Here is an 83,742-nt window from a genome sequence, read left to right as displayed (position 1 = left end):
AAAAATAAAATTGTCGTTTAGTAGGTGTAAGAAATATTACAATCATAAAAAGATTCCTACGACCACCCTACCACTGCCTATAAAATACTACTAAACAACCATTTTATAAATCCACTCTCCGTTGAAAGTGGATGCAAATATAACAGAAGATCATCCATACTTCCAAATGATTTTGAAAAAAAATATAGATAAAAATACAACAGGCTGATTTACAACAATAAAAAAAATCACAACAAGTGTTGTGATTTTTTTTTATTCTTTTCAGTAGTCACTTATTAACTATTCTCCAACTACCAATAATTGTTTTAGATTATAAACTTGTTCTTTATTACCCAATACAAATAAATGAAAATACCTATCGAGCACAATTTCTGGTGATGGATTGTAAATGTAAACACCATCCTGATCTTTTAATCCAATAATATTTGCGCCTGACCGATCTCTAACATTTAACTCGCGTATAGACTTCCCAACAAAACATTCAGCTAACCCCCGGCAACTCACCTCTTCTAGCTTCACCCCTTTAGTAGACTGAAGTAAAATATTATCCAAAAATTCAACCACGTCTGGTTGAGCAACCAACTTCGCCATTTGCTGCCCACCTATTCGATCTGGCATTATTACATTATCTGCCCCAGCTCTTTTTAGCTTATTATCTGACTGACTTTTCTCCGATCGCGATATGATTTTAATTTTAGAATTCATTTCTCGAGCAGTTAAAACTACATATACATTCTCTGCATCATTTGGAATCGCAGTAATCAATGCTTTCGCTTCTGCAATATTGGCCATATTTAAAACATCCTCTTGAGTTGCATCTCCCTGAACAAACAAAAGCTCTGGCTGCAATCGAATTCTGTCAATTGAACTTTCTTCAGAATCGATCACTACAACATTTTCTCCATGTTCAATCAATTCCAAACAAGCTTGTTTTCCATTTCTTCCATAACCACAAACAATAACATGCCCTTTCAATTTTTCAATACTTCTCACGATTCTATAGTCTTTTAAATTTCTACGAAAAACTCCATCTAATATAAATCTGGTAATAGCTGATGCTAAATATCCAAATATCCCAAAACTTACGAAAATTAGAAATATCGTAAACAACTTACCCGCATCAGTCATTGGGTGAACCTCGGTAAAACCAACAGTTGTAATAGTTATTACAGTCATATAAAAGGCATCAACCAAAGAATATGCATCATTCAGCAACATATACCCGCCAGTACCAATAACAATGGCAAGAACTAAAGAGAACATGGCGATGCCTAAGCTTCTTATATTTTCCTCCCAAATTTTCTGTTTATTCATACACAATCAGATTAAAATCTAATATACTCAATAAAGCCTAACTATTACAAGGCACACACCATCTTTTTATCATGAACAATCAACATTTACATTTCGAATAATTCTGTTTCCAAACTCGCACTGCAAACAACTAGCATGATCACAATAAGTTGTTTTTAATTGCAATAAAGCCTGGGATTGATAAGCCGTCATAACTTCGACGCCACAATCCTTCCATTTATTTATTATTGCATTTTTCTCACTTGGAAGCTGAGAAAGAAAATCACAAGCTTTATCCTTTAATTTTTGCAAATCATGATGCGTTCCATAAAGAAACAAAAGAGGAACAACGCAATTAATAATTAAAGCATCAATCCCAGTTTTTCCCATATTTTTTTTCTTTTCGATAGACTCCTCCCCAAACTGGTAATGCGTAGTCCAATAAGCTGAAGCTTCACATTTTAATAAATTTGAAACATCAGTAATACTTTTTGCTTTGATAAATTTGGAGAATAAAGATTCCGACTGATGAACCAAAGAGGCAAATTGAGCAATTCTTACTGTTGGAAAATTAGGCGGACGCAAACGCAACCACTTCCAACGACTGGAAGCAATAGGTTCTAATTGGAATTTTTGAGCTAAGAACCGATACTCGTTTTTTAATTTAAGAAGGTAATCATCATCACAATCGTATTTTGCTAATAAACCAGATTGCCCAAACAACATTGCTTCCAATTGAAAAAGTGAGTTTTTTTGCTTTGCCAAAAACTTTAATGGGATCGATCTTGCCAACTGCTGAAACGGATCTGCATTTACTCTCATACCAAAGTAGCGAGCCAATACTTGGTATAGCGTATCCTCCCAGGAGTTCTTATTTTGAATCAGAATCTTCTCAATCTCTAATGCTTTTCGTTCCAAACGTTCTATCAACATCCGATCCAGCCAATTGTTTACAAAGAATTTCTCAACATTTTTTAATTCATCAAAACAAGGTATCCATCTCTGAGAAGACATCAACATTTGATAGTTGTTTAATAAATCGGGCGTAAACTGAAGTTGCAAACAAGGAATTTCTCTATCGTTATTCAAAACAACACTAGCATCGTCTTCTAAAACGACGTGCAAAATCACATTATCGTATGCTGAATCGGAATCATGTCCGTGCTGATACCAAGATGATGATTTTAAATGTATTTCAACATTCCCTGCCCAAAGGACATTGTCTAATTTAATTCTGGCATCGAAAAAATCTGGTCCTGAATCAAAATTTTGTCTTCCAACATCAATAATTTCAATTTCATTGCCCTTTGTAGAGAATTGTTTTGATTTGGAAAATAGATTTTGTTTCCAGATAAACTGTAAAAAATCTTCATTCATTGAATCGATCTTATTTTGTTACGATCGAATTTAACCAATTATCACTTATTTATCAATAAAAAAGGCGGTAATTAAATAATTACCGCCTTCATCTATTTGCAAAACTGAATTTAAATCAGCTCTTTATCTTTTAATAACAATTCCATTTCCTGCTGTAGTTCTTCAGCTTTTACCTTTGCTACTTGAGCAAACTTCTCTGAAGTATCAGCATAAATAATGCCCCTTGAGGAATTCACAAGTAAACCACAATGATCATTCATTCCATATTTGGCAACTTCCTGCAAGCTTCCGCCCTGTGCTCCAACTCCCGGCACTAGCAAAAAGTGATTTGGAGCAATCTTACGAATATCAGACAACATTTCAGCCTTAGTAGCACCTACTACATACATCATATTATCATGAGAGCCCCAATCCTGTGATTTTTCAAGAACTTTCTCGAACAATTTTTGCTCACCTTCTTGAAAGAATTGGAAATCGAAAGCGCCCTTATTTGAAGTTAATGCTAATAAAATAACCCACTTATCTTTATACGAAAGGAAAGGCGTTACCGAATCTTCTCCCATATAGGGTGCAACCGTAATAGAATCGAATGGCATATTCTCAAGAAATGCACTTGCATACATTTTTGATGTATTTCCAATATCACCACGTTTAGCATCTGCAATTAGAAAAATCTCCGGGTAATTTTCCTTGATATAACAAACTGTTTTCTCCAAAGAAAGCCATCCTTTAGCTCCTTTACATTCGTAAAAGGCAATATTTGGCTTATAGGCAACAACCAAGTGTGCAGTTGCATCAACAATAGCTTTGTTGAATTCAAAAATCGGATCTTCCTCCTTTAGCAAATGCTCCGGAATCTTTTTTTCATCAGTATCTAAACCAACACATAGGAAAGATTTCTTTAATTTAATTTGTTCGAATAAAGCTTGATAATTCATTTGTAGGTTGTTTACTAGTTAATACAAAAAAGGCAGTGGGGATACCACTGCCAAATATCATTATAAACCACTTTCCTTAAGTCGCTCTGCATTTTCTTCAACCTGAAGCTTATCGATAATCTCTTGGATATCGCCATCAATAATAGCGCTCAAATTATACATCGTCAAATTAATTCTATGATCGGTAACACGACCTTGTGGGTAATTGTATGTTCTAATTTTTGCCGAACGGTCACCAGTAGAAACCATTGTCTTACGCTTAGATGAAATTTCATCCAAATACTTTTGATGTTCCATTGCGTAAATACGAGAACGTAATTCGATCATCGCTTTAGCTAAATTCTTAAGCTGAGACTTCTGATCCTGACAAGTTACAACAATACCTGTTGGAATATGAGTCAAACGAATAGCCGAGTAAGTTGTATTTACCGACTGTCCACCTGGGCCTGAAGAACAGTAGGTATCTTTTCGGATATCACTTTCTTTTACATCAATATCAAACTCTTCAGCTTCCGGTAATACAGCTACTGATGCAGCACTAGTATGAACACGCCCCTGAGTCTCAGTTTGAGGAACTCGCTGAACACGGTGTACACCTGATTCATATTTCAAGACACCATAAACATTAGCTCCTGTTACATTCAAAACAACTTCTTTGTACCCCCCCGAAGTTCCTTCACTACAAGAAGACATTGTAACTCTCCATCCTCTACTCTCACAGAATTTGGTATACATTCTATATAAATCACCTGCAAAAATACTAGCCTCATCACCACCAGCACCCGCACGAATTTCAAGAATCGCATTTTTAGAATCTTCAGGGTCTGCAGGTACCAAAAGCAATTTAATATTTTGCTCCATTTCTGGTAACTTATCCTCAAGCTCTTCCAATTCCATTTTTGCCATTTCGCGCAATTCTTCATCGCTCTCAGTGGCTAATATCTCCTTTGATTCGGCAATAGTATCAAGTGCACTTCTATATTCTTTTGCAGCAGAATCGACTAACTCCAATTCTTTATATTCTTTGCTTAGCTTAACATAGCGTTTCATATCACCCATAACATCAGGGTCGGTAATCAGCTGACTAACCTCCTTGAAGCGGATAAAAACACCTTCTAGTTTCCCTAGTAACACATTATCGCTCATTCCTATAATCTCTTAAAATTTGCACAAAATTAGGAAAATAAAATCACTTTAAATAAGGCTTTGCCAATTTAGATTACCCTTTTTATTATTTAACCTCTTTTAAGGAATAATAATCAACTTATTTACAATTATAATCTTCAAATAAATTATTAGAATTAAGAGTTGTTTTTTTTAAGATCTCCCTCAATGTTTAGTTTGATTTTAAATTATAAATAATTATTAACAGCCCTTTACTTTTTAGCTTAAGATGGTTAATTTTAATAGAAACTTATAGCTAGTGTAGTTGCACCAAATTTTTAATAGAAAAATTACCCTCTCCATTTACTTTCAAGGATCGTAAACACAGGAGTAGTAACAATGTCTTGTTTTTTGAAGTTAAAGCAAACGCTTAAAAATAAGCTTATGGTAAAAGTCAGAATCCCTAGAAGCGAAGACCGATTATTGGGTCTATTGGTAAAAATTAATGAACGACACAAGGCCACTAAAAAGAAGAGTTTACTTAATGGCGCTGTTAACATGGATCGTTTGGTTGAAAAATCAAACAGTATTCGATCTTTGAAAGATCAACAACCAGAAAAAAGCATTTCTTATCGTGAATTCAGAAAAGAAAATGATTTAAAATTTATTTCAAAAGAAATCCGGAGTATCCGGAATCTTCTATTAACAGTTTATCCGGATGAACCCAACATCCTAAAAGAATGGGGATTTGAACTAAATGATTAATCAAAAAATAAGGCCATCTACAAGTAGATGGCCTTATTTGAGAAATATTTTAAGATGGTTTAGTATTCAAATTCACCAAACTCACTTTTGATTGTCAATTTCTTACCTTTTCCTTCTTCACATCGACCTACAATTTTTGCATCGACATTAAATTCTTTAGAAATGGCAATAATTTCTTCAGCGATATCTTGAGGCACATAGAACTCATAACGATGTCCCATATTAAATACCTTATACATTTCAGCCCAATCTGTTCCACTTTGTTCTTTAATCAATTTGAACAATGGAGGCACATCAAACATGTTATCTTTTACGATATGAAGATTGTCTACAAAGTGAAGAACTTTTGTTTGAGCTCCACCCGAACAATGAATCATACCATGAATTTGAGAACGAAACTTATCCAGAGCTACTTTTACAATAGGAGCAAAAGTACGAGTCGCAGACAATACTAACTTACCCGCATCCAATTCTGTACCTTCAACAGCATCTGTTAATTTACAATTACCAGAATACACCAACTCTTCAGGAACTGCACCATCATAGCTTTCTGGATATTTTTTAGCAAGATATTTCGAGAAAACATCATGACGAGCAGAAGTCAACCCGTTAGATCCCATTCCGCCGTTATAAGTTTCTTCGTATGTTGCCTTACCAAATGACTCCAAACCAACGATAACATCACCAGCTTGAATTTTTTCATTTGTGATAACATCCTCACGTTTCATACGGCAAGTAACCGTAGAATCGACAATTATAGTACGAACCAAATCTCCAACATCAGCCGTTTCGCCACCAGTTGAGTAAATATTCACACCTAGCTCACGGTACTCTGCAAGCAATTCCTCAGTTCCATTAATAATTTCAGAAATAACCTCACCTGGAATCAGGTTTTTGTTGCGACCAATTGTCGACGAAAGCAGAATATTATCAACAGCACCAACACAAAGTAAATCATCAAGATTCATAATGATTGCATCCTGAGCAATACCTTTCCAAACCGACAAGTCCCCCGTCTCTTTCCAATACATATAAGCTAAAGCAGATTTTGTTCCTGCCCCATCAGCATGCATGATATTACAGTACACATCGTCTCCCGTTAAATAATCAGGAATCACCTTACAAAAAGCCTTTGGATAAAGCCCTTTATCAATGTTTTTTATTGCATTATGCACATCTTCCTTTGATGCGGAAACGCCTCTTAAGTTATATCTTTCGTCTTTTCTCATGGTTGTTTAGAATAAAAAGGTGAAAGTAAAAAGGTGAAAGGCAAAAACCACATATGCAACCAAAGGAAACTTACACAGCCATTTACCCAATCAATTTTCCATTTCTACTTCTTCATTTTTTTTGCTTCGGCAAAGGTAATCTTTTTCCCTTTATTGTATGCGATTACAAATGCTTTAATTCCTGTTTTTGTAATCTTATCTGCTTCAGCTCTTGCTTCCTCAACATCATCAAAAATACCTGTGGTATATCTCACCGTATTGGCATCTACTTCGCCTCTAAATACAACTTTATATTTTTGAATTACCGGTGGAATTGTATTTTTACTAAAAGCTCCTATTTGAATCGTATAGAACACTCCTTTTATTCCACTCAGATTTTTAATAATTGTATTTCCAATTTGATCTGAATTTACACCTGGCTTATTTTTAGAGTTCGGTCCTGGGACATAATCTGTCGATAACACTCTAAAATCGGTTCTACGATTCAACTGATTGGCTATTTCTTTTTGTTTTTCTTGTAATTTACTAATCACCCATTCAGTTAGAACATCTCCTTCTTTCAAGAAATCATATTCTTTTGCCTTATCGGATGAAATTATTAAAGGCTTCGCTTCGCCATAACCTTGCGCTACCAATCGATCCCAATTAATTCCTTTTTCGATTAAATAATCGACAACAGACTGAGCTCTTTTTTGCGATAAGCCTTGATTTGTTGATTCACTTCCTACAAAATCGGTATGAGAACCTAGCTCTATGGTAATTTTTGGGTTATCATTTAAAGTTTCAACTAAACCATCCAAAGCCGTTTTCGATTCATCTCTTAATGTCCAAGATCCAAAATCATAAAAAATATTTGGCAATTCGATTGGCTTCTCGATAGGATTTAAACCAATCATAGCTTTAAAATTTCGACTAACAGTAAGGTCTAAAGTATTTACCAGTTCCTTTCCATTCAAATATCCATCGGCCGATACCATTACTACATATTCCAAACCAGGTAATAAGTCAACAGTAAATTTCCCTTCCTGATTTGCTTTTACATCTTTCTGGTTTCCATCGGAAGACACAATGTGAACACGTGCTTTTTCAACTGGTTCTTTTGATTCACTATTGACCACATTTCCCACAAAAGAAAATTGCAATGGAACAAAATCAAAACGATAGATATCGTCGTTTCCTTTTTTTCTTGAAGATGTAAACATTCCTTTTTCCTGTCCAATTTGGAAAACCATTGCAAAATCATCAGCAGTAGAATTAATTGGATATTTCATATTCTCGACAGTCCAAACTCCAGTTTTCTCGCGCTTGGCCTGATAAATATCTAATCCTCCCATTCCTTCGGTTCGGTCGGAGGCAAAAAACAAATCTCCATTTTCTTTTATATACGGGAATAGTTCATCATTCGGCGTGTTGATTGGTCTTCCCAAATTTTGTGGCTCACTCCAAGAACTTCCACTTTTCTTAGCCATCCAAATATCGTTTCCTCCGTAACCACCTGGCATATCGGAAACAAAATAAAGAATATTACCATCGGCAGATATAGATGGATGTCCAACCGACAAGCTATCTGGAACTAAATCTAGTTGGCTCACTCTACCCCAACCATCATCTTCTCTTTTAACAACGAATATTTTAGTGCCCTGATTATTTTTATTCACTTTCATTGAAGAAGTATAATACAAGACATCAGCTTCTGGAGAAAAACATGCAGCTCCTTCATTCCAGTCAGAATTAATTGTGTCCCCAACTCCTCTTGCTTTACTCCACTGGTAAGTATCCACAAGAACTTTACGCGTGGTCATCTTCTTTCCTTTTTTCTTACGACTCTTTCGAACCACCTCATTAGAATAATGCGATTCAAAAATATTCGAATAATATTCTCCAGTTACCCCATCTTTTTTTGGCTTATCCTTCAATTTTCTATTTGATGAAAAAAAGATGACATTTGTATCTTTCCCCATATAAATAGGTGCAAAATCACTAGATGTAGAACTAAAATCTTTTAGCAATTCTACTTTATATCTTCCTGGAAATTCTTCCCACTTTTTTATCCTTTCTAACATTTCTGAAGGATCACCTTCCTTCTTTACTTCGGGTTTAAGGTCTACATATTCCCAAAAGTTCTCTTCCGCTTCTTCCATTCTTCCATTTTTGACTTCGACATAAGCCAAATTCAATACCGCATTCGAGAATGTATCACGATTCATTATTGCTTTTCTGTACCATGAAGATGCTTTTCGTCCTTGATTTACTTGATCGAAACAAGATGCTGCCTTAAAGGCAATATCCGCTTTAGCCTCTTTATCTTTCGATTTTTTATAAGCCTTTTCGTATAAACTCTGAGCATAATAATATCGTCCAGACTCAAGCATTTTATCGCCACGCTTAACGTAAGATTTTGAAGAGCAAGAAGCTAATGCCCCTAGAATAATAAGAATACAAAATTGAGTAAGAAACTTCATCAGTTGATTTTAAGATTCAATAATTGAGCTAACAAGGTATAAAAATAAATATTTTATTCTATAGGTCAATAGAATGTTATGCTAGATAATTTATTCTGATACAAAACAAAAAAGGATGCTCTTTAAAAGAACATCCTTTTTGGTAAAAATATTGTTGTCTGAATTAATTATTGAATAACAACTCACGGTACTTAGGCAATGGCCACATTTCATTATCAACAACCAACTCAAGTTTATCGATATGGTATCTAATTTCATCTAGATAATGGCAAACATTTTTATCGTATGCAAATGCCGATTCGGTTGCATCTTCAATCATATTACACTCCTTACGAGCTGCAACCATTCCTATAACCTTAGCTTTAATTGTAGAGATATGATTTGAAATTTGCCTAATCAAGTCCTTTCTAGCTCCTGCCATCTCCTCAAACTCACCATTATCAAAAATGTCTCTCAAACCTTGAACATTCTGTATCAACTTAGTCTGATAAGCTACAGCAACCGGAACAATATGGTTAATCGCCAAATCTCCAAGTACACGTGATTCAATCTGAATTTTCTTGGTAAACTTTTCCATTTCAACTTCTACACGAGCTTCAAGTTCTTTATTAGTCATCACACCACTTCCAACCAATGCTTTCTTAGCCTCCGGATCTAAATACTTAGAGATTGATTCTGGTACACTTGTAATATTTGTTAGACCTCTCTCTTTGGCTTCTTCAACCCAATTATCAGAATAACCGTCACCATTAAAACGAATTGGCTTGGATTCAATAATCATCTTTTTCATCACCTGGAAAATGGCTTCATCTTTCTTAATACCTTCTTCTATTAAGAAATCAACTGCATTTTTAAATTCAGTCAACTGAACTGCAACTGCTGCATTCAAAGCTGTCATGGCTGCCGCATTATTCGTACTGGAACCTACTGCTCGAAATTCAAATCGATTTCCAGTAAAAGCAAAAGGAGAAGTACGATTACGATCCGTATTATCAAGAATAATCTCAGGAATACGACCAATACCCAACTTTAATGCAGTTTTCTCATCCGGAGTCATTTTTCTCTCTCCAACTTCTTCTACAATCTTATCTAGCATTTTAGAAACCTCATCACCAAGGAATGCTGAAATAATTGATGGAGGTGCTTCGTTAGCACCCAGTCGGTGACTATTGGAAGCCGTTAATATTGATGCACGCAATAAATCCTGATTTTTATAAACAGCCATCAAAGTATTTACAACGAAACATAGAAATTGAATATTTCCTTTTGGATTTTTACCTGGAGCCAACAAAACAACACCTGTATCTGTTCCCAGTGACCAGTTATTGTGCTTACCTGATCCATTAATTCCGGCAAATGGCTTTTCGTGAAATAAGACTCTGAATTTATGATGACGAGCCACCTTTTTCATTACATCCATCAACAATTGATTGTGGTCGTTAGCTAAATTCGCTTCTTCATAAATAGGAGCTAACTCAAACTGACTTGGAGCCACCTCGTTGTGACGAGTCTTAACCGGAATACCTAACTTATGACATTCCAACTCCAACTCCATCATAAAATTCGTTACACGCTCAGGAATAGATCCAAAGTAATGATCATCCAACTGCTGATCTTTCGATGATGAATGTCCCATCAAAGTACGCCCCGTTAAAGCTAAATCTGGTCGAGCCTGATATAAAGCCTCATCGATTAGGAAGTACTCTTGCTCCCATCCTAAATTGGTATGAACCTTGGTTACATTTTTGTCAAAATACTGACAAACCCCCACGGCAGCCTCATCCACAGCAGCCAGAGCTTTTAAAAGTGGGGTTTTGTAATCAAGAGCTTCACCTGTATAGGAAATAAATACCGTAGGAATACAGAGTGTTGTTCCTACAATAAAGGCAGGCGAAGACACATCCCAAGCCGTATAACCACGCGCTTCGAAAGTTTGACGGATACCACCTGAAGGGAAAGATGATGCATCTGGTTCTTGCTGAGTTAATAAGTCACCTGAGAAATTTTCTATCATATGACCGCCATCGCCATAATCGATAAAACCATCGTGTTTCTCGGCTGTACCATCTGTTAGAGGCTGAAACCAGTGAGTATAGTGAGTCACATTGTTTTCAATTGCCCAAGCTTTCATACCTGCTGCAACACCAGAAGCCATTTTTCTATCAATAGCGCCACCATTCTGATTAGCATCTATAACAGCTTTAAAAGCTTCCTTTGATAGATATTTTCTCATAGAGTCCGTATTAAATACTAGATCTCCATAATAATCAGTCACCTTATTGGAAGGTATACTAACAGCAACAGGTTTCCTCGAAAGTAGTTCTCCTAACGCTTTAAATCTAATTGTGGCCATAAACGTAAAATTTTAGTTAATTTTTAATTCAATCCGTATTGAAAAAAGGGGTACTCAGCAAAAAAGTAATTATATTTTTACTCAACACCCCCTTTAGCAACAGTACAAATGTGAATAAAAAAAATCAATTTCACAATTCCACATCCTAAAAAAGTAAGGCAACTCAACAAAAAAACGATAAAAACAGGGTGGAAACCCCATATTTTTATCGTTTGCGCTTAAAATTTCAAGTTTTTTATAAAAAAATCTCTTTTTATTTCATTTTTGGAATAATTTGAGCTTTTTTCTCAATTTCAACTTTTATATCTCTTGGTGAATCTAGTAATTCATAAAAGGTAAGAATGTAGTTCATCATACTTTGTTTGCTCTCCTCATTAAGATACCTATTTTCAGATATCAATTCTAAAAAAGATTCTTTTAAATTCTTAAATTTAGAAAAAGCAGTTTTAAATTCTTCATCACTCCATCGATAGCCCTTATACATTCTTTTGTATTTACCATCCATATCAATTCTAGGATCTGGCGTATAATAAGAATGATCGACAATACTACACCAATCAAAATCAAAAGGGACTGCTACAGGAATACTATTCTCATCTACGGATAAAAGATCTATGTTATGAAGTCGAGAAACATCCCAATCTGAATTTCCAACCATCATTTGAAATAATGACAACATTACCATATTACTTCTTAGGATATTATACTGTTGGATATTCTTATATTGTAATATGGTTTTCCCATTTCGTATGGCAACGTCTTTTTTATCCTCTAGAAAGAAGCCTATTCTTTGCAATGAGTCTCCATAAATAGTATCAACAAATCGAATACGCGTTAAACGAACACGATAACTATGTTTATCTATTAAATTGTACATCTTATAAACGAGATATTCCTTAATGGTATTTTGCTCGTAACCATCCATAGAAGATTGACAATGGCTAACATATTTTAAACGATCCTGTCCAACAAACTCTGTCCCTTTTAGCAAATCCAACGGAAATTTAAATCTAAGAGGAGGAAAATTACAATTCTGTTTTCTTCTTCTAAAATTACCACGAGTTTTTACTTTCACTTCAATTTCTTTAGGCAAAGCCCAATCAGCACCTATTGATTTAAACAAGCATTTATGATAGTCTCTTTCCTCTCCAATATCATTCAATAGAGAGATCATATCAGTTTTCAATTCTAGATCGAGTAACTTTTCATATTTAAACAAGGGTAGTTTAAGTAAGCTATCTCTATTGTTACGAGTAATCGCATTGGTAGGAAGAGCTACTGCAAGTATCAAAACAACAAACAATGTTTTTAATACGAAATCCTTATTTACATGCATGGCTTGCAAGATTAATGATGATCGCTTTCCCATATTAAATTTAAATCTATTTTTACAATTCAATTTTTTCTTTTTTACCATCAATGAAACAACGATAAAACATGTCGTTTTCCACACATAAGACTTGTGGTTTTATTTCCGAGTAACCCATTGGAACATTAATGGCTCCTACTTTATTGTTATGAATGAAACGAATTGATTCAACCTCTGTATGTCCAAAAAAGATTCGTTTTGCATTATAGAACGACAATACTCGATCTAATTCTTCATCATTAATAATGGAATAACTTCTTGATTTCATAAGGTATCCTCTATACCATAATGGATTCTCTGGGAAATAGGTTGTTTTCATTACCTCTTCATGTGACATTTCATTATCTGCACGCAAACTATTCCTAATATCATCATTAATTTGTTTTAAAGATAAACCACGTTCTACTAAATCTGGAGATAAGCCACCATGCACAAATATTAGATCGTTAATTTTAACAACAGAATTTAAAGATCTTAGCCATTTCCCTAACTCAGTATCTGCTGCAAAAAAGCGAGGGTAATTCACCATCAACCTCTTACACATATTTTTATATTTCGGCGCAGCATATCTAGAATCATTCATTAATATCATCACCTCATGATTTCCAAGAATTAAATGAAGTCTACCTTTTTGTGCTATCGCTTGTCTTTGTAACTTTTTAATTAGATACAAGCTCTCTGTAACTTTATCTCCTCGATCAAAAATATCTCCAATAAAAATTAAATGACCATCACCCCAAGACCAATCTAGATCCTCATTTATTACACCATTATTTTGCAATAATTCAACCATTACATCATACTCACCATGCACATCACCAATGGCTAATAACTTTTTCACACCTGTATATTCAGACTCTTGAACAGGATATTCTCCTTTTCTTAACCAATATCGATTTGAATCACCCTTTTGTCCTTTAACCAAAACAGAATCACCCTTGACTTTAATTTTCTTTTCGCGAATGGTAATTGTATTTCCTTCCTGTTTATGATCCACATACCACGATTTTACCAGTTTGGAATCAACCCAAAAAAAATGAGGTCCATCTGCATAATCAGCTAAATTAATGTCATTAATATTCCCTTTAAATATCTTATCGTATGATGTAAACGCACCTGAACTTACTCTTTCTTTCTTTTTTTGCGCATTTACTTCTACCGATGATATTAAAATCGCTAAAAGGAACAAGAGAGTTATTTTATTTGAAAAAAATTTAATACGATACATATTACTTTCTGTTTTGAGTCCTAATTAAATACCAAAATCACTATCAATCTATAAATCAAAAATTAAACCAAAATTTATATTAAAGTTATTTGCCTGATTTTAAGATAGTAAATATTCGATTTTGAGCGAAAATAGTATTTCAATGAAGATAGTAAAAAAAACAATAGAGCTCTACGAGAGTTAAATTCAAAAAAAAGCAGGAGTTCAATAAATGAACTCCTGCTACACTACTACTACATAGTACCTGAATTAATATCCAGGGTTTTGCCCTACTAGTCCTCCTGTATTATCCACTTCACTTTGTGGAAGAGGAAAGAAAATATTTTTTGGTAAAGTAAGATTTGTTGCTTTAAAAATCGGCTCTCCAGAGTCAGCAACTACGTATCCTCCAGCTCCATCACTTGTGATGCTTGCCTTCACTTTGTATCCATCAATTTTTAGTTCAGTCTCTAATCTACCTGTTCTGATTAAATCATGTAATCTATGGCCTTCACCACAAAGCTCTACACGACGCTCATGATAAATTGCATCCAACAAGGCTGTTCCTGAAGCTGTAACATCAGCTAAAACTCCGATATTGCCTTGACGAGCACGTTCACGAACTTTATTCAAGTAAATTCTAGCAGTTCCTTCGTTATCGGTATGATAACAAGCCTCAGCATACAATAAATACATATCTGACAAACGAATAATTCGTTCATTAACTGGCGAATTTCTGAAATTACCTAAAGCTAAATAATTCTCTTTGGATAAATAATGCTTGTAATTACTAAAGCCTGTCAAATCCTCAGCAACAACACCTGGAGTTTCTCCTTCAAGAATCCATTGATCTGCATATTGCACTGAATTAATTAATGAAGCTTCACGTCTTGGATCGTCATTTTCAAACTCAAGATACAAATCGTAAGTTGCCTGATAACGTCCGTAAGGATCAGCTGCTCCTAACCATGGCATATTTAAAAAAGTAGTAAAGTTTCCATTGTTAGTAAAAGCACCATCATCTAGAGGAGAATCGTAAAACTGTACTTCAAAAATAGACTCTTCATTATTCTCTTCAGCTTCTGAAAACAAATCATGATAAGCACCTTGATAAAGATCGTACATTCCTAATGCAAATAACTGTTCTGCATAAGTTTTAGCTTCAGCCCATTTATCTTTATTGTAAAAATCCTGATTAGAATAACCAATACTTGCCTGAGAAGCACAAACTTTTACAAGCATTCCTAAGGCAGCACCTTTGGTTGCACGTCCTAACTCTTTGCTAGCAACATATTCCGATTTTAACGGAAGTACATCCACTGCAGCTTTCAGGTCTGTTTCAATTTGAGCATAAACCTCAGCAGCTGTCGCACGAGTTTTATTCAAATCATCACCTAATAAAGGAATGGTTACCAATGGCACTCCACCATAATTCTTAACAAGGTCATAATAATAATATGCTCTCATAAATTTGGCTTCACCAACAACACGATTTTGTAAAGACTTATCTGAAACACCAGAAATGTCTTCACCTTCCACATTCGCCAACAACTGGTTCGCAATCAAAATTCCACGATAGTTGTAACGATAGTTATAAGTGAAAAGAAATGCTGTTGCGTCATAGGTATACTCACGCATTTTTAGATCTTCTCTGTCTACTGCATCATCCGTAGTAGAATTACCAAAGGAGGTGCGCCCCCAGTTGTAATGGTATTCCCACATAGGAGAATAACATGCATTTGCCGCTTTAATCAGCTCGGCATCGTTCGAATAAAAACTCTCTGATGTTTGCTCCCCGATTTTCACGGTATCCAGATAATCCTCATCACAGGCTCCTAATGAAAAAATCAAAAGCCCTGCTAATATTATATTTCTTATTTTTTTCATTTTCATCAACTATTAGAAAGTTAAATTAGCTCCAATTGAAAAAATTCTCGCTTGTGGATAGGTTCCGTAATCGATCCCTTGAGTTAATGTACCTCCACCAATCTCTGGATCCAATCCTGAATAATCGGTAATAGTAAATACATTCTGTCCAGAGAAATAAACACGTAAATTAGACATCCAAGGAGTAAGGTTTTTAAAAGTATAACCCAATTGAATGTTTTTTAAACGTAAGTAAGATCCATCCTCAACGTAAAAATCTGAAGCTCTCAAATTTTTCTCTACAGTAGAAGCATTTAATCCAAACATGGAATTAGATCCATTCTGAGCAGTCCAATGATTTTTATAATCAGATGCCATTGCAAATCTTTTGATATCGGCGTAATTGTAGTATTTGAAACCATTAAAAATTTCATTACCACTTACTCCTTGGAAAAACATTGACAAATCGAAACCTTTATACGACATATCGATATTTACACCATAAAATAAATCTGGATTTGGATCACCAATTTGAACACGGTCATCACCATTAATTACTCCATCTGGCTCTTCCATTACACCATCTTCATCTTTATCTGTCCACTGGTCTTTAAATCTATAGTCACCAGCTCCAATTGCTTCACTTGACTGAGCACTAGAAGCAACTTCAGCATCAGTTTGAAAAACACCATCTACTTCGTAACCATAGAATGCACCAATAGGAAATCCTTCTGCAGTTCTTGTAACACTTCCTACAAGACTTACGCTTCCACTCCAAATAGGTACTCCACCACCAAGACTGGTTACTTCATTGTCTACATGAGAAGCGTTTACATTTACAGAATATTTAAAGTCATTTCCAATATTACCTCGATAACCTAAGTTTAATTCGAAACCTTTATTTTCTACAGTACCAGCATTAACATACGGACTACCATCGTAACCTGCATATTGCGGTATTGGCACTTGAACCAACATATCTTTAGTTTCTTTCTTAAAATAATCTGCTGTAAAAGTCAATTTATCATTCAAAAAAGCAAGATCAAGACCAATATTAGTCGACTCAACAGTTTCCCATTGCACTTTAAGGTTAGCCATTTTAACAGGAGCAGCTCCTGCCTGTTCTCCATCACTAAACACATAAGAATACTCAACTTTTGCATCACTACTTTGAACGGTAGAAGCAAATGAGTAAGGAGCAATTTTTGCATTACCTACACGTCCCCATCCAGCTCTTACTTTAATTCTGTTCACAATTTCTTCTGGTAAAAAATCCATGAATTTTTCATTTCTCAATTTCCATCCTAAAGACATTGAAGGAAAACTACCAAATCGTTTATCAGGACCAAAAACAGAAGAACCATCACGACGGAAAGAAGCTGTTAAGAAATAAGTATCAGCATAATTGTAGTTAATTCTACCTAAATAAGAATACATTTTTGTTTCTTCTCCAGAGTTCCATGCATTTGTACTTTCTAAATCTGTAGAAGCTGACAAATATTGCAATTCGTCATTATCATTTGGAATGTTATTCCTTGAAGCTCCCAAATACTCAGATTTATTTTTTTCTGCAGTAAAACCAGCTAGTAAACTAATACTATGGTCTTCAACATCCATATTGTAAGAAATTGTATTCTCACTCAAAAATCCATTAAATTCTCGAGTTGTTTTTGATAAACTGTTGGTTAAATTTTTCTCATTACCATAATCATAAGAAGGCAAATAAGTCTTCTCTTTGGATCTTGAAATATTTAAGCTTACAGATGATCTAATAAATAAATTCTTAATTGGCTCAACTTGCAAATAAGAATTTGCCAAAACCAAAAGAGCTGATTTTTCTCTAACATCTCTATTCAAAATGGCAACCGGATTCGCCAAATCGGAATATGGAGTAGAAGCATATTCTCCAGATTCTTGTCTAACTGGAGTAATAGGATCCATTCTTTGAGCAAGAGTTAAGATACCATTAATTGCATTTCCATTTACCTGATCAGTAGTGGTATGCGACAATGAAACATTAATTCCAGCCTTAATTCTTGAACCAATGTTATAGTTGTTATTCAAACGAGCATTAATTCTTTCATATTTAGAATTTAATACCACACCCTCATTTTTAAAGTAACCAGCACTAAATAAAGTGTTGCCATTTTCATCCCCTTTGGAAACTGTTGCATTAGCTTTGTAAACTTTCCCAACACGAGTTACTTCATCAAACCAATCTGTTGTGTTTTTTGAATTATCAGAAGGAGATTGAAGATTTAATGGTTTGTATGCACTAGATCCTGTAAAAGCAGCAGCATTGTTTTGAGCAGCATTATAGGTAGTCAACCAATCTTCTGTATTCATTAAATCTGGCTCATTCCAAACACTCTGAAGACCAGTCATAAATTCGAACTGAACTTTTGTTTTTTCTGTATTACCTGTTTTGGTTGTGATTAAAATAACACCATTCGCACCACGTGAACCATAAATTGCGGTAGCTGAAGCATCTTTCAAAACCTCAAGACTTTTAAAATCGGAAGGATTTAAACTAGAAATATCATCTAGAAAAATTCCATCAACAACATAAAGAGGAGATGAATTATTCACTGTACCTGTACCACGGACTCTAACAGATAACCCAGATCCTGGAGCACCTGAAGTTTGAGTCACCATAACACCAGCAGCGCGTCCCTGAAGAAGTGCTGCAGCATTTGATACTGGTTGATCTTCCAGATCCTTCGCACTTATACTAGCAACCGAACCTGTAATGTCACTTTTCTTTTGTACACCATAACCAACAACTACAATTTCATCCATCGCGAAATTATCAGTTTCCAGTGCCACATTTAATTCTACTTGAGTACCAACTGCGGACTCAAATGATTTCATTCCAATGTAAGTGAATACCAAAATGGCATCCGTTCCAACTTTGATTTCATATTTTCCATCAAAATCGGTAGTTGTTCCGTTAGTTGTTCCTTTTACGACAACCGAAACACCCGGGATAGTTAACCCGTCTTCTGCACCGGTAACCACACCTTTCACTAACAAATCCTGTGCCCAGGATACCTGCCAGCCAAGAAGCATGATTAACGTAAAGCATGCAATTTTTCTCATAGTGTTAAATTTAGATTAGCAAGAAATAATTAAAAATTACTTATATTTTTATAACTCCAATTCCCGAACGGTTGGGCAAAATTACTTTCCCATCGAGAATCTCAATCCCTTTAAAAGGATCATTTGATATTAATAAATTTCCATCCAAATCGGCCCAATCTACCATAGGCGACAGTTGAGCTGCCGCACTAACACCACAAGACGTTTCCGTCATGCATCCTATCATCACTTTCATATCCAATGAACGGGCTACATTCATCATTTTATGCGCTTCTCGCATTCCTGTGCACTTCATTAATTTAATATTGATACCAGAATATGCACCATGCAATTTTGCTACATCATCCAAACGTTGAATAGCTTCATCTGCGATTGTTGGCAAAGGGCTATGCTGTGTCAACCATGCCATATCATCCAAATTGTGCTTATCCATTGGTTGCTCAACAAAGACAACTCCTTTTTCTTTTAACCAATGAATTTTATCTAATGCCTCTTGTTTGTCTTTCCATCCTTGATTAACATCAACACACAAAGGCACATCTGTAATTTTGCGAATTGTATTAATCATCTCCTCATCGGTACCTCTACCAATTTTCACTTTTAACATTTTATAAGGAGAAGCTTCCTTCACTTTTTCGGTTACTACATCAGGCTGATCCATGCCAATAGTAAAAGTTGTTACAGGAGTATCTTCCTGATTATAGCCCCAGATCTCAAACCAAGACTTATCTAATAATTTCCCTATTAAATCGTGCAATGCAATATCAATTGATGCCTTTGCAGCACAATTTCCTTCAGCAACAGAATCTACATAGCTCAAAATTTCATTCAAGCGAAACGGATCTGAAAATTGTTTCAAATTTAAACTGCTTAAAAATTTCCTTGCAGTCTTATGTGATTCGCCTAAATATGGTGGCATTGAAGCTTCACCATAACCAACAAATCCATCCCACTCAATTTTTGTAAGCATAACCGGAGTGGTTGTTCTGGAAAAGGATGCAATCGTAAATACATGTTTTAACTGCAACTCATAAGACTCAAAACTAAGCTTCAGTCCTTTTCCTGAATAATTTGATTTACCCATTCCTGCTTCACTGCAAGAATTCATCGTAGGAAGCAAAAATGCCGCTCCTGCCAACAAGCCTGTATTTTCTAAAAATTTTCTTCTGTCTATTGCCATTTCTTTTGCTCTCTTAATACCATGGATGTTCAGAAACCCTAATTATACCTGGCTCTCCCATTCTATTTAAAACCCTTCTACCACCCAACCAAGAAACCGATCTGTAATTATTGAAATTTTCAGCTTCAGGCTCAAAACTATTTATCCTAACTCTGCCTGATGAATGAATATATTCTCCTTGGTTCATATACATTCCCACATGAGTAACTTTCATAGGCTTTTCATCTGTCTTTGCTCTTCCGAAAAAAACCAAATCTCCTTCTGCTAATTTCAAAAACCCATGCTCAGGAGAAATGGTATCTCCATGAAGAAACTGTAATGATGCATCACGGGCCAAAATAATCCCGTTTATAAAGTAAACTGACTTAACAAAGCCACTACAATCTACCCCTTTTACAGAAGTTCCGCCCCACAAATAAGGCCTCCCGATAAATTGCTTTGCCGTTTTCGTTAAAAGAGTAGCATCTTCTAATTCTCGGTTTTCCCAATCAGAAAACAGTTCACAATTTGATTTATCAACTTGTATTCTTCTACCATCTGGTAAGCTCAAATCATAGTTGGCTTGATTCTCATTCTCAACTCTAAGGATTGAACCAGCAACCAAATCAGTCACCACCTCATTTTGACCTGGATCTTTTACTACTTCAAAATCAGGAATGAAAATTATTCTTTTCGAATTCCTCCACTGATTCATTTCATTTAGTGTTTTCCGAGCAATTGCGGCACCATCAACCCAAGCAATATATCGATCAGGAGTCTGTATTTGATACCAGCCATTGTCTTCTTTCAATAGCTTAACTGGAGTTCCCATTATTGACTGTGAAACAAGTTCTGCCGAATGCTTTGGGTATGCTCTTAAATTCACAACGCTTAAATTAATTACTCCCCAATTTTTATCCTTTAAACTTTTTCCTGGCAATAAATTTAGACTATCCAATATTCCAACATCTAACTTTTCAAGTGCAGAATACAATGCTTGCTTTGCCATCAATTCACTCGTTTCTCCTCTAATTATCAGCTTATTATTTTCGAAAAAGAATGACGTTTTAAAAATAGCCTCTCTCTGATCTGGTGAATACTTAGCCTCTACCTGTTTGGAAATACTATTTGCTTCAATTAAAAGTTGATTCTCCTTGTCACAAGAATACACACTAAGAAGAAGTAGTAGTATAGAAAAAATAGCAATAGGTAAGTATTTCATTTTTTTATTTTCAATTGGTATTACATGTTACATGCATACAAATATATTAATCTAATATTAAATCACAAGATATTCAACAACATGTTTTGCATTGTATTAATCATAACATGAAAACATGTATTGATTCAACTCTAAGTAATTAGATGCTTTCAAGTGCTTATATTAATGCTGAAACTATTTTCTACACACTGCAATTTCTAGCTTTAAAGAAGTTATCATACAAAACACCTTGCTCTTTCTGCTTGATTATCTAGATAATTGATATACAACATCCTAAATTGAGTTTCATCAATTATAAAAGCTGATATGGATAGAGAAGTATATTGAGCTGAAATTGCTAGTGACGGTAATGAAAAAGATCAAATCGAAAAAAACTATAATAGCAAAAAGGGCTCCGAAGAACCCCTTTTACACTACTACATAGTACCTGAATTAATATCCAGGATTTTGTTTTATTCGAAAATTTTATCGTTTTCTAATCAAAAAGATATTCGAAACATCTCGTTCTCCATTTTTATCGGAAGGTTTATTCATCAATACTTGATTAAAAATCATAGCAGATGAACCTCCACCATCAAAATTCAATGCATCATCGCATCCTAATTTTTTAAGGTATTTGCCTAATTCTTTTAATTTCATACCCATACTATAGCCTGGTTGGCGACCATCTACTACAACTATATACAGATAATTATTTTTGTGATCAAGACCAATTGCGGTACGCGGATGTCTATCTTTCCAAAATCCTTTTCTACTTAGCCCTTCTCTATTTTTAAAATTGACAATTCTTTTCCCATTCTGAATTAATCGAGGTAAGCCTCCTATCAAAAAATGCGGAGCAACACCTTCAGGTGAAATACTTAAACGAATGTCAATCGTGTCATTTTCTCTTATTATTTTTTTTGCAGAGCATCCCAAACCTAAATATTTCCGACCTAAAACGAAATTGAGAGAATCAGGATTAACTAAACACTCTTCAACCTGATAACTCCCAACAGAACCAATAACATCTTTTTTTAATGGCTTTAACTTCCAATATACTACAGAATCATTCTGAACCGGCATTCTTCGATAAAACTTATTATAAAAACAACTTTTGTGTTTTTCAACGGGAACATTAAGACCATCTAGAACTAGAGTATCATTGTTCACCATGCAAATTCCATTAAATTGATAGTTATCTAGATGAACAATGCCCTGTTCGTCCTCCATAAAAAGTGTACGAGACATTTTAACCCCTTTTACAAATTCTCCATCTACAATCATACAATTCTCAAAAACAGGCCTCTCACCGCCAAAAAAATCAGCATTCACAGCAGCAATAACTCTGTTTTCCTTTTTATTTTCCCGAGCTACCATTCGCGAAGTTTTTTCCAAACCAAATCCCAAATAACTATTTGCGATGCTACCTGAAAATTCAAATTTTTCGCATGACATATCAATTCGCAACTGATGAATAACAATTGGCCCTTTCCTAAAAGTAATTTTGCTATATACCACACCATAAACCCCTTTCACTACCATAGTAGTATCAGGAACAGAAGCGAATGTATTCACAATCAAAAAAGTAAACAAAACTAAAAATAAGGATCTCGGAAAGTCTAACTTCATATCAGTACGTTTAAGAAAATCTCTATTTCTTTTCACAATTAAGATTATTAAAACTCATATCTCAATTTGCATAAAACAAAAACATCATAAAGTGCACAGTAGATACTCTACACTTTATGATGCTAACTTGCGGCTAAGGCAAATTCAACTTTATAATTTAAGGTTGTTGCCCCATTCTCCGCCTTATTCTCTTCTAAAAATACAACCGCCTCTAAAAACTAGACGGTTATAAAAATTAGTTCGTTAGATCAACTACATCATCAGCATCAGGAGTGTTCCACCAAACTCTAGTTGGGAAACGCGATGCATCATCATTATCAGGCAAATTAGCTGAATTTCTCTCAATATTTCTATTGTCATATTTAAGAGCACGAATCCACACTTCTTTACCATCAACTTCATCACCTGAAATTGGGAATATACTAGCATTAAGATTTTGAGGTCTCTTAAGTCTTGTAAAAGTATTATCGTACTCAACTCTACGCAAATCAACCCAAGTTTCAGGATTCATTACTGTTGCAATATGTTTTTGAGTCATGATACGCTCTAGAGTAATATTCGCAGCACCAATATTATCAACATGAGTCAAATAATCAGAAATATCACCAGCATCAACACCCATATTAGACATATCTGCCTCGATACCTTCTTTGTATGCAGCAAAAGCAGCCGCTTTATCGCCATTTCTAAAATTTGCTTCAGCTTCAATAAATTTACATTCTGCGTAAGTAATCATATACCAATCAGAATTTGGGCTCGTATAAAACAGACCATTAGGCTTACCATATTGATGTCCTCTAGAAAAATACTCTGTTGAATCCATAACCATTTTAGTGTCCTCTGTAAAAACAACTCCCGTATACGGATTGATATCACCAGCAACAAAATCTACAGTCTCTTTTACACCGTTAAAACCATTTTCACGATACGTTCCCATTGGAACACCTTGATACATATCTAAACCTGTTAAACCATAAAGTTCTGCATCTAAAGCAGGTTGTACGATAAGAGGTAGGCGTGGATCTGGAACAGATTCATTATTTAACAACAAAGGATCTTTTAGATTGTCAACAAAAAACTTCGACCAATTATCTGCACGAGAATCAAAAGCACCTTCAACATCACCACCTTCAGTATCAGACCATGGGTAGATATTATTTTGAGTCTCTTCACCAGTAAATTGTCTTTTGGCATTATCTGCATTTGTACTCATAGCTTTTCCACAAGCAGCAACAACAGCCGCTGGATCATACTTAAAATCACCTGATTCCTTAGCAGTCATGTGATTAAGAAGACGAGCCTTAAGAGCCCAGGCAAATTTCTTCCACTTCGAAATATCTCCTTGGAACATCACATCTGTACCAATTACATTAAGATCTATAGCATTTGGCTTATCAAAATCTAAAAGAGCTTCATCGATAAGCTTATGTATTCCTATATAAGCCTCCTTTTGCGAATTTAACTCAGGCGTAAGAATAAGCTGATTTTTAGCATCATAAGAATCATCCATTATTATATCACCAAGCTGATCGCTAACCATCGAAAAAAGATACGCTCTCAATATTTTTCCAACAGCAGAAAAATGAGGCGAATTATATTCTTCACCTAAGACAATTAAATCGGCAGTGTTTGGAAGAGCATTAGTATATAGATATTGCTCAGCAGCATAAGAAACCGTCCTCCAACTCCATCTTGAATAATATGTTGTTCTTTCAGTAATATGATAAGAGAGTACAGTTCCCTCTCTAGATAATCTACTTTGGCCAAAGCCAGTAGTATTATCTATTGTAGCCATCAATCGTTGTTGAGGTGGCAAAGACATGTTCGATGGTTTTGTTTCCGATTCATTAACATCGAAAAAATCATCGGAACAAGAAACCAATCCTCCTAACAGTAGTAAAACTAGAAATCCGTTAATTATATTTAAGTTTTTCATTTATTGCAATTTTAGAAATTAATTTTAACACCTAAATCAAAACCTTTAGTATTAGGAGTACTTAAGTTATCAAGACCTATAGCTCCAGAACCACTAACAGAGGCACCAAAAGAAGCTATTTCAGGATCTACACCTGAGTAATCAGAAATCATCAATAGATTTCTACCAGTAGCAAAAACTTCCATTCTATCGAAACCAATCTTATCAAGAAGAGTCTTAGGAAGATTATAAGATAACGTTACATATCTAAGCTTAACAAATGTAGCATCTTCAATAAAGTTCTCTGCATTTTGAGAATACTGGTCTTGATAATAATTCTGATCCTTTATAATAGGAGTCGTATTTTTTTCATAAATCGAATTTCCATCCACATCTACACCATTTTCCACAACACCGTCCAAAATAATTGTTTCGGTCATAGATCTATCCTCTGAGGTAGTACTTAAACCATAATAGGTTAAAGCTGCATTGGTAGCATTATAAACATCGCCACCTATACTCATATCTAAAAGGAATGACAACCTAAAATTTTTGTACGACATTGAGTTAATAATCCCCATGGTCCAATCTGGCATACGATCAACATCCGGAAAGATATCCTCGCCAAGAGAATAATTTCCATCACTATTAACTATCCTATCACCATTTTCGTTTCTCTTTGGTCTTTTACCCTTTAATCCGAAAAGGTTACCATCCAAAACAGCAGCACCTAAAGCTGTGCTATTCCATGTCCACGATTGATCGTTATTTACCTCAACTAATTCACCGGGAAGGTCATAAACAGTACTTTCCATTTTTGCAAAATTGAAAGACATATCCCATTGAAATTCACTCGATCTAGGAAATAATGAAACATTAACTAAAGCTTCATATCCTTCATTTTTAACAGATCCACCATTAAGCTGAGCGATATAAGCCCCTGCAGCCGGCGGAAGTCTCACATTCAAGAGCTGATCTTCAGATAAACTATGGTAGTAACTAAAATCTAACTTTATTCTATTCTTCAAAAAGCGAGCATCCATACCAATTTCAAATGAAGTGGTAAATTCAGGTTTCAAATTTGGATTACCTGCCTGATCTGAATTCCAAGTATAACCATCAGAAACGGGAACATAGTGCCATGAACGTAGTGTTAAATAAGATTCTGACATATGGGCACTAGCATCTTTACCAACTTGTGCCCAAGTAGCTCTCAATTTAAGATATGAAAGGAAATTATCAGAAGTTATATCAGTATCAAATTCTTTAAGAAGATCGGAAACAACAACAGAAGTACCTACAGATGGATAGAAGAATGAATGATCTCCAATCGGTAAAGTAGAAGACCAGTCATTTCTTCCTGTTACATTTAAAAATGCGATATTTTTCCAACCAAATTTAGCTTCACCAAAAACACCCATACTTCTTCTTCTATATTTAGATTCAGAAAGAGTTTGGTCATCAGCAGCAATATTTGACACACTATATATATCAGGAGCTTGAAACTTATTACCTCCAGTATAAGTTGTCCTTACATTCTTTTCGTCAACTGTTTGTCCCAAAGTAACGTCAATAGAATAATCTTCATCGAAGGTTTTATTGAACATAGCAAGAAGTGTAGAGGTCACTAAACGACTATTCTTCTCGTACTGTCTAAGATGACCATCAGATCTACCTTTAATAAGAGAACCAAAATCGGTAATTTTTTTATTAAATTGAGAATAAAAATCGGTTCCAATACGATAAGAAATAGTAAGAAAATCGAAAGGTTTGTAATTCAAATTAACTTGTCCAATTAATCTATCAACCTTATCATTATTAGGGGAATTATTAAGACTCCAGTACGGATTATCAAATTCTTGATCTTCTTTTGAATCCATAAATATCTTTTGCGTACCATCTTCGTTTGCATAATCACGTGCATCGTAGGTAACTGGATATTTAAGCATACTTATATAAGAACCTCCCGAAGAAGTACCCTGCTTATTACTTTCAGTTTGAGTGTTAATATACTTAGCATTGACACCAATAGTTAAGTTTTTTCTAAATTTAGACTGTGCGTTGAAAGTAAGATTCAATTTTTCGTAACCTGTATTTTCAATAACCCCATTTTGATCTAAATAAGATGCAGAAGCAAATATATTAGTTTGTTCATTACCCCCTGAGTAATTAACATTGTATTTTTGTGTAATTGCTGTCTCGAATAAATTACTTATATTATCATAAGTAGGAGTCCCATTAGGAATTTCCTCACCCCACGACTGTAAATGTATTCCTGGTGATGCATCATAACCAAGAATATCACCATCACTATTGTAATCGTAACTTCCCTGCCCATAAGCACTTTGAATATCAGGAGTATCTAAAACTTTATCAACAGATAATGTAGAAGAGAATGAAATTTTGCCTTCTCCAGTTTTACCTTTCTTAGTAGTAATAATTATAGCACCTTCAGCTGCTTGAATACCATAAAGAGCTGCGGCTGTAGCACCTTTCAATACAGATATAGATTCTATATCCTCTGGATTAATATCCGAAGCACGGTTAGCACTAGCAACTTCAGAACTCGAATTGGTAGAGTTATCGATAGGTAATCCATCAACAATAAAAAGAGGCTGGTTATTTCCACTCAACGAAGAACCACCTCTAATCATGATAATAGACGAAGCTCCTGGAGATCCACCAGAACTATTAATGCTTACTCCTGCAATTTTTCCTTGCAATGAGTTAACCATATTACTTTGGTTACCAGCAAGTAATTCTTCAGATTTAATATTCTGAACTGCGTACCCCAAAGATTTTTTACTCTTTTTTATACCCAAAGCTGTAACAATAACTTCGTCAACTCCAATTGACTGAGCTGCCATTACTACATCAACAATTTTTTGTCCTGTAAACCCAATCTCTTGAGGTTCCATACCAACAAAACTAAAAACCAAGGTAGTGCCAACCTCTGCTTTCAATTCGTATTTACCATCAATATCGGTAGTGGTTCCAGTAGTAGTTCCTTTTTTGACAATTGATACCCCTGGTAAGGTTACTTTATCGCTATTTGTAACTGTACCTGTCACAAGCAAATCCTGTGCCCAGGATACCTGCCAGCCAAGAAGCATGATTAACGTAAAGCATGCAATTTTTCTCATAGTGTTAAATTTAGATTAGCAAGAAATAATTAAAAATTACTTATATTTTCATCACTCCAATTCCCGAACGGTTGGGCAAAATTACTTTCCCATCGAGAATCTCAATACCTTTAAAAGGATCATTTGATATTAATAAATTTCCATCCAAATCGGCCCAATCTACCATAGGCGACAGCTGTGCTGCCGCACTAACACCACAAGACGTTTCCGTCATGCATCCAATCATCACTTTCATATCCAATGAACGGGCTACATTCATCATTTTATGCGCTTCTCGCATTCCTGTACACTTCATCAATTTAATATTGATACCAGAATATGCGCCATGCAATTTTGCTACATCATCCAAACGTTGAATGGCTTCATCTGCGATTGTTGGCAAAGGGCTATGCTGTGTCAACCATGCCATATCATCCAAATTGTGCTTATCCATTGGTTGTTCAACAAACACAACTCCTTTTTCTTTTAACCAATGAATTTTATCTAATGCCTCATGTTTGTCCTTCCATCCTTGATTAACATCAACGCACAAAGGCACATCTGTAATTTTGCGAATTGTATTAATCATCTCCTCATCGGTACCTTTACCAATTTTCACTTTCAACATTTTATAAGGAGAAGCTTCTTTTACTTTCTCTATCACCACATCTGGCTTATCCATTCCAATGGTAAAAGTAGTTACGGGAGTATCTTCTTGATTGTATCCCCAGATTTCGAACCAGGGTTTCTCTAATAATTTTCCAATTAAATCGTGCAGTGCAATGTCGATAGAAGCCTTTGCAGCACAATTACCTTCAGCAACAGAATCGACATAACTTAGAATTTCATTTAAGCGAAATGGATCAGAAAATTGATTCAATTTTAAACTGCTTAAAAATTTAGTTGCAGTTTCGTGAGACTCACCTAGATAAGGGGGCATAGAAGCTTCCCCATAACCAACAACTCCATCCAACTCAATTCTGACTAGCATAACCGGAGTAGTTGTACGAGAAAAAGAAGCAATCGTAAATACATGTTTTAACTGCAATTCATAGGGTTCAAAGCTAAGCGTCAGTCCTTTTCCTGATTTTCTTGATTTACCAGTTCCAATTCCCCCACAAGAATTCATCGTAGGAAGCAATAATGCCGCTCCAGCCAACAAGCCTGTATTTCCTAAAAATTTTCTTCTGTCTATTGCCATTTCTTTTGTTCTCTTAATACCACGGGTGTTCTGAAACTCTAATGATCCCAGGTTCTCCGACTCTAGTTAATACTCGCCGGCCACCCAACCAGGTAACCGATCTGTAATTATTAAAATTCTCAGCTTTAGGATCGAAACTATTAATTCTAACCCTACCTGAAGAGTGAATATATTCTCCTTTACTCACATACATTCCAACATGAGTAACTTTCATTGGTTTTTCAGTTGTTTTAGCGCGCCCAAAAAACACCAAGTCTCCTTCCAATAATTTTGAATAGCCTTGATCAACGGAAATTGTATCTCCATGAAGAAATTGCAATGACGCATCACGTGCCAGTATAATACCATTCATAAAGTAAACTGACTTAACAAAGCCACTACAATCGACTCCTTTCGACGAAGTACCTCCCCACAAATAAGGTCTTCCAAAAAACTGCTTTGCAGTTTTAGTTAAAATAGTAGCATCATTTATCTCTCTATCTTTCCATTCCGCAAACAGTTCACAATTCGATTTTTCAATTTGTATTTTCCTCCCATCTGGCAGAATGAGATTATAAGTATCCTGATTCTCTCTCTCAATTTCAATTATTGAACCTGCGACCAAATCGGTAACAATTTCTTTTTGCTTTATATCCTTCGCTAACTTGAAATCAGGAATAGAAATTATCCTATTCGAATTTCTCCAAGCCTCTATTTCTTCTTCATTTTTTAACGCAATTGCAGCCCTATCCACCCAAGCAATGTATCGATCTGGCGTCTGTATTTGATACCAACCATGCTCTTCTTTTAAAACCTTCACCGGAGTTCCCATTATAGCCTGCGTAACAAGCTCTGCTGAATGTCTGGAATGAGCTCTAAGGTTAACCACACTCAAATTTACTAAACCCCAATTTTTGTCCTTCAAACTTTTCTCTGGCAATACCTCCAGACTATCCACCAAATTATAATTCAATTCATCTAAATCTGAATACAAAGCAAGTTTAGCTTCAGGTACAGTTGTTTCACCCTTTATTATCAATTTATTATTATTGAAGTAAAAAGTCGTATGATAAATAGCCTCTCTTCCATCTGGTGCAAATTGGTCTTTAATATTCTGGGAAATATTATTTGCTTCCATCAAAAGTTGCTTTTCATTAGTACAAGAGCAAGCAATTACAAAAAGTATAACAAAAAGAAAGTGTTTCATTTTTAAATAATGAATTGGTATTACATGTTACATCTATACAAATATAGAATTCTAAAATTAAATTGCAAGATAATTAGCCACATGTTTCACAATATTCTTATCAAACCAATTACACCAATCAAAAATATACTAAACAATAGGAAACAATAATATATTAATCTTTCTAAAACAAAATCAAATTAATTCTTTAATGGTCAGTAGATCATTTCATAAATTAGATATGAGAATCTACTAACAACTAACTACTTTATCTAAAAATTAATGATACAATCCGAAAAAACAGCAAGCAAGTCAACTCTCAGATCTAGAGCAAACTCCAAAAACAGCTTTTAATAAACTGGAACTTATAAAGAATCCACACTATCAACACTCCTAACTTACATTAGTCCTATTACTAAATCACGCATATAATTTTTCATTACACAATTTAATGGGAATTATTCTCAAAAAATCCAAATGTGTCGTTGAAGGCTAATTATCAATAGAATAAAACCCATTACAAATACTCTTGCCATGAAAATAATTCGACAAAATATTTCTTATTTGTAATGTTATAAATCAAAAATAGTTGAATTAAATGATGAAAAAAATCCTTGTAAAAACCTCCTATACAAAAAATCACCATGTAAGATGTATTACATGTTGGTAATTACTTTATATTTGTATAGTAAATACAAAGTTTATGAATTGAGATCAAGAATATCATCAAATATAGATGTGCTATTTCTGGTAGAAATTTATACATATAAAATATTAATTTTAGGAGTAAACTTCATTAAACAGATCGTTGAATTTCTCCTCTTTATTTAAAATTGATCATGAAAAACGCAATAATCCTCTCCCTAATTCTATTCTATTCAATTCTAAATTCAACAGCACAAACAATTGATTCTATCGAAGTAAAATCTAATACTGAAAATATAGATTCTATAATTAACCGAATTCAAAAGATCAATTCGTCCGTCAACATAATTAAAGATACAAAAAGACTCATTCCTATTAAAGAATTAGGCAATACGAAAATTATTTCTTTATCAATAGACACTCTAACTACAATTTCTTCCTTTCAAAAAACACTTAATAAATATTCTCGTATTAGTTGCATCACAATTAACACTGACTCTATATCAGTCAATTATGAAACAGGTGACCTCCAACTAAAGAATAATGATATTTTAATATTAAGTATTCACGATATTTCATTTGAAAACTTACAACAGTTCTCAAATTTATTTTCTAAGCTAGAGGTTTATCCAAATATTATTCTTTCCATTTTTGGTTCACTAGAAAAACTAGAATCCCTCCCTATTTTCAAATGTGCATCAACCATACTATTTTCAAATACGAATACAGAGGATACTCAAAAAGTTGCAGCTCAAATTATTTTTGGAGGCATTAATTGTTCTGAAGGTAGACCGACAACTGACAAAGAATCCAAGAATGAAACTGATAATACCTCAAATGAAACAATCCGATTTCAATATACCGTACCTGAAATGGCAGGGATTGATTCCAAAACACTGAATGAAACCATTGATTCTGTTGCTCAACTTGGTCTTGATAACAATGCTTTCCCAGGTTGTCAAATACTAATAGCTAAAGACCGAAAAGTGATTTACCACAAATGTTTTGGATTTCACACTTACGCAAAATTGCAACCGGTACTCTCCGATGACATTTATGATTTGGCATCGGTTACAAAAATAACAGGACCACTTCCTGCACTTATGCGATTTGTAGATGAAGGCAAAATCGATTTAGATGAAAAATTATCTGTTTACTGGAAAGATTTTGAAAGATCTAATAAAGCTGGCCTCCTATTTCGGGATGTTCTTGCTCATCAAGCTCAACTAACCCCATGGATTCCATTTTGGAGTAGCACAGTTGATGAGCAAAAAAACTTCAAAAAACACATTTTCAGCTATACAAAGACGAAAAAATATTCCGTTGAAGTCGCTCCCAAAATGTATTTAAACAAAAATTACAGAAAAAAAATATATAAAAGCATTAAAAAATCAGACTTATTGGATAAAAAAGAATATCGCTATTCAGGACTAGCGTATTTTATATTTCCAGAAATGATTAAAAATATTTCCGATAAAGAATATCCCAATTATCTAAAACAAGAATTTTACAAACCTTTAGGTGCGTATACGATAGATTTTAACGCACACAATAACTATCCTGCCTCTAGAATTATTCCAACAGAGAATGATGATTATTTTCGTAATACTCTGTTGCATGGATATGTAGATGATGAAGGTTGTGCAATGATGGGTGGTATATCAGGAAATGCAGGTCTATTTGCAACGGCAAATGATTTAGCAAAGCTGATGCAAATGTATTTACAAATGGGCGAGTATGGAGGAAAACGATATATCTCTGAAGAGACAATGAAAGAATTTACCAAAATTCAATTTCCAGACAATAACAATAGACGTGGTTTAGGTTTTGATAAACCTATACTTGGAAATGATACCTTATCTATTGAGAAGTGCTACCCAGCTTACTCAGCGAGTACAGAAAGTTTCGGACACTCTGGTTTTACGGGCACCTTTACATGGATGGATCCTAAAAATAATTTGCTATATATTTTCCTATCCAATAGAGTTCACCCAACAAGAGCAAGTCGTCAGATTTATGAAAAAAATATTAGAATTTCTATTCATCAAGGAATCTACGATGCGATTCAAGTATTTAATGAAAAATACAAACAAAAACCTCTTAGTAAACTGTAAAATTAACATCTCCTATAATTTATATATAGCCAATTAATTAATAGAACTATTTCAACTATGTATTTCATTACAAACTCATAATCAATCAGATGGATTTATACATTGGTATAATGTCAGGAACAAGCATGGATGGTATCGATGCTGTTTTAGTAGATTTCAGTGAAGGAAAAGTGAATGTACTCCAAAATCATTCGGAAGATTTCCCAATTGAGCTAAAAGAAAAATTAGATCAATTAATAAAAACATTCCAAACCGATCTACTTACACTGGGAGAAATTGATCATCAACTAGCACTATGCTACGCCAAAACGGCAAATAATTTAATTAAAAAAGCGGGTGTTCATCATTCCCAAATAAAAGCCATTGGCTGTCACGGGCAGACCGTTTTTCATTCTCCATTATCAAAGTATCCATTCACAATGCAACTGGGTGATGGCAATTTAATTGCTGCAAAAACAAAAATCACCACAGTAACCGATTTTAGACGAATGGATATGGCTTTGGAAGGTAATGGTGCACCTCTCGCACCTGCTTTCCATCAAGCCTTTCTGAATTCGAACGAGGAAAAAAGAGGAATTCTAAATTTGGGCGGAATTGCAAACCTAACAATTACTGCAGATCAAGAAAAAAACGCAATTGGATTTGATAGCGGTCCCGCGAATTGTTTAATGGATTCCTGGATTTACAAAATCCAAAATAAAAAGTTTGACAATGGAGGAAATTGGGCCAGATCCGGAAAAATTATTCCTAAGTTATTAGACAGTATGCTAAAAGAAGAATACTTTCAAAAACCTGCCCCAAAAAGCACCGGAAGAGAATTATTCAACTTAAACTGGTTAAATAATCACCTCAAACGATTACCAACTTATCAGGATGTTGATGTCCAATCAACTCTACTTGAATTAACTGCAATTACAGTTTCCAATTCTGCGATAAAATCAGCTCCTAAGCTTGATGCCATTTATACCTGTGGAGGTGGAGCATATAATGATTACCTACTGGAAAGACTACAACATCACATGCCAAATGTCAAAATATCTACAACAGATGAACTTGGAGTTTCGGTACAACTTGTTGAATCAATAGCATTCGCCTGGCTTGCTATGCAACGAATAAATAAGCTACATGGAAATTTACCTTCTGTTACTGGAGCATCACAGGATGCATTGCTCGGTGCAATATATGAATGTAAGTAAAGTGCTACAATACAATTTAAAAAAGAGTTTGATTATAATAAACCAAACTCCTTTTTACTTCCTCACTTAATTAACCAAATATTTTTTCTATTAGATTTATCTTGATGTTGATTTGGTATTAGACATCACCATCCTTTTTCGTTCAGAAATAAGAACCAAACCCAGAAAAGTGATCAATCCATTTACAATCAGCAATTCAAACCCAAATCTATATCCCCATAAAAGTTGCTCTGAATAAGTACTTATCATATAAGTTATAATTGGTGATAATACACAAATTAACGGAACCCATTTATCTCTCACAATTCGTGAACTTCCCAAGCCAAAAGCGAACAAGCCCAACAAAGGACCATATGTATAACCTGCCACTTTAAACACAGCAGTAACAACACTCTGGTCATTTATCATGCTAAACACCACAATCACAACAAACATGATAGCTGAAAACATTAAATGAATTCCCAACCTCTTTTTTTGCGTTACTTCTCCTTTCAAGAAATCGACACAAAAGGAAGTTGTTAAAGCAGTCAATGCTGAATCTGCACTAGAATAGGCTGCCGCCGTAATACCCAATAAGAAAACAACTCCTGTTACTAATCCAAAATGATTTAATGCGAGAAAAGCATACAAATCATCCGTTTTTTGGGGAAGAGTTATTCCATGTTGTTCTGCGAAAACATATAACAAAACTCCTAAGCACAAAAACATCAGGTTAGCCAATACAAAAGATAAACTAAACCAATAAATATTTTTTTGTGCTTCTTTGGTATTTTTGCAAGTTAAATTCTTTTGCATCATATTCTGATCCAAACCATTCATTACTATTACTACAGCAATACCTGCAAAAAATTGTTTGAAGAAATTTTGAGGAGATCGCCAATCCCAATTAAAGACACTGGAAAACTCACTATCACCAATTACCTGAACAACACCCTGAGTGCTAAGATCCAAATCCTTAACAATTACGATGATCGTAATAATAACAGCACCTAGCATAAATAGTGTTTGCAATGTATCTGTCCAAACAATGGTTTTAATACCACCCCGAAAAGTATAAGCCCAAATCAGTAAAATAGTAATAAATACAGTTACCCAAAAAGGAATGCCAAAAGCATTAAAAAAAGCTAATTGAAGAACTCCAGCCACCAAAAACAAACGAAAAGATGCCCCAATTGTTTGGGACACTAAAAAGAAAAATGATCCTATTTTATAAGTACCAATACCGAATCGTTGATTTAAATAGGAATAAATCGACACCAATTTAAGTCGATAATAAAGTGGTATCAACACTTGAGCTACCACAAAATAGCCAACAAAATTTCCCAATACAAACTGAAAATAACTCCAGGCCGTATTGCCAACCTCACCAGGTACAGAAATAAATGTAACACCCGATAAGGAAGCACCAATCATACCAAATGCTACCAAATACCATGGAGATTTTCGGTTTCCAGTAAAAAAAGTTTCATTATTACTATTACGTGAAGTGATCCATGATATAAGCATCAATAGTCCAAAATATCCAAAGACAACACTAAAAACAATCCAAATATTCACTAGCTCTATTTTTAAATTTTTCTCAACTCAACAAATAAAAAATTGATAATTATCGGATTACCTCCATAGATGGATCACTTTCCGTATTGGTTCTACTTAGAGATGTTACCACGTATTTATATCCCTTATCTTCTTCATTCAACTTAAAACTAGAATTAACAGTTAGGCCAATAATTTTATTGGCATGATTTAAATTTACCTTAGAACCTTTCTTAAATCTATAAACCACATATAATTTTGCTAAATCAGTACCATCCCACTCTAAAGAGCTATTCGTTTGATTAAATTTAATTCCTACTGGAATATTTGGAACAATAGCTTTAATATTTCTATTTTCAGGAACAATTGCCATGTTAGCATATACATTGTCAATTAGTTTTTCGTTTATTCCTTCCAAATTTTTCGTGAAAGATTTAGAGCTAAAAAACATACTTCCATCAAGCCCTTTCAATCTGCGAACCATTCGAATCTGTCTAATGATTTGATCTGAATTCCGCCAAGCTTTTACTTTCGATTTAGAATTCAACCGGTACGCACCATGACCAATATAACAGGGCTTGCCAAAAGAATTTTTTCTCCACCATTTCGCAATTATTCTATGATCGGCTACTTTTTTACCAATGTGCCAATAGATTTGAGGAGTTACGTAATCTATCCAATCATTTTTTAGCCAAAGAAGCACATCCGCATACAAGTCGTCGTAATTGGTTTGTCCTGCTTTTGTTTTCGAGCCAGATTTATCCATATCCTTATTGCGCCAAACTCCAAACGGAGAAATTCCAAACGGCATCCATGGCTTTATCGATTTAATGGTATCGCTAACTTGCTTGATTACAAGATTTACATTATTTCTTCTCCAATCATCAATCCTATCTGGATAAAATTCACCACCATTTTTCACAAAAGCCAAAGAATCTGGAAAGGGAGTTTTTCTAATTTTATATGGATAAAAATAATCATCGAAATGAATTGCATCCACATCATACCTTCTAACCACATCTCCAACAATTTTAGCGAAATGATCACGAGTTTCCTGCAAACCAGGGTTAAAATACCTATGCTTCCCATACTTTAAAAACCATTCTGGATGAACATTCGTGATGTGCATCGAATCCGTTTTAGTTACTGCATCATCAAAGATAGCTCTGTATGGGTTCAGCCATGCATGTAATTCTATTGCTCTCTTGTGACATTCCTCTATTGCAAATTCAAGCGGATCGTAAATTGGATCGGGAGCAATACCTTGCTCGCCACTCAACCATTGTGACCATGGTTCGTATGGAGATTGATAAAAAGCATCGGTAGCTGGTCGAATCTGAAAAATAATGGCATTCATTCCATTCTTTTTATGCTGATCCAAAAGAGCAATCATTTCCTTTTTTTGATTCTCAACCGAAAGCCCTGTTTTCGATGGCCAATCAATATTAGCGACTGTTGCCACCCAAACAGCACGCATCTCTCTTTTCGGAGATTTCTTTTTTGCCATTGCTCCAAATGAAACCAATAGCATTAGTAATCCAATTATTACTTTTCTATTCATTGTAGTTATATATAACGTTCATTTTACAAGTCCAATTACCGAAATAATTATTCACTTCTTCTGGACACAACATCCAAAAACTTCTCCTCCGTAAATTGACTAATGAGAGTAAATTCATCTCAATTAAAAAGGTTAAATTTGTTTTGTTTATTTCTGACAACTCGCAACCAATAAAAAGGAAACAAAAAATAACGACTTAAACATTTAATGATATTGTTAGAATTATTAAGTTGTCATACATGTTACAAAAATATAAAATTTATTAGTTTTGCAATAGAATAATCCAGAAAACAAGTGTCAAAATTGCATAAACTTAAAAAACCGTTATCATGATTAATAACAATACATTACGAACTTATGCAGGAACAGTATGCTTCCTTCTTTTAATATGTGTACAAATATTATTTTCCACAAAACTAATCCTTGCTCAAAAGGTAGACACAGGCATAGATGTACTACAAAAAACCAACTATTCTATTCTTAAAGGAAAAAAGATTGGAATCATCACCAATCCTACGGGGGTGAATAAGAATCTAGAGTCGACTATTGATTTGCTTCACTCTTGCAACGATATAGAGGTTAAAGTTCTTTTCAGTCCTGAACATGGCATACGAGGAGATCATGCTGCTGGCGAGAAAGTCGCAACATACACCGACAAAAAAACGGGTATCCAAGTCTATTCTCTATACGGAAAGCAAAAAAAACCAAATGCTAAAATGCTAAAAGGTCTAGATGCAATTGTATATGACATTCAGGATATCGGAGTACGTTCCTATACCTACATCAGTAGCATGGGATTGCTAATGGAAGCATGCGCCGAGAATGATGTAGAATTTATTGTACTCGATCGCCCAAACCCTTTTGGAGGAATAAAAATTGAAGGTCCCTTAGTTGAACCCAGCCAAATATCTTTTGTAAGTCAGTTTCCTATCCCATATGTATACGGACTAACTTGTGGAGAATTGGCAAAGTACTTGAACGAAGAAGGCTTATTAAAAGATAGCAAGAAATGTAAGTTGCAAGTTATCACTATGGATGGATGGAATCGAAGCTTGACTTTTAAGGAAACTGGTTTGCCGTGGGTACCTACTTCGCCACACATTCCCAATTCGATGAGTGCAATTTACTATGCAGCATCAGGCATACTTGGTGAGTTGTATACCATTTCGATTGGCGTAGGTTACACGCAACCATTCGAATTATTTGCTGCAGAATGGATTAATGCTGATGATTTATCAGAAAACTTAAATAATCTGGACATTCCAGGTGTTCTATTTCGACCTGTACACTACAAACCATACTATTCTGTAGGAAAAGGCATTATGCTTCATGGAGTTCAATTGCATTTTACGGATATTCAAAAAACACCAATTTCACTCATTCAATTTTATGTGATGCAAGAATGCCACAAATTAAATCCCACTAAAAATCCTTTTGAAATGTGTCAAGCATCACGATTAAGTATGTTCGACAAAGTATGTGGCAGCAAAGAAATACGAATGCGATTTACAGAAAACTTTCTGGTGAAAGATATTGAAGAACTATGGTCTGCACCAAAAGAATCATTTTTAGGAACATCAAAAAAATACTGGTTGTACGAATAAGTACAAAATGGAATTTAAATGAAAAAGCTTCGGATTAATTCCGAAGCTTTTCTTTTATATTTTAATAAATATTTTCCGACGATATAGGAATAATACAATGAGCCAATAGACAGCTATATGTGCCAATGCAAAAAATAATGATCCATTTAATTCTCCCGCCCAAGAAGCAAATCCATTTTTATACAACCAAGCATATCCAGTTATCGAATTTCCTGTCTCATTCGAAAAGTGAATCAAATAAATAATCACTTTCACCCAAACTCCTGAGAGAACATAAATGAATAACGGATTCATACCAAAAACCAAGAAAGGATGAGCCCATTTTTTATAATCCAAAATATCGATTAGATATATCATTACAGCTAAAACCAAAAGAGCTAAACCTGCCGTATAAACAACATAAGAACTAGACCATATTGGTTTATTAATAGGAAATCCTAAGCTCCAAATTAAGCCAGAGATAACACCTAATGCACCAAACATCAATAGCTTCCCAACCAACTTCTTTCGTTCGGTTGACGCAATTAAAAATCCTGAAAGATATCCAAGAATCACTGTTGCAATCGCAGGAAGAGTACTAAACAATCCTTCCGGATCGAAAGTAATTCCAAATCCCTTATACATATGACTTGCACCAAGAATTAGGCTATCGAAAGCCATTGTCGGATTTCCTTCCAAACTATATGGATCATCACCGCCAAGGAAAAAAACCAAGCCCCAATATGCCATTAGAATAGCCAGTGAGGCAATTACCAAACGAACTTTGCTCAACCACAAACAAAGTAAACTTCCTATTCCATAAGCCAAGGCGATTCTTTGCAAAACACCCATTATTCTCAAATTTTCTAATTTGATATGCACAAATGGAAACGCATTTAGCAAGAGCCCAATGCCAAAAATTATTACAGTACGTTTCAGAATTTTCTTTCCTGCCTCGGGACTTAATTTATGATCGAATTTTCCGAAAGCAAACCACATTGCAACACCAACAGCAAATAGAAAGAAAGGAAACACCAAATCGGTTGGCGTACAGCCGTGCCATTTAGAATGGAGCAATGGAGCGTAAACATGCCCCCAACTTCCTGGAGTATTTACAGTAATCATAGCTGCAATGGTTAATCCTCGAAAGGCATCCAAAGCCATTAATCGTTCCGTTTTTTCCATCTTTTTGAGATTTTAGATAAGATTTTCTGATTGCAAGCAATTCTTCCATATTTTATAACCTGCCTCATTTAAATGCAGACCGTCGCTCGTATAATCTTTTATCAATTGGTATGTATAGGTTGAAAAAGCTGTATACAAATCTACAAATGTGACCTTTTCCTTTTCGCATAAATCTCTCAAGTGAAGATTAACATCCAAAATATCCATCTTATCAAAATTGCCACTCTTAAACATTGTATCATTAGTAGGTAAAAGGTTTTGAACAATCAATTCAATCTCCTTATGTTCTTTTACTTTTGACAAGATGATTTGATAATTCTTAAGAATCTCTTCACAATTTAAACCATCCCCCAGATCGTTGATCCCCATCATCAGAAAAATCTTTGAAGGTTTCCATAAAGTCACCTCATCTATTCGAGAAATAATTTCTTCTGATTTCTCACCTGACATTCCAAAATTTACAACTTCTTGATTGGGAAAATATTCTTGCCAATTTCCTTCATTCGTTAGGCTATCTCCTAAAAACGCAATTCTATTTCTCATGATCATCTGATTTAATACCAAACTTAGGATCTACATGAATCAATTTCACCATAATAAAACTTGGAATCGTACATATCATCACCCAAACAAAGAAGTGTTGATAGCCCAACAATTCCTGCAACCAACCAGACATCATACCTGGAATCATCATTCCTAAAGCCATTAAACCAGTACAAAATGCAAAATGAGCCGTTTTGTGTTTTCCTTCCGACACATAAATCTGATAAAGCATATAGGCCGTGAAACCAAAACCATAACCAAATTGCTCAACGGCAACCGAAGCACAAATCAAAAAGAAAGAATCGGGCAAGGCATAGGAAAGATAAACATACACCAAGTTTGGTAAATTAATAGCAATTACCATTGGCCACAACCAGTATCTTAAGCCATTTTTGGAAGCCATATAACCTCCCAATAAACCTCCTAGAGTTAGAAAAATGATTCCTATGGTTCCATATATTAACCCAACATTACTGGTGGTAAGTCCTAAACCACCTACTTCTTTTGGATCGAGAAGAAAAGGAGAAGCCATTTTCACCAATTGTGATTCGCCTAAACGATATACTAAAATCAGACCTACAATTTTCAAAATATCCTTTTTGATAAAAAAGGTCCTGAAAGTTTCGGCAAAATCAGTAAATACTCCGGAAAAACTTTTCACCTCTCTATCCTCATCTTCTTGAGGATATGGAAGTGCAAATTTGTGATACAAACAAAAAAGCAAGAAGCCGGCAGCCAAAATATAAAACATTAATGACCATGCCATTGGAATGTTATTTTCAGTACTCCCAAGCAGCTTTGTTTTTTCAAAATAGCCCGCTAGAATAATTAAAAGTCCCTGTCCTGTAAGCATGGCAATTCGATAAAACGTACTTCTGATACCGATGAAGAAAGCTTGTTTATTTTCATCTAAAGCATGCATGTAAAATCCATCGGCAGCGATATCGTGTGTGGCAGAACTAAATGCTAAGAGCCATAAGAAAGCAAGTGAGGCCTGAAAAAAGTTTGTCGTTGGGATTGTAAAAGCGACTCCGGCTAATGCAGCTCCTATAAGTAATTGCATACTTATTATCCACCATCGCTTACTCTTTATAATATCGACAAATGGACTCCAAAATGGTTTAATTACCCATGGCAGATATAACCAAGAGGTGTAAAGTGCAATGTCCGTATTCGAAATATCCAAACGTTTGTACATAATGACTGCCACTGTCATAACCACGACGTAAGGAAGCCCTTCAGCAAAGTAAAGGGATGGAATCCATGCCCATGGTGATCTGTTTCGTTTGCTCATCCTGACTTAGTTCAATTTATTAATAACGTTTTTCTAAGCTTGCTCCCTTGAAATAGTGAAGCAAAATTTCTTTGTGAGAATAACCATTGGCTCCCATTACGGCTGCTCCAATTTGACAAAGGCCAACGCCATGCCCCCAGCCAGCACCTTTCAGAATAAATTTAGCTGGAATACCATTCTCCTCACCTACTCTGTCAACAACAAATTCGGAGCTGTACAAATGCGATTCAGAAAGCACTTTACGTATTTCCAATTCTTTTCCAATCACCAAGCTTCGCTTTGTCCCTAAAATTTTCAATTTGATTAAACGCCCAGACTCTCCTCTCTCAACAGGTATTAAATCAATAATTTGTCCAAACTCTTTGCCCGTTTTTCGTTCTATCAATTCTGAAATCTCACCTTGTGTATATGATACTTCCCAACGATAAAAGTCCATGGTCTCCTGATCGTAATCGTTCAAAACCTGAGAAAGAATTTCCTTATCGGTGGTATTGCAAAATGCTTCAGGAGAAGTACGAATCCATTTTACTGCGGCTTCTTCATTTTCCAGATTCATATCATATCCTGCAGGAATTTTCGGATTATCAATAACCGCTTGCAAGTATTTATGATTTTCAGGTTCCCAAACATTTTCAAAAGTTTCAGCAACGCCACCGCAACATTTCGAGAAACGAGCATCGCAAACTTCACCCTCACTGGTCAGAACCAATCCACGAGTAGCTTCAATTGCATCAACTACCAATTTTGTTGATTGCTTGGTAATGCCTTGGTAACGCTGACAATGATCATCTGCACAAACATCAAAATTCACATGATCTTCGCGGTCGTACCAACGAATATATTCCTCATCGGTTTCTGCAATACTTTGATAATTGGTTTCTGATTTTTTTAACTCTGCACCCTTTATCACCTGTGCAATTAACCAAGAACGGGAGATAATTGCGTGAGCTTTCAACAATTCCATACTGCTCGTTGCACTCATTTCAGATGAAATAACACTCACCAAATAATCTTCGAGAGAAAGAACATTGATGGCAGTCAATTTTTCATCTTCACAAATAAAGTGCAATGCTCCTTTGAAACGCTGATCTTCTTTTCGCTCCCAATGAAATTTAATTCCAATCGTTACATCAAAAAGATCGAAAGATCCTTCTTCGTAGAATTTAGGATAGAAAATCAGTTCTTCATCCACAAGACCATCAAAAGCTATCTTATCGTTTATATAGCTGGCAGTTTGCTTTCCTGTATATTCTTCTCCATTTTGTTGAAGTATGTAAATTCCATTTAATGTAAATGAGATTTTAGGCTCGTACATGATGCCTACCCGTAATTGTGGCTCTTTCATATTATAGTTTATTTGACGTTCTGTTTATGATAGTTTTTTCTCATATCTCCAGAATACTCTTTCAACAACAGCTCCTGCATGGTGAGAATAAAAATCGATTGGTCCTACCCATGGAATAATAGCTGTTTTGTAGCCCAAGTTTTTCAAATCCTCCAAACAGCGATACAACAAAACCTTTCCTATTCCTTTCCCGCGCAAATCAGGATGTGTACCCATTGGGCCAAACCATGGTAAGCCTTTATTATTTGCGCTGTGTGCCGAGAATGCTTTTATTTTTCCCTTTAACTTAGCTACATGAATAGCAATCGGATCTGATTTATAGGCCATCGCTAATTCAAATTGCCATAATTTCCATTCCTCAGCAACAAAGTCCATCAATTCATCCTTATTTTCTATTGTTGCACGACAAATTTCAATATCATCCGATTTTAAAGTCGATATCTTCTTTTCATCCGACCATTCCCGATCAGACAAATTGACTACCAGATTAGAAGTGTCCATAAAACGATTGAATCCCATTCGCATAGCAAAGCAAAGTGCTGGCGTATATCTTGGATCAATTCCTGGCATGAAATAATTCATTGGAACATCACCCAAACGCATTACATCTACTTTCCTTAAACGCAATTCGTTTTCCAGTAATTCATACATTTTTCTTGCAATTCCTTTTCTTTGATGAGTTTCACTTACCGCCATTAATTTTACATAGCCATAGTTCACTCCTCGAATATCCATTCGACAGGTTCCCATTAAAAATCCTACAATAGCAGCCCCTTCCTCGGCAACCCAAATAATTTCAGGATTGTAAAAAGGATCATCGTAGATTTTCTCGTGGAGTAATTCTTTGGTAATAGAATCGAACTTATATGTGTTTTGACACAAAGCCAAAACTTCATCAAAATCCTTATCGTGATATTGTCGTATGGTATTGGTCATATTTCTTTTAATTACTTAAAGTTTGATTTGTAGTAAAAGCATTTTACAGTTGCATTGCTTCCAGTTACAATTGCATTTTTCCAAGCTGCATTCCTATTTTTCCCGTCTACAATTGCATTCCTTCAACCTACATTCCTATTCCTTCCAGCTACAATTGCATTCCTTCGGCTTACATTCCTATTCCTTCCGGCTACAATTGCGTTCCTTCGGCTTACATTCCTATTCCTTCATAGAAAATGCAAGATCTTAGACTAAATTCTTTTTTACCGAAGCACATAGTTTCTTGAAAAAAGCTTCATCAACACTTACTTGTTTGAAGATATCTACAATATCATCCGATGTAATTTTCTCAAAATCTTCTCTGCGCGGAGTAATAAACACTCCTCCAAAATCGACCGATGCAGGGCTTATGAGCAATTGCTGTTCGCCTTCGGCAAAATATTGCGATGGACGATGCAATTTTCGTGGAAACAGATGCATTATGTATTTGCCATCGACATAAGAACAAATCACATTTAGCATTGGCTCTTGTTCTTCAGGCTGCATAGCAGAAAAAGTTCGATAAAAAACAGAAACCGCCTTCATCATTTCTTTTCCATTTTCTGATTCTATGGAAATCATCTTTCTTAGATAATTTGGGAAAGCCCTCATCTCAAACTTTTCCGAATCAGTCAAAAGTTCCGATTGCGTTTTTTTCAAATCAGTATACTCTGTTTCTACTGGCATAAAATCTTTGTTCCCTGCCTGAAAGTGCATATGATCGGGAGCTGATGCACCACACTTTGGTCCGTTATAAAACAAGGTATATCCTTGCATGTTTTTAGCCAAAGACAACATTCCTGAAACATTCCCTTCAAAATTCTGATCGACATGATCTATTTTTGGAATGGTAAAATGCTGTGGAATGATCGGAAACGGATTTACCAAAATAACAAAATCATCGCCTTGAGCGATACCACCCTGTTCTTTAGGAAGTTTATCGGTACACAAAAAGCAAGCTCGATTTTCAATACTCTTTTGATCTACTTTTGCTGCAGATGATCTTATTCTTTCAGGATTAAACTGAACTTTAATTTTGAAATCATCAAACTGAAATTCTTTCTCTTCAACTTTTTCCAATCCCTTGTAGTTTCCTGTTGCTAAAGGCCAATCTTTAAGCTGATTGTTCAGAAAATCCCCTAATATCTGTGTAGAAGATTTCTCCTCTAATAAATTCTCTAATTTATTTATGCTGTTTACATTCATTCTTTTCCAATATCTTAACAAAACATACTTCTATAGTCCCTTTGTTAAATTAAATCATTTAACGCTTACAGGTCTTCGACTCTGTCAGGTTATAGCCTACTGCAATCGGGCCACCATAATTCCCGATTGATATTTACTATGCATTAGCATTTCTGCCAATGGAATATCTGAAATCACTACTTTTTTAGCTTTGCTCGAAGCATGCATCAAATGCAATCGGTTATTCACATGAATAGCAATACCAACATGGGATATGTCCAATCCCTTAATTTTAGTAGTAATGGCAATTAAATCACCATTTTGAATTTGATCCTCGAGCTGTTGAATATTGGTTTCTAGGATGAAAAACATATCTCTTTTATTGATTTCATTTTCGGTCTTCCTGATCTCTTCCACCAATGAAGTATCCGCTTGTAAGGCAGGATATGAATTAACATGTGTACTCATAAAATTGATGGTTTGATTGTATTTCTCACCACCAATTTCAGTTGTAATATTCTTTACAATTCCTTTCTTTTCATTTTCATAAATCCAATCGGAAAAATAATGCAATCGCGAAGAATAATCAGTCAATTTGCCATTTCGGTAACGCAGGTTTTCAAGTTCATTCAAAAAATCATCCGTTTGAACCGAATCTTTAGCTAATGCATTTGATAGAGCAATAACATTCTCTAAATAAGTTGTACAATCCAACTCCCGAAAATTAACAACTAGCTGTTCTTTCTCATTTCGATCCAATGTTCCACCAACATAAGCTGTTTGCATAAACATTTTTGCCACTTCAATTACCCGATCATTCAATGATAAAGAATCGATAGACATCGATCCTGCTATTTTCCGAATGGAATTAAAGATTTCATGATCTGTAGAATCAGAAAGATGAATTTCTTTCCTGACTTCCTGCGACTCACTTTTTACGGTTTTTCCTTTGCAAGCAATTAAAAAGATCAATAAAACGGCAAAAACACACCAAACCTTATTCTTCATATTCTTCTATTTTAGAGTTTCGCACTAATATTACCTCAGTATTCCTATTTATTTTCTCTGTGAATCTCAGTACACTCTGTGGTTAATTTTTTTTCACCATGGAGAACACTGAGTTACACAGAATCTAAATCATGTATTTTAATCTATTTCTGGCTCAACAATTTTCTAGCTTTCAATTCGATGGTACGAATACGATCTTTGTAAGTATTATGAGCATTCATTTTTTCGATATCTAAAGAAGCATCAGAATTATCATCCCAACGACGACACAGATAAATTGGATCGTAAATTCTACCAATTTGATAATTACGAGAAATGGCCAATCCTAAAGCATAATCTTCACCGTAATTTACATTTGGAATCGGATTCTTACGTAATACTGGTGTGTAAAATGCTCGAGGCGCACCCAATCCGTTAATACGAAGTGCATTATTTCTTCCATTTTCAGGTGTCCACTCTTTGTGATCAATAATTCCAGGAGGAATTTCTTCCAATGCAAAGTTCACCATCTGATAAGTTCCAACCACCATGGCACAGTTTTCTCGATAGAATGCATCAACAACTTTTTGCACAGTGTCTTCACCAGCATACAAATCATCACTATCCAACTGAATGGCGAATTTCCCGCAAGCTTCATGAGCTACGGCCTCATTCCAACAGCCTCCAATTCCCAAATCTTTTCGTTCTGGAATAATGTGAATAATACGATTATCTATAGCAGCATATTTTTGAATAATTTCAGTTGTTCCATCTGTAGAGTAGTTATCTACAATAATTAAATTGAAATCAACATCTGCTTTTTGAGCCAATACCGATTTAATCGCATCCTCGATTGTTTTTACACGATCGCGAACCGGAATTACCACGGAAGCTTCCACTTTAAAATCACCTTCTTCAAAAGCAACATTATCAAATCTTGGTGCTAAAAAAGCTCCAATTCTCTTCAAATGTTCAGTGCAAGCAATTTCCATTTCTATTTGTACTGCGCGATTCTTAGGATCAACGTAATCGAATATTTTCTCTCCCGATTTTCTTGTATCCATTTCTTCTTCGGTGTACAATACTTCTGGGATCCTCATAAACTCTGATCGGGCAGCCATCGCCAAACGCAACTCATACAATCCTGCATGACGAAAGGTAGTATCAACGTCCTTCACAGCTTCTTTTAATACTTTTGTATCATAAAAAAGAACCGATCCAAAATTAAAATCATCTCTCAAACTTCCTTCCTGATAATCGATTACTGGGCAATTTTCGACCACGCCATTTTTTATCGCGCGATAATTCGAATACACCAAACCACTATTTGTATCCTTGGCTACTTTCATAAATCTGTCCAAAGCCAATTGCCCCATCGTTAAAGCACTTGTTTTTGTGTAGATGAAAACATATTCAGAGTCTGATTTCTCAGCAATAGCATGAATTGTTTTTCCGTGTGATAAGGTTTCTGATGTTAAAACATTAACACCTTCAGCCTCTACTTGAGCATCGCCACCCACAACATAAATCGCAGCTACCAAATCTGATTTCACTAGCTCATTGATTGTAATTTCGGTCTCTTCCTTTGTTCCAAAAGGAATAAAACATGTCACCTTTCCGTTCATAGTAATTATTGTATTTTAATATTTTCTTATACGATTTTACAGATCAAATTATACACTCTTATAATGCCGATAGATATCTAAAACACAGTCATAAACGAAGTGAAATAAATGTGTAATTTTAGATATCTATCGGTATTACTGATTAAAAAATTGAAGCATCTGTTTCATCAATTCATTTCGATACTCCTTCGATTTTAGCGTTTCAAATGGAAATCCTAAAATTACAGATTGATAATTTCCATCATACAATACTCCAGCACTCTTATTATTTCCTGAATAACGAAGAAGAACTTTTGCACCATCACCTTTAGGCTCAATCGCGTCGGGTGCTTCTACCTTATATATATTAGGTGAATACCCTGTTTCAAATTGATATTCTCCTTTAAAGATATTTCTTACTTCATTGGTATGTGATACATTCCCCAATTTACTTGCATGATTGGTTCTAAACTTAAAATGCAATTCATCCTCAGCAAAAGCAATTGCCAAGCTATCGCCACAAAGTACCAAATCTGTTCCTACATATGCTCCCGACAATATCAAATTTGTATTTTCGCAGCTAATGTATTTTCGAATTGCCTCTCTCATTTCAGGCGTATATATAGTAAAATCTTTATTCTCCTTCCCATAAATTCTCTTGGTAGTTTTTTCCTCTCCAAAAATCAAATCCAATACGGAATAATCCTTCGCTTCCCAATTCAATTCCACAAATGCCTCATCACTCATCGACACAAATCCAAATCCATTATCGCGAATCGCTTGTCCATGTACAAAAGGATAATCGAAATTATTCCCCGGTATTATTCTTTCTTCCTGATCTGCATAGCAGCTTCCATGACCTGATGCATCATCATCCAACCATTTTGATTGTCGATCGAAATCGTACTGATCACCTACGTAGGCAATATTTCTTTTGTAGGCGACACCTTCATCTTCGGAACTTAAAAAACCAGCCAATTTGCCATTATCAAAACCCTGCGGAGCCGAAATACGATCAAATCCGTTAACAATTAAAACAGGTTTCTTCCCATTTTCAGATTTGCAATAGGCCAATATTTCTGAGTCGAAACTTTCTCCACCTTTATTTAATGCTGTTACCTTAAAACTGTAAATTGCACCTGGTTTACAATTCGCGATTTTGTACTCAGAATTCTTAACAATCGTTCCCTCATCAAAACCTTCGTCCTCAATTCGTTTATAAACTTTATAAAAATCTGGCATTGCCGTAGACTCTAATTCATCTTCAACAGGTATCCACGAAAGAACAATCTCCTTTTCAGTTTCCCTGATTTGAAAATGATCAACAGGTAAAGGTTGAACCACATAATCTCTTTCATCTTGCGATGATAAAAATTTCAAAATCCCCTTGTAATAGGCTCTGCTGACATCGAATTTAAACTTCGGATCCATTCCCTGATACATATCTGCAAAATTTTGATGCGATAAGAGTTCAGACAACATAGTAGGAACTTTTGGGCGGTATGCTTCAGAATATTGCTTGTTCCACATTCCTCTACGCCTCCATTTAGGCTCATACTTCTTGCGAATATCTTCCACAACCTGCGATTGAACAATATCCGTTAAATCGCGACTTGCCCATTTCGATTGTCCATTTGGAAAATGATCCTCGCCTCTGGTTGTTGAATAAATGGCCAAAGATCCAATGATGGCATCATTCGGTGTAATTCCAGCATCTGTATGAAATGCCAAAGCCATATCAATTGGAATACTCAAGCCTTTTGCGTCAACATTTTTTGTTGGTCCTGCGGGTGCTCCAATTAAATAATCCACCCACTCTCCACGACTCATGTAATCATCTTTGTAATCCGTTTTGCCAATTTCTCTTTTCTGAAACTTGGCAGCATCTTTTCCGCGATTACTATAATCTGCTTCGTAATCTTTATTGATACTATAAACGATGGAATCTGGCATGCCGGCATACTGAAGATAGTAACGTGCAGCCTCTTGATATCTTGGACGACTACTCGTATATTTTTGCCAGATTCTAGAATCCATATTAAACCCAAGCTCTGTTCTTTGTTTTTTTAACTCCTCTAATTCTTCCGGATTTCCTCGGGCAATATTCCCCATTCCACCACCAAATCGAATGGCATCTGCCGAAATCCATTTCCCTGGTTCATTACTCTGGTTAGTCAATTCAACCATTCCCTTTTCAGTATTTTTTCCTTTATCAAAAAGAAAAGTTCCCAAATAAATCCAGGTTTTACCTCCCATGCTCTGATTCACCAAAAATTCAGCTTTACCACCTGCATGGTGCACAATGTAATGCGCGTCATTAACATTATCTTCATCATCAGAATAGGAAACATAAACTGCATATTCTCCTTTTTCTTGAAAATTAGGCAAATATTGAACTCTAGCAGATTCCTCGGTATTAGCCTCTGCCTGATAGCTAGTTCCCAAATCAAATGGATTTTCACCCTCAAGATAAAAAGGATATTTATTGGTAAATCCCGCTTGTGAATTCAACTCCCAAACAGAATCTGTTACAAGATATTCCGATCCTTGTGACGACCATTCAGCATCTACAATTACTTCATTTCGCTGAATATCCCTCTCGCGTGGAAACAAAACATTGGCTCCAGCCTTTTCTAGCATAGGAGCAATATAAGGAACAACAAATTCCATTGTCCATAAATCTTCAACCGTTGTATAAACTCTTGCACGTTGCCATTCCCATCTATCCAAAGTATTTTCGTAATACCATCCGTGCGAATGCCAAAGAGCAATGTGTTTATTTTGTAAACCCTCAGTTGGATCATTTCCAACATTTATTCTTCGTACCAAAGGATGAACGGCTTCCGGATTTTTGCTCAGTCTACTCCTATCAATATCATTAACATGAGTTTTATAAAAATTAGGAATTAGATCTCTAATTTCCAGCCCCATGCTCTCTATCCTTAGCTTATAGTTTCTAAATTTCCTTCCCAAACTTTCTTTCAGCCCAAGGTAATTTTTCTCTACTGATTCAAGACGAAAAGGAATGTAAGTAAATGTAGGGTTCATATACAATACAATTTCCTTTTGCTCTGAGTCTATTTGTAAACTATCGAAGCGAAATTTGTAAGAAAATTCTTTTGAGGCATTCTCAACAAAAGTTTGCGCTGCTTTTTCGGCTTTTCGCTTTAATTTGTCTGATTTCTTTGCTGCTATCAAATTAAAATTTGAGAACAACAATAAAGAGATCACAAAAAGCAGTCTGAAAAAACGGATATTTCGAAAAAATCCAAGCATGGAAATCATTATTTTTACATTTAAAATGAACCAGTTAAAGAGAAGACCAAATTCAAGCTATTGAATTTGGAAATTCTCAGATAAATCTAAACAATAAACCTGACAAAAGCTTCAATTGCTTCGTATTCTGCCAAGCCCAATTTGTTAAATAAATCAGCTGTAGCCCTATTTCTTTCTTCCGATCTTTGCCAGAACAATCTCGAATCATTCCCCAAAAATGGAGCACTCTCCATTTGCGACTGATGGCGCAAGATGGCATTTCGTTTGTGTTGCAATTCCTCAGGACTAATTGGCACTGCCATTTGAATTTCATCCAAATTCCATTCCTGCCATGCTCCTCGATACAACCATACGTAACAATCCTTCATCCATTCCTCATCCTTTACAATTTTCAAGGCCTGATAAATCCCTTCCCAACAAACCCGATGAGTTCCATGAGGATCGGACCAATCACCTGCTGCAAATATCTGATGTGGTTTTGTTTTTCGAAGCAAATTCACAATAATTCGAACATCTTCTTCCCCTAATGGATTTTTCTTAACAGCACCCGTTTCATAAAAAGGAAGGTCTAAAAAGTGAAGGTTTTTTGATCGTACGCCAACAAATCGACAAGCTGCCTTTGCCTCTCCTCTTCTAATTAAGGCTTTCATATTTCGTACTGCGGATGTATCGATTCCTCCTGGCTTTTTATTTTTCAAAAGAAACTTTTGAATATCTTCAATAACACACTGAAGATTTCCTTCGTTGGTATCATGAGTTCGTGAAAAACTCTTTACAAATGAAAGATATCTCACCGCCTCATCATCAGCAACAGCAATATTTCCAGAGGTTTGATATGCGACATGAACTTCATGATTCTGATCGACTAATCTTTTCAAAGTTCCCCCCATCGAAATCACATCATCATCAGGGTGAGGACTAAAAACCAACACTTTTTTAACAGCTGGCTCTGCTCTTTCAGGACGATGAGAATCGTCTGCATTAGGCTTACCACCTGGCCAGCCCGTAATGGTATGTTGCAAATCATTAAATACTTTTATATTTACTTCATAAGCAGAACCATAGAAAGCAAGTAATTCACTTAAACCATTGTCGTTATAGTCGCGATTGGTCAATTTCAATATTGGTTTTTGCAATTTATTACACAACCAAACAGCAGCTTTTCGAATCCAATAACGATCCCAGTCTACACTGCCAACCAACCAAGGATTCTTCACTCTTGACAATTCCCCTGCAGCTGGCACATCCAAAACGAACTTCACATCAGGATGTCGTTGTAAATAACTTGCAGGAACCGCATCGCATTGACTTTCTTCCAATGCCTTTTTAACAATTGTTGCTTTTCCTTCACCCCAAGCCATCAAAATAACCCGTCTGGCTTTAAATATTGTCCCAACACCCATAGTTATAGCAGCTTTGGGCACATTATTTATCCCATTAAAATCTTTAGCTGCATCTCGTCTTGTCAATGCATCGAGCATAATCAATCGGGTTTTTGAATCCAATTGCGAACCTGGCTCATTAAAGCCAATATGTCCTGTACGACCAATTCCGAGTATCTGTAAATCTAATCCTCCAAAAGAATCAATCAATTTTTCATACTCACTACAATATCCAGTCACCATAAGCTTACTCACCTCTCCATCGGGAACATGAACTTGATCTTTAGGTATGTCAATATGACTAAACAAAACATCATTCATGTAATGATTGTAGCTTTGGGCACTTAATTTTAACATAGGATAATACTCATCCAAATTAAAAGTAATCACATTCTGAAAAGATAAATCCTCCTCCTTGTGCAAACGAATCAATTCTGAATATACACCTAATGGCGTTGCTCCAGTAGCAAGACCTAGCACACAGTTTTCACCAATCTTTTGTTTCGACTTAATCTCATTGGCAATTTCACCAGCAACCCATTTGGCAGCTTTTTCTGCAGTCGAAAAAATATCTGCTGGCATTTTTTCATATCGGGTTTTCACTGTTCTGTCGAACTCATCTGAAGGTTGGTAATACAACTTGGCTTCATCAAGTTCTTCTCTAAACTGTAGTATCTGATTTTCCATTTTGCTATCTCCTGATTTAAATTACTTTCGGATCAAAAATAGAACAGAAAATTAAATATTCCAAAATTGGTCATACATGTTATATAATACTTTTCACAAATGTTTAATTTTTATATATTTGTAAAGTGAAAACAAATACATCAATACAATAAGGATATTAGGGAATACGGAAGGAATGAAAATCTAAGATTACAAATTAGATATTTATTAAAATATTTGTAATTTCATCTTAAATTAACATTCATCATACATGTTATAAAAATAAAATAATGATATTAATTGCAGAAAGCGGCTCAACTAAAACGGATTGGATTTTGCTTGGAAGTAAAGGCGTAACCAAACGTCAACAAACCTTAGGCATCAATCCTTATCATCAAAATAAGAGCTCAATAATTAACATTATAAGCTCACTAGATAATTTTGATTCAATTAGCAAAATCTTTTTTTATGGTGCCGGCTGTGCTGTTGATGAGAAGAAACAGATCATTAAAGATGCTTTGTTAGAAATATTTCCAGGTGCCAATTGTGAAATCAACAGCGACGTTTTAGCTGCTGCTCGATCTGTATGCGGTATCGAAAAAGGAATAGCATGTATCATTGGTACAGGATCCAACTCCTGTTTATACAATGGAGAAAACATTGAACACAACGTTCCACCATTGGGATATATTTTGGGCGATGAAGGTAGTGGAGCCGTTATGGGTAAGAAGCTAATAGCTGATATATTAAAAAATCTTGCTCCTAAAGAAATTAAAAGTGCATTCTATAAAAAATACGAATTGGATTATGGTGAAATCATAAACAAAGTTTACAAAGAAGAAGCACCAAGTCGTTTTCTTGCACAGTTTACTGTTTTTCTTTCTGAGAATATTCACTCTCCATATGTATCACAACTGGTAAAAAAGAGTTTTAGTGAATTTTTTGAACGAAATATAAAACAATACGACAATCACACTAGTCTTCCAATTCACTTTATTGGAAGTATTGCATTTTACTTTAAAAATGAATTGCAAATCGTGGCAAAAGAAACAGGTTTAAGCCTGGGTAAAATCCAGCAAAGCCCATTAGAAGGATTGATCCAATACCACCTTGGTAAATAAAAATAAAAGAATGAACAAAGAAAGCAATCAAAAATCTTCAAACAGAATAACAGAGTCTCCTTCTAACTTTTCTAATTTGGAAAAGATGTCGGTTACGGAACTACTTACCGGAATTAATCAAGAAGATGGACAAGTTCATTTAGCGGTAAATCGTTCTATTCCAAAAATTGAGAACTTTGTAAGTTTACTGATTGATCGTATTAAGGCCGGAGGTAGATTATTTTATTTAGGAGCTGGAACAAGTGGCAGACTTGGTGTTTTAGATGCCTCAGAGTTGCCGCCAACTTTTGGAGTTCCTGGAAATATCGTAATTGGATTAATTGCAGGAGGAGAAAAAGCTTTACGAAATGCAGTAGAATCAGCTGAAGATGACTGGGATAAAGCATGGGAAGAAATTCAAGAACATGGCTTTAATCAAAATGATTCAGTATTGGGAATTGCAGCTTCGGGCACAACTCCTTATGTTATAGGTGGCGTAAAAAAAGCTCGCGAAAATGGATTACTAACAGCATGTATTACTTGCAATCCTGAAGCTCCGGTTTCTAAAGAGACAGAAATTGTAATTGAAGCAATTGTTGGACCTGAGTTTGTTACAGGAAGTACCAGGCTAAAAGCAGGAACTGCTCAAAAAATGATTCTCAACATGATCACCACCAGTTTAATGATTAAATTGGGACGAGTAAAAGGGAACAAAATGGTTAACATGCAACTAACCAACAAAAAATTGGTTGAGCGTGGAACCCAAATGATTATGGACGAGTTAAATCTTGACAAAGAGACATCAAAACACTTACTCTTAAAACATGGCTCAGTAAAGAAAGCCATTGAAGCTTACAAGTAGATTATAATTTAGAATAAATAAAAAACGGAGACTGAATCATCAATCTCCGTTTTTTATTGAAAAAAATAATCTATTTTTTCAAATATTGTGTATAAATCTCCAGTGTTCGATTTATTTGTTCAACCATTGCCTTATAAGCCTTATCTGCATCTTTGTCTCGAATTGCTTCAAAAATGGTACGATGAGCTTTAATTGTAAAATCTTTCTCTCCATCTACATTTGCATAAATTAAATTACGCATACGAGGTAAAAGCGAATAGACTGGTTCCATTGTAATAATAACAATTGGATTGCCAGTAGCCTTAGCCACATTCAAATGAAATTTATTAATGATATCAGCTTCCATTTGCGTATTATCTGAATCACAATCCTCTAAATCAGTTATACTCTTTTGAAGTAGCTCCAAATCCTTATCTGTTCGATTATTCGCAGCCATACGAGCAATTTCTGGCTCGAACACGCGTCTCACTTCAATAATCTGAGGAATTAAATTGCTATCAAAACTCAGATCATAATACAAATTTAAGGAATCAATAGCATCTGTTATTTTCAGTTCACTAACAAACATGCCGCTTCCCTTTTTGATTTGAATCAAACCTCTCGCACTTAATCTACGCAATGCTTCGCGCAAAGCAGTTCGACTTACAGCAAACATCTCACACAATTCTCGCTCCGACGGAAGTTTAGCTCCTACCAATAATTTCTTCTGGCGAATAGCCTCTTCTATTCGGCGCTCAATCTTCTGACTAAGAGTTTGAGCCGATCCTATTTTTCCAAAAATTTCCTCCATGACAACAATTTTACTTCAACTTGTATGATCTATTTCAAAATATCTAGCAATAGACATGTTCATCACGAAAAAATCACACAACTAAACCCAAGTACAAACATAATCAGAAAATACCGAATTTCAAGATTTCAGCTTTATTTTAAACGATTACGAAGATTCCATTAAATTTATATAATAATTATTAATCATCAATAAGAAAAGCCTTTTATTCACATATTCAATGTGAAAATTCATCATACCAAAATAAAATAAGCCTAAAAAAAGGGTATTCTAGTTAAGAATACCCTTTCAAAAATTATTTTAATTACAAGTTCTTATTTCATCAATTCAGCATAGTGCTTGTAAAACAATGGAATTGTGTTGATTCCGTTGTAGAATTGCTCTAATGGGAAGTTCTCGTTTGGAGAATGAATTGCATCAGCCTCAAGACCGAATCCCATTAATACAGATTTTGTACCCAAGATCTCTTCGAAAGTAGAGATAATTGGAATAGAACCTCCTGAACGAACAGGAACTGGACGCTTACCGTAAACTTCAGTATAAGCCTTATCAGCTGCTTGGTATGCAGGAATATCAATCGGACAAACATATCCTTGACCACCGTGAAGAGGCGTAACCTCAACCTTTACACAGTCAGGTGCAATTGCTTCAAAATGCTCTTTAAATAGAACAGAGATCTTTTCCCAATCTTGGTTTGGAACCAAACGAGTAGAAATCTTAGCATGAGCTTTAGATGGCAATACAGTTTTAGCACCTTCGCCAATGTAACCACCCCAAATACCACAAATATCGAAAGATGGACGAATTCCTGTGTGCTCTGAAGGTGTGTAACCTTTCTCACCAGCTAATTCTTTTACATCAATTGCTTTCTTATATTCTTCAACATCGAAAGGAGCTTCAGCCATCATAGCACGCTCTTCTTTTGATACTTCAATTACGTCATCGTAGAAACCAGGAATAGTGATATGACCATTCTCGTCAACCATCTGAGTAATCATTTTAGCCAATACGTTGATTGGGTTTGCAACAGCACCACCAAACAATCCTGAGTGAAGATCGCGGTTAGGGCCAGTTACTTCAACTTCCCAATACATTAAACCACGAAGACCTGTTGTGATTGATGGTATATCCGGAGCAATCATACCTGTATCTGAAACCAAGATGATATCTGACTTTAACATGTCTTTATGCTCTTCGCAAAACTTAGGAAGATTAGGAGAACCTACTTCTTCTTCACCTTCAATCATGAACTTTATGTTACAAGTCAAGCAATCGTTCTTAACCATGTATTCAAAAGCCTTAGCATGCATAAAAGCTTGCCCTTTATCATCATCAGCACCACGTGCCCAAATTTTACCATCTTTTACTACTGGCTCAAAAGGATCAGTATCCCAAAGCTCAACTGGATCAACAGGCATAACATCCATATGGCCATAAATCAATACAGTTGGTAAAGCTGGATCAATGATCTTCTCACCATAGGTTACTGGGTTTCCTTCTGTTTCCAGAACTACTGCTTTATCAGCACCAGCATCTAACATCAACTGCTTCCAGTATTCAGCAGCTTTGTACATTTCTGGTTTGTTAGCTTCAATTGAGCTAATTGATGGGATGCGAATCAATCCGAATAGTTCATCAAGAAATCTATCTTTATTCTCTTCGATATACCCTTTAATGTTGTCCATGTTGTATATGTTATTATTAGTATTTAAAATTTGAGTGGTAAATATACAATAGAAGATGTAATATTAGATATCTGATTTGAGAATAATTTGGTAAAAAACCTTAAAACAGGCAAATACAAAAAAAACAGCAACTCTTAAGCTGCTGTTCTATATTATCTATCACTAAGAGATCTATTACTCTCTTTTCTGCATTATCTCATCAATATGCTCAGCTGCATACTTTAATTCTTCATACCAATCTTCACCATATTTTCGAATTAATGGATCCTTCAAAAACTTATACACTGGTGTGCCCATTTTGAAACCTAATTCACGAGCAGGAGCACAAATTTTCCATTTGTTATAGTTTACAGCATCGAATTCTTCATATTTCTGAATACGAATAGGATATAAAGAACAAGAAATTGGTTTGCGGTAACTTATTTTCCCATCAAGGAAAGCTTTCTCAATACCACATAAAGCCAATCCATTTTCAAAAACCGTGTAAACACATTCTTTATCATTGATAATTGGAGTTACCAGATCGCCATCAGAATCAATAACTGAAGTACCTTGTTTCTCAATTTCGGCAATACCCTTTTCATTCAAGTATTCCTTAATATCAGGATAGATTTCTTCAAGAATGGCTTTTTCATCATCATCTAATGGTGCTCCCGAGTCTCCTTCAACACAACAAGCTCCTTTGCATTTCGCGAAATCGCAAATAAACTTCTTCTCAATCACATCGAGACTTACTATGGCATTTCCTATCTGTAACACAATAATAACTTTTACAATTTCTAATTAACGGATTTAGAGCAAAAAAAATCCGTACTATCTCGCAAAGATAGTACGGAAACTTATAATTTCAGTTACAATCTTTTATTTTATGATCAAAGATTTACCAGTCATTTCTTCCGGCTGCTCAAGTCCCATGATATCAATAATAGTTGGAGCTACGTCAGCTAAAATACCATCTTCTAATTGCTTAGGGTTCTCAGTTACCCAAATACATGGAACTGGGTTAAGAGAGTGAGCCGTATTGGGCGATCCATCAGGGTTTACTGCAAAGTCTGCATTACCATGGTCAGCGATAATAATAACATCGTAACCATTTGCTTTAGCAGCTTCAACAACTTGCTTAGCACAATTATCAACCGCCTGAACAGCTTTCGAAATTGCTTCATAAACACCTGTATGGCCAACCATATCGCCATTCGCGAAATTCAAACAAACAAAGTCAGCTGATTGTGCATTCAACTCTGCTGTAATTTTATCGGCAACTTCTGGTGCTGACATTTCTGGCTGCAAATCGTAAGTTGCGACCTTAGGAGAAGCAGCTAACAAACGAGTTTCGCCTTCAAACTCAGCTTCGCGACCTCCGGAAAAGAAAAATGTTACGTGAGCATATTTCTCAGTTTCTGCAATACGAATTTGTTTTTTCCCAGCATTGGCAACAACCTCGCCTAAGGTATTCTTAACATTATCCTTATCGTAAATAACATTCACACCTTTGAAGTTAGCATTGTAACAAGTCATGGTGTACCAATCAACATTCATGGTGTGCATACCAAATTCTTGCTTATCCTCCTGAGAGAATACAGTAGTCATCTGGCGCAAACGGTCTGTACGGTAGTTGAAACAAATTACAACATCACCTTCCTCAATTTTAGTTAAAGGAGTTCCTGCCTCATCAACAGCCACAACAGGCTTAATAAACTCATCACTCACACCTTCAGCATATGATTCTTCAATAGCTTGAATCATGTCAGTAGCCGATTTACCTTCAGCTTTTGTATATAAATCGTAAGCTAGCTTAATACGCTCCCAGTTACTATCACGATCCATTCCATAATAACGTCCAACTAAAGATGCTAACTTAGCTGATCCTTCAATCTGAGCCATAAAGTCCTTAACGAATTCCAATCCTGATTTTGGATCCGTATCACGACCATCAGTTAAACCGTGAACAAAAACATCTTCCAATCCATAAGCCTTAGCTGCCTTACAGATTGCAATTGCGTGTGAGCTTAAAGAATGAACCCCACCATCACCAATTAAACCAATTAAATGAAGTTTTGTATTGTTTTTCTTAGCTGTCGCAAAGGCTTTCACCAACTGCTCATTATCATTAATTGAACCGTCTTTAACAGCATTGTTAATTTTTACAAGGTCTTGAAAAACTACACGGCCAGCACCAATATTAAGGTGACCAACTTCTGAATTCCCCATCTGTCCATCAGGCAAACCAACAAAGTTTCCTGCAGCCTGTAAAGCCGAATTCGGATATTTTGCTTGTAAACTATCAATATATGGTGTTTCAACTGTTGAAATAACATCTGAATTCGATTTATCTCCTATTCCCCATCCATCAAGGATCATCAATAGAGCTTTCTTATTATCAGCCATTTGTCGTATTTTGATTATTCTGTATTTGTAAATTCGTCTTGCAAAACTACCTTATTAATCTCAATAATAAAAGAACTTACAACCCTGAAAACCTTTATTTTACATCGAAAACGTTTGCTTTGGTAAAATTGTTCAAAGACGAACGACTATAAATGAAATTCTGAGGATAATCTTGATGCAGGAAACTATAAAATAAAAAAAAGACCTTTTACAGGACTCGTTAATATGTAGACTTCAATTTTCATATAAAAAAAGAGGGGAAGATTATTAAAATCTTCCCCTCTTTCGTGGTGCCACCTGGAATCGAACCAGGGACACATGGATTTTCAGTCCATTGCTCTACCAACTGAGCTATGGCACCCTTTGTTTTGGTGCTACAAATGTAAATAAAAATTGTTTTTCACAAAATAAAAAATGAGGCTAGACCTAAAATTACAAGCAAAAAATCATCAATATAATTAAGTATCAACTTTTTTCGAAATGCTATTTAGAATGAATCAAAATATTAGATTAAGAAATATTGAACAATAGAAGGCATTTTAATGCGTTAAAAATCTATCTAGGTATAGTTTTTGTTGTGAAAAAGTATGCCCTTTGGGTAAATTACTAATTTGAATACAAATCATCATCATATGAAAAACTCATTCTCTAAGTTATTGTTACTAATTACAGTAATACTTACTTCGTTAGCATATACCTCCTGCAATAAAGACGACTCGGATCACAAAAAAAATGAATTTGATGTGATTAATGAGGTAATGGAAGCATGGTATTTTTGGAATGATGAATTACCAGATATCAATTCCTCGAATTATAATTCTGTCAATAACTATTTTGAAGAGTTATTGGTCTCAAAAGATCGTTGGAGCTATATCGCAAATCGCGATCAGCTATTAGCCTACTTAGAAAATGGAACCTATATTGGATATGGACTTGGCTTTAAATATGATAGCAACAACGACTTAAGAGTAAAACTAATTTTTGATGAATCGCCTCTTGCAGCTGAAGGAATAGCTCGTGGCTGGAAACTAATCAACATTAATGGCAAGGATGTTTCTAGTTTAAGTGACAATCAAGTTCTAGATGAACTAGACAAATCTTCTGCACAATTCGTATTTGAAAATAATATTGGCGAACAAAAAGATTTCCTAGCAAGTCAAATTACTCTAGATCAAAATTCAGTATTAAAAAGAGAGGTAATCGATTATCAAGGAATTAAAGTTGCTTATTTAGCATTTGACAGCTTTTTAACAAAATCGGAAGAGGAATTGAATGAAGCCTTTACTTACTTTAAAGAACAAAGCGCAGAAGAATTGGTTTTAGATCTCAGATACAATGGTGGTGGAAGTACTGCAATTTCTAATCAATTATCTTCATTGATAACTGGCAATGCCTTTACAAATGATATATACTCTAAGGTTTTTCACAACGAATCAAAAATGAGTGAAGATTTTACTGAAGCATTCCAAGAACAAGCCGCTGCATACGCTTTTGATCGTGTTTTTATAATTACGACATCGGGAACAGCATCGGCAAGCGAAATGGTTATTAATGGCTTAAAACCTTACTTAGATGATGTTATTCTAATTGGAAGTACAACCCACGGAAAACCTGTTGGCATGTATGTTTTTGAAGATATATCATTAAATCTGGCTATCGTTCCAATTAGTTTTAAAATTACCAATGCTGCTGATGAAGGTGATTATTTCGAAGGTATTCCTGTTGATTTAGAAATATCAGATGATTTGTCATATGATTTTGGAGATATTGAAGAAAGCAACTTTAAAGCTGCCTTAGATTATATCGTAAGTGGAAACTTCCCAGTTATAACTGCTGCAAAAGCACTATCAACAAACGAACGTGAGTTTAAGAAGAAAGGTTTTGATGAATTGGTTGGCGCAAATTAAACCAAAATAAGATATTGTAAAGAGTCAATAATCGTTTCTGATTATTGACTCTTTTTGTATGTACTCATTCAATATATCCGAATCATTTTTTATATTCTATCTAAATAACAACATATTAGATAAGCTTCTATCAATGATTATTTATTAATTAACTATCTTCTTCATAAGAAATTAGAAAAATCCATCAGGGAAATAAGAGATAAGAAAAGTATAGTAAGATTGTGAAATATTTATCAAAATAAGACTTTAAACATGTTCCCATTTTTACGACAAATAATTTTTGAAACTGTAAAATATCAAGTAAAGAAGAAAAAAACACCAGATATTCAAGTGCATAAAAAAGTAAAAAATGCAACGGTTGAATTAATTCATATCGTTCATGATTTTATTTTCATTCTTTTAGGTATTCTTTGCGCAGGTTTTGGCTTAAAAGGATTTCTACTCCCCAACCTATTTATTGATGGTGGTGTAATGGGGATTTCCCTAATGATCGCTGAACTTACCGTACTACCCCTATCAATTTTAATTGTTGCAGTTAACATACCATTTTTAATACTGGGATTTACTACACTAAGTCGTCAGTTTACAATTAAAAGTATTATTGCCATAGTATTACTGGCAATTACAGTTCATTTTATACCATTTCCCATAATTACGGAAGACAAATTACTGATTGCAGCATTTGGAGGATTTTTTTTAGGTATGGGAATAGGATTGGCTATTCGTGGCGGATCTGTAATCGATGGAACAGAAATATTAGCTATTTATATAAACCGAAAAACGCCATTAACAATTGGTGACGTAATTTTGATATTCAATGTGCTTATTTTTGGAATTGCAGCATATGTTTTGACTATTGAAATTGCCCTATATGCAATTTTGACATATATAGTGGCATCAAAAACGGTTGATTTTGTTGTTTCAGGAATTGAAGAGTATGTAGGCGTTACAATTATATCAGAAAAAAATAAAGAGATTAGCCAAACTATAATTGAGAAATTAGGAAGAGGATGCACCATTTATTACGGCAAAAGAGGGAAATCTCAAAAAGAAACGGAAATCATTTACACGCTAATGACAAGGCTAGAACTAGCAAAATTACACATGGAGGTTGATAAAATAGACAGAGATGCTTTTGTCATTATGCATAGTATAAAAGATGCAAAAGGAGGTCTCGTCAAAAAAAGGCCTCTTAAGTGAAAACTACATGTTAAATTTCTGTTTAACACACAATATTCATTTGAATTATATGCACAAAAAAGCCGATCTTCTGATCGGCTTTTTGGGTGGTGCCACCTGGAATCGAACCAGGGACACATGGATTTTCAGTCCATTGCTCTACCAACTGAGCTATGGCACCCTATTGGTATTGTTGTCAAGAAAAAGTGGTGGTGCCACCTGGAATCGAACCAGGGACACATGGATTTTCAGTCCATTGCTCTACCAACTGAGCTATGGCACCGCTTTACTTGAGCGACACAAAAGTAAGCAAAAAATTATCGCCTCCAAATAAAAAATAGGAAAATACACAGGTTTTTAATCGATATATAAAGTTCTTATTACCTTTGCAGCCTAATAAAACTCTATATGCTTTTCGAAACTCACACATTATCAAATGGTATCCGTTTAATCCATCGCCAGGTGGATCAAAAAGTAGCACATTGTGGAATCATTCTAAATACTGGTTCTCGCGATGAAAGTGATGACGAGTGGGGTATTGCACACTTTATAGAGCATGTTATTTTCAAAGGAACAAACAAGCGTAAAGCCTATCACATCTTAAATAGAATGGAAGATGTAGGCGGAGAACTTAATGCCTACACCACAAAGGAAGACACTTGTATTTACGCCACATTCCTGGACAAAGATTACAAACGTGCCTTGGAATTGATAAGCGATATCAGCTTTAATTCCATTTTCCCTGAAAAAGAACTGGAAAAGGAGAAAGAAATCGTTCTCGATGAAATCAATTCATATAAAGATTCGCCTTCTGAATTAATTTTTGATGATTTTGAAGATTTAATATTCAAAAACGATTCTATTGGAAGAAATATTTTGGGCACTCCTGAAAATATAAAAAGTTTCACAAAAGAGAACATTCAAAAATTCATAAAGAATAATTACCACACCGATCAAATGGTAATTTCATCAGTCGGAAACATTTCTTTTAAGAAATTGATTAAAATGGTTGAAAAATTCTTTGGGCACATACCTGAGAGTATTCGCACGACCAAAAGAACAAAACCAAATTCCTATAAAGCTCGCACACAAACCATGATAAAGAACACACACCAACGTCATTGTATACTAGGAAATGTAGCTTACGATTTAAATGATGATAGACGAATTCCCCTTTCATTATTGACTAATTTACTTGGTGGCCCTGGAATGAACTCTCGCTTGAATTTGACTCTTCGAGAAAGACATGGCTTGGCTTATAATATAGAGTCAAACTACTCACCATATGTCGATACTGGTGTTGTAAGCATCTATTTTGGTACCGACAAAGGCTATTTAGATAAATGTCTGTCACTAATCTATAAAGAGATGGATTTACTATGCACCAAAAAGCTTGGAGCAATGCAACTAAAACGAGCAAAAAATCAAATACTAGGACAAATTGCTATTTCTTGTGAAAACAATGAAAACTTGATGCTTAGTGTTGGGAAAAGTTATCTTCTTTATAACAAAATAGATTCTCAGCAAGATATTTACGACAAAATTGAGAGCATTACAGCTGAAGAACTTCTTGAAGTTTCGAATGAGATTTTAAACAAAGACAATTTGACCACTTTGATGTATAAATAATACCAATTAGTATTTAAATTATTCAATCATCTCACTTCTTTTAGGATTGATTTTTAGATATCAATCGGCATTATACGAGAATTTCATTTCTAAAATCGTATAAGCATGATAGAAATTAATAAAGCACTAGAAGATTATATATTAGGGCACTCAGAAAATGAGGATCAAGTCCTAAAAGATTTAAACAGAGAAACTCACGTTAAAATGCTACGTCCACGAATGCTTTCAGGACACCTTCAAGGCAAATTTTTAAAGATGATTTGCCAAATGCAGAATCCAAAACGTGTTTTAGAAATTGGTACCTATACTGGGTATTCAGCGATTTCTATGGCAATGGGAACCTCTTCTGATTGTGAAATTCACACCATAGATTGCAACGACGAATTAGAACATTTCACTCGTAAATTTTTCAAACAGTCTGGTTGTGAAGAGCGTATAAAATTTCATATTGGTGAAGCTCTGGATATCATACCGAAACTTACCGGAGAATTCGATTTGGTATTTATTGATGCCGACAAGCGCCAATACATTGATTATTACGAAACTATTATGCCTTTATTAAAACAGGGAGGCTTCATTCTTGCTGATGATGTTTTGTGGGACGGAAAAGTAGTAAATGAAACAGAGAATCACGACAAGCAAACTCGTGGAATTTTAGAATTTAATAAATTTATTCAGGAAGATTCCAGAGTGGAGAATGTTCTTTTACCAATACGTCATGGTTTAATGATGGCTAGAAAAAAATAAAGCTTCAAGTCTCAAGTCAAAAGGATAAAGTAAACTACTTATTTACTCAAACCTCATTCACTCATTAATTATTTTAACAAGGATGGTAGCTCCCAGATTTACATGGCCTTGTTTTTGAATCTGTCTCCATCCTTTTTTTTCGAGCTCTTTGGAAATAGCTCCGTTCAACATTCCATGTGCAACCAAAATAGCTGTTTCCTCATGCCTAGCAACCTTAATTAGGTTTTCAGCTGCCTTATTAGCTCTTAGCTTTGCCTCTTTATGGCTTTCGATGCCTCGATGATTAAATCCTAACATCCAGCTACCACGACTTAGTCCTTGCCACAACACCATTGGCAGTTTTAAAAAACTATTTGCATCAATCATTCTAATTTCAAATTCTCTAAATATAGAATCTGCTACTACAGGATATTTATCTCCAAAAATATTTAGCGCTGTTTCTTGCGATCGCGGCAAGCTAGAGCAATAAATTGTATGATTCGATTGTAGATTGACCGAAACTAAGTCAGGATCAAAAGGGATAATTGGAACCGAATTGTAATCTTTCACATATTGTTGTGCTTCATCAGCAGAACAAAATGCTTTCTTTTTCACATCTGGTTTTGCATGACGAATCAAATAAATCTGAAGCATCTTTTTTCCCGCCTTTGCCAAGTTATTCTGCACCTTAGAATTCACTTCACTAACACAAGTAAAAGCACCACACTCCTCAACATACAAAGCTTGCTGCTTTAAAGGATCAATTCCTAATTTTAATTTGGACTGAGAAGAGCAGGCAATAAATATGCTTACAAGCAATACTATTGACAATGCTATTTTATAATTTTTATATGCCATTAATAGTCTAATTTTTAGCTAGCTTCAAAAATAGTAAATCTAAGCTGATAAAGGAAAACTAATTCAAATCATCATTTATTTCCTAAATGGTAATTCTTACTCATTGAATCATTGGTGTTGACTGAATCAGTTTTATTAAAAAAGAAACCACCACAGAGGCGCAGAGAAAAAAGTGTAACCACAAAGACAAACGAAGGATAGCACGAAGAACACAAAGTGAATAATTGCATGATTAATTAAAAATATTTCTACCACCAAGTACACAGAGTCACACAGAGGGAAAAAACTTTCCTAAGTATTATTATTTGAGCATTTTATTCTCAGTGAACCTTGGGACCTTCCGTGTTAAACTAATTCAATATTTTAACAATAAAACAAGTACTTGAGAATAAGGAAGCATAAAAAGTAATATCTTTGCAGCGTTTTAAAAGATCAAGAACATTATGGAAACTAAGAAGTTAACGCAATTCAGTCCGGGAGCCGGTTGTGGATGTAAAATATCGCCAAAGGATTTAGAAGTCATTTTAAAAGTAGTAGTCCTGCCATTTCAAACCCTAAAATGTTGGTTGGAAACGACACAAAAGATGATGCTGCTGTTTATGATATGGGGAATGGTCAAGCTTTAATTAGCACAACTGATTTCTTTACGCCAATTGTTGACGATCCATACGATTTTGGTCGAATTGCAGCAACAAATGCCATTAGCGATGTATATGCTATGGGGGGAAAGCCAATTATGGCACTTGCCATTTTAGCTTGGCCATTGGATAAGCTACCTACTGAACTAGCACAACAAGTCATTGAAGGTGCTCGTGATGTTTGTGCCAATGCAGGTATTCAATTGGCTGGTGGTCATTCTATTGATATTTCCGATCCTGTTTTCGGATTATCCGTTAACGGAATTGTTTCAACTGATAGAGTGAAGCAAAACAATACGGCCACTCCAAATTGTAGCCTTTTCCTTACTAAGCCTCTGGGTATTGGCGTTTTTACAACTGCTGAGAAGAAGAAATTAATTGCTCACGAAAATAATCAAACTGTTGTTGATTTGATGTGTGCCTTAAACAAAGTTGGTCAGGTATTCGGAGAATTAGAATACGTAAAATCAATGACTGATGTCACTGGTTTTGGTCTGCTAGGACATTTAGGCGAAATCTGCGAAGGCAGTAATGTAAATGCTGAAATTGACTATGCCGCAGTTCCTAAAATTGATGGCGTTGAAGAATTGATTCAACAAAAATGCACACCAGGTGGAACTCGAAGAAACTGGGCTTCATATGGTCACTTAGTTGGTGAGATTACTGAATTGCAGAAATCACTTTTATGTGATCCTCAAACCAGTGGTGGCCTGCTTGTTGCTATTGACAACAATCATATCGATGATTTTATAGCTCTTGCCAAAAGTGAAGGCTTTGATCTAAATCCGGTAGGAAAAATGATTGAACGTAAAAATTCTGAAGGTCCTTACATCAGTGTAAAATAGATAAAATGCATAGAAATACATTAATACAAGTTACCCAAAATGGAATGGGAACTGGCAGCGAAGAATTAGGTTTAAAACTGATTACCAACTATTTTAAACTTTTAGATGCTGATGGTCGAACACCTAAAATAATTGTTTTTTACAATGCTGGCGTGAAACTGATTTGTGAAAACTCTCCTGCAATTGAGACATTGCAAAAGCTTGACAAAAAAGGCGTTCAATTGTTGGCTTGCAAAACCTGTCTGGATTATTTTGAACTATCTGATCAGATAAAAGTAGGAAATGTAGGTAGCATGCCAGACATTATCACATTACAAGCCGATGCCGATAAGGTAATCAATCTGTAATATAAGATATTTTTAATTTCGACTCATACGTCACGCGTATGAGTCTTTTTTGTTTAGACCGCTTATATGTCGCGCAAATAGTCAGCTTTTTTGCTTTTGAACCTTATTCGCGACGCATAAAAACCAACTTTTTGCTTTTGAGCCTCATACGTCACGCGTACAAGCCATTTTTCATTTTTAATCTATAGGCAAGTAATAATAGCAATCAAATTACTGTTTCTTCAAATTAAACACTGCCAAAACTGCCTTATGATCCGTTGGCCAAACATCTAGAGGCAAAATAAAAGGATCTTGAGTGGTTTCAACAATTCTTTTATTTCTTGCAACAGATCCATTAGGACCATGTATCGAAACTTCTTTAAGCTCTAATTTAACATCGGGCTTGTAGAAGATAAAATCAATTCTATCGCGGTCATCTGCTTCAGGACTCCAGGCTAGTTTATTCAGATCTACCAGAGGATTATCTGCGGGGTAAGTAAAACCCGGATGAGATATTGGATTCGGAAAAATTTCACGATATGTATCCGTATAACCTGCTTTTTCAAGTTCAATTGTATTGTGCCAATCTATAACTGCCCCATTATGATCATACTTGTTTCTATTCTCGTTCACCCAATCTCTATGCGAAGGCTCATTAAAATCTCCACCCAAAATTATCAATCGCCCTTTCTTTTCCTCCTTCTTCGCATCAGCAATAAAAACCCGAATGGCATCATCTCTTTTCGATGCCAAATTAGCTTCTTTTATAGCGTTCAAATCTGTAATGGGTGCATCGAGCTTTTCCCAAGTGCTACCATCATATCCTCGTGGCAAATACAAGGCACAGTTTAAGTAATCCAAATGAGCACTATAGAAAGCAATTGTTGTTCCATTCACATCGATCAAGGCTTTTGTAATCGAACCATGATCATCTTTTACCGGATATAGCGCTTCCTGATTTACTATTGGATACTTTGAAAGTATTCCTGTATCCTGACTTTTTTGTGAATAATAGGTAAACCCTTTTTCTTTTAGTGATGCCACAAGCCTTGTTGCCAAATTAGATCCATCGTAATTTCTTACCTCGCTTAAAGCAATCAAATCTGCCTTTGTGCTAACAATTTCATCGATGATAGCATTATATCCATTATCGACTTTAGTTCCTTCTTGCCATATGTTGAATTGTAAAACACGCAATTCCACTTCCTTTTTTTCCATGCACGATGCCACAATTAGCACCAATAACAGCAATGTAAAAATCTTATTCATTGTTTTGATTATTTTTAGTGGATTAAACAAAAATGATTCTCAAGTTATTTTACAGTCCTAAAAATAATGTATTCACTTTTCATTTAAAACCTTTATATTTAATAATCCAACACTCATTTTCTAATAATTGAAGCTGCTTTCTACATATCTGCTACTTGTTCTTTTCTCAATCCAAACATTTGAGACAGCTCTGATTAGCCTAAACTTTACAATCAATCAGGATTATTTTGCTTCAATTTGTACCAACAAAGACAAGCCAGAAATGGAATGCAATGGTAAGTGTCATCTTAAAAAACAAATTAAGCAACACGAAGAAGAAAAGTCAAGTGAAGAAAATCTTACTCAAAAAGAATTCCAATTGTTCATTCAATGGCTTGATATTATAAACAAAAAAAATATTGCTTCGAGTCTACGAAATCAAATAAGCTACTCGGAACCACTACACTCTATTCAATATTCCTTTGATATTTTTCATCCTCCAAAGAGTAGAATTACTTCCTAATTGAAAGGGCGAAAAGCATTCAATTTCGTCATTACAAATACACCAACACTCTCTTGGTAATTCACTGTACAACATACTTTAATGGGATAATTGCATCTTCATTTTATTGAAGTAGTATACACTCTCACTAAAGTATAACACCATGAATTTAAATAAATACACATGAAAAATATTCTCATGGCTTTATTCCTATTCTTAGGAGTTCAAGCCTATTCGCAACAATCTATAAAATTAGAAGATGCAGCCACTGGAGAAGCAATCTCTTACGCACATTTTATCTATAAAAATCAGACTGGAAGCAGTACCATTGACGGAACAATCACGATCAATTTAATTCCTAATGAAAAATTATATGTATCACATGTAAACTATGGAAAACAAGAGATCAACAGCGAGAAAATTAATAGTGCAATTACTTCTGGCACTCTAAAACTCAACAAATCATACATCTCTTTGATGCCAACAACCGTAATTGCCCGAAGTAACAAACCTAAAAATCAGGTAATGGAAGTTCGTAATAGTGATAAATTATCTCATGATGCAGGTGATTTTCTAAGTCAGAATACTTTTATTGGGGGAATAAGGAAAAGTGGAAGTTATGGCTTTGACCCTGTAATGAGAGGTTTCAAATACGACCAGTTAAACATTGTAATGGATAATGGCTTAAGTGCGACTGCAGCATGCCCCAATCGAATGGATCCTCCGGCATCGCAAATTCCATTGGCTATGGTCGATCAGGTTGAGATTATCAGAGGGCCTCATTCTCTTCGTTTTGGGAGTTCTTTTGGTGGAACAATCCACTTCAAATCGGCACCAGCTACTTTTACTGAATCTGTAAAAGGATTCGGACGCGCCAGTGGAAGCTACGAAAGCAACGGAAATATATTCAGAACAGAAGCTTTAGCTGGGGCAAAAGGCAAATTCTACAATTTTGGCATTTATGGAGCCTATAGTGAAGGTGACGATTATGAGGATGGTAAAGGGAATAAAATTCCTTCAGGTTTTAATCGTCGCAATATTGGCTTGTCTTCAGTTTTCAAGTTATCCAATAGGCAAAGTTTAAAAATTTCTGCAAATAATAACTATGCAGAAGATGTTGATTTTCCTGCTCTAAATATGGATTTGAGAGAAGATGATACCTGGCTAATGAATTTTGGACATAAAATCAGTTTTAAAAATTCAGCACTCAATTCAATTTCCTCTTCTTTGTTTGGCTCTTTTGTTGATCATACAATGGATAATTTAGGCAAAAATCTAGATCCAAGAATGGTAAATGCTGTTACATTGGCTGAAACGAAAAATTATGGTGCCCGATCAGAGGCCAGTTTCGCATTTCATAATAGTTCGTTGTTTGCCGGTGTCGACTTTAAGTCAGAAGAGGCAGAAGGTAATCGATATCGTGAAATGCTTATGGGGCCAATGACTGGTAATACGCTTCAGGATAATATATGGCAAGACAGCAAGATTTCTAAGTTTAGTATGTTTGGAGAATATCATTTCTCCATAAATGATGTTTATTTCGTTGCATCATCGCGCTTAGAGCACAATAGTGCCGAAAGCAGAGACGAAGCCGATCGTTTTCTTGCAACCAATCAGAAAAACCCATCAGACAAGCTAAATGTTTCGGCAAGCTTTGGAGCGACGCACGATCTTTCTAAAGAAGTTAGAATGGGTTTATGGTTTGGTCGGGCAGAACGTAGTGGTGGTTTAGCTGAACGTTTCATAAATTATTTATCTATTGATCGTGATCCCTACGAGCGAATAGGGAATACCAGATTGAAATCTGAAAAAAATTACCAAGTAGACTATAATTTTAAATGGAAAACAGATAAATCAGAATTAGATATTAGCTTGTTTGCATCTATTTTAAAAGATTACATTAGTTCAGAAATTAGAGAAGATTTAAGTCCATTGATGAATTCAGCTCCTGGTGTTAAGCAATTTGTCAATATTGATAAAGCTGTCATGCGTGGTTTTGAGTTATCGTGGTTTCAAAATATTTGCCCATTGGTTTATCACAAAATAAATACGGCTTATACTTATGGAAAAAATAAAGATAGAAGTCAAGCTTTGCCTGAAATACCACCATTGGACTTAAGGTATACTTTAGGCGGAACTTTCTGCAAGAAAAAATTTCATCCAGAAATAGCTCTTCGTCATGCATTAAAACAAGAACGAGTTTCGAAGACCTATGGAGAAACTCCTAGTCCATCGTTCACTTTGCTTGATTTTAAAGCATCTTATCTTTTATCTAAACAATTTCAGCTAACTGGAGGTATTCGAAATCTATTCGATGAAACGTACTACGAACATTTAAACCGATCTGTGAAAAGCAGTATGCAAGCGATTAATGCGCCTGGTCGTAGTTTTTATGTGACCTTGGCATTTGATTTAATGTAGGATAATTATCAAAATTTGTAGGTGGAGCCAATTAATGCTTCATCTACATTTTTTGATTTACAAAAATGTGTACATATATCCGAAATTCAACTCGGTAAAATCGGCTTGTCCGAAATTAGCGTTGATATTCGCACCAATAAAGAAATTATTCTTAGGCAGTTTATTGGTGTTTATAATATAAAAATTAAGCCCCATTCTACTCGAAAAATATTTTTTCAGCTTATATTTTAACTCATTCGAACTACCATGAGTCTCATAATACTCTTTATAAAATGGTTTATAAAGGTTCAAGCCGCCCTCAATATCCAAACCAAAGTGGCCAATTAGAAACTCACTCCCCAAGTGAAAATAGATATTTGATGCGTTCCACGAAGGAGAATCGATATAATCCGGCTTGGCCAACTCTTTAATCTGATCATAATAATGCTCATAAAATCGATAAGTAAAACCAGCTCTTACTTTTAGATGTTGTTTAAAAAGTATCCCTCCACTTAAAGCAGTGGAATAAACATAGCCCTTGTCACCACCTACCTACCGGTTTACTTTTTCCTCCATATTCGTGTACTCCAATTCCACTTCGCACATTGATAAAATATCGTCTATTTAAACCCATATTTGCACCCAGATAAATATCTTTCTTTTTTGAAATTAAGGGACGAGAAGTCCACTGGCACGACAAACTAACTTGTGCTGAATTCAGTCCCATATTAGGCAATTGGGTATGCCCGTTTGAACTATGTAAATAACCAGCTCCCATCCTAAATTGCATTCGATTCAATGCAAATAATTCACGATATAAAAAAGCCTGAAACGACCAAGTAAGGTGAGATCCTATTGCTAAATTCTGATTGCTTTGTCTATAAGATTTTGTGAAATAACTACCTCCAACACCAAATTTTAAAGACCATCGTTTTTGACGATTTCCCCATGGATAGAACTGAATAAAGGGCATCACGCCAAAAGATTTTCCCAGAATAGAATCATTACCGAGATTAGAGTACGATAAATTTACACCGGTAGTTGGATGATTATAATATTTGCTACTGTGAATATTTCGTGTATCCTTTATACCAACGCTTAAAAAAAAGGATTTAACCGGCTTTGTATCCGGGAAATCATTATAATTTGCCACCGTTTGCCCTAACATTAGCTCAGGCTCAATAAAAAATAAGTACTTAGATTCTTTTAATTGATCTTGAGCAAATGCATTACAAACCCATAAACTACATATAACTACCAGGCAGAACTTTATTTTCAACATTAAAAAAAATATTATTTCTAACAAATATAATACTAACGTAGAATTGCAAGTATTATTCATTTCTAAATAGTGAAATTCTCTTTTCTAACACGGGTTTAACTAATTTGTGTTTTTTACAATAAGCCTTTAAAACATCATAGTCTGCAATAGCTTCGGGATCTAACTTGTCTATTAAAATCTCAAAATCTGCATCAAGACGTTCTAATAAAAAGCTATTTAAGGAAACTGTTAACAACTCCTCATCATCTAATTCTATGCCATTTCTAAGGACAGTAATCAACGAATCTTTATATGCGTATGTAATTCCTGATACATGAAGTAAAGCACCTTTTTTGTCACTTGCGTGATTACGCAATACTTTTTTCAACTCCGAACCTTTAATAATAATCTGACAAATTTTATTCCCAAAAGGCAGTAAGGATCGTGCTGATTTTAGCATAAAATCCCCTGCAGAAATATCAGCTCGTATACCACCTCCGTTAATCATTCCAACATTAGAATCGTGCCACTCTTTAAAAGCATCGCTAATTAAATTTCCGGCAAGACTTTCTCCAATAATACCATCTCGAAAGTTAAGAGGAACCTCTAGTTCACATATCTTTTCAGAAAGCTGTAATTCCATGTCTTTTTTATAATAGACTTCCATATCTCGCATATACTTCTCCGAAGCAACTTTTTGATCCAATGGAATAATATCAACCAGAATCTTTTTATTCTCTCCTAAAGATATTTTAGCTACTGAACTCATATTACCCGCAGTAGATACAACTGGAACATGCCCTTTGTAGAATACATTACTTTCCTGCTCGTACTGTTCCTCGGTAAGTATTAAGTCGATTTCTGGGAATTGCTCAATTAATTTTCGGTTGGTATCTAAATTTGTTTGGCTTAAAAGGACAATAAAATCGAGATTACTCAACTGGGAAATCACATCAGAAACCGAAGCAAATAAATCTTCCTGAATAACCAAATCATCCTTTATGCTTGTATTCATCGCATCAGTTAAACCAATAAATCCAATTTTTAATCCTCCCAGCTCTTTTACCAAAAAGGCGGGTAAATTGCCAAATACTTCGCCATCTCTATTTTTAAGATTGGAACTAAACCATTGAGATTTTGATTTAGATAACAATTGAATGGTATGTTTTGATCCAAAATCGAATTCATGCTGACCAAAATTGCAAATGTCCACAGGAATATCATTAAAGGCTTCGATCATTGGTTCACCTTTGTACATTCCTCCAAAAAGAACACCTCCGCACAAATCGCCGCCATGAATTACCAAGGTATTCTCATTTACATTCTTTACCTCATCGACAATTGTTTTTAATCGGGCAACACCACCTCGTCCACCATCAACATCATCAACAGGAAATATTTGATGTGCATCTGTAAAGTAAATTAAATCTACTTTTTGTGCATTTAGTGTGAGGCTCGTGATAAAGAAAATAAGGAATGAAATATTGCGAGTCATTGATAGTATTTTTTTATTTGGAGGGAATTTACAAAAAAATAAGAAGCATTAGGGCATAAAAAAAGACTGTTTCATTACTGAAACAGTCTTCATCCTGGTACCCGGAGCGGGACTTGAACCCGCACGGCCGTGAAGCCACTGGATTTTAAGTCCAGCGTGTCTACCAATTCCACCATCCGGGCATCCTTAAAGGATTGAGCGAGAAACGAGACTCGAACTCGCGACCCCGACCTTGGCAAGGTCGTGCTCTACCAACTGAGCTATTCTCGCATAGTGCTTTTAAAAGTGAACCGTTGTTCTCTCAATTGCGTTGCAAATATATGCGCTTTTTTTGATTCTGCAAAAGAAAAAAAACATTTGATTCATTTTTTTTTAATCAACACAAAAATCATTACAAATATTGAGTTTCTGACTCGTTGAAATTCAGACAGTACGCAGCAAAAGCCACTAAATATAGGACACTCACTTTTTTTTAACTTTTTTTCATTTTTTTAAATTCCAGATATCTTTTTTATCTCGTTTAGCTTGTTCAAAGCTTCTATAGGTGTCAGGTTATTCACATCCATTCCCTGAATTTCGTCACGAATTTGTTTCAAAACAGGATCGTCCATTTGGAAAAAACTCATTTGGAAACCTTCGCGTTGTTGTGCGATTTCTCCTACAGGCTTAGCAAGGGCTTCTCCATTCTTATTTCCCTCCAGTTGTACTAGAATGTCATCGGCACGTTTAACCACCGATTTAGGCATGCCGGCCATTCGGGCTACATGTATACCAAAACTGTGATTAGAGCCTCCGGGGACCAATTTACGTAGGAAAATCACCTTATTGTTGACTTCCTTAACCGAGACATTGAAATTCTTCACTCGATTGAAAGAATGCTCCATTTCGTTTAGCTCGTGATAATGGGTTGCAAAAAGAGTCTTGCCTTTAAATTTCGGATGCTCGTGAATGTATTCTACGATAGACCAGGCAATGGAAATACCATCATAAGTACTGGTTCCACGCCCAAGCTCATCTAATAAAATAAGTGAGCGAGAAGACAGGTTATTCAAAATACTGGCCGCCTCGTTCATCTCAACCATAAAAGTCGATTCGCCTTGGGAGATATTATCGGAAGCTCCCACACGAGTGAAAATTTTATCGACATAGCCAATTTTAGCATCTTCGGCAGGTACAAAGCTACCAATCTGAGCCATGAGTACGATTAGGGCTGTTTGTCGCAGTAGGGCAGATTTACCCGCCATATTTGGCCCCGTAATGATGATCACTTGCTGTTTGTCGTTGTCCAAATACACATCGTTAGCAATATAGGACTCACCAATAGGCAGCTGTCTCTCAATTACCGGATGACGACCTTGCTTAATATCGATGACTTGGGTGTCGTTAATTTCAGGACAATTGTAATTATTCTCTTTCGCCAGTTTGGCAAAAGAAAGTAAGCAGTCTAATCGAGCAATCATAGCTGCATTCAACTGAATGGAGCTGATGTAATCGGTGATGCTAATTACCAAATCGTTATATAGTCGGGTTTCAAGAGTTAGAATTTTTTCTTCAGCTCCTAAAATTTTCTCTTCGTAGTCTTTTAGTTCCTGAGTAATGTAACGCTCAGCACTCACAAGCGTTTGCTTACGAATCCACTCCTCAGGAACTTTATCCTTATGGGTATTTCGTATTTCGATATAATAACCAAATACATTATTGAATCCGATTTTAAGCGAAGGAATACCTGTGCGCTCACTTTCGCGAACCTGCATTTGTAAGAGGTAATCTTTTCCCGAAAAAGCAATTTTTCTAAGCTCATCTAATTCTGATGAAACCCCATCAGCCATAACACCACCTTTACTCACCATATTTGGTGGATCGGCATGAATCTCCTTTTCTATTTTATCTCGAACTGATGCACAAGGATTTAATTGATCTCCAATTTTTAATAAACCTTCGTTCCCACTGTTCAAACAATAATTTCGAATCGGATCTATAGCAATTAAAGCATTCTTAAGCTGAACAATTTCTCGAGGACTAACTCTCGCTACTGCAACTTTAGATATGATTCGTTCCAAATCCCCAATTTGCTGAATTTCATCTCCAATTTTATGAGAAGCTTCATCATTATTGTAAAAGTGGTTTACGACGCTTAAACGATCTGTTATGCGAGCGGAATCTTTTAAAGGAAGGGCAATCCATCTTTTTAACAGACGTGCTCCCATTGGAGATAAAGTTTTATCCATAACGCCAGATAAAGTACTTGCCCCATCATTTAGCGCACCAAATAGCTCTAAATTTCGAACCGTAAATTTATCCAACCATACGTATCGATCTTCTTCTATCCGCGAAAGCTGAGTAACATGTGCAGCTTGACTGTGTTTGGTAATGTCTAAATAATGCAAAACTGCACCAGAAGCAATTATTCCATCACGAAGTGTCTGAACCCCAAACCCCTTAAGCGAAGTCGTTTCAAAATGACGCAACAACCTGTCATTCGCAGCACTTTCTGTAAAAACCCAATCATCCATAGTGAAAGTGTAAAACTTCCCTCCGAATAATTCATGAAAAATCTTCTCTTTCCCCCTTTGATACAAAACCTCTTTTGGCTGAAAATTCCCCAATAACTTATCAATGTATTCGAAACTCCCCTCGGCAGTTAAAAACTCACCAGTTGAAGCATCTAAAAAAGCAATACCTGCTGAATTTTTCTCCAAATGAACACAGGCCAGGAAATTATTCTCACGGTGTTCTAACACATTGTCATTGTACGAAACACCAGGTGTAACCAACTCCACAATCCCCCTTTTCACCAACTTTTTGGTTTTCTTAGGATCTTCTAGTTGCTCGCAAATTGCCACACGCATCCCTGCCCGTACCAATTTTGGCAGATAAGTATCAATTGAATGATGTGGAAAACCAGCCAACTCTACATAAGAAGCAGAACCATTTGCTCGTTTGGTTAAAGTAATTCCTAAAATCTCAGAAGCACGAATTGCATCATCAGAAAATGTTTCGTAAAAGTCTCCAACCCTAAAAAGCAAGATTGCATCAGGATGTTTGTCTTTCATCTGATAATACTGCTTCATTAATGGGGTCTCGACGGCTTTTCTTTTTGTTGCCAAGGGTAAAATATATTTAGAGGTTGCTCAATTTATTTTCTATCTCGAACAAATATAATCATTCCGATTTAGAGTATAGAATATAAAAAGAAGAACAAATTCACAGATTACATCAATCAAAAATTAACTCTGCAATCATCCTGATTTACATGCACCTAAAAGCCACAAACACAAGGGAAAGAATAAGGGTTTAGATCTTAATATTATTAAGCAAATGCTATTTATTAAAGAAAAAGAAGACAATAATTTGTTGTTTTTAACAGCTTTATTATAAATTTATAGTAAACACAACATACCTACTAACGACATATCGATGAAAAACATTCTAATTATTGGCGCAGGCCTTTCCGCAACAAGTTTGATTCAATATTTACTTAAACATTCCGAAAAACACAATTGGAAAGTTACTGTTGGAGATATGTCTCTTGACTTAGTCAAAAAGAAAATAGGAGATCATCCTAACGGAATCCCTCTACGTTTTAATTTAAAAGATTTGGAACAAAGAAACGAAGAAATTTCTGCTGCCGATATTGTTGTTAGTATGGTTCCTGCTTCTATGCATATAATTGTTGCTAGAGAATGTTTAAAGTATGGAAAACACATGTTAACACCATCCTATGTTTCTCCCGAAATGATGGAATTAGATGAAGAAGCTAAAGAAAAAGGGCTTTGCTTTTTAAATGAACTTGGTGTTGATCCTGGTTTAGACCACATGTCAGCCATGAAAATAATTCATGAAATAAAAGATAAAGGAGGAGTAATTAGATCATTTAAATCTTTTTGTGGTGGTTTAGTGGCTCCAGATTGCGATAACAATCCATGGAACTATAAATTTTCGTGGAATCCAAGAAATGTGGTAGTTGCTGGTCAAGGCGTAGCCAGATTCAAAGAAAATAATCATTTTAAATACATTCCTTACAACAAGCTTTTTTCTACTCTAACAAAAACTGAAATAGAAGGATATGGCAAGTTTGAAGTGTATCCTAATAGAGATTCCCTTCAATATTGCGAACTATATAATTTAAAAGATATTCCAACCATCATGAGAGGTACTATGCGCCGACCAGGGTATTCTGAAGCATGGAATGTTTTGGTGCAATTGGGTTGCACAGATGACAGCTATGAGATGAAGAATTCTCATTTACTAACTTACCGCAACTATCTCTTGAGTTTTTTACCGGAAAGTGACAAATCTTTAGAGAAATGCTTAGCCGAATTTGTACATATTGATGCGGAATCAGTAATCATGGAGAAATTAAAATGGCTTGGTTTATTTTCTAACGATTTAGTTGGTATGAAAAATGCCAGTCCAGCCATGATCTTGCAAAAAATCCTTGAACAAAAGTGGGCTCTTGAACCTAATGATAGAGATCTTTTGGTTATGCAGCATATCTTTGATTATGAGATTACCGGACAAAAAAAGCGCATTACTTCATCGATGACTTACGAAGGAAAAGATCGTGAACATACAGCAATGTCTTATACTGTTGGTACACCATTAGCCATTGCTACAAAACTATTAGCCAAAGACTTAATTCAATTAAAAGGTGTTCACATTCCAACTTCTCCAGAACTTTACAAACCAATTCTAACTGAATTGGAAGCATTAGGAGTCCGCTTTATCGAAGAAGAAATTGATTTCTAACAGAATAAAACTGTAGCCAAGATAAATCCATGCGGGAATTTTATATTTTTGATAAAAATCAAATCAATATACCTATGTCCCAATTTCTTAAATTCATTTTTTTAATTGCTAGTATTGGCATGAGCTCTTGTGCGGTAAACAGTCAATTTTCAAGTAAATGGGAAGAAGACATTAATTTCAACTCAGAAATATATTCCAAAACAGAGGCAATTTATTACCATCCTAAGGATGCAATCAGTATAAAAATATTCAACAACAAACAATATATTGATATTATTCTGGAAACTAATTCGGCCAATACTCTTCGAAAGATATACAATCTAGGATTAAGTATTTGGATCGATTCGAAAGGGAAGTTACAAAACTCTTATGCAGTTAACTTTCCTATGCCATCACAATTTCCTTATACGACTAAAAGTTTTGAAAATTATTTGAGTCGATTTTCAATGATCGAATTTAATGAAGAGCTATTTGATCGTTTTCAAACTTACGAAGTGCTAAATACCAATACAAACGAAAATATTTCAATGAACACGCTTCAGCCTGAAGATAATTTTCAATTAAAACTGAGTTCTAAAGAAGAGGTTTTGTTCTCTTATCATTTACGTATACAGCTTACGGAACTTTATACTGAAGAGATTAACGGAACAGAAAATATTAGTATTGGCATTGCAAGTATTAACGAAGCCAATGAAGCATACTTTTCGACCATGTCGAGCAAAGAATACATTAACAAACGAATGGATAAGTTAAAAGCCGGTACGGATCAAAATCCGCATGAATTGGCAGAATGGTGGACGAACTTTAAATTGGTTGTAGAAAACAATTAAAATTTCAAATAAAAATCTTTTGTCAGCATAATGTATTCGGGTGAATAAACATGTCTTTGTCCATTTTCTACCCTAAAATCTGAAATTTGCAAATCACAATTTTGTAAGGAAAACTCTAACAGGTAACGCTTTGCTGGTTTACCTGGGTTTGGCAAAACAGCAACCTTTCTTTTCAGATAAAAGCCTGTTAATCGTGCCAAACGAATAAACAATTCCCCCTCTTCAACTGGAAGTACTACAGATAGTGTTCCTTTCTCTGAAAGTAGCTTCATCGCTCCTTCTAACAATTCCTCGAAAGGCAAATAATCTGCATGACGAGCCTGTGTTCTTGACTCTTCTTTTGCATTTAATCCATTTAAAAAATAAGGTGGATTACTAACAATAGCATCATATTTCACCTGCTGATCCTTATGAAAATCCTGAAAAGAAGAATGATGCGCATTTAATCGGCTCGACCATGGAGAATTCTCAAAATTAGAAAGCGCTTGCTGATAAGAAGAGAATTCAATCTCTACTGCATCAACGATAGTATGATCATGAGTACGTTGAGCAGCCATAATCGCAATTAAACCTGTACCCGTGCCAATATCCAAAATTCTAGTCGCACCAGATACATCTGCCCAAGCACCCAGAAGTACACCATCGGTACCAACTTTCATTGCCGATCCATCCTGATCGATTCGAAATTGCTTGAATTCAAAATAATTATTAGCCATGCTTAAAACTTTTCAAAAATTCCCAATCCAAACAAGGCAAAATCGTATTTGATCGGATCTTTCGGGTCCAATTTTCTTAAATTAGAGGTGATTTCAATAACTGCAGGCCAATCATTTTGTGTACGCGTTAGCAAACCCAATTTTCTTCCCACATTTCCTGTGTGAACATCCAATGGAAGATACAAATCTGCAGCATTAATCTTATTCCATAAACCAAAATCCACAGTTCTATCGTCTTTTCTCACCATCCATCGCAAATACATATTCAGACGTTTCGCAGCTGACTTTTTCAATACATTAGAAATATGTTTCTCGCTTCGATCTAAATGTTCTACCTCAAAAAACACTTCACGGAAATAAGCCAAAGCATTCTTAACATTTGATTTTTCGCCAACACCCTTTGCAAATACATCCTCTAAACCTCCGTGCTTTTTATAGATATTTTGCAAGGACTTTAAAAAGAAAACACAATCGTCACCATTAAAGGTTCGATGCTTGAACTCTTTAAACACATCTAAATCGGAATCTTTTGCATTTAAGATAAAATCTAAGGGTTGTTGGTCCATTCGATCCATCAACCATTTCGCATTTCGAATAATGGTAGGTCTTTGCCCCCATGCAATACTGGCACTAAGAAAACCTGCTATTTCTATATCTCCTTTTTTAGTAAAGCCTCTTGGAATTTGTATTGGATCACTTGTAATGAAAGATTCACGATTGTATAAATCATACTTCTCGTCGAGAAATTCTTTCAATTCGGGAAAAGAAAATTTATTCGTTTTCATCGATTAGGCCATCAGAGATAATAATTTTTCGGTCAGATAAATCAGCTAATTCAGGATCGTGAGTTACGATCACGAAAGTTTGATTGAATTGATCTCTTAAAGCAAAAAACAATTCGTGTAGTTCTTGTCTGGTTTTGGAATCCAGATTTCCTGAAGGCTCATCAGCTAAAATTACCATAGGATCATTAATCAATGCCCTGGCAACTGCTACTCTTTGCTTTTCTCCACCAGATAATTCAGATGGTTTGTGTTCCATTCGATGTCCAAGATTGAGCATTTCTAACAACTCTTTTGCTCGAGACATTGCCTCAGTTTTTGATTTTTTTGCAATAAAAGCAGGAATACATACATTCTCGATAGCTGTAAATTCAGGCAACAAATGATGAAACTGAAAAACAAAACCAATGTTCTCATTTCGAAATGCTGATAATTCTTTCTCATCGAAAGAAGTAATATCAACACCGCCAAAAGCAACTTTCCCAGAATCTGCCCGATCCAAAGTTCCTAATATTTGCAGTAGAGTAGTTTTACCTGCTCCACTTGCTCCTACAATAGAAACAATTTCCCCTTTTGCGATATTTAAATCAATCCCCTTTAAAACATCCACTGTTCCAAAGCTTTTTTTGACTTGATCTGCAGCTATCATATCAATTTCGTTACTTCGTGAAAACTATATAAATATAAATCAGGTAAACGGATAGTAGTAAAAATCCTTTCCATCGATGAAGTTTACCCTTTCGCAAAGGTAAAATCAGTAAAAACAATAGAAATGAAATTCCTAACATGATAAGTATATCAAAAGAAATGATTGGCTGACTAATAAAAATATTTTTAATAATGGATGTAACACCCAAAACACCAAGAATATTGAATATGTTAGACCCAATAATATTTCCGATAGAAATATCCATTTCCTTTTTGTAAGCAGCTACAGCAGAAGTAGCCAATTCGGGAACAGATGTTCCAAATGCGACTAAAGTCAATCCGACTACTCGTTCGCTTACGCCAAAATCTAAAGCAATATTTTTAGCACTATCTACCAATAAATTTGCACCAAAATACAATCCAAGCGAAGCTGCAACAATCAATAACAAAGCTACAGGTATTGAGTGTTTTGCCTCTTTAAATTCAGTTGCTAATCCTCTACTTTCTTTTCTTGATTTCCAGATCGTCCAAACCATAAACACAATCAAAAGTATTACAAAGACAATTCCTTCGTAATATTCTAATTTTTGATTTAAGATGAAGAGGTAAAAAAGAATGGATGCCCCCATCATAAAAGGCCAGTC

General features: G+C 35.2%; 58 protein-coding genes, 5 tRNA genes and 1 pseudogene (1 of these 64 cut by a window edge). 15 read left to right on the top strand and 49 right to left on the bottom strand.

Annotation, left to right across the window (positions count from 1 at the left end; translation table 11 throughout):
• Nucleotides 1-279: 279 nt before the first annotated feature.
• From L3049_RS20770 to prfA, 4 genes are all read right to left on the bottom strand, one after another.
• On the bottom strand, nucleotides 280-1,314 hold the full coding sequence (locus tag L3049_RS20770; RefSeq protein ID WP_275111757.1) for a potassium channel family protein: 1,035 nt from the start codon (nucleotides 1,312-1,314) through the stop codon (nucleotides 280-282).
• Nucleotides 1,315-1,383: 69 nt separating this feature from the next.
• Nucleotides 1,384-2,670, bottom strand: coding sequence for a DUF2851 family protein (locus L3049_RS20765; RefSeq protein ID WP_275111756.1), 1,287 nt, complete (start codon nucleotides 2,668-2,670; stop codon nucleotides 1,384-1,386).
• A gap of 110 nt (nucleotides 2,671-2,780) precedes the next feature.
• Nucleotides 2,781-3,608 (bottom strand): orotidine-5'-phosphate decarboxylase, encoded by an 828-nt coding sequence (gene pyrF, locus L3049_RS20760; RefSeq protein WP_275111755.1) that lies wholly within the window; start codon nucleotides 3,606-3,608, stop codon nucleotides 2,781-2,783.
• Nucleotides 3,609-3,668: 60 nt separating this feature from the next.
• Nucleotides 3,669-4,754, bottom strand: a complete 1,086-nt coding sequence (prfA, locus tag L3049_RS20755) for a peptide chain release factor 1 (protein ID WP_275111754.1) — start codon at nucleotides 4,752-4,754, stop codon at nucleotides 3,669-3,671.
• Between the two features lie 402 nt (nucleotides 4,755-5,156).
• Between prfA and L3049_RS20750 the strand changes: the two genes are divergently transcribed.
• Nucleotides 5,157-5,477, top strand: coding sequence for a hypothetical protein (locus tag L3049_RS20750; RefSeq protein WP_275111753.1), 321 nt, complete (start codon nucleotides 5,157-5,159; stop codon nucleotides 5,475-5,477).
• 59 nt (nucleotides 5,478-5,536) lie between these two features.
• Here L3049_RS20750 and L3049_RS20745 read toward each other — a convergent pair whose 3' ends face one another.
• The 14 genes from L3049_RS20745 to L3049_RS20680 form a co-directional block, all read right to left on the bottom strand.
• On the bottom strand, nucleotides 5,537-6,706 hold the full coding sequence (locus L3049_RS20745) for an AIR synthase related protein (RefSeq protein WP_275111752.1): 1,170 nt from the start codon (nucleotides 6,704-6,706) through the stop codon (nucleotides 5,537-5,539).
• Nucleotides 6,707-6,810: 104 nt separating this feature from the next.
• Nucleotides 6,811-9,168: a PorE family type IX secretion system protein gene (porE, locus tag L3049_RS20740; RefSeq protein ID WP_275111751.1), complete on the bottom strand. Its 2,358-nt coding sequence runs from the start codon at nucleotides 9,166-9,168 to the stop codon at nucleotides 6,811-6,813.
• A 163-nt stretch (nucleotides 9,169-9,331) separates the two neighbouring features.
• Nucleotides 9,332-11,521: a glutamine synthetase III family protein gene (locus L3049_RS20735; RefSeq protein ID WP_275111750.1), complete on the bottom strand. Its 2,190-nt coding sequence runs from the start codon at nucleotides 11,519-11,521 to the stop codon at nucleotides 9,332-9,334.
• Nucleotides 11,522-11,774: 253 nt separating this feature from the next.
• A complete protein-coding gene (locus L3049_RS20730; RefSeq protein ID WP_275111749.1) occupies nucleotides 11,775-12,890 on the bottom strand; it encodes a hypothetical protein in 1,116 nt (371 codons plus the stop codon).
• A 19-nt stretch (nucleotides 12,891-12,909) separates the two neighbouring features.
• Nucleotides 12,910-14,118 carry a metallophosphoesterase gene (locus tag L3049_RS20725; protein ID WP_275111748.1) on the bottom strand — a complete coding sequence of 403 codons (1,209 nt, stop codon included), beginning with the start codon at nucleotides 14,116-14,118 and terminating at the stop codon, nucleotides 12,910-12,912.
• 249 nt (nucleotides 14,119-14,367) lie between these two features.
• Entirely contained in the window at nucleotides 14,368-15,984 is a 1,617-nt protein-coding gene (locus tag L3049_RS20720; protein ID WP_275111747.1) for a RagB/SusD family nutrient uptake outer membrane protein, read from the bottom strand.
• Between the two features lie 12 nt (nucleotides 15,985-15,996).
• The gene (locus tag L3049_RS20715) at nucleotides 15,997-19,062 is read right to left on the bottom strand and encodes a SusC/RagA family TonB-linked outer membrane protein (protein WP_275111746.1); all 3,066 of its coding nucleotides are present in this window, start codon (nucleotides 19,060-19,062) and stop codon (nucleotides 15,997-15,999) included.
• A gap of 40 nt (nucleotides 19,063-19,102) precedes the next feature.
• Complete coding sequence (locus L3049_RS20710; protein WP_275111745.1) at nucleotides 19,103-20,242, bottom strand: dipeptide epimerase; 1,140 nt, start codon at nucleotides 20,240-20,242, stop codon at nucleotides 19,103-19,105.
• Nucleotides 20,243-20,255: 13 nt separating this feature from the next.
• The gene (locus tag L3049_RS20705; protein WP_275111744.1) at nucleotides 20,256-21,443 is read right to left on the bottom strand and encodes a C40 family peptidase; all 1,188 of its coding nucleotides are present in this window, start codon (nucleotides 21,441-21,443) and stop codon (nucleotides 20,256-20,258) included.
• 465 nt (nucleotides 21,444-21,908) lie between these two features.
• Complete coding sequence (locus L3049_RS20700) at nucleotides 21,909-23,090, bottom strand: phosphodiester glycosidase family protein (protein ID WP_275111743.1); 1,182 nt, start codon at nucleotides 23,088-23,090, stop codon at nucleotides 21,909-21,911.
• 199 nt (nucleotides 23,091-23,289) lie between these two features.
• Nucleotides 23,290-24,990: a SusD/RagB family nutrient-binding outer membrane lipoprotein gene (locus tag L3049_RS20695; RefSeq protein WP_275111742.1), complete on the bottom strand. Its 1,701-nt coding sequence runs from the start codon at nucleotides 24,988-24,990 to the stop codon at nucleotides 23,290-23,292.
• An 11-nt stretch (nucleotides 24,991-25,001) separates the two neighbouring features.
• Nucleotides 25,002-28,112: a SusC/RagA family TonB-linked outer membrane protein gene (locus L3049_RS20690; RefSeq protein ID WP_275111741.1), complete on the bottom strand. Its 3,111-nt coding sequence runs from the start codon at nucleotides 28,110-28,112 to the stop codon at nucleotides 25,002-25,004.
• A gap of 40 nt (nucleotides 28,113-28,152) precedes the next feature.
• Nucleotides 28,153-29,292 carry a dipeptide epimerase gene (locus L3049_RS20685; protein ID WP_275111740.1) on the bottom strand — a complete coding sequence of 380 codons (1,140 nt, stop codon included), beginning with the start codon at nucleotides 29,290-29,292 and terminating at the stop codon, nucleotides 28,153-28,155.
• A gap of 13 nt (nucleotides 29,293-29,305) precedes the next feature.
• A complete protein-coding gene (locus L3049_RS20680) occupies nucleotides 29,306-30,409 on the bottom strand; it encodes a C40 family peptidase (protein ID WP_275111739.1) in 1,104 nt (367 codons plus the stop codon).
• 887 nt (nucleotides 30,410-31,296) lie between these two features.
• Here L3049_RS20680 and L3049_RS20675 point away from each other — a divergent pair.
• Both L3049_RS20675 and L3049_RS20670 read left to right on the top strand, forming a co-directional pair.
• Complete coding sequence (locus L3049_RS20675; protein ID WP_275111738.1) at nucleotides 31,297-33,216, top strand: serine hydrolase domain-containing protein; 1,920 nt, start codon at nucleotides 31,297-31,299, stop codon at nucleotides 33,214-33,216.
• A gap of 89 nt (nucleotides 33,217-33,305) precedes the next feature.
• Nucleotides 33,306-34,412: an anhydro-N-acetylmuramic acid kinase gene (locus L3049_RS20670; RefSeq protein WP_275111737.1), complete on the top strand. Its 1,107-nt coding sequence runs from the start codon at nucleotides 33,306-33,308 to the stop codon at nucleotides 34,410-34,412.
• Nucleotides 34,413-34,508: 96 nt separating this feature from the next.
• Here L3049_RS20670 and L3049_RS20665 read toward each other — a convergent pair whose 3' ends face one another.
• Nucleotides 34,509-35,969: a sodium:solute symporter gene (locus tag L3049_RS20665; protein ID WP_275111736.1), complete on the bottom strand. Its 1,461-nt coding sequence runs from the start codon at nucleotides 35,967-35,969 to the stop codon at nucleotides 34,509-34,511.
• 49 nt (nucleotides 35,970-36,018) lie between these two features.
• Nucleotides 36,019-37,509, bottom strand: coding sequence for a glycoside hydrolase family 10-like protein (locus L3049_RS20660; protein WP_275111735.1), 1,491 nt, complete (start codon nucleotides 37,507-37,509; stop codon nucleotides 36,019-36,021).
• Nucleotides 37,510-37,838: 329 nt separating this feature from the next.
• Here L3049_RS20660 and L3049_RS20655 point away from each other — a divergent pair, with 329 nt between their 5' ends.
• A complete protein-coding gene (locus L3049_RS20655; RefSeq protein ID WP_275111734.1) occupies nucleotides 37,839-39,113 on the top strand; it encodes an exo-beta-N-acetylmuramidase NamZ family protein in 1,275 nt (424 codons plus the stop codon).
• 54 nt (nucleotides 39,114-39,167) lie between these two features.
• Here the strand turns inward: L3049_RS20655 and L3049_RS20650 are convergent, their stop codons facing one another.
• The 10 genes from L3049_RS20650 to nagB form a co-directional block, all read right to left on the bottom strand.
• Nucleotides 39,168-40,277, bottom strand: coding sequence for an acyltransferase family protein (locus L3049_RS20650; protein ID WP_275111733.1), 1,110 nt, complete (start codon nucleotides 40,275-40,277; stop codon nucleotides 39,168-39,170).
• 12 nt (nucleotides 40,278-40,289) lie between these two features.
• Nucleotides 40,290-40,820, bottom strand: coding sequence for a GDSL-type esterase/lipase family protein (locus L3049_RS20645; protein WP_275111732.1), 531 nt, complete (start codon nucleotides 40,818-40,820; stop codon nucleotides 40,290-40,292).
• Nucleotides 40,810-42,114 carry an MFS transporter gene (locus L3049_RS20640; protein ID WP_275111731.1) on the bottom strand — a complete coding sequence of 435 codons (1,305 nt, stop codon included), beginning with the start codon at nucleotides 42,112-42,114 and terminating at the stop codon, nucleotides 40,810-40,812. The genes L3049_RS20645 and L3049_RS20640 overlap by 11 nt, the downstream gene beginning before the upstream one ends.
• A 19-nt stretch (nucleotides 42,115-42,133) precedes the next feature.
• On the bottom strand, nucleotides 42,134-43,459 hold the full coding sequence (locus L3049_RS20635; RefSeq protein WP_275111730.1) for a SpoIID/LytB domain-containing protein: 1,326 nt from the start codon (nucleotides 43,457-43,459) through the stop codon (nucleotides 42,134-42,136).
• 24 nt (nucleotides 43,460-43,483) lie between these two features.
• Complete coding sequence (locus L3049_RS20630) at nucleotides 43,484-44,395, bottom strand: GNAT family N-acetyltransferase (protein ID WP_275111729.1); 912 nt, start codon at nucleotides 44,393-44,395, stop codon at nucleotides 43,484-43,486.
• A gap of 246 nt (nucleotides 44,396-44,641) precedes the next feature.
• The gene (locus L3049_RS20625; protein ID WP_275111728.1) at nucleotides 44,642-45,640 is read right to left on the bottom strand and encodes a DUF4922 domain-containing protein; all 999 of its coding nucleotides are present in this window, start codon (nucleotides 45,638-45,640) and stop codon (nucleotides 44,642-44,644) included.
• A gap of 96 nt (nucleotides 45,641-45,736) precedes the next feature.
• Nucleotides 45,737-46,627 carry an N-acetylmuramoyl-L-alanine amidase-like domain-containing protein gene (locus L3049_RS20620; RefSeq protein ID WP_275111727.1) on the bottom strand — a complete coding sequence of 297 codons (891 nt, stop codon included), beginning with the start codon at nucleotides 46,625-46,627 and terminating at the stop codon, nucleotides 45,737-45,739.
• A 143-nt stretch (nucleotides 46,628-46,770) separates the two neighbouring features.
• Nucleotides 46,771-48,231, bottom strand: a complete 1,461-nt coding sequence (locus L3049_RS20615) for a glycosyltransferase family 2 protein (RefSeq protein WP_275111726.1) — start codon at nucleotides 48,229-48,231, stop codon at nucleotides 46,771-46,773.
• A 135-nt stretch (nucleotides 48,232-48,366) separates the two neighbouring features.
• The gene (locus L3049_RS20610; RefSeq protein WP_275111725.1) at nucleotides 48,367-51,486 is read right to left on the bottom strand and encodes a golvesin C-terminal-like domain-containing protein; all 3,120 of its coding nucleotides are present in this window, start codon (nucleotides 51,484-51,486) and stop codon (nucleotides 48,367-48,369) included.
• A gap of 86 nt (nucleotides 51,487-51,572) precedes the next feature.
• On the bottom strand, nucleotides 51,573-53,555 hold the full coding sequence (gene nagB, locus L3049_RS20605) for a glucosamine-6-phosphate deaminase (RefSeq protein ID WP_275111724.1): 1,983 nt from the start codon (nucleotides 53,553-53,555) through the stop codon (nucleotides 51,573-51,575).
• A gap of 269 nt (nucleotides 53,556-53,824) precedes the next feature.
• Between nagB and L3049_RS20600 the strand changes: the two genes are divergently transcribed.
• Nucleotides 53,825-54,655 carry an ATPase gene (locus L3049_RS20600; protein WP_275111723.1) on the top strand — a complete coding sequence of 277 codons (831 nt, stop codon included), beginning with the start codon at nucleotides 53,825-53,827 and terminating at the stop codon, nucleotides 54,653-54,655.
• A gap of 10 nt (nucleotides 54,656-54,665) precedes the next feature.
• On the top strand, nucleotides 54,666-55,496 hold the full coding sequence (gene murQ, locus L3049_RS20595; protein WP_275111722.1) for an N-acetylmuramic acid 6-phosphate etherase: 831 nt from the start codon (nucleotides 54,666-54,668) through the stop codon (nucleotides 55,494-55,496).
• 70 nt (nucleotides 55,497-55,566) lie between these two features.
• Here the strand turns inward: murQ and L3049_RS20590 are convergent, their stop codons facing one another.
• The 5 genes from L3049_RS20590 to L3049_RS20570 form a co-directional block, all read right to left on the bottom strand.
• The gene (locus L3049_RS20590) at nucleotides 55,567-56,286 is read right to left on the bottom strand and encodes a FadR/GntR family transcriptional regulator (protein ID WP_275111721.1); all 720 of its coding nucleotides are present in this window, start codon (nucleotides 56,284-56,286) and stop codon (nucleotides 55,567-55,569) included.
• Between the two features lie 314 nt (nucleotides 56,287-56,600).
• Nucleotides 56,601-57,971, bottom strand: coding sequence for a dipeptidase (locus L3049_RS20585; protein ID WP_275111720.1), 1,371 nt, complete (start codon nucleotides 57,969-57,971; stop codon nucleotides 56,601-56,603).
• Between the two features lie 174 nt (nucleotides 57,972-58,145).
• Nucleotides 58,146-58,730, bottom strand: a complete 585-nt coding sequence (locus tag L3049_RS20580) for a DUF3109 family protein (protein ID WP_275111719.1) — start codon at nucleotides 58,728-58,730, stop codon at nucleotides 58,146-58,148.
• A 102-nt stretch (nucleotides 58,731-58,832) separates the two neighbouring features.
• Nucleotides 58,833-60,359, bottom strand: coding sequence for a 2,3-bisphosphoglycerate-independent phosphoglycerate mutase (gene gpmI / locus L3049_RS20575; RefSeq protein WP_275111718.1), 1,527 nt, complete (start codon nucleotides 60,357-60,359; stop codon nucleotides 58,833-58,835).
• 288 nt (nucleotides 60,360-60,647) lie between these two features.
• Nucleotides 60,648-60,720 (bottom strand) — tRNA-Phe (locus tag L3049_RS20570).
• Between the two features lie 271 nt (nucleotides 60,721-60,991).
• Between L3049_RS20570 and L3049_RS20565 the strand changes: the two genes are divergently transcribed.
• On the top strand, nucleotides 60,992-62,266 hold the full coding sequence (locus tag L3049_RS20565) for a S41 family peptidase (protein WP_275111717.1): 1,275 nt from the start codon (nucleotides 60,992-60,994) through the stop codon (nucleotides 62,264-62,266).
• Nucleotides 62,267-62,518: 252 nt separating this feature from the next.
• Nucleotides 62,519-63,466 carry a YitT family protein gene (locus L3049_RS20560; protein WP_275111716.1) on the top strand — a complete coding sequence of 316 codons (948 nt, stop codon included), beginning with the start codon at nucleotides 62,519-62,521 and terminating at the stop codon, nucleotides 63,464-63,466.
• Between the two features lie 87 nt (nucleotides 63,467-63,553).
• Here the strand turns inward: L3049_RS20560 and L3049_RS20555 are convergent.
• Nucleotides 63,554-63,626, bottom strand: a tRNA-Phe gene (locus tag L3049_RS20555).
• A gap of 26 nt (nucleotides 63,627-63,652) precedes the next feature.
• Nucleotides 63,653-63,728: transfer RNA gene (locus tag L3049_RS20550), tRNA-Phe, on the bottom strand.
• A 125-nt stretch (nucleotides 63,729-63,853) separates the two neighbouring features.
• Between L3049_RS20550 and L3049_RS20545 the strand changes: the two genes are divergently transcribed.
• On the top strand, nucleotides 63,854-65,074 hold the full coding sequence (locus tag L3049_RS20545) for a M16 family metallopeptidase (RefSeq protein WP_275111715.1): 1,221 nt from the start codon (nucleotides 63,854-63,856) through the stop codon (nucleotides 65,072-65,074).
• A gap of 105 nt (nucleotides 65,075-65,179) precedes the next feature.
• On the top strand, nucleotides 65,180-65,821 hold the full coding sequence (locus L3049_RS20540) for an O-methyltransferase (RefSeq protein WP_275111714.1): 642 nt from the start codon (nucleotides 65,180-65,182) through the stop codon (nucleotides 65,819-65,821).
• 57 nt (nucleotides 65,822-65,878) lie between these two features.
• On the opposite strand, the gene L3049_RS20535 is transcribed toward L3049_RS20540, so the two are convergent.
• The gene (locus L3049_RS20535; RefSeq protein WP_275111713.1) at nucleotides 65,879-66,658 is read right to left on the bottom strand and encodes a histidine phosphatase family protein; all 780 of its coding nucleotides are present in this window, start codon (nucleotides 66,656-66,658) and stop codon (nucleotides 65,879-65,881) included.
• Nucleotides 66,659-67,101: 443 nt separating this feature from the next.
• Between L3049_RS20535 and selD the strand changes: the two are divergent.
• Together selD and yedF are read left to right on the top strand one after the other, a co-directional pair.
• Nucleotides 67,102-68,141: pseudogene (gene selD / locus L3049_RS20530) on the top strand (selenide, water dikinase SelD).
• A 5-nt stretch (nucleotides 68,142-68,146) separates the two neighbouring features.
• Nucleotides 68,147-68,488, top strand: coding sequence for a sulfurtransferase-like selenium metabolism protein YedF (gene yedF / locus L3049_RS20525; protein ID WP_275111712.1), 342 nt, complete (start codon nucleotides 68,147-68,149; stop codon nucleotides 68,486-68,488).
• A gap of 210 nt (nucleotides 68,489-68,698) precedes the next feature.
• Here yedF and L3049_RS20520 read toward each other — a convergent pair whose 3' ends face one another.
• Nucleotides 68,699-69,736, bottom strand: coding sequence for an endonuclease/exonuclease/phosphatase family protein (locus L3049_RS20520; protein WP_275111711.1), 1,038 nt, complete (start codon nucleotides 69,734-69,736; stop codon nucleotides 68,699-68,701).
• 664 nt (nucleotides 69,737-70,400) lie between these two features.
• On the opposite strand from L3049_RS20520, the gene L3049_RS20515 reads away from it, so the two are divergent.
• Nucleotides 70,401-72,638 (top strand): TonB-dependent receptor domain-containing protein, encoded by a 2,238-nt coding sequence (locus L3049_RS20515; RefSeq protein ID WP_275111710.1) that lies wholly within the window; start codon nucleotides 70,401-70,403, stop codon nucleotides 72,636-72,638.
• Between the two features lie 57 nt (nucleotides 72,639-72,695).
• Here the strand turns inward: L3049_RS20515 and L3049_RS20510 are convergent, their stop codons facing one another.
• The 6 genes from L3049_RS20510 to mutS all read right to left on the bottom strand — a co-directional run bounded on the left by L3049_RS20510 (nucleotide 72,696) and on the right by mutS (nucleotide 78,444).
• Entirely contained in the window at nucleotides 72,696-73,040 is a 345-nt protein-coding gene (locus L3049_RS20510) for a hypothetical protein (RefSeq protein ID WP_275111709.1), read from the bottom strand.
• 118 nt (nucleotides 73,041-73,158) lie between these two features.
• Nucleotides 73,159-73,899, bottom strand: a complete 741-nt coding sequence (locus L3049_RS20505) for an acyloxyacyl hydrolase (RefSeq protein WP_275111708.1) — start codon at nucleotides 73,897-73,899, stop codon at nucleotides 73,159-73,161.
• Nucleotides 73,900-73,951: 52 nt separating this feature from the next.
• The gene (locus L3049_RS20500; RefSeq protein ID WP_275111707.1) at nucleotides 73,952-75,373 is read right to left on the bottom strand and encodes a bifunctional metallophosphatase/5'-nucleotidase; all 1,422 of its coding nucleotides are present in this window, start codon (nucleotides 75,371-75,373) and stop codon (nucleotides 73,952-73,954) included.
• 95 nt (nucleotides 75,374-75,468) lie between these two features.
• Nucleotides 75,469-75,555: transfer RNA gene (locus L3049_RS20495), tRNA-Leu, on the bottom strand.
• Between the two features lie 15 nt (nucleotides 75,556-75,570).
• Nucleotides 75,571-75,643: transfer RNA gene (locus tag L3049_RS20490), tRNA-Gly, on the bottom strand.
• A 221-nt stretch (nucleotides 75,644-75,864) separates the two neighbouring features.
• Nucleotides 75,865-78,444 (bottom strand): DNA mismatch repair protein MutS, encoded by a 2,580-nt coding sequence (mutS, locus tag L3049_RS20485; RefSeq protein ID WP_275111706.1) that lies wholly within the window; start codon nucleotides 78,442-78,444, stop codon nucleotides 75,865-75,867.
• 346 nt (nucleotides 78,445-78,790) lie between these two features.
• Between mutS and L3049_RS20480 the strand changes: the two genes are divergently transcribed.
• Both L3049_RS20480 and L3049_RS20475 read left to right on the top strand, forming a co-directional pair.
• Nucleotides 78,791-80,122 carry a saccharopine dehydrogenase C-terminal domain-containing protein gene (locus L3049_RS20480; RefSeq protein ID WP_275111705.1) on the top strand — a complete coding sequence of 444 codons (1,332 nt, stop codon included), beginning with the start codon at nucleotides 78,791-78,793 and terminating at the stop codon, nucleotides 80,120-80,122.
• Nucleotides 80,123-80,196: 74 nt separating this feature from the next.
• The gene (locus L3049_RS20475) at nucleotides 80,197-80,952 is read left to right on the top strand and encodes a hypothetical protein (RefSeq protein WP_275111704.1); all 756 of its coding nucleotides are present in this window, start codon (nucleotides 80,197-80,199) and stop codon (nucleotides 80,950-80,952) included.
• Here L3049_RS20475 and L3049_RS20470 read toward each other — a convergent pair.
• The 4 genes in view from L3049_RS20470 to L3049_RS20455 are tightly spaced (at most 10 nt apart) and all read right to left on the bottom strand, a layout consistent with a single transcriptional unit that may run on beyond the window.
• A complete protein-coding gene (locus L3049_RS20470) occupies nucleotides 80,949-81,668 on the bottom strand; it encodes a tRNA1(Val) (adenine(37)-N6)-methyltransferase (protein WP_275111703.1) in 720 nt (239 codons plus the stop codon). The genes L3049_RS20475 and L3049_RS20470 overlap by 4 nt on opposite strands.
• 2 nt (nucleotides 81,669-81,670) lie before the next feature.
• On the bottom strand, nucleotides 81,671-82,453 hold the full coding sequence (locus L3049_RS20465; protein ID WP_275111702.1) for a TIGR02757 family protein: 783 nt from the start codon (nucleotides 82,451-82,453) through the stop codon (nucleotides 81,671-81,673).
• Nucleotides 82,440-83,099: an ABC transporter ATP-binding protein gene (locus L3049_RS20460; protein WP_275111701.1), complete on the bottom strand. Its 660-nt coding sequence runs from the start codon at nucleotides 83,097-83,099 to the stop codon at nucleotides 82,440-82,442. The genes L3049_RS20465 and L3049_RS20460 overlap by 14 nt, the downstream gene beginning before the upstream one ends.
• Before the next feature lie 10 nt (nucleotides 83,100-83,109).
• On the bottom strand, nucleotides 83,110-83,742 hold the 3' portion of the coding sequence (locus L3049_RS20455) for a calcium/sodium antiporter (RefSeq protein ID WP_275111700.1). 303 nt of this gene lie beyond the right edge of the window; the window shows 633 of its 936 coding nt (coding positions 304-936); its start codon lies beyond the right edge, outside the window; it ends in the stop codon at nucleotides 83,110-83,112.

It is taken from the genome of Labilibaculum sp. DW002 (assembly GCF_029029525.1).
Taxonomy (GTDB): Bacteria; Bacteroidota; Bacteroidia; order Bacteroidales; family Marinifilaceae; genus Paralabilibaculum; species Paralabilibaculum antarcticum.
This window is presented reverse-complemented; position numbering and strand designations above follow the sequence as displayed.

Bases quoted from the DNA above. Each gene is read 5' to 3' on its own strand.
- L3049_RS20770 (WP_275111757.1), bottom strand. From the start codon at position 1,314: ATGAATAAACAGAAAATTTGGGAGGAAAATATAAGAAGCTTAGGCATC.
- L3049_RS20765 (WP_275111756.1), bottom strand. From the start codon at position 2,670: ATGAATGAAGATTTTTTACAGTTTATCTGGAAACAAAATCTATTTTCC.
- pyrF (WP_275111755.1), bottom strand. From the start codon at position 3,608: ATGAATTATCAAGCTTTATTCGAACAAATTAAATTAAAGAAATCTTTC.
- prfA (WP_275111754.1), bottom strand. From the start codon at position 4,754: ATGAGCGATAATGTGTTACTAGGGAAACTAGAAGGTGTTTTTATCCGC.
- L3049_RS20750 (WP_275111753.1), top strand. From the start codon at position 5,157: ATGGTAAAAGTCAGAATCCCTAGAAGCGAAGACCGATTATTGGGTCTA.
- L3049_RS20745 (WP_275111752.1), bottom strand. From the start codon at position 6,706: ATGAGAAAAGACGAAAGATATAACTTAAGAGGCGTTTCCGCATCAAAG.
- porE (WP_275111751.1), bottom strand. From the start codon at position 9,168: ATGAAGTTTCTTACTCAATTTTGTATTCTTATTATTCTAGGGGCATTA.
- L3049_RS20735 (WP_275111750.1), bottom strand. From the start codon at position 11,521: ATGGCCACAATTAGATTTAAAGCGTTAGGAGAACTACTTTCGAGGAAA.
- L3049_RS20730 (WP_275111749.1), bottom strand. From the start codon at position 12,890: ATGGGAAAGCGATCATCATTAATCTTGCAAGCCATGCATGTAAATAAG.
- L3049_RS20725 (WP_275111748.1), bottom strand. From the start codon at position 14,118: ATGTATCGTATTAAATTTTTTTCAAATAAAATAACTCTCTTGTTCCTT.
- L3049_RS20720 (WP_275111747.1), bottom strand. From the start codon at position 15,984: ATGAAAAAAATAAGAAATATAATATTAGCAGGGCTTTTGATTTTTTCA.
- L3049_RS20715 (WP_275111746.1), bottom strand. From the start codon at position 19,062: ATGAGAAAAATTGCATGCTTTACGTTAATCATGCTTCTTGGCTGGCAG.
- L3049_RS20710 (WP_275111745.1), bottom strand. From the start codon at position 20,242: ATGGCAATAGACAGAAGAAAATTTTTAGAAAATACAGGCTTGTTGGCA.
- L3049_RS20705 (WP_275111744.1), bottom strand. From the start codon at position 21,443: ATGAAATACTTACCTATTGCTATTTTTTCTATACTACTACTTCTTCTT.
- L3049_RS20695 (WP_275111742.1), bottom strand. From the start codon at position 24,990: ATGAAAAACTTAAATATAATTAACGGATTTCTAGTTTTACTACTGTTA.
- L3049_RS20690 (WP_275111741.1), bottom strand. From the start codon at position 28,112: ATGAGAAAAATTGCATGCTTTACGTTAATCATGCTTCTTGGCTGGCAG.
- L3049_RS20685 (WP_275111740.1), bottom strand. From the start codon at position 29,292: ATGGCAATAGACAGAAGAAAATTTTTAGGAAATACAGGCTTGTTGGCT.
- L3049_RS20680 (WP_275111739.1), bottom strand. From the start codon at position 30,409: ATGGAAGCAAATAATATTTCCCAGAATATTAAAGACCAATTTGCACCA.
- L3049_RS20675 (WP_275111738.1), top strand. From the start codon at position 31,297: ATGAAAAACGCAATAATCCTCTCCCTAATTCTATTCTATTCAATTCTA.
- L3049_RS20670 (WP_275111737.1), top strand. From the start codon at position 33,306: ATGGATTTATACATTGGTATAATGTCAGGAACAAGCATGGATGGTATC.
- L3049_RS20660 (WP_275111735.1), bottom strand. From the start codon at position 37,509: ATGAATAGAAAAGTAATAATTGGATTACTAATGCTATTGGTTTCATTT.
- L3049_RS20655 (WP_275111734.1), top strand. From the start codon at position 37,839: ATGATTAATAACAATACATTACGAACTTATGCAGGAACAGTATGCTTC.
- L3049_RS20650 (WP_275111733.1), bottom strand. From the start codon at position 40,277: ATGGAAAAAACGGAACGATTAATGGCTTTGGATGCCTTTCGAGGATTA.
- L3049_RS20645 (WP_275111732.1), bottom strand. From the start codon at position 40,820: ATGAGAAATAGAATTGCGTTTTTAGGAGATAGCCTAACGAATGAAGGA.
- L3049_RS20640 (WP_275111731.1), bottom strand. From the start codon at position 42,114: ATGAGCAAACGAAACAGATCACCATGGGCATGGATTCCATCCCTTTAC.
- L3049_RS20635 (WP_275111730.1), bottom strand. From the start codon at position 43,459: ATGAAAGAGCCACAATTACGGGTAGGCATCATGTACGAGCCTAAAATC.
- L3049_RS20630 (WP_275111729.1), bottom strand. From the start codon at position 44,395: ATGACCAATACCATACGACAATATCACGATAAGGATTTTGATGAAGTT.
- L3049_RS20625 (WP_275111728.1), bottom strand. From the start codon at position 45,640: ATGAATGTAAACAGCATAAATAAATTAGAGAATTTATTAGAGGAGAAA.
- L3049_RS20620 (WP_275111727.1), bottom strand. From the start codon at position 46,627: ATGAAGAATAAGGTTTGGTGTGTTTTTGCCGTTTTATTGATCTTTTTA.
- L3049_RS20615 (WP_275111726.1), bottom strand. From the start codon at position 48,231: ATGAACGGAAAGGTGACATGTTTTATTCCTTTTGGAACAAAGGAAGAG.
- L3049_RS20610 (WP_275111725.1), bottom strand. From the start codon at position 51,486: ATGCTTGGATTTTTTCGAAATATCCGTTTTTTCAGACTGCTTTTTGTG.
- nagB (WP_275111724.1), bottom strand. From the start codon at position 53,555: ATGGAAAATCAGATACTACAGTTTAGAGAAGAACTTGATGAAGCCAAG.
- L3049_RS20600 (WP_275111723.1), top strand. From the start codon at position 53,825: ATGATATTAATTGCAGAAAGCGGCTCAACTAAAACGGATTGGATTTTG.
- murQ (WP_275111722.1), top strand. From the start codon at position 54,666: ATGAACAAAGAAAGCAATCAAAAATCTTCAAACAGAATAACAGAGTCT.
- L3049_RS20590 (WP_275111721.1), bottom strand. From the start codon at position 56,286: ATGGAGGAAATTTTTGGAAAAATAGGATCGGCTCAAACTCTTAGTCAG.
- L3049_RS20585 (WP_275111720.1), bottom strand. From the start codon at position 57,971: ATGGACAACATTAAAGGGTATATCGAAGAGAATAAAGATAGATTTCTT.
- gpmI (WP_275111718.1), bottom strand. From the start codon at position 60,359: ATGGCTGATAATAAGAAAGCTCTATTGATGATCCTTGATGGATGGGGA.
- L3049_RS20565 (WP_275111717.1), top strand. From the start codon at position 60,992: ATGAAAAACTCATTCTCTAAGTTATTGTTACTAATTACAGTAATACTT.
- L3049_RS20560 (WP_275111716.1), top strand. From the start codon at position 62,519: ATGTTCCCATTTTTACGACAAATAATTTTTGAAACTGTAAAATATCAA.
- L3049_RS20545 (WP_275111715.1), top strand. From the start codon at position 63,854: ATGCTTTTCGAAACTCACACATTATCAAATGGTATCCGTTTAATCCAT.
- L3049_RS20540 (WP_275111714.1), top strand. From the start codon at position 65,180: ATGATAGAAATTAATAAAGCACTAGAAGATTATATATTAGGGCACTCA.
- L3049_RS20535 (WP_275111713.1), bottom strand. From the start codon at position 66,658: ATGGCATATAAAAATTATAAAATAGCATTGTCAATAGTATTGCTTGTA.
- yedF (WP_275111712.1), top strand. From the start codon at position 68,147: ATGCATAGAAATACATTAATACAAGTTACCCAAAATGGAATGGGAACT.
- L3049_RS20520 (WP_275111711.1), bottom strand. From the start codon at position 69,736: ATGAATAAGATTTTTACATTGCTGTTATTGGTGCTAATTGTGGCATCG.
- L3049_RS20515 (WP_275111710.1), top strand. From the start codon at position 70,401: ATGAAAAATATTCTCATGGCTTTATTCCTATTCTTAGGAGTTCAAGCC.
- L3049_RS20505 (WP_275111708.1), bottom strand. From the start codon at position 73,899: ATGTTGAAAATAAAGTTCTGCCTGGTAGTTATATGTAGTTTATGGGTT.
- L3049_RS20500 (WP_275111707.1), bottom strand. From the start codon at position 75,373: ATGACTCGCAATATTTCATTCCTTATTTTCTTTATCACGAGCCTCACA.
- mutS (WP_275111706.1), bottom strand. From the start codon at position 78,444: ATGAAGCAGTATTATCAGATGAAAGACAAACATCCTGATGCAATCTTG.
- L3049_RS20480 (WP_275111705.1), top strand. From the start codon at position 78,791: ATGAAAAACATTCTAATTATTGGCGCAGGCCTTTCCGCAACAAGTTTG.
- L3049_RS20475 (WP_275111704.1), top strand. From the start codon at position 80,197: ATGTCCCAATTTCTTAAATTCATTTTTTTAATTGCTAGTATTGGCATG.
- L3049_RS20470 (WP_275111703.1), bottom strand. From the start codon at position 81,668: ATGGCTAATAATTATTTTGAATTCAAGCAATTTCGAATCGATCAGGAT.
- L3049_RS20465 (WP_275111702.1), bottom strand. From the start codon at position 82,453: ATGAAAACGAATAAATTTTCTTTTCCCGAATTGAAAGAATTTCTCGAC.
- L3049_RS20460 (WP_275111701.1), bottom strand. From the start codon at position 83,099: ATGATAGCTGCAGATCAAGTCAAAAAAAGCTTTGGAACAGTGGATGTT.